The sequence below is a fragment of the Pseudomonas retamae genome, assembly GCF_043496865.1.
In the GTDB taxonomy this organism is placed as follows: Bacteria; Pseudomonadota; Gammaproteobacteria; order Pseudomonadales; family Pseudomonadaceae; genus Aquipseudomonas; species Aquipseudomonas retamae.
Map to the genome: position 1 here is coordinate 115,010 of NZ_JBIEIL010000004.1, position 115,343 is coordinate 230,352.

The window sequence follows — 115,343 nt, forward strand, 5'->3', positions numbered from 1 at the left end:
GAAAACACGCCGATGCCGATGTCCGGCGACCACGCCGAACACATGGCGCACGCGGGTGCCCACGCCGGTCCTGCCGCGCCGACCGTCAGCCTGCAAGCCGTACAGGACATCGCCACCGAGCGCAAAGTCGAACCGGGCTACAGCATCACCCTGCCGACTACCGCCACCGGCGTGTTCACCATCGCGGTGTTCGCCGACGACCCACGCAACGACGCCACCCTGCATGTCGATCAGTACACCGGCAAGGTCCTCGCCGATGTGCGTTTCGAGCAGTACGGCACGGTGGCCCGCGCCACGGAAATCGGCGTGATGCTCCACGAAGGCAAGATGTTCGGCACCTTCAACCAGATCGTCGTGCTGCTGATCTGCCTGATGATTCTGCTCAGCGCCGTCAGCGGTGTGGTGATCTGGTGGAAGCGTCGGCCCGAAGGCAAGTTCGGTGTACCGCCGCTGCGCCATGATCTGCCGAAATGGAAAACCGGCGTGGTGATCATGCTGGCGCTGGCGGTGATTTTCCCGCTGGTGGGGGCATCGCTGGTGGTGGTGTGGATGCTTGACCGGTTTGTGCTGCCGAGAGTCGCCGGCAGCACCGCAGAGTTACCCCGCTGACGGGAATGGCGCGGGTGGGCTTCAATCGCCCGCGCCAGTTGTTTCCCTGACTTACAACTCGTCCCGCCACCTGACAGTTGCGGGGCTCGGAGATTGCTGGCGGCGGGTTCGCCAGGCACTGCCCATTCTTCCGGACTGACGCCAGTAGTAACCTGCGATCAAGACCCTGAATTCCCCCAGATCCACCAGCCGCGATAAGAATCCACCCGGGCTCAGTCGGCTTACCCATTTCCCGCCCTCAAACGTCACCGTCCGGGTCGACAACAGGTTTTTTTCCGCCGCCGAATACACAGGGGTGTATTTGAGCAGCACAGCGTGCGGCGTCGAGTAGTAATAATCGCGGATTTTCAAACCTTTCTCGGCAGGTTCATGGGTATGCGCAAGCACCAGCGCGGGCGAGGCGAAATTTGCGTAGACCTGATCGGTGTCCGGCACCAGCAACGTGTTGCCCGATACGTGAAACTGATGGCTGGCCACCAGTGCGTACCCTTGCGGATAACGCGGCACCGGGTTGCGCCAACTGACGGAAGAATCGGTGGCTGTGCGAAATATACGCGACAGCGGGTCGTCCTTTCCCACGACATAGGCTATGGGTTCCAGTGGCACAAACCGGCCGCTGGTCTGCTCTGCCAGCACCGCCCCCTCGTAACCTGTTTCGGTCACTGCGGTGCCGGTTCGCTGATGAGCATAGCGAGCTGCATCGTCAGAGTGCTGGAAGATCGGCCCCAACGCCGGGACGTGATCGTCCCGCCAGCGTTGCTCGGCGGATACATCGGCCTGGCGCGGCTGCCATCCCTGCGTCACCTGACCGTGACGCGACCAGTACTCGCTGGTCTCGATCACGTCGAGCTGACCGGCGTGCGCCATCCGGCGCACGTAATCGAGAAAGCTGAAAGTGCCTCGGGCAATGTCGCGTTCATCGATCACCGCCTGATCCTTCGATACGAAGGCATTGGGGCGCAGTTGGATCTGGCCAAAATCATCAAAGAACTCACCCGGTTCAAACGCGTGGAGTTGCAGACGCAAGAGCGCGCCGTCGGCGCAGGAAAAATAGATCGGCCAATAACCTTGCGGCGTAGACGCCCGTATACAGGCCTGCTGCACGTCGCCTGGCGGGAAGCAGAAATACTGGAAGTCATCGTTCGGCGCGCCAAGTGACGGCAACGCCGAGCGCAGATAAATCGCGTGCAGAGCAAACCCGTCAGTGGGCTTGCCTTGTTCGAATACCCGATCCAGTGCCAGGTGCGAGCCCTGCACCTCGACCGCCAGGCTGGCGATGTACACATCCTGCGGCGAGCGCGAGATGAATCCGAAGGTTTGGCTGGCGCGACTCACCGCGGCCTCATGAACATACCGTGCGGCTGCATCGGCCTGCACAAACGCCGGACTGCACGCTGCAACACTGGTGGCCTTGGTGTAACCCGGGGTCGGCGACAGCCTGACCGAAGCGTCCCCCCACTCGCTCACCCGACCGGGCAAGCCCCACAATGGGCTTGCGATCACCACATGCAGATCGCCAGCTCTGGCCAGCGCGTCAAGCCAGGCCGAGGGCTGCAATTCGCCAAGAGATATGCACTGCTTGATTTTTTTTGCGTCGAAGGACTCGGGCACCGCCTGGTACTCGGCCAGAGTAAACAGGAAATCGATGAACAACTGCTCCCAGAGCCCGGCGTCATAGCGAATCAGCGAACCGTCAGGCGCGAACAGGTATTCACGCAATTGCCGGTCCCGCAGGCGGACGAATGCCGAGTACAACGTTTCGACCGACAGCATGTTCACGTAGATCTGCTTTTGCACTGGCGACAACAACAAGGAAAATTCACTGGCGACTCTTGAGCGATAACGTGCCATGACCCGACAGCCTGCCGGAAACAAGCCGAGAGCCGGGTTTTCATCCGGGTAGATTTCGCTGATGTCGAAGTCTTCACGAGAGACTTCAATGGGCGTGGTGGCGACATACAAGCCGTCAGCCCTTTGCAGAATCACCCCGCCAAGGGTCTTTTGCGTCATGCCGGGTAACAACCCTTTGGCATACACCGCCGCATCGTCAGCACTTTGGAAAAGCGGCGTCAGTTCCCGGCGTTGCGCGTATGAGATCGGTTGCCAGTCCATCGTTACCAGCCCCGCCCTGTCCCAGCAGCGACTGGTGCGCATGACCGTCAGCTCACCACTGTCGGCAACCATCCGGACAAATTCCGCAGGCGACAGCCTTCCGCCAGCGATCCGGCGTTTGAGGGTGTCGAGCGTCAGATCGGGCGTGGCGTCATCGAACAGTTTGCTGGCGCGGTGCATTACGTACTTCAGCAGCGCGCCGTCATGAGTGGCCAGATAAAGCGCAACCAGTGGCTGTGCTCCGGCAACCGGGCGGCGGCGCGCGTAATACATCGAGATGGCCAGGTCATCCGGCGGTATGAAATATCGCGCCAGCCAGGCGTCGGCTGCGCCTGACGGAAATTTCACGCGCTGACGTGAGTAGAAAAACGCATGGGGGGAGAAACCCTCGGGAAACTGGTACCACGGCGGTGACCGTCGAACATTGAACAGTGCTTGCAGTTGAAAAACGTTGTTGCGCTGGTCGCCGACCGCCACCAACTCCGTGGCGACATGATCGTCGCGGCTCTGGTGCTTGAGAATGAAGCCGAACCACGCTCGCTCCTGATCGTGCATTCGGCTATCGCGCGAATAGCGATCCTGCGCCGCTTCATCCGCCGAGGCGAAGAGCGCTCCGAACATCAGCGGATCCGGGCGGCTGCTCGGCAGGGCCCGCACCGGCATGACCCAGGTGGCTGAGACCTGCCCGCGCGCGCCCCATAGGTCGTTGTTGGTCAGGATCATCAAGCGTCCTGCTGCCGCCTGCTCGCGGATCAATTGCTGCGGCCGGATGGTCCCGTTGCCCAGGCCCTGTGCCAGTGGCCCCGGATGTTCGGCGGTGCCAAGACCAATGACGAGGGCGCGGGCGGACGTGCTCTGTCCCGGCTCGTACCGCAGCAGACTGTTCTGCGCACCGGATGAATACACAGGCTTTGCGTCCAGCAAAGCCTGCCTTGTCTCCTCGACGCTGAGCATTTGCAGACTCAGCACAGCCTCCTCGCGCGTCCACTTCAAGCGCTCGACCACGGCTGGATCGAGTCGCGACAACGCCTCGTGAGAAACATAATGCGCGTGCACTGAATGGTCGTCAGGCAATACGGGACGGCCGTCATTGTCACTCGGGAAAAACGTTCCGCGGCTGAGGGCGACGATGCCGCCTGCCAGAGGTTCGGTGACCACGAAACGGCCGTCGCTGCGTTCCAGCACATAGCCCGCGTATTGCCGATCACGGCGCTTGCCGACTTGTTCATGGGCATAACGGGCCGCGTCGTCCGCAGACAGGAAATCGCGACTCAACACCGGCCAGGGAAAATGCGCAAAGGGTTGCCATTCCAGCGTCACGCGCCCCAGACGCGCCCACAACGCACTGCCGCGCAGCACCTCCAGTCTGCCGGCCAATACCAGCATCGAAACGAATACGCGAGGACGCAAGGTGCCGGCCAATAATCGCGCCTGCACACCGTTGTCGCCGACCGTTCCGTCAGCGTCGACCACGCTCAGCGCCGACTCGACCGGGTCACCGCTGAAGCTGTACTTCAACATCGAATGGTCTTGCGCCTGCATATACAGGGATAACACTCGCCCGACCGTGCCGAGATGTTTATTGCGTCGATGGGCCTCGATAGCCAGTGCGACTTCCTGCGGGGTAAAAAAATTTGCATGGAGCCACTTTTGAGTCGGCGGGAACGCCGTCGGATCTGGCCGGGAGGAAAAGTAAAAACCCTCCAGCAGATAGCCTCGTGGCAGTTGCGACTGTCCTTTGGCATCCACTGGAAACAGCTGTTCGGCGTCCCACGCCGCCAGACCGGTCGGGCGTGCATGGGTCGCGACGTATTCTTCCCCGGAAAGTTTTTTCAGCACCAGCCCGGCGGTCTGCGCACCTCTGGATTTCAGCGCGGCGAGCACGGCGCGTTCGGCGCTGGCGCAGACGCGGGTCAGCAGCGGTAGCTCGCGCACGATGTTCTGACCAAATGCCTTGCCGCGCTGCCAGTCTGAAGGCACGACACCGATCGAATGCCCCCAGTCCGCATTGGAAACGATCACCTTGAGTTCACCCACCGAAGCAAATTTCCTGATGATGCTCGGCACGTCATAGGTCCCGTCTGGATGACCGGGCGGCGACCCCGCATCGTGCCAGCTGTAATACAGAAACTCTGCCTCGGAACCGCTGGGCGAATACTTGAGCAAGGTGCCATCGGGGCCGGAGAGGTAGGCACTGGGAAAGACTTCCTGGTTAGCCACATCTCCGAGAAAGTCATCACTGGAGAAGAAATTGACGAACAGCCGCAGATTCATTTCATCCAGGTCTGGATAGAGCTTGCGAAAGACATCGTGACGCGGTGGATGGCTATGAATGTTCGCTGCGAACGTGTAGCCCTTGGGCGGCACCAGTGACCCCGACGCGTCGAGTTCGACAATGCTGCTCAGGTCGAAACTGCTGACGCCGCCAGGCACGGGGGCCGTAGCGACGAACTTTCCGTCCGGGCGTCGCAGAATCACGCTGCCATGCTCCCTGTCCGAGCCGAGTGGAATCCGGCTGTGAACCCAATAAGCAGCGTCCTCTTGGGACAGGAAAGCGGGACTCAGGGTCGGAAGTCGTTTTTTAGCGGGACTTGCCGCACGGCCAGAGCGGCCAGACACATCATTCATAAAACATCCTGTTGGAAATCGGATAACGATCGAATGAGTCTGTGCCTGCGATGCCTGCGAACGGCGGTACATGTATATCGTTTCTGTATCACGCTCCGGGCACCTGCCACGCGCCAATCGGGCGCCCCAATCTGGCGCACCTCGGCGCACCATCGCCCGCAACCCGTCCACTCGTGGTGCACACCTTCGGCGAGCGAGCGCTCTGATACGACATTTTCTTGCTGAAACCCGACCAGGCACAGCCCTTGCAAAACACCCTTCAGTCGTCCGCATCTGCCAACCATAAAAACTCAATGTTCATGGAGATCGCACAATGAAGCGTCGCAGTTTGATCAAGGCTTTCACACTCACGGCATCCATTGCCGCGATGGGCATGACCTGGACTGTCCAGGCCGCCGAGACCATCAAGGTCGGGATTCTGCATTCGTTGTCCGGGACCATGGCGATCTCCGAAACGTCGCTCAAGGACATGGCCCTGATGACCATCGATGAGATCAACGCCAAGGGCGGCGTGAACGGCAAGATGCTCGAGCCGGTGGTGGTCGACCCGGCATCGAACTGGCCGCTGTTCGCCGAAAAGGGCCGGCAGTTGCTGACCCAGGACAAGGTTGCCGTGGTGTTCGGCTGCTGGACTTCGGTGTCGCGCAAATCGGTACTGCCGGTGTTCGAAGAACTCAATGGCTTGCTGTTCTACCCGGTGCAATACGAAGGCGAAGAGATGTCGCCGAACGTCTTCTACACCGGCGCGGCGCCGAACCAGCAAGCGATCCCGGCGGTGGAATATCTGATGAGCGAAGAAGGCGGCAGCGCCAAGCGGTACTTCCTGCTCGGCACCGACTACGTCTACCCGCGCACCACCAACAAGATCCTGCGCGCGTTCCTGCACTCCAAAGGCGTGGCCGACAAGGACATCGAAGAGGTGTACACGCCGTTCGGTCACAGCGACTATCAGACCATCGTCGCCAACATCAAGAAGTTCTCGGCCGGTGGCAAGACTGCGGTCATTTCGACAGTCAATGGCGACTCCAACGTGCCGTTCTATAAAGAGCTGGCCAACCAGGGCCTGAAGGCCACCGACGTGCCGGTTGTCGCGTTCTCGGTCGGTGAAGAAGAGCTGCGCGGCATCGACACCAAACCGCTGGTGGGCAACCTCGCGGCGTGGAACTACTTCGAATCGGTCGAGAATCCGGTGAACCAGAAGTTCGTCGCGGACTGGAAAGCCTACGCGAAGAAACACAACCTGCCGGGCGCCGACAAAGCGGTGACCAACGACCCGATGGAAGCCACCTACGTCGGCATCCACATGTGGGCGCAGGCGGTCGAGAAAGCCAAATCCACCGACGTCGACAAGGTCCGCGAAGCCCTCGCCGGCCAGACCTTCGCCGCGCCGTCCGGTTACACCCTGACCATGGACAAGACCAACCACCACCTGCACAAGCCAGTGATGATCGGCGAGATCCAGAGCGACGGTCAGTTCAACGTCGTATGGCAAACCGAAGGGCCGGTGCGCGCCCAACCGTGGAGCCCGTTCATTCAGGGCAACGACAAGAAGCCCGATTATGCGGTGAAGAGCAACTGAGTCATCCCGCTCAACCTGATCGTTCCCACGCTCTGCGTGGGAATGCCTCGACGGACGCTCTGCGTCCGCGCATGGGACGCGGAGCGTCCCGGGCTGCATTCCCACGCGGAGCGTGGGAACGATCACTATGCAAGGCCAAGCATATGCCCACTGCCCTTTACCGATTTATCTATGCCATCGCACTCTTGCTGCCGCTACTGGCCCACGCCGGCGACGCCGAAGACTTCGTCGCGGCCAACCCGACGCAACAGGCCAGACTGCTGGAAACCTGGGCCGCGCAGCCCGATCCGGCGCGCATCGAACTGCTCGGTGCCTTGCAGCAAGGCGAGCTAAGCATCGACGGCCAACCCAAAACCTTGCGCCTGAACAACCGCCTGCGGGGTCTGATCGACACCGCCATGGCCAGCCACCAATTGCTCGCCGCCGACGCCAATATCCGGATGAGCGCCGCGCAGCAATTGCAGAAAAGCGCGAAACCCGCGCAGCTGAAATTCCTCGACCGGCAACTGGCTGGCGAACAAGACGAAAGTGTCCACGCCGCGCTGAGCCTGGCGCTGGCCAATCTGCAACTGGTCGACAGCGACCCGGCCGTGCGCCTCGCGGCGGTGCGTTTGCTCGGTGAAACCGGCGATCCGCTGGCGCGCACACGCCTCGAAGGCCTGCTCGAACCGGGTGTGGAAAGCGATGCCGGCGTGCGCACCGCCGCTGAAACCAGCCTTGCCCAAGTCAAACGCAAACTGCTGATCGGCGAAGTCCTCGGTCAGGCATTCAGCGGCATGTCCCTCGGCTCGATTCTGCTGCTCGCGGCGCTCGGTCTGGCGATCACCTTCGGCCTGCTCGGGGTGATCAACATGGCCCACGGCGAAATGCTGATGCTCGGTGCCTACTCGACCTACGTGGTGCAGTTGATGTTCCAGCGCTACGCACCGCAAGCCATCGAGTTCTATCCGTTGATCGCGCTGCCGGTGGCGTTTTTCGTCACGGCGGCGATCGGCATGGCGCTGGAGCGCACGGTGATCCGTCACCTCTACGGCCGCCCGCTGGAAACCCTGCTCGCAACGTGGGGCATCAGCCTGATGCTGATTCAACTGGTACGTCTGATGTTCGGTGCGCAGAACGTTGAAGTCGCCAACCCGGCGTGGCTGTCGGGCGGGATTCAGGTGCTGCCGAATCTGGTGCTGCCGTACAACCGCATCGTGATCATCGCGTTCGCGCTGTTCGTGGTGGTGCTGACCTGGCTGCTGCTGAACAAGACCCGCCTGGGCCTGAACGTGCGCGCCGTCACTCAGAACCGCAACATGGCCGCCTGCTGCGGCGTGCCGACCGGGCGTGTCGACATGCTCGCGTTCGGCCTCGGCTCGGGCATCGCCGGCCTCGGTGGTGTGGCGCTGAGCCAGATCGGCAACGTCGGCCCGGATCTCGGCCAGAGCTACATCATCGACTCGTTTCTGGTGGTAGTGCTCGGCGGCGTTGGGCAACTCGCCGGTAGCGTGCTCGCCGCATTTGGCTTAGGCATCGCCAACAAGATTCTCGAACCGCAGATCGGTGCGGTACTCGGCAAGATCCTGATCCTCGCGCTGATCATTCTGTTCATTCAGAAACGTCCGCAAGGCCTCTTCGCACTGAAAGGACGGGTGATCGACTGATGAACCAGCCTCTGTTAGTCACGGCCACACAAAAGGCCGGGCCAAAAGTCACGATCGCGGTCGGCGCGGTAGTTCTCGCCTTGCTGATCGCCCTGCCACTGCTGTCATTGTTGCCGGCGGAAAATGCCCTGTCGGTCTCGGCGTACACCCTGACGCTGGCCGGAAAAATCCTCTGCTACGCCATCGTCGCCCTGGCGCTGGATCTGGTCTGGGGTTACGCCGGGCTGTTGTCGCTGGGCCACGGTTTGTTCTTTGCCCTCGGTGGTTATGCGATGGGCATGTACCTGATGCGCCAAGCTGCTGGCGATGGTCTGCCGGCGTTCATGACTTTCCTGTCGTGGAGCGAATTGCCGTGGTACTGGACCGGCACCAGCAGCTTTGTCTGGGCGCTGTGTCTGGTGGTATTGGCGCCGGGTCTGCTGGCGCTGGTGTTTGGTTTCTTCGCCTTTCGCTCGCGGATCAAAGGCGTGTATTTCTCGATCATGACCCAGGCCCTGACCTTCGCCGGCATGCTGTTGTTCTTCCGCAACGAAACCGGGTTCGGCGGCAACAACGGTTTTACCAATTTCCGCACGATCCTCGGTTTCGGCATCACCGAACCGGGCACCCGTGCGGTGCTGTTTCTGGCCACGGTGCTGTTGCTGGTAGCGAGTCTGTTCATCGGCTGGCGTCTGGCGCAAAGCAAGTTCGGCCGGGTACTGACGGCGCTGCGCGATGCGGAAAATCGCCTGATGTTCTGCGGCTACGACCCGCGCGGTTTCAAGCTGTTCGTGTGGGTGTTGAGCGCGGTGTTGTGCGGCCTGGCCGGGGCGTTGTATGTGCCGCAGGTGGGCATCATCAACCCGAGCGAAATGTCGCCGACCAACTCGATCGAAGCCGCGGTGTGGGTCGCTCTTGGCGGGCGCGGCACGCTGATCGGGCCGCTGCTCGGTGCCGGCGTGGTCAACGGCATGAAGAGCTGGTTCACCGTGGCCTTCCCGGAATACTGGCTGTTTTTCCTCGGCGCGCTGTTCATCGTCGTGACCCTGTACCTGCCCAAAGGCGTGATCGGTCTGCTGAAGAAACGAGGTGAACAATGAGAGTAACCGCCAGTGCTGAATTCATGCTCGAACCGGCATTCTTCCCGGTCGAGCCGAACAAGGACGAGGGCACCAGCCGCGACTCGATCGGCCTCGGCCAACGCGTCGGCCCGGGCCTCGACACCCGTCACGGCACAATCCTGACCCTGGAAGACATCAGCGTCAGCTTCGACGGCTTCCGTGCGCTGAACAATCTCAACCTGTACATCGGCGTCGGCGAACTGCGCTGCATCATCGGCCCCAACGGCGCGGGCAAGACCACGCTGATGGACGTGATCACCGGCAAGACCCGGCCGAGCCACGGCAAGGCGTGGTTCGGCGAAACGCTGGATTTGACGCAGATGAGCGAAGTGCAGATCGCCCAGTCCGGGATTGGCCGCAAGTTTCAGAAACCGACAGTATTCGAAGCCTTGAGCGTGTTCGAGAACCTCGAGCTTGCGCAGAAAACCGACAAGTCGGTGTGGGCCAGCTTGCGTGCGCGCCTCAGTGGCGAGCAAAAAGATCGCATCAGCGAAGTGCTGGAAACCATTCGCCTGACCACCTCGGTCAATCGCCAAGCTGGGTTGTTGTCCCACGGCCAGAAGCAGTTTCTGGAGATCGGCATGCTGCTGATGCAGGACCCGCAATTGCTTCTGCTCGATGAGCCGGTGGCGGGCATGACCGATGCCGAAACCGAGTTCACTGCCGAGCTGTTCAAGTCGCTGGCGGGCAAGCATTCGCTGATGGTGGTCGAGCATGACATGGGCTTTGTCGGCTCGATTGCCGATCACGTCACCGTGTTGCATCAGGGCAGCGTTTTGGCGGAAGGCTCGCTGGAGCAGGTGCAGGAAAACGAGCGGGTGATCGAGGTCTACCTCGGCCGCTGAACATTGCGAATACAAAACCTGTGGGAGCGAGCCTGCTCGCGAAAGCGGTGCATCAGGCGATGAAGATGTTGAATGTCACTCCGCATTCGCGAGCAGGCTCGCTCCCACAGGGTTCTGTGTGAAACAGAAGGAATTGGAACATGCTGCAAGTCGACAAGCTGCACCAATACTATGGCGGTAGCCACATCCTGCGCGGCCTGAGCTTTGACGTGAAGGTCGGCGAAGTCACCTGCCTGCTCGGGCGTAACGGCGTGGGCAAGACCACTTTGCTCAAATGCCTGATGGGCCTGCTGCCCGCCAAGGAAGGCGCGGTGAATTGGGAAGGCAAACCGATCACCACGCTCAAACCGCACCAGCGCGTGCATGCCGGAATTGCTTATGTGCCGCAAGGCCGCGAGATCTTCGGTCGTCTGACCGTGGAAGAAAATCTGCTGATGGGCCTGTCGCGCTTTCCCGGCAGTGAAGCCAGGGAAGTGCCAGGTTTCATCTACGAGTTGTTCCCGGTGCTGCTACAAATGAAGCAGCGCCGCGGCGGTGATTTGTCCGGTGGGCAGCAACAGCAGTTGGCGATTGGTCGCGCGCTGGCCAGTCGTCCACGGTTGCTGATCCTCGACGAGCCCACCGAAGGCATTCAGCCTTCGGTGATCAAGGAGATCGGCGCTGTGATCAAGAAACTCGCGGAACGCGGCGACATGGCGATTTTGCTGGTCGAGCAGTTCTACGATTTCGCCGCAGAACTGGCCGATCAGTACCTGGTGATGTCGCGCGGCGAGATCGTCCAGCAGGGTCGCGGTGAAAATATGGAGGCCGAGGGTGTACGCGGGCTGGTCACGATCTAACGCGCCGGTCTAATCTGTAGCTTCCTAACGATAATCACACACCATGAATTCGACTGTTGCACCTGCCCTGTTTACCCCGAGCTGGCACGCCGAGCTGGAGCTGGCCTACGCGCGTTTCGGCGATTGCACACGGCCGGTCATGCGCCGGCACCTCGGACCGCTGCGTGTGCAAAAGCATCTGTACGCCGAAGGCCCCGAAGTCTGCCAGCACATCATCGTCCACCCACCGGGGGGAATTGCCGGCGGTGATCGCCTCGACATCAGTGCCCGCGTCGAAGCCAACGCCTGGGCGCAGATCACCAGCCCCGGCGCCGCCAAGTGGTATCGCGCCGGTGGCCCGGCTTATCAGCAACTCGATTTACAGGTTGCAGCCGGGGCGACGCTGGAATGGCTGCCGCAGGAAACCATCGTCTACAGCGCCGCGCAGGCTGAACTGACCACGTCCATTGATCTTGAAGGCGATGCGCGGCTGTTCTACTGGGATGTCGTGGCGCTGGGAAGGCCGGCCAGTGGCGAGCGCTTTGACCTGGGGCACTTTCAGGCGCATCTGGATATTCGCCGCGACGGGCGCTTGCTCTGGCATGAACGCCAACGCATCGTCGGCGGCGATGGCTTGCTCGATTCGCCGATCGGTCTGGATGGCCAACCGGTGTTTGCGACGTTGCTGGTGAGCGGTGAAATTGATGCTGAACTAATGGAGCTCTGTCGCTCGCTGGGCCACGCAGTGCGCGGGGATCTGACGCAGTTGCCGGGGTTGTTGGTGGCGCGGTGTCTGGCGAGCGAGGCGTTGCTCGCCCGTGCCTGGCTGATTGATTTGTGGCGACTGCTAAGACCTGCGTTGCTCGGTCGTGAGGGCATGCCTCCGCGAATCTGGAACACCTGAAATGCAATTTAATGTGGGAGCGAGCCTGCTCGCGAAAGCGCCCTGTCAGCCAATACATGTGCAGCATGTGAGCCCGTATTCGCGAGCAGGCTCGCTCCCACAGGGATTTGTGCCAATAGTCCCGACTCTTTTCAATCTGCCCTGATGGAACCCGAACCATGGACCTGACTCCACGCGAAAAAGACAAGCTGCTGATCTTCACCGCCGGCCTCGTTGCCGAGCGGCGTCTGGCCCGTGGCGTGAAACTCAATTACCCGGAAGCCATGGCCTACATTTCCGCTGCGCTGCTCGAAGGTGCGCGTGACGGCCAGACCGTCGCCGAGCTGATGCACTACGGCACCACCCTGCTCAGCCGCGAGCAAGTGATGGAAGGCATCGCGGAAATGATTCCGGAAATCCAGGTCGAAGCGACGTTTCCCGACGGCACCAAACTGGTCACCGTTCACCAACCGATCGTTTGAGGCGCGCCATGACCTATTCCATTCGCGATGCCGTCCACGCTGACCTGCCGGCGATTCGCGAGATCTACAACGACGCAGTGCTCAACACCACGGCGATCTGGAACGAGCAAGCCGTCGACCTCGGCAACCGCCAGGCGTGGTTCAGCGCGCGGCAGGCTCAGGCCTACCCGATTCTGGTAATCGTCGACCGCGACGACGCGGTGCTCGGCTACGCATCGTTCGGTGACTGGCGCCCATTCGACGGCTTCCGCCACACCGTCGAACACTCGGTTTACGTGCGCAGCGATCAGCGCGGCAACGGCCTCGGCCCGCAACTGATGACAGCGCTGATCGAGCGCGCGAAAACCTGTGGCAAGCATGTGATGGTCGCCGCTATTGAAAGCGGTAACGCCGCCTCGATTCGTCTGCATGAACGCGCTGGTTTCAGCATCACCGGGCAGATACCGCAGGTCGGCACCAAGTTCGGCCGCTGGCTCGACCTGACCTTCATGCAACTGACCCTCAACCCTGGCGCCCAGCCGCCTGACGCCGACAAGGAGTGACCCTGATGAACGCCGCCCAGTTGCGCCGCGTCAACGCGGAAAGCTTTGCGCATTACCGCCAGGGCTTGATCGATCTGTTGCTCGACGCCGTCGGTTATGGCGCCAGCGTCGGCTTTATGGCCGACCTCGATGCGGCGCAGGCGCGCGTCTATTTCGATGAAGTTCAGGACAACGTCAACAAAGGCAGCGTGCTGCTCTGGGTGGTGGTCAAGGACGAGCAAGTGCTAGCCAGCGTGCAACTGGGCCTGTGCCAGAAAGCCAACGGCCGCAATCGCGCCGAAGTGCAGAAACTGCTGGTGCGCGAACACGCGCGCCGGCGCGGCCTCGGCCAGCAACTGATGCAGGCGCTGGAACTCGAAGCGCGCAAACACCAGCGCGGCCTGCTCTATCTCGATACCGAAGCCGGCTCGCCAGCGGAAGATTTCTATAAAGCGCTGGGCTACAGCCGCGCCGGGGAAATCCCCGACTACGCCTGCGACCCCCACGGCACGTATCGCCCGACCGCCCTCTATTACAAGATTCTGCAAGGAGCCCAGTGATGATTCCTGGCCAATACCAGATCCAGCCCGGCGACATCGAACTCAACGTCGGCCGCCGCACCGTCAGCCTGAAAGTTGCCAACAGCGGCGACCGGCCGATCCAGGTCGGCTCGCACTATCACTTTTTCGAGACCAACGACGCACTGCTGTTCGACCGCGCCGCCAGCCGCGGCATGCGCCTGAACATACCGGCCGGCACGGCGGTGCGTTTCGAGCCGGGGCAGAGCCGCGAAGTCGAGCTGGTGGATTACGCCGGGCATCGCCGGGTGTTCGGCTTTGCCGGACGAATAATGGGCGACCTTTAAATAACACGGTGCCCGCTCTGGCCCCTTCGCGAGCAGGCTCGCTCCCACATGAGAACGCGATCAAATGTGGGAGCGAGCCTGCTCGCGAAAGCGAGTATTGCGAGCGATATCAGCCCCCATTGAATCTCAAGGCATACCCCATGAAAATCTCCCGTCAAGCCTACGCCGACATGTTCGGCCCCACCGTCGGCGACAAGGTGCGCCTGGCCGACACCGAGCTGTGGATCGAAGTCGAAAAGGACTTCACCACCTACGGCGAAGAAGTGAAGTTCGGCGGCGGCAAGGTCATCCGCGACGGGCAGGGTCAGAGCCAGCTGCTCGCCGCTGAAGTGGTCGACACGCTGATCACCAACGCGCTGATCATCGACCACTGGGGCATCGTCAAGGCCGACGTCGGCCTCAAGGACGGACGCATTGCGGCAATCGGCAAGGCCGGTAACCCCGACGTCCAGCCCGACGTGACCATCGCCATCGGTGCCGGCACCGAAGTGATTGCCGGCGAGGGCATGATTCTCACCGCAGGCGGCATCGACACCCACATCCATTTCATCTGCCCGCAGCAGATCGAAGAAGCGCTGATGAGCGGCGTCACCACCATGATCGGCGGTGGCACCGGCCCGGCGACCGGCACCAACGCCACCACTTGCACATCCGGCCCTTGGCACCTGGCGCGCATGCTCCAGGCGGCCGATGCCTTCCCGATGAACATCGGCCTCACCGGCAAAGGCAACGCGAGCCTGCCGGAGCCGTTGATCGAACAGGTCAAGGCCGGCGCCATCGGCCTCAAGTTGCACGAAGACTGGGGCACCACCCCGGCGAGTATCGACAACTGCCTGAGCGTTGCCGATCAGTTCGACGTACAGGTGGCGATCCACACCGACACCCTCAACGAATCCGGTTTCGTCGAAACCACCCTCGGCGCGTTCAAGGGCCGCACCATCCACACCTACCACACCGAAGGGGCTGGCGGCGGCCACGCGCCGGACATCATCAAGGCCTGCGGCTTTCCCAACGTCCTGCCGAGTTCGACCAACCCGACCCGGCCGTTCACCCGCAACACCATCGATGAACACCTCGACATGCTGATGGTCTGCCACCACCTCGACCCGAGCATCGCCGAAGACGTCGCGTTCGCCGAAAGCCGTATCCGCCGCGAAACGATTGCCGCCGAAGACATTCTTCATGATCTTGGCGCGTTCTCGATGATCAGCTCCGACAGCCAGGCCATGGGCCGTGTCGGCGAAGTCATCACGCGCACCTGGCAGACCGCCGACAAGATGAAAAAACAGCGCGGCCCGCTGCCGCAGGACGGCGAAGGCAACGACAACTTCCGCGCCAAACGCTACATCGCCAAGTACACCATCAACCCGGCGATCACTCACGGCATCAGCCATGAAGTCGGCTCGGTGGAAGTCGGCAAATGGGCCGATCTGGTGCTCTGGCGTCCGGCATTCTTCGGTGTCAAGCCGACGCTGATTCTCAAGGGCGGCGCGATTGCCGCGAGCCTGATGGGCGACGCCAACGCTTCGATCCCGACCCCGCAACCGGTGCATTACCGCCCGATGTTCGCCAGTTACGGCGGCTCGCTGCATGCCACCAGCCTGACCTTCATCAGCCAGGCGGCGCAGGAAGCAGGCTTGCCCGAAGCGCTGGGATTGAAGAAGAAAATCGCCGTGGTCAAAGGTTGCCGTGACGTGCAGAAAACCGACCTGATCCACAACGATTACCTGCCGGACATCAACGTCGACCCGCAGACCTATCAGGTCAAGGCCGACGGCGTACTGTTGTGGTGTGAGCCGGCGGAAACGCTGCCGATGGCGCAGCGCTATTTCCTCTTCTGACGACTCTTGCGCTGCCGGGTACGGACGCTCGGATCCGTTCCCGGCAGCGCGGGTTGATCAATCAGGAAACGCCCACGACATCTGTTGCTCGCTGTAGTTATAGTCCAGGCGCAGCTCGGTGCCTGCCGGGATGTCCTGCGAAGCGAACACCGCGTTGAGAATAAAGTCGCGGGACACCTGTTTATCGCCGACCCACTGTTGCGCCTCGATATCGAAAGGCACGGTTTCTACGTTATAGCCACCCGGAGCCTGACGAATCGGCCTGCCTGCTTCGTTGTATTCGAAATTGGAATTGATCCGGGAAATGATGTTGTCGCCCAGTATGGCCAGCGGGTCCGGCAGCATCTGACCCGGGCCGTACTGCAGGCGCACCCCGGCGAGCATGCTGAACGTTTGCTCATAAGGCCGTACGAATCTCGCCGGCATGATGACACCGCCGTACACGCCGATGGCCTCGCCCTTGGCAATGCGCCGGTTGGCCACCACCATCGACTGGCCGATCAACGCCTTTTCGCCAGGGACTTTTACATCGGTCTCGGTGAATACGCGCCATTGCAATTTCTGTTCATAGAGCATCGCCACATCTTCATGACCTTCAAACTTGATGTAGGGCTTGATCTGTTCAGACGTATAAAGCTCACCCTCTGCCAGACGCACTTTGGTTTCCAGCTTGCGAATGCGGATGGGTCTGCCGGCAATGTCCCGTAGCGGATACTTGCCATTGTTTGCGCGGTTGTATGTGCCGAGCTGATTGCCGAGAAACGAGTAACGCGTTTCGCTGCGCATCGCCCGCAGTTCGGCCGCTGTGTAGGGCTTGATCGGCATGGATTCGGAAGCAAGGTAAAACTGCTCCGAGGCCCCATCGTCATTGCGCGGCAGCTCCTCCAGGGCCATTTCGAACTCATCGTCACTGCGGCGAGGTGAGCGGCGACTCTTGCGTGGCATGACCGCCTGGGGCGCGGAGACTGCGAAATCCTGCAACGGATACCAATGGTTGCTCGCAGGGTCATGCGCCAGCACCGGCCCCGAGGGCTGCAGTTCGCTCGACAGCCGCGCCCGGTGCAGACCGGTTTGTGCATCGACGGCGAGCAACACCGTGCCGCCACCTCGAACATCGGCGTACTGCCGGCCCTTGAACGTGCGCAAGCCATCGGCATCGGCGCCGGGCAGGGTGATCGACGCGGGAATCAGGTATTGCTGCAGCGCAGGGACGTCGGCGCTGGCGCCTTCGGCGGAAGCGGACGTCGATGCATGTACCTGGACCCGCGAAGTGGTTGGTGCCGGCGAAGAGTCGGCTGTGCTGCCAGCGCTTTCGGGCGTCTCGCCCGGGATTCTCTGAGTCACCGGGTCGGGCGTGAAGCGGGTTGTTTGCGGTGCGGGCGGGGTCGAATCGGTGGGTGTGCGTGGGCGCGCATCAATGTTGCTCGCGCCGGGCCTTGGCGGTTTAGGGCTGGATTTGACTGGCATGCGTACGTTTCCTTGTAAGAACGGCGCAGCGCCACGCTAAGCGTCGCGCTACGTGAATCGGCGTCCATTGCCGATCCTCAGCGCAAACTAGCAGACCGATCCGCCCGTTCAAACCAGAAAAACATGTGCAAACAAAAACCCTGGATGGCGACTCTATTCGACCAGCAAACGCCCCAACCGCTGGCGCAACATGCGGTTTTCCGCGCGCAGTTCGCGCACTTCTTCGAGCAGGTCCAGCGCCAGGGCGACGCCTTCCCACTCCAGTTCCAGATCGCGCCGCAGCTTGGCGGCGCGTTTGGCCAAGGCCAATTCGTAATCGGTGAAGCGCCATTCACGCGGCTGCCCGCCCTGAGGTTCGAGGATGCCGTGCTCGACGATCTCGATCACGTAGACGTCCGTCAGATCGGCCGCCTCACAGAATTCTGCCATGTCCAGTTGAACGCTCAGGGGGGTGCTCATGATGGGCTACTCCGTCGTCGAATTCAGAAGTTCTCTCGCGGGTCGAACGCAGCTTTTTTCGCCAGTTCCTGCCACAGCGCCTTGACCTCATCGTCGGCCGCTTTCGGCATCACAGCCTTGAGTTGCACGAACAGATAGCCGCGCTCGCCGCTCTTGCTCTTCAGGCCGTGCCCCTTGGCACGCATGCGCTGGCCGTTCTGGCTGCCGGCCGGCACCTTTAGGTTGATCTTGCCGGTCAGCGTCGGCACCGCCACTTCAGTGCCCAATGCCAGCTCCCACGGTGCCAGCGGCAAGGTGATGATCAGGTTGTCGCCTTCGACATCGAATTTGGGGTGCGGCGCAAAGCGGATGGTCAGGTACAGATCACCATTCGCCCCGCCACCGACGCCCGGCGCGCCCTGGCCCTTCAAGCGAATCCGCTCGCCATCGGCAACGCCCGCCGGAATTTTCACGTTGAGGCTCTTGCTGGTGTTGCTGACGTGCTGGCCATGCGCGTTGTATTGCGGCACCTGGAAGGTGACCTTTTTCGACTCGTTCGACAGGGTTTCCTCAAGAAACACCGGCAATTCCATTTCCACGTCCTGCCCTCGCCGCCCACGGGATTGCCGGCCCTCGCCGCCACCGAAACCGGGGCCGCGATTGCCGAAGATCGAACTGAAGAAGTCCGAGAAGTCGCCGGTATCGGCACCGCCACCACCGAAGCCGCCACGGCTCTGCCAGCCCGGTGGCCCCTGGAAGGGCTGACCGTGCTGACCATAACGGCGCAGCTCATCGTATTCGGCGCGCTTGTCGGCGCTTTTCAGTGCTTCATAGGCTTCCGAGGCGTCTTTGAACTTGGCCTCGGCGTCCTTTTCCTTGCTGACATCGGGGTGATATTTGCGCGCCAGCTTGCGATAGGCCGCCTTGATCGCCTTGTCGTCCGCTGTCGGCTCCACGCCGAGTATCTTGTAATAGTCTTTGAAGTCCATTGAAGGATCACCATCCGTTATCGATTTCGCGCCGTTGCCAGCCTGCGCCCGATTGGCACGTGCCGGGTTGACCGATCTCAAGATTGTGACCGGGTGGCGCCGCAGAAGTTTATCGGCAGTGGACGGCGGTTCTGCTGACCGCCGGTGTATCTGCCGGCCCATGCCAGCAAGTTTGGGGCAAACCACTGGGTTTCAAGGTGGCCGGGATGCGAAATAGCAGATGACCGGCCTTCGAATCTGGCGCGCACTGACATACACTGCGCGGCCGTTTTTTTGACCGGAACCGAAAGACATGAAAGACGCCTCTCCAGCCCGTGCCTGCGGCATCGACTTCGGCACGTCCAACTCCACCGTCGGCTGGCTGCGCCCCGGCATGGACACCATGATCGCGCTGGAAGACGACAAGATCACCCTGCCCTCGGTGGTCTTCTTCAATATCGAGGAACGTCGCCCGGTCTATGGACGCCTGGCGCTGCACGAATATCTGGAAGGCTACGAAGGCCGGCTGATGCGCTCGCTGAAAAGCCTGCTCGGTTCCAAGCTGATCAAGCACGACACCAGCGTGCTTGGCACGGCGATGCCGTTCAAGGACCTGCTCGGGCTGTTCATCGGCCAACTCAAGAGCCGCGCCGAAACCGCCGCCGGTCGCGAATTCGAGCAAGTGGTGCTGGGGCGCCCGGTGTTCTTCGTCGATGACGATCCGCTGGCCGACCAGGAAGCCGAAGACACCCTGGTCGAAGTGGCTCGCAAGATCGGTTTCAAGGACGTGTCGTTCCAGTACGAACCGATCGCCGCAGCGTTCGACTACGAGTCGACCATCGAGAAAGAAGAGCTGGTGCTGATCGTCGACATCGGCGGTGGTACATCGGACTTCTCGCTGGTGCGCCTGTCGCCCGAGCGCCGCGCGCTTGATAACCGTCACGATGACATCCTCGCCACCGGTGGCGTGCACATCGGCGGTACCGACTTCGACAAACAGCTGAGCCTGCAAGGCCTTATGCCGCTGTTCGGCTACGGCAGCCGGATGAAGAGCGGTGCGTACATGCCGACCAGCCATCACATGAACCTGGCGACCTGGCACACCATCAACTCGGTGTACTCGCAGAAATCGACGCTGGCGCTGGGCAGCATGCGCTATGACATCGAAGACACCGGCGGCATCGACCGTCTGTTCAAGCTGATCGAGCAGCGTGCCGGGCACTGGCTGGCGATGGAAGTGGAAGAAACCAAGATCCAGCTGACCCACACCGACAGCCGCCATGTGCCGCTGGACCGCATCGAAGCCGGTTTGAGTGTGGAACTGACGCGGGCGCTGTTCGAATCGTCGATCGATGCGCTGCTGGAGCGGGTGCGCGGCAGTGTCACACAACTGTTGAGCGATGCCGGTGTGGCGGTGGATCAGGTCGATACGGTGTTCTTCACCGGCGGCTCCAGCGGCATCCCGGCGCTGCGCAACAGCGTCTCGGCGATGCTGCCGAAAGCGCGGCATGTCGAAGGCAATATCTTCGGCAGCATTGGCAGCGGCCTGGCGATTGAAGCCATGAAGCGCTATGGCGCGATGGCCTGATCCATAGCCGGCGGCGCGTCCTTCGCGAGCAGGCTCGCTCCCACATTTCGAGCGCATTCCTACAGTTGAAATGCTATCCAGTGTGGGAGCGAGCCTGCTCGCGAAGAGGCCCGCTCAGTCGCTACGAGGCATGGATCAAACCATTCCGCCCAGCTTCAGTTCGCTCTTCAGGTACGCGTAATAAATCGGCCCCGCCACCACCCCCGGCAAACCGAACGCGGCTTCGAACACCAGCATCGCCAGCAGCAACTCCCACGACTTGGCACTGATCTGCCCGCCGACGATGCGCGCGTTGAGAAAGTATTCAAGCTTGTGGATAAAAATCAGGTAGCCCAACGCTGCAATCGCCACCCAGATCGACAGCGACAGGCCGACGATGGTGATCAGCGTGTTGGAAATCAGGTTGCCGATCACCGGCAGCAGGCCGAGCAGGAACGTCAGCACGATCAGGGTCTTGGTCAGCGGCAGCTTGATCCCGAACATCGGCAGGACCACCGCAAGAAAGATCCCGGTGAAGAAGGTGTTGAGCAGGGAAATCTTGATCTGCGCGAAGACGATGTTGCGAAACGCCTGCACCAACAGGTGCAGACGATCGAACAGCGCGGCGGCCAGTGGCTTGCGTTTGGTCACGTCGGGGATGCGTTGCAGCGCAATGATCGCGCCGAGCACCATGCCGATCAGCAGCGTGACGAACATGTGCGCGGCGTCCTTGCCGACCAGTTGCAGGTCGGACAGGTGCTTGCCCATCCATTCGCCAATCGCTACGCGAAACTCCGCCGCACTGGCCGGCAGATAGGCGTCGATGAACGGCGGCAACTGCCCGCGCGCACGGTCGACCACGCCCATGAATTTATCGAGGGATGCGCCCGGGTTTTCGGCTTCGTGCAACAGAAAACTGATCGCGCCGGCGAAGAGCAGAGCCAGCACACTCACCACCAGCGTGCCCAGCAAGGCCACGGCCAGCCAACGTGCCCGGCGGCCTTCGATCAAGCGCTGCAACTGCGGGGTCAGCATGTTGACCAGCTCGAACACCAGCAACCCGGCCAGCAGACTCGGCAACAAGCGCAGCGGCAGCACCAGCAGCAGACCGCCGAAAATGATGACGCAACTGACCCAGAACACGACATGACGCTGAGAAAACGTTGGCATACAGCCTCAAAACGAACGGCGTAAAAGGATGGGCAGTCTGCCAGCGATCCGGGGAGAGCACTAGGGATATGCGGGGTTAGAGATTGGCGGTGCACTCAGCGACGCTTTCGCGAGCAGGCTCGCTCCCACAGGGGAGTGCATTTCAATTGTGGGAGCGAGCCTGCTCGCGAAGGGGCCGGCACGCTCACTACGAGATCTGGCGGATTATTTTTTCTTCAGACAATCACTCATGAACGCCTTGCGCGCATCGCCGGTCAGCGCCTTGGTTTTCGCGTCGGCATTGCAGGTGCTCATTTTCTGCTGTTGCGGGGTCAGGACCTTGCCGTCATTGGCCGCCGGGGTGGCCTTGAGGCAAGTGCTCATGAAGGTTTTGCGCTCGTCGCCCTTCAGACTCTTGGCGGTCGCATCGGCATTGCAGGTGGTCATCTTGTTCTGTTGCGCCGTGGCGGCGAAACCCTGGGAACACAGGAACAGACCGATCATCAACAAAGGCACACGCAACATCTTCATGGAGTTTTCTCCTGGTTGCCGCACCGATGGATGCGGCCTTGGCTGGAGTGTAGCCAAATCCTGTTACACCTTCCTGCCTTCCAGGTGGCTACGACGATATTGCTCCGGCGTGCACCCGGCCTGACGCGCGAACATGGCGATGAACGCCGAGCCGCTGCTGTAGCCGAGATCGAAGGCGATTTCCTGGACTGAGCGCGACGTCTCCAGCGCCTCGATCGCGGCCAGATAGCGCAAACGCTGGCGCCACTCGCCGAAACTCATCCCCAGTTCGCGGACAAACTGCCGCGCCAGCGTGCGCTCGCTGACATGCACCTGCAGCGCCCAGTGGGCCAGCGGCTGATTGTTGCCAGGCTCCGCCTGCAAGGCGTCGAGAATCGCCAGCAAGCCGGGGCTGCTGGCGTACGGCAGGTAGCACTCATGCACCGGCGCTTGTTGCAGTTGATCGACCAGCACCTGGGCCAGGCGCTGATCGGCATCGAGTTGCGGGATCTTCACATCGCGCGCGGCGAAGTCCTTCAGGATCGCCTTGAGAATGTCACTGATCGCCAGGGTGCAGGCCCGCGTAGGCAGCCCGGCGCACACCTTGGGTTCGAGGCACACCGCGCGGTAGTTGACCGGTTGATGGCTATAGAAACTGTGCTCGACCTGCGGCGGCACCCACACGGCGTATTGCGGCGGTGACATGAAGCGGTTGCCGTCGACATCCATGTGCAGCACACCGTGCGCCGCGTATTCCAGCGTGCCCCATGGGTGCCGATGCGGTGCGGCAAATTCATGAGCGTTGAAATCGGCGTAGCGAAAGTACACCGCCGACGGCAGTTCGCTGAAATCCAGCAGATCGATGTGTTTGCTGTTCATGCTGTCCGGTTACAGAGGCAGGTTGTCCGGTTCGCAGTATAGGGCTGCATCCAGACAAGGGATAATCGCCGTTCATCAACGTACTGGTTTCAACTTATGCAATACGCTTTTCCACTGCTGGCGATTTTTATCTGGGCCGGCAATACCGTGATCAACAAACTGGCGGTCGGGGCGATTTTCCCCGCCGAGATCGGTTTTTACCGCTGGCTGCTGGCGGGCCTGCTGTTCACCCCTTTCATGCTCAAAGCGGTGATCGCGCACTGGCCTCAGATTCGGCCGAACCTGGGCAAGATTTTCGTTCTCGGCGTGCTGGGCATGGCGGTGTATCAGAGCCTCGCCTACTTCGCCGCGACCCTGACGACCGCCACTAACATGGGCATCATCCTGTCGCTGATGCCGTTGATGTCGCTGGCCATGGCGATCATCAGTCTCGGGCAACGCCTGACTGCCGGGGCGCTGGTCGGCGCGGTGCTGTCGTTCACCGGGGTATTGGTGGTGGTGTCGTCTGGCAGCCTTGGCAGCCTGCTGCAACACGGGGTGAATCTGGGTGATGCGATGATGCTGATCGCCACGCTGGCCTACGCGATCTACAGCACGCTGCTGAAAAAATGGCAGCTGCGTTTGCCGCCGCTGGTGTTGCTGTACTTGCAGGTGCTGGTGGCGATCGTTGTGCTGTTTCCGCTGTATGCCGCTTCGCCGAAAACCGGGTTGACCGTGCAGAACATCCCGCTGGTGCTGTACGCCTGCCTGCTGGCATCGATGCTCGCGCCGCTGGCGTGGATGCAGGCGGTGCAGCGTTTGGGGCCGAGCCGCACGACGCTGTTTTTCAACTTGCTGCCGTTGATTACCGCGCTGATTGCTGCGGTGGTGTTGAAGGAGCAGTTGGCGATGTATCACCTCGTCGGCGGGTTGCTGACATTGGGTGGGGTGGTGTTGTCAGAGCGTTGGACCACGGTGCTGGGGCGCAAGATCAGTATTGCCTGATCAGGCCTCTTCGCGAGCAGGCTCGCTCCCACATTCAAGCGCATTCCTTCAATGGCAATGCAACCCACTGTGGGAACTGGCTTGCCAGCGATGAACGATAACGCGGTCTGCCTGCTAACAACCCTTCGCCTCCAGCCGCGCCGCATGCTCGACAAACAACCGCACCGGGTCCGCGTCCTTGCCAACCAGCCCCAACGACTGATTGACGATGTCGAAATGGTCCAGCGGATAGTCATCGCCAATCACCGTGCCCAGATGCGAGCTGTAGCGCCCAACCATGCCGTCGCACTGCCCCGGCTCGCGCACGAAGGTTTTCGCAAACAGGCGACAGCTGCGATTCGTCCCGTCGAACAGATTGCCGCCCCGATCAGTCTTGCCCGGCTGCAACGTGCCTGACCACGAGTAATAGCGCACACCATTGACCTCCTCCGGCCCCTGCCCGCCCCAGGTTTGCGGCAAGCCTTGTGGATAACGCTGATTGAACAGCGCCACGCCGGCCGTGGTCAGCGAATGGTGGGAAGCGTGAATGTCCACCGGCAGTTTCGGCCCGTGGTAGCCGCTATCGAGCAAGGCCATGACCCAGCCGACCAGGCGCAGCAGGGCTTCGAGCAGACGGCCCCGGGCGCTGTCGGCGGGATAATGTTTTTCCAGATGGTCTGCCAGTTCCGAACCGTGATTCGGCCCGGCCACCGACGTCACCGAGGCGACCAGATCCGGGCGTTTCGCCGCCACATAACGCGCGGTCAGCGCGCCCTGGCTGTGGCCGAACAGGTTGACCTTCGGCGCACCGGTCTCGCGCAGGATTTCATCGATTCGCGCCAGCAACTGCTCGCCACGCACCTCAGTGGAATTGAGCGGCGATACCTGCACGGCAATCACCGTTGCACCCGTGCGGCGCAACGCCTTGAGGATGCCGTACCAATACGGGTACAACACCAGCCGGACAAACCCGAGCATGCCCGGCACCAGCACCAGTGGATAACGTGTCGACATGGGGCAGACATCCTTGTAGTCGGTGAGTGAATGCAAGGCGTGCAAAACGCCCGCCAAGCATCCACGCAGATCATGACAACTCGACCACCCGCCTACTTCAGGCCCACCACCCCCGCCACGATCAGCCCCACCGAGAGCAGTTTGACCAGCGTCAGGCTCTCGCCCAGCAGGGCGAAACCGAGAAACACCGTGCCCAGCGAGCCAATTGCAGTCCAGATCGGGTAAGCGATGCTCACCGGCAGGTCACGCATCGCCAGGGTCAGAAAATAAATCCCGCCGACCGCAGCAATCACGGTGATCAACGACGGCCATGGCCGAGTGAAGCCTTCGGCGTACTTCATGCCCATGGCGAACGTCACTTCAAACCCGGCAGCGATCAGCAAGAACAGCCAGGCCATCAGAATGTCCGGGCGAGGTCGAGCAGCCGATGCTCGGCCTCGGCCACCGACACCGCAAAGGTGCGTTCGGCGGATTCCTCGCCTTCGGCGGCGACAACCGTGACGTCGCTGATGCCGATGAAACCCAACGCCGTGCGCAGCCACGGATCAGCATGGTTCAAGGCTTCGAGCTCGCCGCCCGGACCGAAGCCAAAGCCGCCGCGACTGGTGACGATCAGGGCTTTCTTGCCCTGCAACAATGGCGTGTACTGGGCGACGCCGTTGTCCAGCGTGTGGTCGAAGGTCAGCCCCAGACGAACGATTTGATCGACCCAGGCCTTGAGGCCGCTGGGCACATTGAAGTTGTACATCGGCGTGGAAATCAGCAGCAGATCGTGTTCGAACAGTTCCGCCACCAACTCGTCACTCAGCGCCAGATCCGCCTGCATCACCAAGGGTCGCGCCTCGGGCTCGGGATAAAACGCCGCCGCCACAAACGCCTCGCTGACCGCTGGAATCAACGCCCGCCCGACCTCACGGCGAGTCACCTGCGCCCCCGGATGACGCGCCTGCCAGGCACTCAAAAACCCTTCCGCCAGCCGCCGCGAGGTCGATCGATCGCCCCGCGGACTGGCATGCACCACAAGAATCCTGCTCATCTGTAGTTCCTCCGACTAGAATCAATTCACTTGTGGCTTGCAGCTTGAGGCTCATCACTGCACGTCTTCAAATGAGCAAAAATCAGTCGGGATGAATTGATTTCATCCATGGAGTTACACATGTTTGCCTCGTTGCCGCTGACCGCTCTGCGTGCCTTTGAATCGGCTTCGCGGCTGCTGAGTTTCAAAGCCGCCGCTGAAGAACTGTCCGTCACGCCCACCGCTATTTCTCATCAGGTCCGCGCGCTGGAGGACTGGCTTGGCGTCGCGCTGTTTGAACGCCTGCCGCGCCAGGTGCGCCTGACCGAGGGCGGCGAGCGTCTGTTTCGCAGCCTGCACGGCGCGTTGCTGGAAGTGGCGCAAAGCGTCGATACCTTGCGCCCGCAACGCAGCGGCAGCAGCCTGACGCTGTCGACCACCGCCGCGTTCGCCGCGCTGTGGCTGGTACCACGGCTCGGGCGTTTCTATGCGCAGCATCCGGACATCAACGTGCGCCTCGACACCCATTGCGAAGTCATCGATCTGCATCAGGACGCCAGCGTCGATCTGGTGCTGCGCTACAGCCTCGACGACTACCCGAACCTGTACGGTCTGTGCCTGTTCGATGAGTCGTTCGGCGTCTATGGCTCGCCCGAGCAGGTGGCGCTGGCCGCCCGGCGCACGCCGACGCTGATCAGCGTGCACTGGTACAACTCGAAGCTCTACGCGCATGGCTGGCATGCGTGGTGCGCAAAGTCTGGCGAGAACTGGCTGAACCCGCCGCCGGCGATCCGCGAATACGATGAAGAGCATTACGCCCTGCAAGCGGCGATCGCCGGGCAAGGCCTGGTGCTGGCGAGCAATATTCTGGTTTCGCAGAGCGTCGCCAGCGGTGTGCTGGTCCCGTACCGCAGCGAAATTCAAGTCGATGGCGCCGGCTACAGCGCCTTGTGCGTGCCGGGCCGTGAGCGGCATCCGCCGGTGCGGGCCTTTTTCGCCTGGCTGCGTGAAGAAGCGCAGCGCTGCGGGTTGACGCCACGGTCGGCGCAAATCGCATAAAACTTTTCGCCGCGCGCGTCACTCACAGCATGGGTAGCGACCGCGTCAGCAGAACGTGGCGCCCATCGGATTAGCCTCCAGGAGAGACCCACATGAGCGACGACCTGCATTTGTCAGATGTACAAACCCTGCGTGAACGTGCGCGCCAACACGTCGAAAACGGCGCCGTCACCGAGAGCTACAGCGCCAACCGCGAAGAAGTGCTGCGCCTGCTCAACGAATCGCTGGCCACCGAACTGGTGTGCACCTTGCGCTACAAACGGCATTACTTCATGGCCACCGGCCTGAAAGCCAAAGCAGCCGCTGATGAATTCCTCGAGCATGCCAATCAGGAATCCGAGCACGCTGATCGCCTGGCAGAGCGCATCGTGCAACTGGGTGGCGAGCCGGAATTCAATCCCGACCTGCTGAGCAAGCTGTCCCACGCGCAATACGTGGCGGGCAATACGCTCAAGGAAATGGTCTACGAAGACCTTGTTGCGGAGCGGATCGCCATCGACAGTTACCGCGAGATCATTCAGTACCTCGGCGACAAAGACCCGACAACCCGACGCATTTTCGAAGACATCCTGGCCCAGGAAGAAGAACACGCCGATGACATGGCGGACATTCTGAAAGACCTGTAACCCCAAGCTGATGCAGATCGTTCCCACCCTTGAACGCATTTCAACTGAAGGAATACGTTCAAATGTGGGAGCGAGCCTGCTCGCGAAGGGGCCGTCAAAGGCAACCGGTTACCGGGTAGGTTTAACAGTCACCGGCGCCTTGCCCTGCTTCATCTGCTCCAGCAACGGCGCACACTGGTTCGGCTCGCCACCGCTCGGTGCGACCAGCGCCAACAGCCCGGCCGCCGGAGCAGCGATCACACCCAATGCAACCATGCCCGCGCCACGCAACATCAATGGCACAGCCTTCACCCCGGCATCCGGCTTGATGAACTTGCCGCGCACATACAGCGGCGAGCGCAGGGAGATCAGGCGCCAGCCCTTGGATTCCGGCGTCACCGTCAGGTCGAGTTGCTCGGTGGCCATGTTCGCCGTGCCGTCGATGTAGATGATTGCGTTCTCGGTATCGAAAACAAACAGCTGCGTGGTCGCCAGCCCGGTCTTGATATCGAAGTCGGCAGCAGCGCAATTGATCTTCACTTCCTTGTCGCCAAAGATCTTGCCGACCACGTAATTACCAACGTTGAGCCCGGCCAGCTCCATCAGCTCGCGGCTGATCGCACCGTCGTTGATCAACATTTTCAACTTGCCGTTGGCGCCGCCGAGCAGCTTGGCCACCGAGTTGCCGCGTCCGCTGATATCGGCGTCACCGTTGAGCTCACCGAAACTGGTCTTCATCGGTTCGAAGGTCGGGAACAGTTCCTTGAGCTTGAACTTGCGCGCGGTCAAGCGGGCCCGGCCTTCCAGCGGTTCTGTACGCCCGTTGAGGCGAATCTGTGCATCCAGATTGCCGCCGGCCACGCCAAAGCGCAGCGGCTCGAGGCTGAGTTCGCCGTCGTCGAGTTTCAAGTGGGTATAAAGGTCGGTGAACGGCAGCTTTTCGCTGTGCACGATGCGCTTGCCGGTGAATTCGACGTCGGCGTCCATGGCGCGCCAGCGATCGGTCTTAAACTCCTCGACTGGCAGCACCTTATCGGTCGGTTGCTTGCTCGCGCCGCCACGGGCCTTTTGCTCGGTGTTGGAATCGGCGCCAATCAGCGGCGCGAGATCGGCGAACAGCAATTGATTGGAGAGCAACGCGCCGCTGAGTTTCGGCCGTGGCTGGCTGGCGACATAGGTCAGGTCACCATGAATGTCGCTGTCGCCGATCTTGCCGTTGAATTTCTCGTAGGTGAATTTCGCCCCCGCCTCGTCATGCAGCTTGGCGATCAGATGGCCGTCGGTGGAGTACGGCGGCGTGTCCGGCAGGGTCACGCCGGTCAGCGGGTAGAGGTTGCCGAGGCTCGCGCCGGCCAGCTTCAGGCGCAGGTCGAGAGCGCCGAGGTTGAGCGGGTCGGTCAGGGTGCCGGCCAGTTCAATGCGGGTATCGCCGATCTGCGCTTGCGCCTGCAACGGGAAGGGCTTGCGCGCATCCTGCAATGCCAGCAGCCCGCCGATCTTGCCCTGGCCAGTCAGATTCTGGCCGTGGTACTGGCCTTTGACTTTCAGCGCAAACGCATAATCCTGCGGCGCGCCGCCCTTGTCCTGCGCGTTTTTCGCCGCTTTGGCGCCGACAATATCACTGTACGGAATCGGCTTGCCGAGCGGATCAATCAGCACTTCGAGACGGGTCTTGAGAGTCTGGTCATCGAGCGTGACGTGGCCCTTGTCGAAGCCGATGGCGCCGATGTCGACCACCCAATCCGACGGTTCGGCGTTCGGGTCTTTCGGGTCGAACTTGAACACCCAGTTGGCGCGACCGTCGGCCAGGCGTTGCAGCTCGGCGTTGGGTTCGGTCAGGTCGATACGTGGGATCACTACGCGCTGCGCCAGCAAGGCCAGCGGCGAGATGCGCAGCTCGACCTTTTTCAGGGTGACCATCTGCCCCTGCTTCGACCAGTCCGGGTTACCCAGGCTGAGGTCTTCGGCGACCACATGCGGCCACGGCACCCAGGCGCGCCAGCCGCCTTCTTCAGGCTCGCGCTGCCAGATCACCGCCAGGTTGCCATTGATGGCAAACGCCCGGTGCAGTTCTTCGGAGACTTTGCTGTTGATGGTGGGTTTGATCCGGTTCCAGTCGAAAAACACGATGATCAGAATCAGCACTGCCAAAAGCAGTACGAGCGTGGCGAAGGTCCAGCTGAAGATTTTTCCAGTGCGCGTCATGCACAAAGCTCCTGATCACGGCTGCACGGCCCTGTCCAGACGCGCAGTTGAAACGGCAGACCGAAGCGGCCCTCATGCAGTCTGTGACTGGCGAAAGGCCCGCAGGTTTAATTGAAAGGCAGTTTAAGCCATAAAAAGACCAGCAAAACTGACCGATTGGTCGAGCAGTGTTACCGCGACCCGCACTTTTGCGAGGCGCGAGTGAGTCGAAAATACCCACCTCGGTGCAAAACCATCGGCCGCAAAGGCCCGGTCTAGAGCCGTCGCCGCGAACAATCAATTCTGTTGATTATTACCATTGCGTTTATGAACTTTTATATCGACTTATCGAGAGTAGCATTGCCCTCGTACCCACTTTATCGCCCTCCCAAGGAGCAACCCATCATGAAACGCCAATTACTGTTCAGCCTTACCCTGTCGATGCTAGCCAGCACTGCTTTCGCCCTGCCCGCTGCCGATCAGGCTACTCCGCAAGTCAAATCCAGCCACTCGGTGTTCAGCCAGACCGTAGCCGCCGATGGTTCCGACCGTACCCCACAAGGCCAGACCCTGGCTGAAGGCGGTCGTGATCGCCTGGAAGAGAAAGGTCTGGTGCAGGACGGTTCCGATCGCACCCCACAAGGTCAAGCCCTGGCTTCCGACGGTAGCGACCGCACCCCACAAGGCCAGACCCTGGCGTCCGACGGTAGCGACCGCACTCCACAAGGCCAGACCCTGGCGTCCGACGGTAGCGACCGCACTCCACAAGGTCAGACTCTGGCGTCCGACGGTAGCGACCGCACTCCACAAGGTCAGACCCTGGCGGATGACGGTTTCGATAAAACCCCACTGGGTCAGGCAATCGCTGAAGGCGGTGGTGACCGTGTAATCGAACGCAACAGTGCCTTGAGCTAAGCCCATGGTGGCCTCGAAAAAAAGCCCAATCCCCGGATTGGGCTTTTGACTTTTCTGCCCCGCTGAAACTTCTGCCTCACCTTCTCCCGTTCGACGCCGGCAAAGCCGATTTGCTAGAGTGCGACGCTCGTCCTGCCAAAGAACACCCTGCGATGCTGCCCCGCGCCGAACAGAAACAACAGACCCGCAACGCCCTGATGGACGCCGCCCGCCACTTGATGGAAAGCGGCCGCGGTTTCGGCAGCCTGAGCCTGCGTGAAGTCAGCAAAACCGCCGGCATCGTGCCCACCGGTTTCTATCGGCATTTTGCCGATATGGACGAACTCGGGCTGGTGCTGGTCAGCGAGGTCGGCCAGACCTTCCGCGAAACCATCCGCCTGGTGCGCCACAACGAATTCGTCATGGGCGGCATTATCGATGCTTCGGTGCGGATCTTTCTCGACGTGGTCAGCGCCAATCGCTCGCAATTCCTGTTTCTGGCCCGCGAACAATATGGCGGCTCGCTGCCGGTGCGCCAGGCGATTGGCCGCTTGCGCGAGAACATCAGCGCCGACCTCGCCGCAGACCTCGCGTTGATGCCCAAACTGCAACATCTGGACATCGCCGGCCTGAGCGTGATGGCCGACCTGATCGTCAAATCGGTGTTCGCAACGTTGCCGGACATCATCGACCCGCCCGCCGAAGCCTTGCCCGAGCATCTGACCCCGCAGGCGAAGATCACCCAGCAGCTGCGCTTCATCTTTATCGGCCTCAAGCACTGGCAAGGGTTGGGCAGTACCGAGTAAACCCATTCTCGTTCTGACACACCGCACATCCCTGTGGGAGCGAGCCTGCTCGCGAATGCGCCCGACCAGTCGACATCTCCGCTGACTGATCCACAGCTTTCGAGAGCAGGCTCGCTCCCACATTTGGTTCAGCGCTAAAGCCTCCATTTGGTGCATGACAAATTCTTCACGCACCAAAAGGTTCCAGAAACTTCCCGCCTGTTGAAAGATCAGTCGCGCGCCGACAGTCATTTCCTACAGATCGGCCGATTGGCGCGGCCCTTGCTCTAGCCTGATCATTGTCCATTGCTGGAAGACTTCCGATGCTGGTGATTCACCACAGAATCGACCCTCAACCCGTCTGGGCCGCCGAGTTGCACCTGACCTTCGAAGCGCGCAGCAAGAGCCGTTTGCGCTGTTTCAGTGCCGAGGGCGAAGACGTCGGGTTGTTTTTGGAGCGCGGCCAGCCGCCGCTGTTTGACGGCGAGTGCCTGCAAGCCGAAGACGGCCGCATCGTGCGGGTCTGCGCGCGCCCCGAGCAATTGCTGCACGTCACCTGCGCCAACGCGTTTGAACTGACCCGCGCCGCCTATCACCTGGGTAATCGTCATGTGGCCCTGCAAGTCGGCGATGGCTGGTTGCGCCTGCTCGATGACTACGTGCTCAAAGCCATGCTCGAACAACTGGGTGCACAGGTCGTCGCCATCGAAGCACCGTTCCAACCGGAACACGGCGCCTACGGCGGCGGACATCACCATTCACGCCATGGCGACGAAGATTTCAACTACGCGCCGAAACTCCATCAGTTCGGCGTTCGCCTGTGAATCCGGCCTGGGCGCTGTTGCGCCTGGCCAGTCCGCAGTTGCCAATTGGCGGCTACAGCTATTCGCAGGGCCTGGAAATGGCGGTGGACAACGGCCGGGTCAACAACCCCGACAGCGCGCGCCGCTGGATCAGCGATCAGTTGCTGCTCAACCTCGCGCGCTTCGAAGCGCCGCTGCTGCTCGCGCATTGCCAGGCGGCCGCCGATGAACACTGGGCTGAGCTGCTGCAGATTTGCGAATGCCATCGCGCCAGTCGCGAAACCCGTGAGCTGCATCTGGAGAGCCGACAGATGGGTTACTCGCTGCAGCAACTGCTCAATGGCTTGCCGGAGCTCGACGCGCCCGGGCGTGCCTTTCTTGAACAATGCGCCGAACCCCATCTGGCCCTTGGCTGGGCGCTGGCCGCGCGCGCCTGGCAAATCAGTCCGCAGGATGCCCTCGCTGCGTGGCTGTGGAGCTGGCTGGAAAACCAGCTCGCGGTGCTGATGAAAACCCTGCCGCTGGGCCAGCAAGCCGCGCAGCGCCTGACCAGCGAACTGCTGCCGCTGCTGCAACAAGCGCAGCAGGACGCGACCCGCATTGATCCTGATCACCTCGGCAGCGCCGCATTCGGCCTGTCCCTGGCGTGCATGGCCCATGAGCGCCAGTACAGCCGCCTCTTTCGCTCTTAGGAGAAACATCAAATGAATACACAACCTCTGCGCGTCGGCATCGGCGGCCCGGTCGGTTCCGGCAAAACCGCATTGACCCTCGCCCTGTGCCTGGCCCTGCGCGAGCGCTACAACCTCGCCGTGGTGACCAACGACATTTACACCCGCGAAGACGCTGATTTCCTCGTACGCAATGAAGCGCTGGCTCCGGAACGGATCATCGGCGTGGAAACCGGCGGCTGCCCGCACACGGCGATCCGCGAAGACGCCTCAATCAACCTCGAAGCGGTCGACCAATTGAACCGGCGTTTTCCAGGCCTCGATCTGATTCTGGTGGAGTCCGGTGGCGACAACCTTTCGGCGACCTTCAGCCCGGAACTGTCCGACCTGACCATTTACGTAATCGACGTTTCGGCCGGCGACAAGCTGCCGCGCAAGGGTGGCCCGGGGATCTGCAAGTCCGACCTGCTGGTGATCAACAAGATTGACCTGGCGCCGCTCGTGGGTGCCTCGCTGGAAATGATGGACAGCGACACCCAGCGCATGCGCAACGGCAAGCCGTTCGTCTTCAGCAACCAGAAAACCGGTCAGGGCCTTGAGCAGATCATCGCTTTCATCGAACGCCAGGGCCTGCTGAGCGCAGCCTGATTCACTTATCAACAAGGAAGCTTATCCATGACATTCAAACGCATTCTTGGCGCGCTCGCGCTGCTGCTGACCCCGGCGCTGGCCTTTGCTCATCCGGGCCATGGCGACAGCGGTCTGATCGCCGGCATCAGCCACCCGATCGGTGGCCTCGATCACTTACTGGCAATGCTCGCCGTCGGTTTGTGGGCGGCACAACAGCAAGGCGCGGCACGCTGGGCGCTGCCGTGCACCTTTGTCGGCACGATGCTGATTGGCGGCCTGTTGGGTTTTGAAGGGCTGGAATTGCCAGCGCTGGAAAGCGGCATTGCCGCCTCGGTGCTGGCGCTGGGACTGGCGGTGGCGCTGGCGGTGCGTCCGCCGCTGGTCATGGCAATGGTCGCGACCGCGCTGTTTGCGTTGTTCCACGGCGTAGCGCATGGGTTGGAATTGCCGGAAATGAGCAGCCCGTGGGCGTATGCGGCCGGTTTCGTTGCGGCGACCGCAGCGTTGCATGCCGCCGGTTATGCCGTAGTGCGCTTCTTGCCGCAGGCTGCGGCGCCGCTGGTGCGACTGGCGGGTGCGGCGTCGGCGGCGACTGGCGTGTGGTTGTTGGCAGGATGATTTTTTAGCGCCTGCGCTGGCCCCTTCGCGAGCAGGCTCGCTCCCACAGGTTTGGTGTACGCTGCAAATCCACTGTGGGAGCGAGCCTGCTCGCGAAGGCGGCCGATGAGACACCGCCTCTCTCAAGCGGTGCTCTCTGCTACCATGTCGCGCAATCGCCCCAGCCCGTGACGCCCGCCCATGCCCCACGCTTCCCGTTCCACCGCCCTGCCCGAATTGACCGCCCTGTTTGCCGAGGTGCAGCAGCATTTTCTGCATGTCATCGTGCCGCTGTGGCAAGAGCCGGGCTGGAATGCCGACATGGCGTTGCCGTACGAGGCGTTGGACGCCGCACAGCAACCGCTGCCCGTGCAGCGCTATCGGGCCATGGCCTGCGCACGGCAGCTGTACCTGTTTTCCAGCCTGATCGGGGTTGTGGATAACGCTGAAGTTCGCGCGGCGGCGCTGTTTCGTTCGCTGCAACGGCATTTTCACGATGCCGAGCACGGCGGCTGGTTCTACAGCATCGATGCCCAAGGCAAGCCGCTGGATCAGCGCAAGGACCTCTACACCCATTCGTTCATCCTGTTCGCCTGCGCGCATTACTGGGCAAAATCCGCTGATCCGCTGGTCGAGTCGACATTGAATGCCGCGCTGGAAATCATTGGCCGCCGCTTCGCTACCGGCGATGGTTTGTACGAGGCGTGTCTGGATCGCGACTGGATGACGCTGCAAACCGGTCCGCTGCAGAACCCCTTGATGCATCTGGCCGAAGCGTTCCTCGCGACGCTGGCCGTGCGCGAAGACCCGCAGACGCAAAAGGACCTGCTCGCGTTATGCACAGCGATGCACAAGCACTTCGTCGATCCACAATATGGCGTGCTGATGGAAAAGCCGCTCGGTGCTGTGGATAACTGGTACGAGCCGGGCCATCAGTTCGAATGGTATTTCCTGCTGCAATCCTCGCCGCTGCTACGCGACTCGAAATTGCACCGGGTACTGGATCGCGCGTTTGCCTTTACCGAGCAATACGGTGTGCTGGAAGCCTGCGGCGCGGTGCGCGCCATGCTCGATCTGGAAAGCAACGGCCGGCCGCGGGACTCGACCCAACGAATCTGGGCTCAGGCAGAATACCTGCGTGCGCTGACATTGCGCCCTGACAGTGAAGCGGCGGTGCTGCGCCAATTGCAGGCGTTGCAGCAGCGCTTTCTGCATGCTGGCGGCTGGTATGAGTGTCGGGATGAGCAAGGGGAAGTCAGTCGCAAGGACATGCCTTCCACCACGCCGTATCACTTGGCGACGTGCTACAGCGGCCTGGCTGAATATCTGCGCTGATCTATAGATCGCTTTCGCGAGCAGGCTCGCTCCCAAAGTAGATTGTGCTGCTCACACATTTTGTGTTCGGCGCACTTTCCATGTGGGAGCGAGCCTGCTCGCGAATAGCTTTAGCGCGGTCTCAAGCCTTGTTCCGCTCGATCGCAAACCCGGCCCAGGTCTGGCTCACCGGCATCAGCTCCAGGCTGTTGATGTTGATGTGCGCTGGCGTGTTCATCACCCAGAAGATTGTCTCGGCAATGTCCTGCGGCTGGATCGGCTCGGCACCGGCGTAGGTCGCGTTGTAGCGCTCCTGATCACCGGCGAAACGTACCAGCGAGAACTCGCTTTCACACAGTCCCGGCTCGATGTTGCTGACCCGCACACCGGTGCCCTGCAAGTCGCAGCGCAGGTTCAGCGAGAACTGTTTGACGAAGGCCTTGGTCGCGCCATACACGTGGCTGCCCGGATACGGGTAGTTACCGGCGATGGAGCCCAGGTTGATGACGCCAGCGCCGCGGCCATGACCGATCAGGCGTGGCAGCAACAGGCGGGTGGCGTACATCAGGCCTTTGACGTTGGTGTCGACCATGGTGTCCCAGTCATCCAGATCGCACTTCGGCGCCGGGTCGACACCCAGGGCCAGCCCGGCGTTGTTGATCAGGCCGCGCAGGGTGGCGAACGACGGCGGCAGATTGGCAATCGCCTCCTCCATCGCTTTGCGATCACGCACATCAAGCACCAGACCGTGCACTTCGGTCTGTTTCGAAAGCTCGGCGCACAGCGCAGTCAGGCGTTCTTCACGACGGCCGGTCAGCACCAGTTTCCAGCCAGCCTCGGCAAAACGACGGGCACAGGCTTCACCAAAACCGGAGGTCGCGCCGGTGATAAACAGGGTGTTGGACATCGTGTTCTCCTTGCTTCGGCCACCGCAGCAGCCCTTGGAATAGAAAATCAGCAGGCAGCATGCCCGCCCGCGCTTTCACGGGCAACTGTCACATTCTGTGCAAAAAACAACCAAGCGTGCCAACACCACAGCCGGCGCGGCCTGTAGCCATGTACGCGCATGTTATCCACAGCCCGTTCCACAGTTTCCGGGGGCAAGTGGAAATGCGCAAAGCCACGCCACACAAGGCTTTGCGGGCGAAACAGAAAGTTTTTTGCTTGACCCGGCAGCGGCAGTTATGCCGGACAGGGCATTGTGCACGATCAAGCGCTCGGTGCAGTGATTGCGCAAGGCCAGTGTGGACGGCCCTTGGCGCGGTCTTTCCAGAGTTTAATCACAGACTTATCCACAGGCGCGATCAGAGCAGAGGGGCCAGCCCAACTGAACGATAAAAGGGTTGACAATGACGCTTGTCGCTATCAGCAAATCGCCTGATCAAAAAACAATCAAGCCGCTGCAAGCCACGTAAGTTATGGCCTCCAGCCGAATACACCCACGTTATTCACAGCCAGCTCCACAGCAAACGGGGACAAGTCAAAACTGTGGAAAAACAGCTGTTTGCAGCGTCTATATGTCGCGCCTTGGCAGCTTGGTGGATTTGTTTTCCACAATTCTGCCGAGGGTCACTGCGTTACCTGTGGGAGCTGGCTTGCCAGCGATGAGGCCGGCACGCCCGGCATCAGTGTCGAATGATGAACCGCTATCGCTGGCAAGCCAGCTCCCACAGAGGTATCGGTGGATTAAAGAGATAAAAAAACCCCGACATTTGCGTGTCGGGATTTGTGGACAACTTGAGATTAATCAGTGCCCGCCCAGATAAGCGTTACGCACCTCCTCATTCACCAGCAGCTCTTTACCGGTCCCGGACAAGCGAATCTCGCCGTTGACCATGACATACGCGCGATCCGACAGCTTCAGCGCGTGGTTGGCGTTCTGCTCGACGAGAAAGATCGTCATGCCGGTTTTCGCCAGCTCACGCAGCGTTGCGAAGATCTGCTTCACCACGATCGGCGCCAGCCCCAGGCTTGGCTCGTCGAGCAGCAGCAACTTCGGCCGGCTCATCAATGCCCGGGCGATGGCGAGCATCTGCTGTTCGCCACCGGACATGGTCATCGCCCGCTGGGTGCGCCGTTCTTCGAGCCGTGGAAACAGCTCGAACATGCGCTGCATATCCTCTTTGGCGTACTTGTCGCCAATCGGGATAGTGCCCATCAGCAGGTTTTCCTCGACGGTCATGTCGGGGAATACCCGCCGCCCTTCCGGCGATTGCGCAATGCCGTTGGAAGCGGTGTAGTGCGATGACTTGTGGGTGATGTCGACGCCCTGGTAGAGAATCTGCCCACCCGCTGCGCGTGGCTGGCCGAAAATCGACATCAGCAAGGTTGATTTACCGGCACCGTTGGAGCCGATCAGGCTGACGGTCTCGCCTTCGTTGATCTGCAGCGAAACGCCCTTGAGCGCCTGAATCGGGCCGTAGAACACATCGAGGTTTTTCAGTTCGAGGATGGGTTGGGTCATGCCACTTCCTCTTCGTCGGCGCCCAGATAGGCCGCGATCACTTTCGGGTCGTTGCGGATCGCTTCCGGCCCGCCTTCGGCAATCACGATGCCGTGGTCCAGCACCACGATGTGGTCGGAAATGCTCATCACCATGCCCATGTCGTGTTCGATCAGCACCACGGTCAGATCATGCTCGTCGCGCAGCAGCCGGATCATCGCGCTCAGCGCTTCGGTTTCCTGAGGGTTGAGGCCGGCGGCCGGTTCGTCGAGGCAGATGATCTGCGGCCGCGTGCACATGGCCCGGGCGATTTCCAGACGACGTTGCTGGCCGTAGGACAATTCCCCGGCGAGGCGGTTGGCGCAGTCGACCAGGTCGACCACTTCCAGCCAGTAGAACGCGCAGTCCAGCGCATCGCTCTCGGCCTTGCGGTAGCCCTTGGTATTGAGGATGCCGGCGAGCATGTTGCGGTTGACCCACATGTGTTGGGCCACCAGCAGGTTTTCCAGCACCGACATTTCCTTGAACAGGCGAATGTTCTGGAATGTCCGCGCCAGACCGGCACGGTTGACCAGATGGGTGCCGCCGAACATCTTGTAGTACAGGCGACTGAGGAAGGATTTCGGCGAGACGAAATCGGTCGGTTTGAACGACTCGCCCAGCAACTGGATGACGTTGGTCTGCTGGCCGCGCACGTTCAGTTCGATCTTGCCGCCCGAAGCCTTGTAGAACCCGGTCAGGCAGTTGAACACTGTGGTCTTGCCGGCGCCGTTAGGGCCGATCAGGGCGAAGATCGAGTTGCGTTTGACCTTCAGGCTGACATCGCTCAACGCCTTGATGCCACCGAAGTGCATCATCAGTTTTTCAACGGAGAGTACGACTTCACTCATGGTGCAGCCCTCTCGTAGTGAATGGCACCTTTGCGTGGTTTGACCCCGGAGCGGCTGATGCGGATCAGCCCACGTGGTCGCCAGATCATCATCAGCACCATCAGGATGCCGAACAGCAGCACGCGGTATTCAGCGAAGCCACGCAGCAGTTCGGGGGCAACGGTGAGCACGAACGCGGCGATCACCACGCCGATGGTCGAGCCCATGCCGCCGAGCACGACGATGGCGAGAATCAGTGCCGATTCGAAGAAGGTAAATGAGGTCGGGTTGACGAAGCCTTGATAGGTGGCGAAGAACACCCCGGCCAGGCCCGCTGTCGACGCACCGATGGTGAATGCCGAAAGCTTGACCAGTACATGGTTGAGGCCCATCGAGCGACAGGCAATCTCGTCTTCGCGCAACGCTTCCCAGGCGCGACCGACCGGCATTTTCACCAGACGATGTTTGATGTACAGCACGGCCAATACCACGAGGAACAACACCGCGTAGATAAAGTAGTACTTCACATCCGGGTTATACGAGAGGCCGAAGAACTCGTGAAACGGCACCCCGCCATCCTTCGCGCGCTTGCCGAATTCCAGACCGAAGAAGGTCGGCAGTGGTGCCGGCATGCCGTTAGGGCCGCCGGTCAGCGACAACCAGTTGTTCAGCACCAGACGAATGATTTCACCGAAGCCCAGGGTCACGATCGCCAGGTAGTCGCCGTGCAGACGCAGCACCGGGAAACCGAGGATGCAACCGGCAAGGCCAGCGGTGATTGCCGCCAGTGGCAGCACCGTCCAGAAGCCCAGACCGAGATACTGGTAACCCAGCGCCAGGCCATAGGCGCCAATGGCGTAGAACGCCACGTAACCCAGATCGAGCAGACCGGCCAGACCGACCACGATGTTCAGGCCCAACCCCAGCAGCACGTAGATCAATCCGAGAATCACCACCCCCAGCAGATAGGAGTTGGAAACAAACGGCACGATGATCGCCAGCACAATCATCAGCGGAATGATCCAGCGCAGCCGCGACTTGTAATCCGGCGGCAGCACATGCACGCCGGAACCGCTGCTTTCGAAGCTGTCGAGGATCTTCAGGCCCTTTGGCGTTTGCAGGAACAGGCTGAGGGCGAAGCGCCCGGCCATGACGATGGCAATGATCCAGGCCACGCGGGTCGATTCCAGATTGAAGCTGTAGCCGTCGAGCACCACGCCAACAATCGGTCCGAACACGATCAGGGCAATCAGGCCGGCGAGAATCGCCTCGACCAGGCTTTTTTTGATATCGATGGATTTTTCAGTGGTTGTTGAAGACATCGCTTACACCTTCGACACAAGAGGACGGCCCAACAGACCTTGCGGTCGGAAGACCAGAACAAGTACGAGCAGCGAGAAGCTGAACACGTCTTTGTAGTCGGAGTTGACCAGGCCGGAGAACAACGACTCGGAGATGCCGAGGATGATCCCGCCGAGCATCGCGCCGGGCAGTGAACCGATCCCGCCGAGTACCGCTGCGGTGAACGCCTTGATGCCGATGATGAAGCCGGCATAGAAGTCGAAGGTGCCGTAGTTCATGGTGATCAGCACGCCGGCCAGTGCGGCCATGGCCGCACCGATGATGAACACGTAGGAAATCACCCGGTCGGTGTTGATCCCCAAGATGGAGGCCATCTTGCGGTCTTGCTGAGTGGCCCGGCACATGCGCCCCAGCTTGGTGTATTTGATGATGTAGGTCAGCAGCCCCATGCCGACGAAAGCGGCAATCAGGATGAAGACTTTGGTGTAGGTCAGTTGTACGAAGCCGGTGCCGACTTCGACACGCCAGGCACCGGTCAGCAGGGTAGGCACGCCCTGTTGTTTGGCGCCCTGGGCGATCTGAGCATAGTTTTGCAGAATCAGCGAAATACCGATGGCGCTGATCAGCGGTGCCAGTCGGGTCGAGTTGCGCAGGGGTTTATAAGCGACGCGCTCGATGACCCAGCCATACACCGCCGTGACCACGATGGTGAAGATCAGGGTGCCGAGCATCAGCAGCGGGAAGGATTCGATACCGAAGTAAGCCAGCAGAGCCAGACTGATCGCCGCCAGGTAAGCGGAAATCATGTAAACCTCGCCGTGGGCGAAGTTGATCATGCCGATGATGCCATAGACCATTGTGTAGCCGATGGCGATCAGGCCATAGACCGACCCGAGGGTCAGGCCGTTGACCAGTTGCTGCAGGAAAATACCATCCATAACGCAATCTCACGCAGTGAGAACCTGCGCGCCCTGGGCGCGCGGCTCTTCTAGGAAAAATACAGATTTACGTCGGAGCAATGTCGGAGCGCGATCAGCACGTCCCACGCAAGACCCTTTGTGGGAGCGAGCCTGCTCGCGAAAGCGGTTGAACATTCAACACAACGGTTGCTTGTCAGTGCGTCTTCGCGAGCAGGCTCGCTCCCACAGGGATTCTCGGGATCAGATGATCACCTCAGCCCTTACTTCTGTTTTTCCAGCTGGTGGTATTTGCCGTCCTTGTCCCACTGGTAAACCACGTAGTCGGAGACTTTCAGGTCGCCCTTGGCATCCCAGGTCTTCTCGCCCATCACGGTTTTCACCGGGTTGGCTTTCAGCCACTTCGCCGCCGCTTCGCCGTCGTTTTTCTTCGCGCCGTTGAACGCCGCTGCCAGGGTCTGCACCGAGGCGTAAGCGTACAGGGTGTAGCCCTCAGGCTCGGTGCCAGCCTTGCGGAAAGCATCCACTACGGTTTTGCTGTCAGGCAGCAGGCGCGGGTCGGCGCCGAAGGTCATCAGAACGCCATCGGTGAATTGCGGGCCGCCAGCGGTGGTGACCAGTTCGTCGGTGACGATGCCGTCATCGGACATGAACTTGACGTCTTTCAGGCCTTGTTCGCGCAGCTGGCGAACCAGTGGACCGGCTTCCGGGTGCAGGCCGCCGAAGTAGACGACGTCGGCGCCGGCGCCACGGATCTTGGTGACGATGGTGCTGAAGTCTTTCTCGCCACGGGTCAGGCCTTCGTACAGCACTGGCTTGACGCCGCGTTTTTCCAGCTGAGCCTTGGTGGCATCTGCCAGGCCTTGGCCGTAGGTGTCCTTGTCGTGCAGCACGACGACTTTCTTGCCTTTGAGCATGTCGACGATGTAATCGCCGGCGACGATGCCCTGCTGGTCGTCACGCCCGCACATGCGGAACATGGCGCTCAGACCGCGCTCGGTGACCTGCGGGTTGGTCGAGCCCGGAGTGATCGCAATGATCCCGGCTTCGTCGTAGATTTCCGAGGCTGGAATGGTCGACGAGGAGCAGAAGTGACCGACCACGCCGGCGACTTTCTGGTTGGTGAGGTCCTTGGCGACCGTCACGGCCTGCTTCGGCTCGCAGGCGTCATCGCCCTTGACCAGAACGATTTTCTCGCCGTTGACGCCGCCCGCCGCGTTGACTGCGTCAGCCGCTGCCTGTGCCCCTTTCATGTACTGCTCGCCAAACGCCGCGTTGGCGCCCGTCATTGGACCCGCTACACCGATCTTGATATCGGCTTGAGCAAACGCAGAAACACCCAACGCAGCAGCTACTGCGAGGGCCAGAAAGCCTTTCTTGTAAAACGTCTGGGACATGAGGTGGTGCTCCAAGGTTTTTTTAGTTGGCACTGCGACTTCACTTCACTCAAAGCTCAGAGCAAGGCCCGTGCCAGCGGTTTTTTATTCTTCAAAAAGTCGCTGCTTTCTTGTTATTTCGACTGTTTCGTTCCCATTTTCATTGGGCGTGCAACCGTCTAAACCGCGGAAGGTGAAACCATTGTTTTTTTCAGGCGCAACCTGTGTGCGCCATCATTGCAACCGCAGCGGCAAACGACGTGCAACCAGCCTGTAACAGCCCGCGTCACCGAACTGCACACTGCTGGTGCGGGACTGCTACAACCCGCACCATTACAGGCTAGTCGCTCGATTCAAAAGCGCCGCTTCCGGCAACAAATTTCAACACTCAAATGACGATGCGCAGGCACTGGCCCGCGTGATAGAGCGAAAAACCGGCCTCGTACAGGCAACTGCGCAAGCCGACGCCGGCCAGGGGCTGCATCGGTGCAAAGGGAATCGGCAATGCCTGCGGATCGCTATGGCACAGGTAATCGGCAAAGGCTTTGCCGACAACCGTGCCGGTGGTGACGCCGCGGCCGTTATAGCCAGTGACGGCCACCAGGCCCGGTGCCGGTTCGAACAGGCGCATCAGGTGATCGGGCGTAAAAGCAATGCGCCCGGTCCAGGTGCATTCCCATTCGACCGGCTTCAGATTGGGGAAGTAATGCTGCTGCACCCGGTCGGCCCAGGCCTTGAGAAACCAGGTCGGTTTCTGGTTGCCGTTGCCAAGGCTGCCCAGCAACAAACGCCCTTCCCTGTCACGGCGGATGCTGCTCAGCACCTGGCGGGTGTCCCACGAACCCTGCCCGCCGGGGAGAATTTTCTGTGCAGCGTCTTCGCTGAGCGGGACGGAGGCGACCTGATAGTAATAACCGGGGAAAAAATTGCGCTTGAGTTCGGTCCAGTCGCCTTCGGTGTAGGCATTGGAGGCGATCACCACTTGCTCGGCGAGCACCGAGCCTTGTCCCGTCTGCACCGACCATTGCTGGCCGACGCGTTCGAGGCGGGTGACCGGTGAATGATCGAACATCTGCCCGCCGAGCCCGAGTACAGCGTTGGCCAGCCCGGTCACATAGGCCATCGGATTGAGCGTGCCGGCGCGACGGTCGAGTAGCGCGGCGGCGATTTTCTGCGTGCCTGTGGCTTGCTCACAGGCCTTGCCGGTCAGCAGTTCGACCGGCGCGCCACGGCGCTGCCATTGTTGCTCGCGACTGCGCAGATCCGCCTCGCCCTTGGCGTTATGCGCCATGTGCAAGGTGCCTTCGCGGCGCAGCTGACAATCGATGTTGTACTTATCGACAAGGCTGAATACCAGCGCCGGCGCCGCACCGAGCATGCGGTTGAGCTGGCTGCCAACCGCCTCGCCGAAGCCGGCTTCGATCTCGTCCGGTGGGATCCACAGGCCGGCGTTGACCAGCCCGACGTTGCGCCCGGAACCGCCATGCCCGGCGCGATGGGCCTCGACAATGCAGACGCTTTTACCTTTTTCCAGCAAGTGCAGCGCCGCCGACAACCCGGTGAACCCGGCGCCGATCACGCAGACATCAACCTTGACCTCGCCCCTGAGCGCGGAGTGATCCGGGCGGTGTGGCGTGAGCTTTTCCCACAGACATTCTTCGCGTAACGGCATTGCCAGACTCCAACAGAAACCCAACAAACACACTGCAGATCCTGTGGGAGCGAGCCTGCTCGCGAAAGCGGCGTATCAGCCAACATTGATGTCGACTGACCTGGCGCACTCGCGAGCAGGCTCGCTCCCGCAGGGGATCACATCGATCCTCCAATCAGTCGAACGTGATGCCCTGCGCCAACGGCAGCTCAAGCGAGTAGTTGACCGTGTTGGTCTGCCGGCGCATGTAGGCGCGCCAGGCGTCGGAGCCGGATTCGCGGCCGCCACCGGTTTCCTTTTCGCCACCGAACGCGCCGCCGATTTCCGCGCCGCTCGGGCCGATGTTGACGTTGGCGATGCCGCAGTCGCTGCCCACGGCCGACATGAACCGCTCGGCCTCGCGCACATCGGTGGTGAAGATGCACGAAGACAGGCCTTGCGGCACCGCATTGTTCAGGCGCAGTGCTTCCTCGAAATCGCTGTAGCCAACCACATAGAGAATCGGCGCGAAGGTTTCGCTGCAGACCACGTCGCTCTGCTCGGGCATTTCGACGATGGCCGGCGACACGTAATAGGCGTTGGGGAACTGATCTTCAAGTTGACGCTGGCCGCCGAACACCCGACCGCCTTCGCTCAACGCCTGCTCCAGCGCGTCCTGCATGTTTTCGAAGCTGTGCTTGTCGATCAGCGGGCCGACCAGATTGCCTTGCAGCGGATGGCCGATGCGCACTTTCGAATACGCGGCTTTGAGGCGAGTGACGATTTCTTCTTTCACCGACTCATGGGCGATCAGCCGGCGCAACGTGGTGCAACGCTGCCCGGCGGTGCCAACGGCGCTGAACAGAATGGCACGCACGGCCATATCCAGATCGGCGCTCGGGCCGAGAATCATCGCGTTGTTGCCACCCAGTTCAAGAATGCTGCGGGCAAAACGTGCGGCGACCTTTGGCGCCACTTCACGGCCCATCCGCGTGCTGCCGGTGGCACTGATCAGGGCGACACGCGGGTCATCGACCAGCGCTTCCCCGGCATCGCGACCACCAATGATGACCTGGCAAAGGCTCGCCGGCGCATCGCTGAAGTTCTTCACCACACGATCGAACAAGGCCTGACAGGCCAGCGCGGTCAGCGGGGTTTTCTCCGACGGTTTCCACACCACCGGGTTGCCGCAGACCAGCGCCAGCGTGGTATTCCACGCCCACACCGCGACCGGGAAGTTGAACGCACTGATCACCCCGACCACGCCGAGCGGATGCCAGGTTTCACGCATGTGGTGGCCCGGACGCTCGGAAGCGATGGTCAAACCGTACAACTGACGCGACAGGCCGACGGCAAAGTCGCAGATGTCGATCATCTCCTGCACTTCGCCCAGACCTTCCTGAGTGATCTTGCCCGCCTCCCACGACACCAGCTCACCGAGGTCAGCCTTGTACTCGCGCAACACTTCACCGAATTGGCGCACCAGCTCGCCGCGACGCGGGGCCGGCACGTTGCGCCATTGTTCGAATGCATGATCGGCGCGACTGATGTGCTGCTCGACTTGCGCCGCACCTTCCCAGTTCACCGCCGCGATGCGGCTGCCGTCGGTCGGTGAATGCACCGGCACTTTGCCGTTCTGATACAGGGCCGGGTTCACACCGAGACGATCAAGCAATGCGGCAACCATGGGTCACTCCTCAAGCGAAAAACTGAATGTGTGCAGTCGCCTTTTCGCGACCGGGCAGGCCTTTAGTTGTAGCGTCCAATGGCGGCGGCAACAAACGACCTTTACGCCAGATATCATTCCGTTTATTCATGCTGAGCATAGAAAGACAAGAAAAGGACTGGCCATGCTGAACAAACGCCACTTGCCCTCGATCACTGCGTTGCAGTGCTTCGAGGCGGTAACCCGGCACCTGAGCTTCACCCGCGCCGCGGAAGAGTTGAATCTGACCCAGAGCGCCGTGAGCAAACAGGTCGCGCAGCTCGAAGAGTTGCTGCAGCATTTGCTGTTTCGCCGCGTGCGTCGGCGCTTGCAGATGACCCCGGCCGGCGATCTGTACCTGGTGGAGGTGAGAAAAATCCTCACCCAGGTCGAGATGTCGACGCACTACCTGCGTTCCTACGGCGGCGAAACCGAAGTCCTGCGCGTCTCCACGCCGTCGACCTTCGGCGCGCGCTGGCTAGTGCCGCGCCTGAAAGGCTGGCGCCTGCGCCATCCGTCGATCCATCTGGACCTGTGCAACGAGCAGGAGGCGGACGATCTGCTGCAAGGGCGCAGCGACCTGGCGTTCTATTTTGGCCAGGGTGCGCGACCGGGGACTGAATGCCTGAAACTGTTCGGCGAAGAGCTGGTGCCGGTCTGCGCACCGGGCAGCTTGCCGGACACGCCATTGACTGATCCGACGCAACTGACCGATCTGGTCCTGCTGCAAAATGCCTCGCGTCCGCAGGCGTGGCACGACTGGTTCGACAGCCAGGGTTACCAGACCGAACACAGCTATCACGGGCCGCGTTTCGAGACTTTCTATATGTGCATTCGCGCAGCCCAAGTGGGCTGCGGCGTGGCGTTGTTGCCACGGTTTCTGGTCGAAGAAGAATTGGCCGACGGCAAACTGGTCATTCCATGGGCGCATGCCATGCCCAGCACGGACGCCTATTACCTGGCGTATCCGGAACACGCTGCCGAAGTGCCCAAGGTGCGGGATTTCGTGAAGTGGATGCTGGAGCAGATTGATAGCCCCTGAACACCTCCCTGTTAAAGCTGTCGAGTGCAACGAGGCTGCGAGCTTTTGATCTTGAAAACAACATCAGAAAATCGAAGCTCCGCTCCACTCGGAATTTTTTACAGGATGGTTATCCAGCAATAACGAACAGGCCTTCCACAATCCTGGATTGGGCCAGGCGTGCGCGCAGATCATCATCAATGGCGCAATCATCAGGCTCATACAACCGAACACGGCGATACGCGTCGATGGGATTGATTTCCTGCCCCAGATATTCCCACACAACCCTGGAGCACGCGGGAGCGCGATGATCCGCAGCGGAAACGCCCATCTTCAACCCATTGAGCCGCGTAATGCAGCTCTTGAAGCTTGGAATAAGAATGGTCTGGCAAATTTCGTTAGAGGTAAGCGATTCATAATCTATAAAAAACAAACGATCCCGAAGGTGATAGGCAATACCCAGATATTGGTAGCGCTCGAAGTCCTCTGCTGTTTGAGAAATCTGCAAGCGCTCGTTTCGCTCATATACGATTTCATCGCCCTCTGCCCGCACATGTACCAGAGAGCACAAAATAGAGCCGGGCTCAGTCATCGCGTGGTAGTACTCGTAGTAATAACCAATATGCGCCTTTAACTCCGGCGAAGACTGCTTGCGTAGATGTTCATGCATCATTTGTGAAGCAGCCATTTCCCCTGAAGATTTATTCTTACCGGCCTTCAGGCCCGTCAATGCGATGAATTGCTCGCCAGGCAGTATGATTTCGCACTCTTCGACCCCAAAAAAATCACAGATGCGCTTTAGATTAAAGGGCGTAGGGAAACTTTTCCCACATAGATATTTATTGAATTGCCCACGATTTATGCGAATCTTCCTACAAACCTCCGCGACAGATCTGTAATGACTACATAGCAGTTTTAAGTTAGCCGGAAGAAACCCGCTCATACAACAACCTAATACAGACGAGAAAGGCGCAACCATAGCAGCAACTCGCATCACATTTAAGCAACTTGCGAGATTGCATCAAATCAAATATGGCGGGATATTACGACGCCTGAATGACTTCAGGACTGACCACACCACTGATTTGCCAGCACTCTAAATAGCAAGGAGCTTTGAATGCTAGATGTCATCAACGACTTTCTTTCCAGCAGGGTATTAATACCTTTTGTTCTTGGTCTAGGGGGTTATTTCACGGTTCGATCGAGGTTTGTTCAACTCAGATACCTCCCTCATATGTTCGGTGTTTTGCACGGTAGCTGGCGCGCAGGCGGCCACCATTTGAGCTCACTCCAGGCGCTGACACTCAGCCTTGCCGGGCGCGTAGGTACCGGAAATATCGTCGGGGTCGGGATAGCAGTGAGCTTGGGTGGTCCCGGCGCCGTATTCTGGATGTGGATGACTGCACTTCTTGGCATGTCCAGCAGCTTCTTCGAATGCACGCTGGGCCAACTCTACAAACGCAGCGATAGCCAGGGTCTCTATAGAGGTGGCCCGTCCTGGTACATACAGCATGGTCTGAACAAACGCTGGCTCGGGCTGATCGTAGCCATGTTGATACTGGTGACATTCGGATTTGCAATCAACGGCCTCGAATCCCATGCGGTATCACACTCGCTAAAAGATGCATTTGACTTGCCGCCCATGTGGTCAGGACTCGCACTGTCCTTGCTGCTGGGCATCGTATTCATCGGCGGCATAACGCGCATTGCATCAGTAGCCGACCTGCTGGTTCCGCTCAAGGTCCTCGCCTACATCGGTGTGACGGCGTACGTGCTGGTTCTGCAGTTTGAACAAGTACCGATAATGCTGATGACCATTGTCAAAAGCGCATTCGGTCTTGATCAGGCATTCGGCGGTCTGGTCGGCAGCGCAATCATCATGGGAGTCAGACGGGGAGTATTCTCCAACGAAGCGGGGCTCGGCAGTGCCCCTAATGTCGCGTCAGTGGCGCAGGTCGGTCATCCCGTTGCACAAGGTATCGTCCAGGCATTGAGCGTTTTCATCGATACCTTCGTGATCTGCACCTGCACCGCACTGATGATCTTGTTATCCGGCTTTTACACTCCGGGGTTTGAGGGCGACGGAATTGCTTTGGCCCAAAACTCGCTGGCAGCAGTTGTAGGCGAGTGGGGACGAATGTTCATAAGTATGGCGTTGGCGCTATTTGTATTCACGGCAATGCTCTACAACTACTACCTAGGAGAAAACAGCTTGCGGTTCATGTTTGGCGAACCTGCAAAAACGCTAATAATCTACCGACTGATGGTTTTAATAATGGTGTTTTGGGGTGCCAACGAAGATCTAACCACCGTTCTGGCTTTTGCCGATATCACCATGACCTTACTGGCGCTCGTAAACCTGATGGCGATGGCCCTCCTGTTCAAGATATGCCTGCGCGTCTTGCATGATTATGAAACCCAACGTCGGGACGGAATCAAGACACCTGTCTTCAATTCAAAGTTATTTCTTGATCTAGACCTCGATCCAGGTGCGTGGCCGCCGCCACCTGCTTCCAGAACATAACAAGGTTTAGCGATCCGGCTCCTATCGGGAGCCGGTGGAAAGCCCTCCAGGGCCAAGCACTTGAAATAAAGCCTTGAGTAATAGCTGTACGGAAAACCTGGACTTTCACAGCAGCAACATCAAAAGCAACGAATTCTTCAGCACCGTACATCAGATCACTTTGACGGACGTAATGGCATGAATCGTTTTTATCCGCTGAAAGCAAACGCAACCAACACTCCCACTTTTTTCATAGACACATATGCCGCGCGCGATCAATTATTCGAAGATGCCTGCTTCAGAATCCGCGCTGCCACAAGTCTCCTGGAAAGTTTCACGTCCATCACTATCAAAGGCACTAACGACTCTGACTTTTACCGCCTCATACTTCCTGCCTACCTGTTGCTTCAGGACGGCGTAGATACGCTGGAACAGATTTCTTTCAAAGGAGACGGCCTACATGCATAAGATAGCGACCGATGAGATGATCAGAGCAGCGATGTTCAAGGCGGTGGAAACAAGCTTGATACCAAGGCACTCGTTACTCGTCGAGTATTTGAAAAGCTGGGAGTGCATAGAGCAAGTGCTTCACGCTGCGCTTGAGGTGCAACCGAAAATGAACAATTTTTGCGGCTTGAGATGTATGGCCTCAGAGGATCTATCGCCTGAAAGCAAAAAAGCGCTGGCAATCCCCACCGCCGATATGCGCCACTAGTGCCATCGATATAGACCGCGCCACGGCGCGGCGCACCTGGAGACCCCGTTATGAGCGAGAGTGTGTTTGCCGATCGCATCGTGCAGAACCTGCTCGACACCGACTTCTACAAGCTGACGATGATGCAGGCGGTGCTGCACAACTACCCCAACGTCGAGGTCGAATGGGAGTTCCGCTGCCGTAACAGCGAGGACCTGCGCCCGTATCTGGCCGAGATCCGCTTTCAGATCGAGCGCCTGGCCGAAACCAGCCTGAGCGGCGATCAGCTGAATTTCCTTGAACGCATCAGTTTCCTCAAACCGGACTTTCTGCGGTTTCTCGGGCTGTTTCGCTTCAATCTGCGCTACGTGCAAACCGGCATCGAGAACGGCGAACTGTTCATCCGCCTGCGCGGGCCGTGGCTGCATGTGATTCTGTATGAAGTGCCGCTGTTGGCGATTGTCAGTGAAGTTCGCAACCGCCATCGCTATCACGACATGTCCCTGGAACGCGCGCGCGAGCAGCTGTACCGCAAGTTCGACTGGCTCAGCGCCAACGCCTCGGCCGATGAGCTGTCGCAGCTGCAGGTCGCTGATTTCGGCACGCGCCGGCGGTTTTCCTACGGTGTGCAGGCCGAAGTGGTCAATGTGCTCAAGCACGACTTCCCTGGCCGCTTCGTCGGCACCAGCAACGTGCACTTGTCGCGCGAACTCGACATGAAACCGCTGGGCACCATGGCCCATGAGTGGATCATGGCGCACCAGCAACTAGGCCCGCGCCTGATTGATAGCCAGATCGCCGCGCTCGATTGCTGGGTCCGCGAATATCGCGGCCTGCTCGGCATCGCCCTCACCGACTGCATCACCACCGATGCTTTCCTCGGCGATTTCGATCTGTTCTTCGCCAAGCTGTTTGACGGCTTGCGCCATGACTCCGGTGACCCGGTGGCCTGGGGCGAAAAATGCATCGCCCACTACCACAAGCTCGGGATCGATCCGATGAGCAAGACCCTGGTGTTTTCCGACAGTCTGACGCTGCCAAAATCGCTGGAGATTTTTCGCGCGTTGCACGGTCGCATTAATGTGAGCTTCGGCATTGGTACCAACTTCACCTGCGACATCCCGGGTGTCGAACCGATGAGCATCGTGCTTAAAATGACCGCCTGCAACGGCCAGCCGGTGGCGAAGATCTCCGACGAGCCAGTCAAGACCCACTGCAAAGACCCGAATTTCGTCGCCTATTTGCGACACGTGTTCCAGGTTCCTGCCGATTCCAGTCTATCTAGCAAGGAGTGAATTCATGCAAGCCGTACAGCGTGAGATTGCTGAGCAGCTCAAGGTGCAACCGCCATTCGCCGATGATCAGGCCCTGCAGGCCGAAATCGCCCGGCGCCTGACGTTCATTCAAGATTGTCTGGTCAATTCCGGGCTCAAGACACTGGTGCTCGGCATCAGCGGCGGCGTCGATTCGTTGACCGCTGGCCTCCTCGCCCAGCGCGCCATGCGTGAGCTGCGCGAGAAAACCGGCGACAGCAGTTACAAATTCATCGCCGTGCGCCTGCCGTACGAAACCCAGTTCGACGAGCATGACGCCCAGGCTTCGCTCGACTGCATCGCCCCGGACGAAATCCACACCGTGAACATCGGCCCGGCGGTCAAGGCGCTGGCTGCGCAGGTGGGTGCGTTTGAAGGCAAGCCGGCGGCGTCGGTGGATTTTGTGCTGGGCAACACCAAGGCGCGCATGCGCATGGTTGCGCAGTACACGATTGCCGGTGTGTCGGGCGGCTTGGTGATTGGTACCGATCATGCGGCAGAAGCAGTGATGGGTTTCTTCACCAAGTTCGGCGATGGCGCTTGCGACCTCGCCCCGCTCAGCGGTCTGGTGAAAAATCAGGTTCGCGCCATTGCCCGCAGCTTTGGCGCGCCGGAGTCGCTGGTCGAGAAAGTGCCGACGGCGGACCTGGAAGATCTCTCGCCGGGCAAACCGGACGAGGCGGCACATGGCGTGACCTATGCCGAGATCGATGCGTTTCTGCACGGTAAAACGGTACGTGACGAAGCGGCGAAGATCATTGTCGACACGTATAACAAGACCCATCACAAGCGGGTCATGCCGTTTGCGCCTTGATCTTTTGAAGGCATGAAAAAGCCCGCTGGGGAGTGATCCTCAGCGGGCTTTTCTTTGGCCATCGATATTCAGTGAGGCTGATGGCCTCTTCGCGAGCAGGCTCGTTCCCTCAAGGTTCTCTGTAGTTCACAAAATGTGTGGCCGACACAGCATCCTGTGGGAGCGAGCCTGCTCGCGAAGAACGATGACGCGGATTACTTGACGACGATGGTGCCTTTCATCATCGAGATGTGGCCCGGGAACGAGCAGAAGAAACCGTAGCCGCCATCAGCCACTTTCGACACGTCGAAAGTCACCGAGTCGGTTTCCTTGGCACCGATGATCTTGGTGTGCGCGATGATGCGTGCGTCACCTTCCGGCAGGTAATTTTTGTCGATACCGGCGGCCAGACCAGCGGTAGCGATTGGCTGCATGTCGGCTTCTTTGCTGATCACCAGGTTGTGGCCCATGACGTTCTTCGGCAGGTTGCCGGAATGGGTCAGCTCGACGGTGAAAGTCTTGCAGCTCTTGTCGATCACGATTTCCTTGGTGTTGAAGGACATCTGATCGGTGGAGTCAACGGTGGTTTTGCACTCGGCGGCCATCAATTGGCTGCTGGCCAGCGCCAGCAGGGATACCGCAACAACTTTGGAAAACATGGTGAATCTCCAAGGCAGGGTTAACAAAAGCACTAGTGGTGGAAAGACTGCCTGAAATCTTCGCAAGTTCCTATGACTTGTGTCAAAAATTGTATACAACTTTCAGGCTATGACACTCATGGAAACAATCTAACGGCCCTTCCAGGCAGCACCACCTATGATCGGCCCATCAACCGAGACGGAGTACGATCATGTTTATCAACGGTCTGTTACGCAGCTTGCTCGCCGCCTACGCCTGTGGCGCCAGCGGCACGTTTGAATCACCTGAGCGCGAAGTTTAGCCCTTGGATCAAGGCGTGCCAGCCATTACCCTGTGACGGATCGACTCAGGAGTAAGGCATGTCTCTGAAATCCGTTTGTGTATTTTGCGGCGCCAATGCGGGCGCTGATCCGGCTTACAGCGAGGCTGCCGTGGCCCTCGGCCGGGCGCTGGCCGAACGGCAACTGACGCTGGTTTACGGCGGCGGTGCCGTCGGTTTGATGGGCATTGTCGCCGACGCCGCGCTGGCCGCTGGCGGTGAAGTGATCGGCATCATCCCGCAGAGCCTGATGGACAAGGAAATCGGTCACAAAGGCCTGACGCGCCTGGAAGTGGTCGACGGCATGCACGCGCGCAAGGCGCGGATGGCTGAACTCAGCGATGCATTCATCGCCCTGCCCGGTGGCCTCGGCACGCTCGAAGAGCTGTTTGAAGTCTGGACCTGGGGCCAGCTCGGCTACCATCCCAAGCCGCTCGGTCTGCTGGAAGTGAACGCTTTCTACAGCAAACTCACCGATTTTCTCGATCATATCGTCGGCGAAGGCTTCGTTCGCGCGCCACACCGTGACATGCTGCAAATGAGCGAATCGCCGCAAACCCTGCTCGACGCCCTTGATCAATGGCGGCCAACCGTCACGCCCAAATGGGTCGACCAGAAACCCGGTTAACCCCCCGGCACCGATACAGGGCAGAATATGCGCCGCTCAACCTCACCTTCGACCTAGAGGATCGCCCATGGCCAAACCCAATTACTCCTTCGCCAAACGTCAACGAGACCTGGCAAAGGAACAGAAGAAAGAGGAAAAGCTTCAGCGCAAGAAACAAACCGCTGAAGAAGCGGCACTGAACCCTGACGGTGAAGTGGCGACGCAAGATGATGTTGATGCACCCGATGCACCCGATGCACCGAAAGACCAGGCGCCCGACGCCTGAGCCCCACCGGGTTTGATCAGCGCATCGAACCCTGCGGATGTGTGACAGGGCTGGCGGTTCTGCTGCCGGCCCTCACAACCCTGACTTTTCAGAATTCAATTGGAAACCTTGTGGGAGCGGGCTTGCCCGCGATGGCGGCGGCACATCCGAAAACGTCGTCACAGACACTCCGTCATCGCGGGCAAGCCCGCTCCCACAGGGTTCACCAGCATTCATCCAGCGGCATCACCGTGACACTCACTTCCGGATCATGATTGCCGCCACCGAGAATCACCCCCCGCAGCGGCGAGACATCCGAAAAATCCCGCCCCCACGCCAGGGTGATGTGCTCCAGCGCCGGCTGCACATTGTTGGTCGGGTCGAAATCCACCCAGCCCAGCACCGGACAGAACACCGACACCCAGGCATGCGAAGCATCCGCGCCGATCAGCCGTGGCTGTCCCGGCGGTGGCTGGGTCAACAGATAGCCGCTGACATAACGCGCCGCCAGCCCTCGCGAGCGCACACACGCCAGCATCAAGTGCGCAAAGTCCTGACAGACCCCGCGCCGGCGTTCCAGCACTTCCACCAGTGGCGTCGCCACCTGGGTTGCCTCGGCATCGAAGGTGAATTCGCTGAAGATTTTCTCCATCAAGTCCTGCACGCCCAACAGCAACGGCCGACCCGGCGGAAAACAGCTGTGTGAGAACTCGACGAAGCTGCGTTTCAGGTGCACATAAGGCGACTGGAACCGATAACGGCACGCTTCGAGCACATCGGCAGGCAACGGCTGGCTGCTGTAGGTCAGCGCATCGCGGGTCGATTCCCAGGCCGGTGACTGGTTGAAATCCAGCACCGGCCGCGCCAGCACCTCGACGGTCAGCCGTGCGCCGACCTGCAGTTGGTCATGCGGGCGCTCGAACGCCAGACGGGTCAGCGGATTGCCGAATACATCCTGCTCATCGCGACGTGCCGTAGGCTCCGGGCTGATCAGCAGTTGCTGTTCAGTGCAACGCTGCCAGGCGCACTCACGCGGCCACAAATGCGCGAGTTGCTGCGCCAGCGAAACCGGGCTGTCGTAGTGATAACAGGTGTCGTGGAAAATCTGGTAGCGGGCGTTCATCAGACGGACACCGTGCGTTGGCTGACATCATCGACGTGAGCAAAATGCCGCAGCGCCAGACGATCGGAAACCTGGCCGCTGGCCTCGGCGATGTCCTGCAGCAGATCGGCCAGTCCCTCGAGCGCAGCGCGCACACTGGATTCGCCAAACAACGGATTTTCCAGACAACCCAGATCGAACCGCGCCAGACGCTCGACCAGTTTCGCCAGGCCGGCTTCCCGTGGCGCGCCGAAATCATCGTTCAGGCGTTTCAACGTGCGCGTCACCAGCTTGAGCTGAAACAACACCGCGTGCGGGTTCTGCTCATCGAGCAGGAGCAAGTCGAGTACCGGGATCAACTGCGCCACGGCCAGATAACGTGAGCGGTATGTGATGCTGCTGTTGCCCAGTTCCAGCAGCCATTCCAGCCCCGCCTGATCATAGGCCCCGGCGCCGCGCAAAAATGCCGCGAGGCTACTGCTGAGAAACTGCAGACGCTCGATGCGCCGGCCGATCATCAGGAAGCGCCAGCCCTCATCGCGGGTCATGTCATCCAGAGCGAAACCGGACAGCGCCGCCAGCGACATCACCAGCCGGTTGAGGAAATCCAGCAATTCGGCGAAGTCCGGCGCATCGGTCTCCAGTTCCATCGCTTCGCGCTGCAATTCCACCAGCGCCTGCCAGTTCTCCCGCGAGAGCTTGCCGCGCACCTGTGACGCCGCCCACTGCAAGCGCTGCAGGTTGGAGCGCAGGCTGAATGACCAATCGTCACCGAGCAGCGCCGCGAGCAGGCGTTCCGACAGCTCGCCTTCGTCGGGCAGCAGCGATAGCCGCTCGCCGAGGTCGACCGCGGCCTGCAGGGCCTGCGGGTCATCGCCATCGACATGACGGGCGAGCATGATCCGCAGCAAACGCGCGCTGTCATCGCAGCGCTCGCAATAACGACCGAACCAGAACAGATTCTCCACCACCCGTGATGGCAGGTAAGGATCACGCCGCACCAGATCATGGACCCCGACATTGCGCTGGCTCTTCCACTGTTCGCCATTCGGCGGCCGGTCACCGAGCACCCAGGTATCCTTGCTCGCCCCGCCACGCTGCATCGACACCACCTCGGCATCGGCTTCGGCGGCGACCCGGGTCAAGCCGCCGGGCAGCACCCGATAGCCATCAGCGCTGGCCACCGCGTACATGCGCATTCCGATGGCCCGCGGCTGCAACTGGCCTTCATCGGCTTGCCAGACCGGCGCCTGGGACAGTTGTGCCAGTTCCTGCGCGACATACGCGTACGGCCGGGCCTGCATACGCGTGGCCAGTTCCTGACGTTGCGCCTCAGTCAAATCGCGACCGAACACCGGGGCAAAACTTTGTGAGGGAAACGCCGGTTTGATCAGCAGCTCCGGCAGTTTCTCCAGCGCCTGCGCGAGCACCGGCGCTTCGCCGCACCACCACGTCGCAATCGACGGCAGGATCAGTTCTTCGCCAAACAGGTATTGATTGATCTTCGGCAGAAACCCCAGTAATCCCGGCGACTCCAGCACCCCGCTGCCCAGCGCATTGGCCACCAATACACGGCCCTGCCGCACCGCTTCGAGCAGGCCGGGCACGCCAAGCGCCGAATCCGTACGCAGCTCCAGCGGATCGCAGAAATCATCATCGAGCCGGCGCATGATCGCGTGCACCCGGCGCAGACCGCTCAGGGTTTTCAGGTAGACCGTGGCATCACGCACCGTCAGATCGCCGCCCTCGACCAGGGGATAGCCGAGCTGGCGCGCCAGATACAAATGCTCGAAATAGCTTTCGTTGAAGCGCCCCGGTGTGAGCAGCACCACTAACGGCGCGTCATCGTCACACGGCGCCTGCCGCGCGAGGGTCTCCTGCAAGGTGCGGAAAAACCCGGCCAGATGCTGCACCTTGAGATCGCGGTACAACTCAGGGAATGCGCGCGAGACGATGGTGCGGTTTTCCAGCGCATACCCCGCGCCGGAAGGCGCCTGGGTTCGATCAGCCGTCACCCACCAGCGCCCGTCCGGGGTCCGCGCCAGATCCACCGCGTACAAGTGCAAAAAGGTCTGTTCCGGGGTGGTGACGTGCTGGCACGGCCAGAGGAAGTTGTTGTGGCCAAATACCAGTTCCGCTGGTAGCAGACCTTCGCTGATCAGCCGTTGCGGGCCGTACAGGTCGGCCAGTACCGCGTTGAGCAGCCGGGCGCGTTGGGCGATGCCGGCGGACAATTGCTGCCATTCATCCGCCGCAATCACGTGTGGCAGCAGGTCCAGTTCCCACGGACGGTCCGCGCCTTTGGGGTCGGCATAGACGTTGTAGGTGACGCCGTTTTCCTGAATCTGCCGGGCCAGCAGTGCCTGGCGCTGAATCAGTTGCGCCGGGGTGCTGCGCTGCAATTGATCGAACAGCCGCTGCCAATGCGCGCGCACCGCTCCGCTGCCGTCGAGCAGTTCGTGATAAGTGCCCGCATTCAGCGGGTAGCGGTCTAGCAGGTCAGGCATGGAAAGCTCGGCAGACAGCAAGGAACGGTCAGACTAACGCAGGCACATGACACCCGGATAGGCGAAAAATCTACTCGTCGCGCAGGTTCTGGAAACGTCGCAGATCGAGGGTCATCGGCAACTCGTCAGTGATTTCGATGGGGGGTGTCGGAAGTTTCCCCGGCGTGTGTCCGACGCGGAAGAACCGCGCCATGCGCCGGCTCTCCGCTTCGTTGGCGTTGACCGGCAAAGTCTCGTAATTGCGCCCGCCGGGATGGGCAACGTGATACTGGCAGCCGCCCAATGAACGGCCCATCCAGGTGTCGAGAAGGTCGAACACCAGCGGTGCGTGCACGGGGATTGTCGGTTGCAGGCAGTTGGCCGGTTGCCAGGCGCGATAGCGCACGCCGGCGACGAACTCGCCGACACGCCCGGTCGGGTGCAGCGGCACGGCAACGCCGTTGCAGGTCAGCAGATAGCGCTGCGGCGGCAGGCCTTTGAGTTTGACCTGCAAACGTTCCAGCGACGAATCGACATAACGCACCGCGCCGCCCGCCGCGCCCTCTTCGCCCAGCACATGCCAAGGCTCCAACGCCTGACGCAGCTCGAGTTCGATGCCGTTGACTGCATAATCGCCAACCTTGGGGAAACGAAACTCCAGGTGCGCAGCGAACCATTCGGCGCGCAACGGATACCCGGCGTTGTTGAGTTCGACAATGACGTCGGCAAAGTCCTGCTCGATAAAATGCGGCAGCAGGAAACGGTCGTGCAGTTCGGTGCCCCAGCGTGCCAGTTTCGGCGGTGCATAAGGCTCGCGCCAGAACCGCGCCACCAGCGCCCGCAGCAACAATTGCTGCGCCAGGCTCATGCGCGCATGCGGCGGCATTTCAAACGCGCGCAGTTCCAGCAGGCCGAGGCGCCCGGTGGCGCCGTCCGGCGAATACAGTTTGTCGATGCAGAATTCGGCGCGATGGGTATTGCCGGTGACGTCAATGAGCAAATTGCGCAGCAGACGATCGACCAGCCACGGCGCACAGGTTTCGCCCGGTTCGGGCATCTGCGCGAAGGCGATTTCCAGCTCGTACAGTGCATCGTTGCGCGCCTCGTCGACCCGCGGCGCCTGGGAGGTCGGGCCGATGAACAAACCGGAGAACAGATACGACAACGACGGATGGTTGTGCCAGTAACTGATCAAGCTGCGCAACAGGTCCGGGCGACGCAGGAACGGCGAGTCCGCCGGCGTCGCGCCACCGAGCACGAAATGATTACCGCCACCGGTGCCGGTGTGGCGACCGTCGATCATGAATTTCTCGGTGGTCAGCCGGGTTTGCCGCGCCTGCTCGTAAAGGAATTCGGTGCGCTCGACCAACTCGCTCCACGTCGCCGAGGGCTGCACGTTGACTTCGATCACGCCGGGGTCAGGGGTGATACGGAAATTGCTCAGGCGCGGATCGCTCGGCGGCTCATAACCTTCGAGCAGCACCGGGCAATGCAGCTCTTCGGCGGTGGCCTCGATGGCCGCGACCAATTCAAGATAATCCTCGACCCGCTCCAGCGGCGGCATGAACAGATACAAACGCCCTTCGCGCGCCTCGGCGCAGAATGCTGTACGGGTCAGCCAGTCGGCGGACTCGTCGATACTCGGCGCACGTTCATCAGTGGCCGCAGGCTCCCCGTGCCGGTTTAGCTGCGCGGCGTCTGGCAATTCGGGGAAGTCCTGATTCGGATCCTGCGGATGAATGAACGGGTATTCGGCAGCCTTGACCCAAGGCTGCGAAGCCAGCGGCAGACGGTAGCCAAGCGGCGAATCCCCCGGCACCAGCCGGCAATGTTCCTCGCGCAGATACCAACGCCCGCTCTGCCATTGATCACCCTTGGCGGTACGCGCCAGCGGCAGCACCTGGCCGATCACCTTGTTCAACCCCTGACTGAAGACTTTGCGCAGGCGTGCGCGCTCCAACGGCTCCTCCAGACGCGAATCTTCGGCGCTGACATTGCTCGGCAACGCACCCTCGCGCCACAGGTAATAGAAATTGTCCTCGTAGGCCGGAAAGACAAACCGCGGCGGCAGTTTCAGCCGTTCGGCGACGCTCGCCAGAAAGCGCCCGGCCAGTTCGCCGTCGGCGCCGTAGTCCTGCTGCTCGTCAGCGATCAGCGCGTTGTTGTGCCAGATCGGCACGCCGTCGCGGCGCCAGTAGCAGTTGAGCGACCAGCGCGGCAGTTGCTCGCCGGGGTACCACTTGCCCTGGCCGAAATGCACCAGTCCCTGCGGCGCGTAGTGCGTACGCAGGCGCTCGAACAGTTCGGCGGAAAGACGCCGTTTGTCTGGCCCCAGCGCGGCGGTGTTCCACTCGGCGCCGTCCGGGTCGTCGATCGAGACGAAGGTCGGTTCGCCGCCCATGGTCAGGCGCACGTCGCCTTCAAGCAGGTCGGCATCGATCTGCCGGCCCAGCGCCTCGATCGAGCGCCATTGCTCATCGGAATAGGGCTTGGTGACCCGCGGCGCTTCCCAGACGCGCTCGACCGACATTTCGTGGCTGAACTCACATTCACACGGTTCCACCAGACCACTGATTGGTGCCGCCGAGGACGGATCGGGACTGCAGGCCAACGGGATATGTCCTTCTCCGGCAAACAGCCCTGACGTCGCATCCAGGCCGATCCAGCCAGCCCCCGGCAAATACACTTCGCACCAGGCGTGCAGGTCGGTGAAATCCACCTCGGTGCCGGAGGGGCCGTCGAGGCTTTTCACGTCGGCGGTGAGCTGGATCAGGTAACCGGACACGAACCGCGCCGCCAACCCGAGGTTGCGCAGCAACTGCACCAGCAGCCACGCCGAATCGCGGCAGGAGCCGGAGGCGTGTTCGAGGGTGTGCTCCGGGGTCTGCACGCCCGGCTCCATGCGGATCAGGTAGCCGATGTCCTCGCTCAGGCGCTGGTTGAGCGCGACCAGAAAGTCCACCGCTGGCAACGGTGTGCGATCGATGGCGTCCAGATAGGCTTTGAATCTGGGCGTCAGCGGCAGGGTTTCGAGGTAAGGAGCCAGCTCCTTGCGCTCGTCGGCGGCATAGGCGAACGGGATCTTTTCGGCGTAGGGCTCAAGAAAGAAGTCGAACGGATTGAAAACGGCCATCTCGGCGAGCAGGTCGACTTCGATGCGCAGCTCATCGGTCTTCTCGGGAAATACCAGACGCGCGAGGTAATTGCCCTGGGGGTCTTGCTGCCAATTGATGAAATGCTGCTCGGGCGAGACTTTCAGCGCATAGGACAAAATCCGCGTGCGGCTGTGGGCAGCCGGGCGCAAGCGTACGATCTGCGGGCCGAGTTCGACAGCGCGGTCGTAGCGATAATGCGTGACGTGGTGCAATGCGACATGAATCGACACGGCGTGCCTCCTGCGAGCCTGGGCGTATGAGAAAGCGCGCAAGACTTATGCCATGCACAGGCTTGCGCGCTTTCGCGGAATGCTCAGGGCAGTACAGCACCAAAACCGGGCGATGGGAGGAAATGCTTTGGCGAGTGTGCTTCTATTTGTGGCAGGCCTGTAAGAATGGCCGAGTGTTGCGGCCCCTTCGCGAGCAGGCTCGCTCCCACATTTGGAATGCGATCCCCTGTGGGAGCGAGCCTGCTCGCGAAGGGGCCAGCTGTATCGACACAATTGATCGTTCCCACGCTCTGCGTGGGAATGCAGCCCGTGTCGCTGCGCGTCACAACCCTGTTCGACAATACTGCGAGTAACGGCTGGAACGCAGAGCGTCCCTTGAGGCATTCCCACGCAGGAGCGTGGGAACGATCAGCGCGCCCGGTCTTGAATCGAGCTGCGAGTTTGAAAAGCCTGGAGATCTGCTCCCTTCCCCCTCGCCCCCTTTGGGGGAGAGGGCTGGGGTGAGGGGGAAGCGATGATCCTGACACCACATTTCTCGAGGCCTGAAACGCAAAACGCCAACCCGAAGGTTGGCGTTTTTCTTTTTAGCGCGGTACGACCGGTTTACGCGTCGGCTTCGGCCCTTTGCCTTTTGCCGCGTCCTTGCGTTCCTTGGCGGCCTGCTGGTTGCGGGCGAATGCCGCGGCCTTGGCCTGTTCACGCTTGTCCCAAGGGTTGCCGCCATCACTGGCACGCGGCGGCAGGCCGTTGTGCTGGGTGAGGATTTTGGTGGTCTTCTCTTTGCCTTCCTTCGCCACTTTATGGCTGCCGGCCGGCGTCGAGTTCTTGCGACGCGCGCTCTGATAACTGTCGGTGGCCGGCTGATGGGCCGGGATCAGTTGATCCTTGCCCGGGCCGATCAGGTCGCCACGGCCCATGCGGATCAGCGCTTCGCGCAGCATCGGCCAGCCTTTTGGGTCGTGATAACGCAGGAACGCCTTGTGCAGGCGACGCTGATCCTCGCTCTTGACGATGGTCACGCCGTCGCTCTTGTACGTTACCTTGCGCAGCGGGTTCTTGCCCGAGTGGTACATCGCGGTGGCAGTGGCCATCGGCGACGGGTAGAACGCTTGCACCTGGTCGGCGCGGAAGCCGTTGCCCTTGAGCCACAGCGCAAGGTTCATCATGTCTTCGTCGGTGGTGCCCGGGTGCGCCGCGATGAAGTACGGGATCAGGTACTGCTCTTTACCCGCTTCCTTGGTGTACTTCTCGAACATGCGCTTGAACTTGTCGTAGCTGCCGATGCCCGGTTTCATCATCTGGTTGAGCGGACCTTCCTCGGTATGCTCCGGGGCGATCTTCAGGTAACCGCCAACATGGTGAGTCACCAGCTCCTTGACGTATTCCGGCGACTCGACCGCGAGGTCGTAACGCAAGCCAGATGCGATCAGAATCTTCTTCACGCCCGGCAAGGCACGGGCGCTGCGGTACAGCTGAATCAGCGACGAGTGGTCGGTGTTCAGGTTCGGGCAGATGCCCGGGAACACGCACGACGGCTTGCGGCACGCGGATTCGATTTCCGGGCTCTTGCAGGCGATGCGGTACATGTTCGCGGTCGGACCGCCGAGGTCGGAAATGACCCCGGTGAAGCCTGGAACCTTGTCGCGGATTTCTTCGATTTCGCGAATGATCGATTCTTCGGAACGGTTCTGGATGATCCGGCCTTCGTGCTCGGTGATCGAGCAGAAAGTGCAGCCGCCGAAGCAGCCACGCATGATGTTCACCGAGAAACGGATCATGTCGTAGGCCGGGATTTTCTCCTTGCCGTACGCCGGGTGCGGAACACGCGCGTAAGGCATGCCGAACACGTAGTCCATTTCTTCAGTGGTCATCGGAATCGGCGGCGGGTTGAACCAGACGTCGATCTCGCCGTGCTTCTGCACCAGCGCGCGGGCGTTGCCCGGGTTGGTTTCCAGGTGCAGCACGCGGTTGGCGTGGGCATACAGAACCGGGTCGTTGCGGACTTTTTCCATCGACGGCAGGCGGATCACGGTCTTGTCGCGGGTCATGCGCGGGCTGGCCAGGATCTGCACGACCTTGGCTTCCTGCGGATCTTCAACCGGGCCCTTTTCCTGCTCGATGGCGCAGGCCTGAGTGTCCTGAGTGTTGACGTACGGGTTGATGATCTTGTCGACCTTGCCCGGACGGTCGATGCGCGTGGAATCGACTTCGTACCAGCCTTGCGGCGTGTCACGACGGATGAACGCCGTGCCGCGCACATCGGTGATGTCTTCGATCTTGTGGCCGTAGGACAGACGCTGGGCCACTTCGACGATGGCCCGCTCGGCGTTGCCGTACAGGAGAATGTCGGCGCTGGCGTCGATCAGGATCGAGTTGCGCACGCGGTCCTGCCAGTAGTCGTAATGGGCGATGCGACGCAGCGAAGCTTCGATGCCGCCGAGCACGATCGGCACATGCTTGTAGGCTTCCTTGCAGCGCTGGCTGTAAACCAGGCTCGCGCGGTCCGGACGCTTGCCGGCCATGCCGCCGGGCGTGTAGGCGTCGTCGGAGCGGATTTTCTTGTCGGCGGTGTAGCGATTGATCATCGAATCCATGTTGCCAGCCGCGACGCCGAAGAACAGGTTCGGCTCACCGAGCTTCATGAAGTCGTCTTTGGACTGCCAGTTCGGCTGGGCAATGATCCCGACGCGAAAGCCTTGCGACTCCAGCAGCCGGCCAATGATCGCCATGCCGAACGATGGGTGATCGACGTAGGCATCACCGGTAACAATGATGATGTCGCACGAATCCCAGCCAAGCTGATCCATCTCCTCCCTGCTCATCGGCAGGAATGGCGCGGGTCCGAAACATTCGGCCCAATATTTTGGATAGTCAAATAACGGCTTGGCTGCTTGCATGTCGACGACCGGTGTTGAAGTGAAAAATCGCGGGCGCGGAATATAGCACAAATTTTGACCAACTCCGACGACAGTGGTCGGTTTCTCTCGCAAGCTGCGCCACGCACGAGTAAAGCATTTTCAACCCCGCCGTTTGCACCTGACACACCTGGCAGCGCAAGACGCTGCCCGCATGACCGCGTCCACTGGCAGGAAGCCAAACGACACCCCTCCCCGATTTTTGCCGGGGATTACTGATCAAGGATGGAAAACATGCCCAGCAAAACACCCACTCGAAGCACCGTTTCGGTCGATATCCACACACGTCCGAATTCAACGCCGCAGGGGCCAACGCCCAACCCCGGCGGCACACCGCGATTCACTCCAGGCGTGGAGAGTCGAACGGGGCAAACCGGCAGAACCCTTGCCGACAGCGACCTCGACGCAATCCACCCGGCTCCCGCGCCCGCCATCAAGGTGCAGCCCGGGCCACCTCTGACCGAAACCCGGGCATCCTCCCTGGAACCGATCGACCATTACCGCCTGGCCGCTTCTGATGCGCTGCCGGCAGCCGACGCATCGGGCTTGCGCACGCACAAGGGTCGCCGCTATGCCGACATGGCCGACGGTGGCATCGTGCTGGTCGGGCTGGATGCTGAGAGCGGTTTGCTGCGCGCGGGGCTGGCCAGCGAGCGCAGCGCTTCCGGTCCGGTCTTGCTGCGCGATGCCGAGAGCGGGCTCTGGCATGCAGCCGATGAAGGCGAAATGACTAGCCTGCCGTTGACCGAAGCCGGTCTGCGCAACTGGCGCACGGAGCTGGATTTCAGTACCGGCCAACCGGACAGCGACGGTTTGTTCAGTCACGATGGCAAACGCTACGTGGTCGTCCATGACCATGCCTATCAGGCGTTGCTCGATACCCAGGCCTCGACGCCCGCGCAAAAGGTCTGGCGCATCGTCAAAGCCGGGGACCCGGTGGCCGCGGACACCGAAAACGTTTACCACGCCAGCCGCAGCGGCGAGTCCCGCGCCATCACGCGCAACGCGCAAAACGCCTGGGTGCTGGTTTCCCCGGGCCTCACCGGGGGCATGCGCCGCCGAGATATGGCTCAGGTCAACCGCGAGTTATTGATGCAGCGCTACGTGCCGTTCGCCGCCACGCATCGGGAACTGGTCGACTCCGCAAGACGTTACGACAGCCTCTGGAGTGAGGCACGTGCGCAAGCAGAGGACAGCCCGGGGAGAACAGCAGCGCTGATCGCCGTGGAAGTCCATCTGCTCAAGCACATCAAAAAGCAGACGGATTTCATCCAGTCCCTGGTCGATAACAAGGACTGGATAATTCATATGAAGGCTGGCGGCATGTACAAGGAAGAACTGCACACGTTCCGCCTGGACCGCGTGCGCTATCTGAATCGACTCATGGCCGTGATGGACTTTCGCATCGCTCCGCTGTTCGCGAAGACGAGCGCAGAAAACTGTAAAAAAATGATCACGCACCTGAACAAGAAACTGAAGCTGATCGAAGACCGCCAAGGCGTCATGGAACAGGTCAGGAAAGCCTCACCCGGCGCAGAGCCCACATTGATCGAACTCAGCCAGGAAGTGCCCTCGGCCGAACGTATCAACCTCAACAAACTGGTGCTCTACGTCCACCTGTTTGCCGACACGCCAGACCATTCGCCCAATGCCATCATGCCCTCGCTGGCGTCCATTGACCTGGTCACCGGCGAATTGAAGAACATCCCGGAACGCTCGCACCCACTGGCGCTGATGCTGACGCTTGATCAGATCAGAAGCGACAGAAGCCGTTTCGAATCCCAATTGTCTACCGAGGGCGAGAAGGCCGAATACGCCCGGCAAATCATCGCGCTGGTCGACCCGATCGAAACCCGCATCGACGCCAGGCTGAACGAACTCTTCGCCACGTTCGATCGCCATACCGAACTGCCGAGCCTGGACCAGGACATCGACTTCAGCTTCCTGCCGCCCCGGCCGAGCGACAACGTCACAACCGCGCCGCCAGCGACGCGCAAGGTGTTCCGCACCCGCCGGCACGGCACTTCAAGAATACTGATTGGCGACACCGAAACCGCCACAGACGGCAGCATCGTCATCAAGGTGGCCAACCCGCTGCAACCCGACGGCCCGGCCGAACGCTATGAGCAGCGCCACGGCGAGTGGCTGCCGGTTCGCCCGCCGCTTGCTGTTACACCAAAACCGCAACTGATTGCCGAAGCCAATCGGCTGTTGGCGGAAGTCGAAGCACACATCGCCGAGGCCAAGGCCCGAGAAGCGCAAAAGGATAATCCGACGAACATTGTCGAGGATCTAGGCAAACCCAGCGAAAAGCTCAAGGAACAGGCGAGACACCTGCAGAACCTCGAAAAAGCCCAGGAAGATGCTGAGGTCAAAGTCCTGATCGAGCGCTTGCAAAGCGCCGCCGAAACCTTGTCTGCGCAGGGGCAGGCCGTGCTGGTGCGCATGTACAAGAACAAAGACGTGCTGGACATCATGCGCCTGAACTGGCTGATCGATCACGCTGAGCTCAAAGCATTGAAAACGGTTGACCGCAAACAGCTGGGCAAAGGCCGGGACAAATCCTTTCTCGACGTTTACTCGATCAGGGATAGCGCTAGCGGTGCGCCGTTGTGGGAGGCGCATTTTCACTATGAAAAACAGAGCAGCGAGGCACTGAACTTCACCATCAGGGGCAGCCATCTGAAAACCCTGGAACAGAGCAAGCGCGGCAGCGAGTCGCAACGCCGCGACGAGCAGGCCGGGCTGCCCCACGTGGCCATCTGGCGCCAGACCTTCGATAGCAAGACCGCGAAAAGGATTTTCGCCCTCGCCAGTGAAGCAGCCGCAGCGACCCGCTGATTCAATCAAACCGGCAATGACGCCGAACCGACCAGCCACTGCCCGTTTGCGGCAGTGGCTGGCAAGTACTACAGGGAAGTTACCCATGCCAATCAAGTCGCCGCCAAAAGGCAACATCTCAGGCAACACCCATGTTCGCCCGACACCGACACCGGACGTGACTACACCGCGTACCGATACGATAGTGCGACCGGGCTTTGACAGCCTCGGCCTGCCAGCGCAATCCTCCCGGCCCGCCGGCGCCGGCGACGCCGACCTCGATGCGATCACCCCGGCGCCCACCGTCACCGTGCATCCATCGACGACGCCGAATGAAACACCACGCGCAGCTATTCTGTCGCTGGAGGACTATCGCGTGATGGCCGCTGTCGGTTTACCAGCAGTCAATGCCGAGGGCTTGCGCCTGTTCAAAGGCCGCCAATATGTCGATGTGGCTGAGATTGGCACCGTACAGGTGGCTCAGGACACCGACAGCGGTCTGTTCCGCGCCAGGCTGCCCAGCGAGTCGAAAGCTTCCGGCCCGTTTCTGCTGCGCGATCCGGACAGCGGCTTGTGGCATCCGCTGGAAGATTTCGAACCAATAACCTTCGCGCTGAGCAATAGCCGCCTGGCAGCGTTTCGCACAAACCTGCAATTGCACAACGTGGAACCCGGCAGTGACGGGCTTCACCGCTTCGACGGCAAGCTGTACGCACAGATCGACAACCATGCTTATCAGGTCCTGCACGATCCGGACGCCTCGACACCGGTGGCCAGCGTGATGCGCATCGTGCGCAGCGAAGATCCGGTCGCACGTGACCAAGCCAACCTGTATGTCGCGACCCGTCCGGGCCGTTCAGAGCCGGTTGTATTCGATACCATACAAGGCTGGGTTGGCACTACCGTGGCCGGCGCCGGCGGCATGATGCGTGGCGACGGCGCCGACGCGCCTGTGCGTTCGGGCATGCGCGAACGGCTGTCGCAGGCTTTGAACCGGCTGCGCAGCCCACAGTCACGGGCGCGAAAGCTGTTCCCGGACCACACCGATGAAGAAATCAGCCGCTTCATCAAATCCTTGGGCGATGACGTCGCTGGCGGTCTGACCCAGCGCGAAAGCGCCTACAAATCGCTCAAAATCGAGCTGAATGCCTGGCTGCGGCAATCTGCCAACGCAGCGCCGCCGGGCACTTCGCCGATCCACGCGCAGCAGATCGCACAAAGCCTCAAGCGCTGTTGGCGCCATCAGAGCGGCGCCATCCTCTGGCTCGAGGCCGGCAACGGCACATTGCCGGCGTTGCAAGCGGACTTCAGCCATGTCCGGCAGCTGACGCTGCAATCGGTTGCCTGGTCGGAAGCAGCGGGTATTTTTCTCAGCAATTTCTCTGGCCTGGAGGGTCTGCACATCAGCGGTTCGACGCTGGCCACGCTACCCGCATCCCTTGCCCGGATGTCCAGCCTGAACAGCCTTGACCTGAGTTCGAACCGGATCGTCCTCAACGAACAAACGACTGCGGAACTGGGTTCGCTGAGCAAACTCAAGCATCTGGATCTGTCCGACAACCCTTTGGGTCAAACACCGGACTTTTCCGCCATGCCCGATCTCAAGACCCTGAACCTGAGCAACGCACAACTGGATCAGTGGCCTGCGGGGCTGCACCAGCAGTCCCGGCTGACGCATCTGGACTTGCGTAACAACCGCTTGAGCGCGGTTCCAGAGGCGAATCTCAATCCGCCCACCGATCAGTTCGAAGCGCTCGCCCGTATCAATAGTGTCACGCTGCTGGAAGGCAATCCCTTCCCTCCCGGCTACTGGACGAAACTGGAAGACTTTTGGCAACGGGTGGCGACCGATCAGCCGGAGCTGGGCAACAGCGCTCTGGCCGATGCATTCAGACTACCCAGTGACATGCCAGAAACCCCCGATGTGAAGCGGGTCTACCCGAACCAGAATCCTCAGCAGTTACGGGCATTTCTCCTTGCGCTGAACGACGACGGCAAAGCGCAACTGGCGCGGCGGGTCGCAGCGCTGGACTCACTGGAATCGCAGCTTGAGTCTTACGTCAACAGCGGCCAAACCGATACCTCCGCGCCAGACACACCGGCCAGAGTCCAGGCGCGCCGTGCGGCGGATGTCATCAAGGCCTGTTGGCTGGACTCGACGCACACGTTAAGACTGCCCATGCTCAAAGCACCATTGCCGCCGCTCAGCGCCGACTTCAGCCATGTCAAATCGCTGTTTATCAACGCCGCTACGTGGTCAGGCGACGCCGATACTTTCCTGTCCGGTTTCGCCAGTCTGGAACGCCTGGTCATCAACCATTGCGCGATGAAACGCCTGCCCGCGCCAATCGCTGCCATGCATAACCTGGTCGACCTGGACCTGGCCAGTAACCGTCTGCACCTGAAGGAAGACAGCGCGGCACTGATCAGTGCCATGAGTCAGCTCGAAGCGATCAACCTGAGCGACAATTCGGCCCTCGGTTCGACGCCTGATTTCAGCGCCATGACCCGGGTAAGGCAAGTGTTGCTCAACAACACGGGCATCGATCAGTGGCCGAGCGGGCTGCAGGACAAGGCCGAGCTGATCATGCTGGATTTGAGCAACAATCGATTGAAGGAAGTGCCGCCGACACTCCTTGATCCGCCGGCCGACCAGCTGTTGACGATCGCCCGAATCAACGCCGCGACTGCACTCAACGGCAACCGTTTCGCTGCCGGTTACGGAAAGAAATTCGACGCCTTCTGGCAGCGCGTCAGTACAGTCGCCCCCGATCTGCTGGCTCACCCCAACTTCGACAGCGACAACTCGCTTGCGCGGCGTTACCAAAGGCTGTTTCCAGGCAAGAACATGAAGCAGTGCAGAGAATACCTGTGGAGTCTCGACGCGGACGTCGTCGTTACCAAGGTGCGTAGTCTCGAACGAGAATTCAAAGCTTTGAAACGCCAGCTCGACGATTGGGTATTTTCCGGCGGGGGCAATCTGGGCGGGTACATTCGCGCCGACCAACTGGCGCTCAATGCGCAGACCCGCCCTGACCGGGTGACCGCCAGCAACCGGATCATCAGTTGCTGGCGGCGCGAGACGTCGCAGAAACTGGCCCACGACCGGACGCCAATCGGGCTGGAGCTGGACCTCAGCGGCTTGCGCCTGCCAAGCCTTCCAGACATTGACGTCGACTTCACTCACGTCGGCTCGCTCAGACTCAGGAACATGAATCTGAGCACTTCGCCGGAAGGTTTTCTGACGCGTTTCCGCCATATTCGCTGGCTGGATCTGGGGCTGAATCAACTGCGCGAACTTCCCCCGGCCATTGGCGAAATGCATGGCCTGACGCGCCTGTCTCTGGAAAGAAACCACATCACCCTGACCGCCGATACTGCCCGCGTTCTCGCGGGCCGTACGACCTTGCGAGCATTGGAGCTACAAGGAAACCGGCAATTGGGTATCGTCCCGGATCTGAGCCAGATCATCGACCTGCGCTCTGTCAGTCTGGCTCATACAGGGATCGACACCTTTCCCTCTGGCCTCATCCATCAGCCGCTGCTGGACACCATCGAGCTGAACAGCAACCGCATCACGGAAATCCCCGACGCCGTCATCGCGCCGCCGAACGATCAACTGGCGAACACCGTGCGCATCAACAACATCACCGATATTTCGAATAATCCACTGTCGGACGCGACATACAGCCGCCTGATCAACTACCGCAGTCGCCTGAGAGCAGCCGGCACACCGCTGACAGGCTTGAGGAACATCATCGACACGGCGAGCGCCAGGCCGCCGCCCTTTCGCCTGGCCCCGGCTGACCCGATAGTGCGCTGGACAGCGGGCTTCACCGAAAAACAGCTGACGACACGAACACGGCAATGGCAAACCCTGCGCGACCAGGCGCGCTCGGACGGCTTGTTCAACACCCTGGAACGTCTGAAACATACGAGTACCGGCCACCAGGAACTTCAGGCGCGAGTCTGGAGGCTGATCGACAGCATCACCGAAAATACACCGCAGTCCGAACGCTTGCGCAACGAAGTCTTTGATCGCGCAGGCGAAGCGGCCTGCTGTGACCGGGCGGCCTTTACCTTCGCCAACCTCGAAGTCCTGTCAATGATGCACAGCGCGGTAGCCCGCGCCGGTGACAAGACGCAGGGGCCGGAACTGTTCAAGCTGAACAGGGCATTGTTCCGTTTGCACGAGGTCGACAAGATCGCCTCGGCGGACATCGCCCAACGCGAAGCAGCCATTGCCGCCGCCCGAACGCCACATGAGGCCGCGAATATGCCACCGCCCCATGTGCCGGAGGAAATTGAAATCAGGCTGTTCTATCGCCATGGTCTGAAAGACCGCCTGCAACTGCCCGGGCAACCGGAAGAAATGGGGTTTGCCCACCTGGCCGGCGTCTCCAAAGCGCAATTGGACAATGCTTACCAAACCGTCATTGCGCGGAATAACTCAGCCGAGGAGTTTCAGGCCCTGGTGTCGAAAGAGTTCTGGCAAACATACCTGACCACTCACTATCAGGAAGTCTTCGAAACCCAGCGTCAGCCATTTCAGGATCGGCAGGCGGCCCTGGATGATTCATTCAACGCGAATGAATTGTCGTTCGCCGACTACGACGCGCAATCAAAAACGATGCAGGCAGAGTGGATGATCGAAGAAGCGGCGCTGATCGAAAAACTGAGCCGCCAGGAACTGGCGCAATACAAGGCCAGCGGCATCGACGAGGAGGCCGCCGGCACAAGTGCGTAGCTGAATCAGACGAGTGCTGGCCGCCGGTGTGCGGCCAGCCTTTACTCGTCGTCGTCGAAGTTGTAGCTGCCCGGTGCGAGGTTCTCGAAACGGGTGTATTTACCGATGAACGCCAGGCGGATAAAGCCGATCGGGCCGTTACGCTGCTTGCCGATGATGATTTCGGCGATGCCCTTGTGTTCGGTTTCCGGGTGATACACCTCATCCCGGTAAACGAACATGATCACGTCGGCGTCCTGCTCGATTGCACCGGATTCACGCAAGTCGGAGTTCACCGGGCGTTTGTTCGGACGTTGCTCAAGGGAACGGTTGAGCTGGGACAGGGCCACTACCGGGCAGTTGAATTCCTTGGCCAGCGCTTTCAGGGATCGCGAGATCTCGGAAATTTCGTTGGTGCGGTTATCACCGCTGGAGCCCGGAATCTGCATCAACTGCAGATAGTCGATCATGATCAAGCCGATGTCGCCGTGCTCGCGCACCAGTCGTCGGGTTCGCGCGCGCATCTCCGACGGGCTGATGCCGGCGGTGTCATCGATGAACAGCTTGCGGTCGTTGAGCAGGTTGACAGCCGAGGTCAGGCGCGGCCAGTCATCGTCTTCCAATTGGCCGGAACGCACCTTGGTCTGGTCGATGCGGCCGAGCGACGAAAGCATACGCATGATCAGCGATTCGCCTGGCATCTCAAGGGAATACACCAGCACGGCTTTCTCGCTGCGCAACACGGCGTTTTCCACCAGGTTCATCGCGAAGGTGGTCTTACCCATCGACGGACGGCCGGCGACGATGATCAGGTCGGACGGTTGCAGGCCGCTGGTCTTCTCGTCGAGGTCGGTGTAACCGGTGGACAGGCCGGTGATGGCGTTGTCGGTGTTGAACAGGGTGTCGATGCGATCGATGGCCTTGGTCAACAGCTCGTTGACGCCCACCGGGCCGCCGGTCTTCGGCCGCGCCTCGGCGATCTGGAAGATCTGCCGTTCGGCTTCATCGAGGATTTCTTCTGCCGTACGGCCTTCAGGATTGAAGGCACTGTCGGCGATTTCGGTGCTGATGCCGATCAACTGACGCAACGTCGCACGCTGGCGGACGATTTGCGCATAGGCCTTGATGTTGGCGACGGACGGCGTGTTTTTCGCCAGCTCGCCAAGATAACCGAGACCGCCGACCTGGGACGTCTGGCCTTCCTTGTCCAGTTGTTCGGACAGGGTCACGACGTCGATCGGCATGTTCTGATCGGCCAGTTTGGCGATCGCACGGAAGATCAGACGGTGGTCATGTCGATAGAAATCGCCGTCGGAGACTTGATCGAGCACGCGTTCCCAGGCGTTGTTGTCCAGCATCAAACCACCGAGTACGGCCTGTTCGGCCTCGATGGAATGCGGCGGCACCTTCAGGGCAGCGGTTTGCAGATCGTATTGCTCGGGAGCGGAGATATCGTTCATGGCCACTTGAGAATTAGGTGAAAAGCAGGGAATTCAGAAAGACAAAGGGCACGACCTGTAAACAGGATCGTGCCCGATGTTAACCGCCTGACGGACAAGCCGCCAGCCGATCCGGTGTTGCTTAAGCTGCTACCACGACAACGCGTACGGTGGCTTCAACTTCGGCGTGCAGGTGCACGGCTACGTCGAATTCACCCACGTTGCGGATGGTGCCGTTCGGCAGACGAACTTCGCTCTTCTGCACTTCAACGCCGGAAGCGGTCAGTGCGTCAGCGATGTCGTGAGTACCGATCGAACCGAACAGCTTGCCTTCGTCGCCAGCGGTGGCAGTGATAGTCACTTCCAGCTCGGCCAGTTGGGCAGCACGGCTTTCAGCCGATGCCTTACGGTCTGCAGCGGCTTTTTCCAGCTCGGCGCGACGCTCTTCGAACGCAGCCAGGTTGGCAGCGGTCGCAGCGGTAGCCTTGCCGAATGGCAGCAGGTAGTTACGACCGTAACCGGCCTTAACGTTTACTTTGTCGCCCAGGTTGCCCAGGTTGGCGATTTTTTCCAGAAGGATCAGTTGCATGTGAAAATCCTCTAACTTTTAACCTTCACCGTTCGCGCTGTCGGTGTCTTTCGACACGTGACGACCGCGAAAATCAATCAGGCTGTCGACAATGGCCAGAACCACGAGCAACGGATAGATCAGCTGCATGAACAACAGCAGCGTGACGTACAACCCCACCAGCCAGAAACCGGCCAGTCGCTTCTGCCCGACCAGCCCGTGAATCAGGGCCAGCCCGGCGAACACCAGCGGTACACTGCACAACGGCGTCAACATGGCCATCTGTGCACCGAGATTCGGGCCCAGAAGCATCAACGCCAGCAGTAACATCGCCGGCCCCAGCGGAATGCGGATGGCGCGAAACTCGCGACCAAAACCGCCCGGGTTGTACAACAACGCCTGCCAATGCCGCCCGACAATCAGGCTCAGCACGCTGACGATTTGCAACAATGCCGCAATCAGTCCGGTCAGGACGGGTGCGATCAGGGACGCGAAACGCGCTTGCTCATCCACCGACAATTGCTTGTAGGTTTCACCGAGAAGCGCTGGCATGACCTTTATCAAGGCCTGCGCGAGCATCTCGATCTGGGCCGCAAACGCGGCCCCGAGCACCACTGAAAACACCACGCCCATTGCTACGCTGACCAGCAGCGTACGGACCCAGGACTCGCTTGCGCGCAAAACCAGCGCAAGCCCCGAAGACCCCAGTAGCACCAGAAGCGCCCGTGGGTCATCGGCATACAACCACCAGATCAACGCCGGCAGCAGCCCCAGAGACAGAACACCCAGGGCGTCCGTCAGTCCGCGCCGCAGCAGCACAAGGCTCCCCGCGGCAGCACCCAACCAATACAACAACGGCAATGTTGCACATCCGGCCACCACGAGAGTGGCCTGCATACGGCCGCGCATGATGAACTCAGCTAAGGCGCGCATGCATTCAATCCTTTGCTACTTGTCGACTGCCCGGTCTCAGCGGCCGTGGCTGTCGGTGTAGGCCAGCAGGGCCAGGAAGCGGGCGCGCTTGATAGCGGTGGCCAGCTGACGCTGATAACGAGCTTTGGTACCGGTGATGCGGCTTGGAACGATTTTGCCGGTCTCGGATACGTAGGCTTTCAGAGTGTTGAGATCTTTGTAATCGATCTCTTTCACGTCTTCAGCGGTGAAGCGGCAGAATTTACGACGACGGAAGAAACGTGCCATTTGATAGGCTCCTTAATAAGGTCCGTGGATTACTCGTCAGCGTTATCGCTGTTGTCGCTGTCATCACTGTCGGTGCCTTCGGCGCCTTCGTGCTCAGGACGGTCGCGACGCTCACGGCGCTCACTGCGGTTTTCTTCAGCCTTGAGCATCTCGGACTGGCCAGTAACGGCTTCGTCGCGACGGATGACCAGGTTACGGATCACTGCATCGTTGTAGCGGAAGTTGTCTTCCAGCTCGGCCAGAGCCTTGCCAGTGCACTCAACGTTCAGCATCACGTAGTGAGCCTTGTGAACATTGTTGATTGCGTAGGCCAGTTGACGACGGCCCCAATCTTCCAGACGGTGGATTTTGCCGCCGTCTTCTTCGATCAGCTTGGTGTAACGCTCAACCATGCCGCCGACTTGCTCGCTCTGATCCGGGTGGACCAGAAAGATGATTTCGTAATGACGCATGAATGCTCCTTACGGGTTGTAGCCTGCCGCTCAAAAACGGTCAGACAAGGAGTGAATGACACTTATGGACTTGCTGGCCCGGGGCACATGCGTGCCTGCCGCCACAGCAAGGGGCGCAATTGTAGAGAAGGGACTGCGGGGGTGCAAGGTAATTGGTGATTATTTGAACAACCACCAATTCATGCCACACCACAAAAACACTGTGGGAGCGAGCCTGCTCGCGAATGCGGTCTGGCAGGCAACAATTTTGTCGACTGACACGCCGCTTTCGCGAGCAGGCTCGCTCCCACCTTAGATCGCGTGAAACTTATTTTTTCGTGGCAGCCTTGGCCTTGGCGCCACGCTGGCGCTGGGCTTCGAACAGGCATACGCCGGTAGCCACGGAGACGTTGAGGCTGCTGACGCTACCGGCCATCGGCAGGTTCACCAGATAGTCGCAGTGTTCGCGAGTCAGGCGACGCATGCCTTTGCCTTCGGCGCCCATGATCAGGATGGTCGGGCCGGTCAGGTCCTGGTCATAAATGCTGACCTCGGCCTCCCCCGCTGTGCCAACTACCCACAGACCACGCTGCTGAAGCTTCTCCAGCGTACGGGCGAGGTTGGTCACCGCCACCAGCGGGATGACTTCCGCCGCGCCGCAAGCAACTTTGCGCACCACCGGGGTCAGGGTCGCCGACTTGTCTTTCGGCACGATGACTGCCAGCGCGCCGGCCGCATCGGCCGAGCGCAGGCAGGCGCCGAGGTTGTGCGGGTCAGTCACGCCGTCGAGCACCAGCAGCAGCGGCGCGCCTTCGGTGCGATCAAGCAGCTCGTCGAGCATCGCTTCGCCCCAGACCTGGCTCGGGCTCACTTCCGCTACCACACCTTGATGGACGCCCTCGACCCAGGCGTCCATTTCGCGGCGCTCGGCCTGACCAACCTGAACACGATTTTCGTTAGCCAGCTCAACCAGGGTCTGCACCCGTGGATCGTTGCGGCTTTCCGCCAGCCAGATCTGCTTGACGCGTTTTGGGTGGTGACGCAGCAACGCTTCTACCGCGTGGACGCCGTAGATTTTTTCCAACTGACTCATGACTTCGCCTTCGGTTTACGGGCTCCGCCACTTTTGGCTGGAGCGGAACCCGCTTTTGGCGGGCCCTTGCGGTGCTTGCTCGGTTTGGCTGGCTTGCCGCCGGAAGCCTTTTCAGGCGCCGACCGTCCGGTCTTTCCCGCAGACGCCGCTTTACCACCGCTTTTCGCATCGGCGAGCAAGGCCTTTTTCATTTCGCGGCTTTTACGCAGCTCGGCATTTTTTGCCACGGCGTCGCTTGGCCGATAAGCCTCGGACACCTTTTCCTTTGCCGGACGACGGCTGGCGCTTTTCGCCGGAGCCTTGTCTTCAGCAGCCTTGGCAGCCGGTGCGGCCGTTTCAGCGCCACGTTTTTTACGGCCGATCGGCGCGCTGATGGTTTTCTCTGCCATCTCGAAATCGATCTTGCGCTCGTCGAGATCGACGCGCATGACCCGCACTTCAACGGTATCGCCGAGGCGGAAACTGCGCCCGGTGCGCTCGCCAGCCAAGCGGTGATGCACAGGATCGAAGTGGTAGTAATCGCCCGGCAGCGCCGTGACGTGGACCAGACCCTCAACATAAATGTCGGTCAGTTCGACGAACAGGCCAAAACCGGTCACCGCGGTGATCACGCCCGGGAACGACTCGCCGACGCGATCCTTCATGAACTCGCACTTGAGCCAGTTCACTACGTCGCGGGTCGCTTCGTCGGCACGGCGTTCGCTCATCGAGCACTGCTCGCCGAGTTGCTCCAGCGCCGCTTCGTCGTACGGATAGATACGTGCCTTCGGAATGGTCATCGCACCGGCACGGCGAACGTGCGGGGTGTCCTGTTTCGAATGGATCACGCTGCGGATCGCGCGGTGCGTCAGCAGGTCCGGATAACGACGGATCGGCGAAGTGAAGTGGGTATAGGCTTCATAATTCAGGCCGAAGTGGCCGTCGTTTTCAGCGCTGTACACCGCCTGACTCAGCGAGCGCAGCATGACGGTCTGGATCAGATGGAAGTCCGGACGATCCTTGATGCCCGCCAGCAAGGCCTGATAGTCCTTCGGCGATGGACCGTCCTTGCCTTTATGCAGGGACAGGCCAAGCTCGCCCAGGAACGCGCGCAGTTTTTCCAGACGCTCCGGTGGCGGACCGGCGTGAACGCGATACAACGCAGGAATTTCGTGCTTCTTGAGGAATTCGGCAGTGGCCACGTTGGCCGCCAGCATGCATTCCTCGATCAGCTTGTGCGCATCGTTGCGGATGGTCGGACGGATTTCGGCGATCTTGCGCTCGGAACCGAAGATGATCCGGGTTTCCTGCGTTTCGAAATCAATCGCACCACGCACATGACGGGCTGCCAGCAGCACTTTATACAGCGCATAAAGCTGCTTCAGGTGCGGTACGACGTCGGTGTATTCGCCGCGCAGTTTGCGCGCTTCGGCCACCTTCGGCGTTTCCAGCATCGCGCTGACCTTGTTGTAGGTCAGACGGGCGTGAGAGTGAATCACCGCCTCATAGAAGCAGTAGTCGGTCATTTCGCCGGACTTGGAGATGGTCATCTCGCAGACCATAGCCAGACGATCGACATGCGGGTTCAGCGAACACAGACCGTTGGACAGTTGCTCCGGCAGCATCGGGATTACGCGCTCGGGGAAGTACACCGAGTTACCGCGCACCTGCGCTTCGTTGTCCAGTGCCGAACCGATTTTCACGTAGCTGGAGACGTCGGCAATCGCCACGTACAACTTCCAACCACCCGAGAACAGGCGCAGCTTGCCCGGTTTGGCTTCGCAATAAACCGCATCATCGAAGTCGCGGGCATCTTCGCCGTCGATGGTGACGAACGGCAGATGGCGTAGATCGATGCGCTTCTCTTTGTCTTTTTCTTCGACTTCCGGCTTGAGCTTGCCGGCTTCCTTCAGTACGGCTTCAGGCCAGACGTGTGGAATGTCGTAGGTGCGCAGGGCAACATCGATTTCCATGCCCGGCGCCATGTAGTTGCCGACCACTTCAACCACGTCGCCTTGCGGCTGGAAGCGCGGCGTCGGCCAGTGGGTGATTTTCACCTCGACGAACTGACCGATCTGCGCGTTGGCGTTGCGGCCCGGCGTGACCAGCACTTCCTGCTGGATTTTCGGATTGTCGGCAACGACGAAGCCGATACCGCCTTCTTCGAAGTAGCGACCGACGATGGTTTCGTGAGCGCGGGACACCACTTCAACGATCACACCTTCGCGACGGCCGCGACGGTCGAGGCCGGAAACACGCGCCAGCGCACGGTCGCCGTCGAACACCAGACGCATTTGCGCCGGGCTCATGAACAGGTCGTCGCTGCCGTCGTCCGGCACCAGGAAGCCGAAACCGTCACGGTGACCGCTGATGCGACCAAGGATCAGATCGAGCTTGTCCACCGGCGCATAGGTGCCGCGTCGGGTGTAAATCAGCTGAGCGTCGCGTTCCATGGCGCGCAGACGGCGACGCAGGGCTTCAATCTGGTCTTCGGTGGTCAGACCGAACTCTTCGACCAGTTGTTCGCGGGCAGCCGGCGAACCACGATCGGCGAGATGCGCCAGGATCAGTTCGCGGCTAGGAATAGGGTTTTCATATTTTTCCGCTTCACGAGCGGCCTCGGGATCGAGGGACTGCCAATCGGCCATTAGAGAGTTTTCACCTTGTCTATATGCGGGTTAGTTTGGCATAGGCGCCATGAAACGGGAAATTTCCGGCTATATAAGGCGCAACGGATGCCATGATCTGCCGTCCGAAAGGCATTTTGACCACCGCCGGTAAAAAAAATCATATTTTTTGCTGACAGGGGTTTACAGCTAAAAAGACCCTCCGTATAGTGCGCGCCATTGACGACGCAGATGCGTTGACGATACTGCCCAGATGGTGAAATTGGTAGACACGCCAGCTTCAGGTGCTGGTGACCTTACGGTCGTGGAAGTTCGAGTCTTCTTCTGGGCACCAATTTCGAGTTTGAGACTAGATCAGTTTCAAGACTCACACAAAACCCGCGAAAGCGGGTTTTTTGCATTCTAAGCCCGGGTTTTCTTAAAACCGATTTATTAAAATTAAATCAGGGGTTTACAGATCAAAATGCGCTCCGTATAGTGCGCCACATCAACAGCGGCAACGCTTGCGATGATTGCCCAGATGGTGAAATTGGTAGACACGCCAGCTTCAGGTGCTGGTGACCTTACGGTCGTGGAAGTTCGAGTCTTCTTCTGGGCACCAATTCAAATTCAAGGTTCAGGCCTTGGATCTCACAAAAACCCGCGAAAGCGGGTTTTTGCGTTTCTGGCCATCAGAAACCTGAAACGTCACAGCCGCTATCAAAACGCCAATGCCCGCGCAAGGCGCATCTGAGAACCAATATCGTTTATCATTGTTGCAAGTTTTTGCAATGCGACAGTGAGGAACCCTGCGAATGACGTTTCGAAATACCCTGCGCCGAGGCCTGACCTTCACCATCCTTGGCCTGGCGCTCGCCACTCCCCTCACCCAGGCAGCCGATGCGGCTTCCCTGACGTTGTACAACGGTCAGCACAAGGAAGTCGGCGATGCGATAGCCAAGGCTTTCGAAGCCAAGACCGGCATTCATGTCAACGTGCGCAAAGGCAGCAGCAATCAGCTCGCCAGCCAGATCATCGAGGAAGGCGACCGCTCCCCCGCCGATGTGATCTACACCGAAGAGTCGCCACCGCTGAACAACCTCGGCGAACAAGGTCTGCTGGCCAAGGCCGATGACGCGACCCTCGCGGTATTGCCAGAAAAATATGTAGCCGCCAACGGTACCTGGATCGGCGTCACCGCGCGCGTGCGCGTGGTTGCGTTCAACCCGAAACTGATTGACGAGAAAGACCTGCCGAAATCGGTCATGGAGTTCTCCGAGCCGCAATGGCAGGGCAAGGTGGGTTTCGTGCCGACCAGCGGTGCATTCCAGGAACAGGCCGTGGCGATCATCAAGCTGCACGGGCGTGACGCCGCCGAAGAATGGCTGACCGGCCTGCGCGCGTTCGGCAAGACGTACAGCAACAACATGGTCGCACTCAAAGCCGTGGAGAACGGTGAGGTCGCTACCGTGCTGGTGAACAACTACTACTGGTTCGCCCTGCAACGCGAAAAAGGCCAACTCGATTCGAAACTGCACTACTTCACCGGCGGTGACGCTGGCGGCCTGATCACCGTGTCCAGCGCCGCCGTGCTCAAGTCCAGCAAACATCCAAAAGAAGCCCAGCAATTCCTCGCTTACATGGCCAGCGAAGAAGGTCAGCGCGTGATCACCCAGACCACCGCCGAATATCCGCTGCACAAGGGCATGGAATCGGATCGCGGGCTCAAGCCGTTCAGCGAACTGGAGGCACCGAACGTGACGCCGGCCGATCTGGGCAATGCTGAAGAAGCGCTGGAACTGGAACGCGAAGTTGGCTTGAACTGATGAGCGCATCGTTATCCGCCCCCGCCGCGCGCGGGGGTTACGTGCCAAAACGCAAACGGCCATCAATCTGGCTGCTGCTACCGGTGTTACTGCTGGTGGTGCTGAGCCTGCTGCCGCTGGCCTATGTCGGGCTCAAGGCCTGGCAGGCAGGTTGGGCCGAAGCGCTGCATTTGCTCTGGCGACCGTATGTTTTTGGATTGTTGCGCAACACCCTGGCGCTGATGGTCGGCGTAACGATCACTTGCGGCGTGATCGGCTTGTCGCTGGCCTGGCTGCTGGAACGCAGCAATCTTGCGGGGCGACGCTTATGGGGCGTGATTCTGTGCCTGCCGTTCGCGGTGCCGGCGTTTGTCAGCAGCTTCACCTGGGTTTCGCTGAGCGCACAGTTCGAAGGCCTTGGCGGGGCCATTCTGGTGATGAGCCTGTCGAAGTATCCGCTGATCTTTTTGCCGGTCGCGGCGACGTTGCGCAACCTCGACCCTTCACTCGAAGAGTCCGCTCGCACGCTGGGGCAGAATCGCTGGGGCGTGTTTCTCCGAGTGACCCTGCCACTGCTTTGGCCATCGCTATTGGCCGGCTCGCTGTTGATTGCCTTGCACATGCTGGTCGAGTTCGGCGCGCTGTCGATCATTGGCCTGCAAACCTTCACCACGGCGATTTATCAGCAGTTCGAGCTGGAATTCAGCAACGCCAACGCGGCGATGCTCTCGGCAGTGCTGCTCGCGCTGTGCCTGCTGTTGCTGTGGCTGGAACTGCGCGTGCGTGGCAAGGGCCGGCATGTGCGCACCGGTCAAGGCGCAGCGCGTCAGGCCGAACAGGTCCACTTGGGACCCTGGGCTGCGCTCGGTCAGTTGTATTGCCTGGCGCTGGCGATTGTCGGCAGCGGAATTCCACTGGGAATGCTCGCCTACTGGCTGGCGGTTGGCTCTTCTGCAGCGTTTCCGGTAGCGGCGATTAGCGAAGCACTGGTGTCATCACTGGCATTGTCGCTGGGCGGCGCGGCGCTTTGCCTGCTACTGGCGGTTCCGGTGGGACTGCTGGTGGTGCGCTACAAAGGTCAACTGGCGATCTGGGCCGAGCGTTTGCCGTATCTGCTGCACGCGCTGCCGGGGTTGGTGATTGCTTTAACGCTGGTGTATTTCGCCCTGCACTACGTGCCTGTGCTGTATCAGACCTCGGGGCTGTTGCTGATCGCTTATGCGCTGCTGTTTCTGCCGTTGGCCCAAGCGCCGATTCGCACCGCGCTGAACAAGGCTGCGCCACAGTTGGAAGAGGCGGCCCGCACGCTCGGGGCCTCGTCGTTCACGGCGTTTTGTCGAGTGACATTGCCGATCATTTTCCCGGCCTTGGGCGCCGCGTTTGCGTTGGTGTTTCTCGATGCGATGAAGGAATTGACGGCGACGCTGCTGCTGAGTCCGACCGGGCTCAATACGCTGGCGACGGAGGTCTGGGCGCATACGGCGAATGTCGAGTTCGCGGCGGCGGCGCCTTATGCGGCGTTGTTGATTGTGGTGTCGGGGTTACCGGTTTACTTGCTCACGACGCGGATGTATCTGAGCCGTTGATACCGCTTTTCGCGAGCAGGCTCGCTCCCACAATGGATTGAGTTTCCCTGTGGGAGCGAGCCTGCTCGCGAAGAGGCCAGCCCGGCCAACATCAAGCCCGGAACTGCCCCAGACTCGCCTTCAACTGCGCCGCCAGACCATCCAGCACCTTGCCACTGGCCGTGGTTTCCACCACCGCCTGCGCGGCTTTTTCAGCCTGGGCGTGAATCGTCTCGACCCGCCCGCGCACAGCCTGCGCACCCTGCGCCTGATGCGCTGCCGCTTGTGTCGCGAGGCCGATCGCTGCGTGCACCTGCTCAACCGAAGCCTGCACCGATTGCTGCAGCCGCGCGCTGTCACGCAGCACCAGCAAGCCTTCGCTGGCCTGGCGCCCGGCCTGGCCGATCGCTTCGACCGCTTCGCGCGCGCCCTGCTGCAACGCGACAATGTGCGCCTGAATATCGCCAGTGGAGCTTTGCGTCTTGCTTGCCAACGCCCGCACTTCGTCCGCCACCACGGCGAAGCCGCGGCCGGTCTCGCCCGCGCGCGCCGCTTCAATCGCCGCGTTCAAGGCCAACAGGTTGGTCTGCTCAGCGATGCCGTGGATCACCGTCAGCACCACTTCAATCTGTTCACTCTGCTGCGCCAGCCGCTCGATGACTTTCGCCCCGGTGTCCACCTGCCCGGCCAGCGCTTCGATCAGGCCGCCGACCTTGGCCGAGGTACGGGTGTTTTCATCAGTGGCCTGACGAATTTCCACCACCTGCTTAAGCGCGGCTTGCATCGCATGACTTTCCGATTGCGCCTCGTCGGCCATTTGCGACAACGCGCGCAGGCTCTCGGCAACCTCATCGCGCTGCATGCCGGCCGCCGCATCAGCGCCGGCGTTGCGCAGGGTCATCGCGCCAATCTCGACACCGGTGCGCTGCGCCACATCGCCGGCTTCGCGCACGATCGGCTGCAACTTGTCCACGAAGCGGTTGACCGCCGAAGCCATGTCGCCGATTTCGTCCTTGCTGTTGATCTGCACACGCTTGGTCAGATCGCCCTCGCCCGCCGCCAGATCATCCATCGCCGCATTGAGCAATTTCAGGCGATTGACCACGCGATGGCCCAACACCACGGCCAATAACAGCAGCACCGCGCAACCGACCAGCGCCAGGCCAAGGCCGATGCGCCAGCGCAGCGTCGCCGCTGCCTCTTGAACGGTTTGCGCGGTATTGGCTTTCATCTCGCCAGCCGTGGACTGCGCCGACTGCAGGCGCGCCTGCATGGCTTTTGCGCTGTCCGCCGCGGCGCCTTTGAGGCTGTCCCCGACCAGTTGATCGCTACTGGCAATCAGCGCCGAGAAACGTTTGTCGAGTTCGACCAGATCGGTTTCCACCGACGCTGTGGAAACGCCCATCAGCACCTTGCCGATCTCCACACCGTTAGGATTGATCGACGCTTCCAGGTAATACACCGAGGGATCGTTTTTCGCTGCATCGAGGACTTTATCCAGCGCCCGCTCGCCCTGGCCTTTTTCCAGCAGGGCCTTGTTGATCGGGTTTTCACGGTTGAGGTAGCGGGTCAGGTGCTGGCCGGTGGCATCGTCATACACCACGAACAGCACGTTGGGATTGCGCTGGGCGCGACGGGCAAATTCCGACAGGGTCGGTACGTCGCTGTCCCACATCGCCCGTGGAGCAACGGAGGCGAGCAACTGCGCCATATCGTTGGCCGAATCCTTGAGGTCTTTTTCCAGCGTGGCACGCAGTTGCGCCTGCTCTTCCTTCAGGCGTGAAGACAGGCCAGCGGTAAGTCGCTGGCGAGTACTGGCAGACAACGCGTCGAGGCTGGAAGTGACTTCCCGCCCGGCCTGCTCCAGTTCGCCGGACAGCTTCTGGCTGTCGGTACCAAGGCGCGACGCCAGATCTGCTTCCAGCGCCGTAACGGTGCTCCGCGTCAGGGCGACGGCCACCAACACCTGCACCAAAAGGGCGATACCCAAGGTAACGAACACAGGCCGCAGCAAACGGCTTTGTAACAGTGAGAGAACGGCCGACACTTTGAAATCCCTCTACGTCTGACGCCATTAATTTGATGGCACTCTTGTAGACAGATTCACAGCAAAGGTCATGCCGTCCAACAGGCATTAACGACAAAGGCCCCGATTAAGGGGCCTTTGTTTTTTACATCAACGACTTATCAAGCGAACGGATGACGCAGAACGATGGTTTCGTTGCGGTCCGGGCCCGTCGAAATAATGTCGATCGGTGCACTGATCAACTCTTCAACGCGTTTGATGTAGGCGCGAGCGTTAGCTGGCAGCTCTTCCAGGGTCTTGGCACCCACGGTCGACTCGCTCCAGCCCGGCACTTCTTCGTAGACCGGCTGCAGGCCGACGTAGCTGTCAGCATCGGTCGGCGCAACAGCGTTGCCCTGTGCATCTTTGTAGCCGATGCAGATGTTGATGGTTTCCAGACCGTCGAGTACGTCCAGCTTGGTCAGGCAGATGCCCGAGATGCTGTTCACGTCGATAGCGCGACGCAGGATGACGGCGTCGAACCAGCCGCAACGACGGGCACGGCCGGTGGTGGCGCCGAATTCATGACCCTGCTTGGCCAGGTGCGCACCAACGTCATCGAACAGCTCCGTCGGGAACGGACCCGAACCTACGCGCGTGGTGTAGGCCTTGGTGATGCCGAGGATGTAATCCAGAAACATCGGACCAACGCCCGAACCGGTCGCCACGCCACCCGCGGTGGTGTTAGAGCTGGTCACGTACGGATAGGTACCGTGGTCGATGTCGAGCAACGAACCCTGGGCGCCTTCGAACATGATGTCTTTGCCGGCACGGCGCAGGTCGTGCAGCTCAGCAGTGACGTCGAGCATCAGCGGCTTGAGCAGTTCAGCGTATTCCTTGCACTCGGCCAGGGTCTTTTCAAACTCGATGGCCGGCTCTTTGTAGTAACCGACCAGCATGAAGTTGTGGTAATCCACCAGTTCACGCAGCTTGTCTTCGAAGCGCGGCATGTTCAGCAGGTCGCCGACACGCAGGCCTCGACGGGCAACCTTGTCTTCGTAAGCCGGGCCGATGCCGCGACCGGTGGTGCCGATCTTCAGCTCGCCACGGGCCTTTTCACGGGCCTGGTCCAGCGCAACGTGGAAGGACAGGATCAGCGGGCAGGACGGGCTGATACGCAGGCGCTCGCGCACCGGTACGCCTTTCTCTTCCAGCTTGGTGATCTCGCGCAGCAGGGCGTCAGGAGCGACGACCACGCCGTTGCCGATCAGGCACTGCACGCCTTCGCGCAGCACGCCCGACGGAATCAGGTGCAAGACGGTTTTCTCACCGTCGATCACCAGCGTGTGGCCCGCGTTGTGGCCACCCTGGTAGCGCACTACGGCGGCAGCATGTTCGGTCAGCAGATCAACGATCTTGCCTTTGCCCTCATCACCCCACTGGGTGCCCAGGACTACGACATTCTTACCCATAACACTTGTCCTCATTCGCGCAAACTTGGTGCCGGCGATGGCCGGCAGGAAAACTCAAGAAGCCAGTGGCGATACTTGCCAAAGCCCGTTCTGCTGAATCAATTGCCGGTCGCAGTCCGCATCACGGGCGGCGGCCAAAGGTTGTCCAGGCAAGGCCTGAACGACACGCTGACCCTCACTGCGCAACTGGCAAACCTGCTGCCAGAGTGCCGCATCCGTACTGTCAGGCATCCAGATACCGCCAGACGGTAGCTCGATCTCAGCACGCCCCAGGGTCACCAGGGTTTTCAAATCGGTGGAAAAACCAGTCGCCGGACGGGCACGACCAAAATCGGCGCCGATGTCATCGTAGCGACCGCCCTGAGCGATGGACTGACCCACGCCAGGCACGAACACGGCGAACACCACACCGGTGTGATAGTGGTAGCCACGCAATTCGCCCAGGTCGAAGTACAGCGGCAAATCAGGGAAACGCACCGACAGACGCTCGGCGATCGCCAGCAAATCTTCCAGGGCCGCCAGCACTGGCGCCGGCGCATTGGCCAGACGCTCGCGCGCAGCGCTCAACACTTCGCGACCGCCACACAGGTCTACCAATGCGCGCAGCATGTCGGACAAATCGGCTGGCAAGCCTTCGGTCAGGGTAATGACCTCGTCGATGGCCTTGCGTTGCAGCGCATCGAACAACTGCTGTTCGACTTCACCGGACAAACCGGCAGCGCGCGCCAGACCGCGATAGATGCCGACATGGCCAAGGTCCATGTGCACATCCGGCACGTCGGCCAATTGCAGCATGGCCAACATCAGGCTGATCACTTCAACGTCGCTGCTCGGGCTGGCGTCGCCGTACAACTCGGCCCCCAACTGGATCGGGCTACGCGAGGACGACAAGGCCCGCGGCTGGGCATGCAGCACGCTGCCGGCGTAGCACAGGCGGCTCGGGCCTTCGCGACGCAGGGTGTGGGCATCGATGCGCGCGACTTGCGGCGTGATGTCGGCGCGGAATCCCATCTGCCGGCCCGACTGCGGGTCGATGACCTTGAAGGTGCGCAGATCCAGGTCCTGGCCTGCACCGGTCAGCAGGGATTCCAGGTACTCGATATGGGGAGTCACGACAAACTCGTAACCCCAGCTCTGGAACAGATCCAACACCTGACGACGCGCGACTTCGATGCGCGCCGCTTCCGGTGGCAGTACTTCTTCGATGCCATCTGGCAGCAGCCAGCGGTCTACCGTTGCCATTACGCCATTCCCCTTTGATCCGGGCGGCCAGCCTGCGGGCGAGCCTTGAGTGAAGCAGAAAATGATCGATCCGTTCAAAACGCACGCGCATGAACGACGCGGCAAAAGGCCTGTTACCGGCTTCGCCCACCACTTTCCTCGAAAAACGTTCGGGCCATTCAACCCGATGCCTGCAACAAAAAACAGCAATCAAACGTGCAGACGCAAAAAAGCCGGGAATTTCCCGGCTGCCGCATCATACACACGTTTTCCCAAAGGATCACCCCGCCCGAGGATTTAGCCGCCGGGCGGAGCGATTCAGGTCAACGTCGCATCAAGGCTTGGCTTTTTCCAGGTAACGGAAGAAGTCGCTGCTTGGGTCGAGGACCATGACGTCGGATTTGTTCGCGAAGCTTTCACGGTAGGCACGCAGGCTACGGTAGAAACCGTAGAACTCCTGATCCTGACCGTAGGCCTTGGAATAGATCGCAGCGGCCTGGGCGTCACCATCACCGCGAACCTCTTCGGATTCACGATAGGCTTCAGCCAGCAGCACGCGGCGTTGACGATCGGCGTCGGCACGGATGCCTTCAGCCAGCTCGTTACCCTTGGCGCGGTGCTCGCGAGCTTCACGCTCACGCTCGGTGCTCATACGTTCGAACACGCTGCGGTTCACTTCCTTCGGCAGATCGATGGCCTTGACCCGGACATCGACGACTTCGATACCCAGCTCTTTTTCCGCCATCTTGTTCAGCGATGCAGTGATGTCAGCCATCAGTGCGTCACGCTCACCCGACACCACTTCGTGCAGGGTGCGCTTGCCGAACTGGTCACGCAGGCCCGATTCCAGACGACGCGACAAACGCTCGTCGGCAATCTGCTTGAGACCGGAAGTCGCAGTGTAGAAGCGCTCGGCATCTTTCACTCGCCACTTGGCGTAGGCATCGACCATCACGGCTTTCTTTTCCAGGGTCAGGAAGCGCTGCGTCGGTGCGTCCAGTGTCAACAGGCGTGCGTCGAATTTACGCACCTGGTTAACGTAAGGCACCTTCACATGCAGACCCGGCTGAACATCGGCCTGAACCACACGGCCGAATTGCAGCAGCACCGCACGCTCGGTCTGAGCGACGATGTAGAAGCAATTCCAGCCCACCAGTACCACAACGACGCCAACGATCAGGGCGATCAGCGATTTATTGCTCATCAGCGGGTCTCCCTTGTACGCGTCTGCGGCACGTCAGTGACATGCGGCGTGACGTCCGTGTTGTTGCTGGCGGCCGAACCGGTCACCGGTGCGTTGCCCGAGCTGTTCTGGATCATCTTGTCCAACGGCAGGTAGAGCAGATTGCTCTGGCCGTTCTTGTTGCCGGTCACGAGTACCTTGCTGGTGTTGCTGAAGACTTCCTGCATGGTGTCCAGATACAGACGCTCGCGGGTGACTTCAGGTGCCTTGCGATACTCGGCGACCAGCTTGGTAAAGCGATCGGCCTCACCCTTGGCGCGCGAGATCGTTTCGTCGCGGTAACCGTTGGCATCTTCGATGATGCGCTGGGCCTGACCACGGGCTTCCGGCACCACGCCGTTGGCGTAGGTTTCAGCCTGGTTGCGCGAACGCTGTTCGTCTTCACGGGCGCGGATCACGTCGTCGAAGGCTTCCTGCACTTCACGCGGTGCCGCTGCGCTCTGTACGTTGACCTGGGTAACGGTGATACCGGTGCGATAGGTATCGAGGAAACGTTGCAGACGCTCCTTGATTTCGCTGGCCATCAATTCACGACCTTCGGTGAGTACCTGGTCCATGGCGGTCGAACCGACCACGTGGCGCAGGGCACTTTCAGTTGCGTGCTGCAGGCTGATTTCCGGCTGATCGACGTTCAGTACGAAATCCTGCAGGTTGCTGATCTTGTACTGCACGGTCAGCGGCACTTCGACGATGTTTTCGTCTTCAGTGAGCATCTGGCCCTGCTTGGAGTACGCACGCTCACGCGTCACGTTTTCCATGTACTTCTTGTCGATCGGCGGGAAATAGATGTTCAGGCCCGGGCCGACAGTCTCGTAGTACTTGCCGAAGCGCAGCACCACGGCCTGCTCCTGCTCGTCCACCACGTAGACGGCGCTGTACAGCCAGACGGCCGCCAGCACGACCAGGCCGATGCCGAGCAGGCCGCCGAAGCCGCCACTGCTCTTGCCCGAACCACCGCCGTCATCACCACGTTTCTTGCCACCACCGAACAACCCGTTCAGGCTTTCCTGCAGCTTTCGGAAGGCCTCGTCGAGATCCGGTGGCCCCTTGCGGTCGCCGTTATTGCGGCGCTTGCCACCCCAGGGATCCTGATTGTTCGAGTTGCCACCCGGCTCATTCCAAGCCATAGCGCTCTCCATCTGATAAAGCAAAGACGCACCCACGGCGCGCCGACCAATGCTACAGAATGCCTGCCGTTGCGGCACAACCGCTTTTTCAGGCTTTTATTGCAAAGTGTGTTGCTCGATGAATTCCATCGGCTGCAATCCTTCGCGGCTTACCAGTCGATTCAACTCGATCCGGGGCAAACGAACGGTCAGCAGACTGACACCTTCTTCGTCGTGCTCTTCTTTCTGCACCGCGCCGAGTTCGAAAAACTGCGCACGCAGGCGCGCGAATCGTTGCGGCAAACGCAAGGTACCGACAAACAGATCACTGCCGAGCAATTCGGCAATCGCCTGCTCGAGCAATTCCAGACCGCTGCCATCACGTGCCGACAACCACACCCGCTGGGGCTTGCCGTCTTCATCGCGCTGGATTTGCGGCTCGACGCCTTCGAGCAAATCGAGTTTGTTATAGACCTCGAGGATCGGCAAGTCCTGGGCACCAATCTCGCCCAGCACCACCATCACTTGCTCGATCTGCAACATGCGATCCGGTTCAGCCGCGTCGATGACGTGTAACAGCAAGTCTGAGTTGCTCGACTCTTCGAGGGTAGACCGAAATGCTTCAACCAGCTTGTGCGGCAAGTGCCGAATGAAACCCACCGTGTCGGCCAGGACAATCGGCCCCAGGTCATCCAGATCCAGACGACGCAGGGTCGGGTCGAGTGTGGCGAACAACTGGTCCGCCGCGTAGACCTCGGATTTCGTCACGTTGTTGAACAGCGTGGACTTGCCGGCGTTGGTGTAGCCAACCAGCGATACGGTCGGAATTTCCGCCCGCGAACGGCCACGACGCGACTGCTCGCGCTGGCTGCGCACCTTCTCCAGCCGGCCCTTGATCTGGCGCAGACGAACCCGCAGCAGACGCCGGTCGGTTTCCAGTTGTGTCTCACCCGGACCGCGCATGCCGATGCCGCCACCCTGACGCTCAAGGTGAGTCCAGCCGCGGACCAGCCGGGTGCTCATGTGGTCAAGCTGGGCCAGTTCAACCTGGAGCTTGCCTTCATGGGTACGGGCGCGTTGGGCGAAAATATCGAGAATCAGACCGGTGCGGTCAATCACGCGACACTCGAAAACACGTTCGAGGTTGCGTTCCTGACTGGGCGTGAGGACGTGATTGAAAATCACCAGATCGGCTTCTTCAGCCTTGACCAGGTCGCGTAGTTCTTCGACCTTGCCGCTGCCGATCAGGTATTTGGCGGTTGGCCGATGACGCGGCACGTTAAAAAACGCAACGGTCTCGGCGCCGGCCGAATTAGCCAACTCCTGAAACTCCTGCGGATCTTCGCGCGCCTCAGGGTCCTGTCCATCCAAGTGAACGAGGATGACTCGTTCACCACCACCGTGGCGCTCAAAGAACAAAGGAGACTCCTATCAGGCGTTACCCGGAGCTGGCTCTGCGTCGCCCTGTTCGTTTTCGGTTGCGCTAGGCAGACGAATCGGACGAACCGGCACTACGGTCGAGATAGCATGTTTGTAAACCATCTGGCTGACGGTGTTTTTCAGCAGGATCACGAACTGGTCGAACGACTCGATCGTGCCTTGCAGTTTGATACCGTTGACCAGGTAGATGGAAACCCCGACTTTCTCTTTACGTAAAGTATTCAGGTAAGGGTCTTGTAGCGAATGCCCTTTTGACATGTGCCGCACTCCTTTAAGGATTCAATAATAAAAATAGGTAATTCAGATGGCTTCGGCCGTCACACCCCCAAGGATAGACGGCAATTGCAAGGACTCAGCTCAATATGGAGATGGTCCCAAGGTATTTCAAGGCGCGTGGCAGATTGTCGCAATCAAGACTGTCCAGCCAGTGTAAATCTTCCCAGCTGCGCAGCCAGGTGAACTGGCGTTTGGCCAATTGGCGCGTGGCGATGATGCCGCGCTCCTGCATTTCGGCCAACGTCAGCTTGCCATCCAGGTAGTCCCAGACTTGGCGATAGCCTACCGCACGTATAGACGGCAACCCGGCATGCAGGTCACTTCTATTACGCAGGGCTACGACCTCGTCGATGAATCCCTGTTCCAACATGTTTGTGAATCTTTGTCTGATGCGGTCATGCAGTACCTGGCGGTTTGCCGGGGCAATGGCCAGATTCGCGACAGTATAGGGCAATTGTTGCAGTCCCGAAGCGGCTGCTTCGGTACTTTGCGCAGATTGTTGCTGACGCAGGTCAGTCATGCTTCGACCGCTGACTCGATAAACTTCGAGTGCGCGACTGAGGCGTTGCGGATCATTGGGGTGAATCCGCGCCGCCGACACCGGGTCGATGATCGCCAATTGATCGTGCAGGGCCTGCCAGCCAAGGCGCGCGGCCTCTTCTTCGATCTGCGCACGGACCTCGGGATCGGCGGCGGGCATGTCCGCCAGGCCGTCGACCAAAGCCTTGTAATAGAGCATGGTGCCGCCCACCAGCAGCGGGATTTTGCCGCGTGCAGTGATGTCGGCCATGGCTTGCAGGGCATCGCGGCGAAAATCCGCAGCCGAATAGGCTTCGGCTGGATCAAGAATGTCGATCAAGCGGTGCGGATGTTCGGCCAGCAGCTCTTTTGAAGGCTTGGCGGTACCGATGTCCATGCCGCGATAGACCAGCGCCGAATCGACACTGATCAGCTCGCACGGCAACACCTTGGTCAGCTCGATGGCCAAATCGGTCTTGCCCGCAGCGGTCGGGCCCATCAGGAAAATCGCTGGAGGAAGCTGGCTCATCAACGACCGCGCAGGAACAGTTTGTCCAGATCGTCCAGACCCAGTTGGGTCCAGGTCGGTCGGCCATGGTTGCATTGACCGCTGCGTTCGGTGTTTTCCATGTCGCGCAGCAGGCCGTTCATTTCCGGCAAAGCCAGGCGCCGGTTGGCGCGAATCGCGCCGTGACAGGCCATGGTGCCGAGCAATTCGTTGAGGTGCGCCTGAATGCGGTCGCTGGTGCCGTATTCCATCAGGTCCGACAGCACGTCACCGACCAAACGGTTGGCTTCGGCCTGCTTGAGCAACGCCGGGATCTGCCGGATCGCCAGGGTCTCTGGACCCAGCCGCTGCAGTTCGAAGCCCAGCCGCTGGAACCACGCGGCATGCTCTTCGGCGCAATCGGCTTCGCGCTGACTCACGGCCAGCGACTCCGGCACCAGCAGTGGCTGACCACTGAGGCCCTCACTGGCCATGGCGATCTTCAGGCGTTCGTACATGATTCGCTCATGGGCAGCATGCATGTCCACCAGCACCAGGCCATGGGCGTTCTCGGACAAGATATAAATGCCTTTGAGCTGCGCCAGTGCATAACCGAGCGGCGGGATATCTTCCTGGCCGGCGGGCAGCGAACTGGCATTGGCTTCTGGCAGCGGCGCGAAAAATTCTTTGTAAGCGGCTTGAGCCTCGGCGGCAGGCACCGCCGCTTGCGGGCGCGGCGTGTACTGATATTGGTAAGCGCCGCCAGCGCTGGCACCGGACGAGGTATTGAACGCCGGCTGTGCCTGCGGTTGCTCAAGCAACGCATTGGCGGCAAGCCGCATCTCGCCTTGCGGGCCAAATTCACCCGCGTCGATTCCGCTCGGCCGCACGATGGCCGTTGTCACGGAGCCGGCCAACTGGTCCTCCGGACGCACATCGCCCAGCGCACGGTGCAAGGTGCCATAGAGGAAGTCATGGACCATGCGCCCGTCGCGGAAGCGCACTTCGTGTTTGGTCGGGTGGACGTTGACGTCGACTGCCGCCGGATCGACCTCGAAAAACAGCGCGAACGTCGGGTGGCGGCCATTGAACAGCACGTCGCGATAGGCCTGGCGCACCGCGTGGGCAACCAGTTTGTCGCGCACTGCGCGGCCGTTGACGAAGAAATACTGCAGATCCGCCTGACTGCGGTTGAAGGTCGGCAAACCGACCCAGCCCCACAGGTGCAAACCGTTACGCTCGATTTCGATCGGCAAAGCCTGTTCAAGGAAACCCGAGCCACAGATCGCCGCCACCCGCCGGGCGCGGGCCGCATCATCATGGGCCTCGTGCAGGCTGAGGATGGTTTTGCCGTTGTGCCGCAGGTGGAAGGCTACGTCAAAACGCGCCAGCGCCAGACGCTTGATCACTTCTTGCAGGTGATCGAATTCGGTTTTTTCGGTCTTGAGGAATTTGCGCCGCGCCGGAGTATTGAAGAACAGATCGCGGACTTCTACCGATGTACCGACCGGGTGCGCGGCCGGTTGCACGCGGGGCGCCATGTCGCGACCCTCCGTCTCGACCTGCCAGGCCTGATCGGCGTCGCGGGTGCGCGAGGTCAGGGTCAGGCGCGCCACGGAGCTGATCGACGCCAGCGCCTCGCCACGAAAACCCAGGCTCATCACCTGTTCGAGGTCTTCAAGGTTGCGAATCTTGCTGGTGGCGTGACGGGCCAGGGCCAGCGGCAGGTCGTCGGCGGAGATGCCGCTGCCGTCGTCGCGCACCCGCAGCAGCTTGACGCCGCCCTGCTCGACATCGACATCGATACGCTTGGCGCCGGAGTCGAGGCTGTTTTCCAGCAGTTCCTTGATCACCGAAGCCGGGCGTTCAACCACCTCACCGGCGGCTATCTGGTTCGCCAGCCGCGGGCTGAGCAGTTCGATGCGGGCGCTGTTCAGTACCTGGTTCATTCTTTCGACGCCAGTTCAGTGCCGGGAATGGTCAGGTGCTGGCCGACTTTCAGCTCATCGGTTTTCAGGTTGTTCGCGGCGCGCAACGTGGCCGGCGACACTTGATAACGCACACCGATCATCGCCAGCGTCTCGCCCGGACCGACGCGGTGATCACGCGGGCCCTGGGCAATCTTGCCGGAATCACGCAGCCAGGCGATGTAAGTGCCCGGCGGCGGATTCTGCTGGAAGAACTGGCGCACGCCGCTGCTGATCGAGCGGGCCAGCGCTTGCTGATGGCTCGACGCCGAGAGTTTGTTGGCCTCGTTGGCGTTCGAGATAAAACCAGTCTCGACCAGAATCGACGGGATGTCCGGCGATTTCAGCACCATGAACCCGGCCTGCTCCACACGTTGTTTGTGCAGCGGCGTGACACGACCGATGTTGGTCAGCACTTTCTGGCCGACGTTGAGACTGGAAGTCAGAGACGCCGTCATCGACAGATCGAGCAGCACGCCGGCGAGCATGCGGTCCTTGTCATCGAGGCTGACGTTGCCAGCACCACCGATCAGGTCGGAACGGTTTTCGCTGTCGGCCAGCCAACGGGCGGTTTCCGACGTGGCGCCGCGATCAGACAGGGCGAACACCGATGCACCAAACGCGGCAGCAGATGGCGCGGCGTCGGCGTGAATCGAAACAAACAGGTCGGCGCCCTTTTTGCGGGCAATTTCGGTACGGCCGCGCAACGGGATGAAGTAGTCGCCGGTGCGGGTCAATTCGGCGCGGAAGCCTTTCATGCCGTTGACCTGACGCTGCAATTCGCGAGCGATCTGCAGCACCACGTCTTTTTCACGCTGGCCGCGTGAGCCAGAGGCACCCGGGTCTTCACCGCCGTGGCCGGCATCGATCACCACAATAATGTCGCGCTTGCCGGCCGGGGCTGGCGGCAGTTTGATCGCCGGTTCCGTCGGAGTCACCGGCACTGCCGGAACGGTCGCCACCGATGGCGTTGGCGCAGGTGGCGGCGCGGCATCGGCCGGATTGTCGAACAGATCGACCACCAGACGGTTGCCGTATTGCGCGTTCGGCGCCAGCGAGAAGCTTTTCGGGGTGACGGCTTTCTTCAGGTCGATGACCACCCGCAGGTCGGTCGGCGTGCGCTGGGCCGAACGCATCGCGGTGATCGGCGTGTTGGCGGTCTGCACATTCAAGGGCGCACCGAGGGTGGCGCCGTTGATGTCGATGACCAGCCGGTCCGGCGCGGTCAGGGTGAACACGCTGTGCTGTACCGGGCCGCTCAGGTCGAAGACCAGTCGCGTATTGTCCGGCGCCCGCCACAGGCGCACGCTGTTGACCTTTGAATCGGCCACAGCGTTGACGGTTACTGCCATCAACATCAGTCCAGCGGCAGCCACCAACGCGCGAAAGCGCATACCAAACCCCATCATTTAATTGGATTCCAATGCCAAAGCGGCACACCAGGCCTCGCCACGCGAGCCCTGGGACAAAATTTTCAGCGAACGCCCGCTGTCTTGCGGGCTAATGGTAATGGTCAGGTCAGGCTTTGGCAAAAAGCCTGCACCTTTATCGGGCCATTCGATCAGGCACAGCGCATCGTCTTCGAAGTAATCGCGGATGCCGAGAAACTCCAGCTCTTCCGGATCGACAAGGCGATACAGGTCAAAGTGGAAGGCACGAATGTCACCGATCTCGTAGGGTTCGACCAAAGTGAAGGTCGGACTTTTTACCGCGCCGACATGCCCCAGCCCGCGAATGATGCCACGCGAAAGCGTGGTTTTGCCCATGCCCAGGTTGCCTTCGAGAAAAATCAGGCCATGGCCCTGGGTCACGCGGGCGATCCGTGCGCCAAAGTCGCTCATCGCCTGTTCATCGGCCAGGTACAGGGTTACTTCAGACACGGTGATTGCTCCTCCAACAACTGACGAATGGCTGGAATCAGATCACTGGCCGCCAGCCCACGGCCGAATTTGCCTTGTTGCAAGCCGGCATTGGCGTGCAGCCACACGGCGAGACTTGCGGCATCGAAAGCCTGCATGCCCTGCGCCAGCAGTGCGCCGATCAAACCGGCCAGCACATCGCCGAGGCCGCCCGTGGCCATCGCCGGATGGCCTTGATGACACAGCGAAAGGCGCCCGTCGGGATGTGCGATCAGACTGCCCGAGCCTTTGAGCACGACCACCGCTGAGTATTTTTTGCTCAACGCCAGCGCTGCCGTAGGGCGATCCGCCTGCACCTCGGCGGTGCTGATGCCCAACAAACGAGCCGCCTCCCCCGGATGCGGGGTAATCACGCAATCCTTGGGTAATTGAACGAAGCCGCTGGCCAGCAGGTTCAACGCATCGGCGTCCCACACCTGCGGCAAGGATGCGTTGGCTGCGGCGGACAACAATGCGCGGCCCCAACTGGCCTGCCCCAGCCCGGGCCCGACGACCAGCGCCGAGACCTTTTCCAGCAAACCCATCAACTGATTGGCCGACGAGGTGCCGAGGGCCATGGCTTCCGGCACCCGGGTCAGCGCCGCCGGGACGTGTTCCGGACGCGTTGCCAGCGACACCATCCCCGCGCCACTGCGCAGCGCCATCTCAGTGCTGAGCAGAATGGCCCCGCCAAAGCCGTGATCACCGCCGATCAGCAACACATGACCAAAGCGGCCCTTGTGCGCCGTCGGTGCGCGCCGGGCCGGCAGCGGAAGATTAGCCGGGTTGAGGCGCCAGGCACGGACGGGAATGTCACGATAAATGTCAGCGCCGGCCTGCAGATCATTGAACAGCAGCTCACCGATATGATCGGCAGCGTCGCCAGTGAGCAGGCCGACCTTGAGGCCAATAAACGTCACCGTGAGATCAGCACGCACCGCAACACCCAGGGTGCGCCCGGTGTCGGCGCAGAGTCCGGAAGGGATGTCGACTGCCGTCACCGGCAGACCGCTGGCGTTGATCGCGTTGATCGCAGCCACGTAAGGTTCGCGCACTTCGCCGCTCAAGCCTGTGCCAAGCAAGGCATCGACGAGGACGCCGCGCAGTTCGCTCTCGACAGTCCAGTGCTGCATAGCAACGCCTGCGGCCAGCGCCTCGGCATGCGCGAGTGCCGCATCCCCTTGCAAGCGCTGCGGATTACCCACCGCCAGCACACGCACAGTCCAGCCAGCGCGCAACGCCAGTGCGGCGATCAGGTAACCGTCACCAGCATTGTTGCCATGCCCGGCCAGCACCGTCAGTTCATTCGCGTCCGGCCATTGCCGCACCAGCGCGCGCCAGGTCGCCCGGGCCGCGCGCTGCATCAATTCGAAGCCCGGCGTGCCGGCGGCAATCAGCCGCGCGTCGAGTTCACGCACCTGAGCGGCGCCGTACAGTGCGTCGGGTAATTCATCTTTCGTCTGCGGCATGCGTCTTCGGGCTCCGATGTCTGGCAGAATTATACGCACCTCAGCTCCGGTTTCTCTCGCCTCATGTCCGCCATCACCACAGACCTGCCCGCCCTCGCCCAATCGTTCAAGGAATGGGGCCGCGAGCTGGGTTTTCAGCAAGTCGGCATCAGCGGCCTGAACCTCGCCGAACACGAGCAGCACCTCGAGCGCTGGCTCGCCGCCGGCTACCACGGCGAAATGGACTACATGGGCGCCCATGGCAGCAAACGCTCGCACCCCGAGGAACTGGTGCCGGGTACTTTGCGTGTGGTCTCGCTGCGCATGGACTACCTGCCCGGTGACACCCAAATGGCGCAAATGCTGGCGCAACCGGAAAAAGCCTACGTGTCGCGTTATGCCTTGGGCCGCGATTACCACAAATTGATCCGTAAACGTGTTCAACAATTGGCCGACAGGATTCAGGCCGAGATCGGCCCGTTCGGTTTTCGCGCGTTTGTCGACAGCGCGCCGGTGCTGGAAAAAGCCATCGCCGAACAGGCCGGGCTGGGCTGGATCGGCAAGAACACCCTGGTGCTGAATCGCAAGGCCGGCAGTTATTTCTTCTTGAGCGAGCTGTTCGTCGACCTGCCACTTCCGGTGGATGAACCGCACAGCACTGAACATTGCGGCCGCTGCACCGCGTGTCTGGATATCTGCCCGACCAACGCCTTCGTCGGCCCGTATGTGCTGGACGCGCGACGCTGCATTTCCTATCTGACCATTGAATTGAAAAGCGCCATCCCCGAAGAGCTGCGGCCGTTGATCGGCAATCGCGTGTTCGGCTGTGATGACTGCCAGATCGTCTGTCCGTGGAACCGCTTTGCCCGGCCTACAGGAGAAAACGATTTCAAGCCACGGCACAACCTCGACAATGCCGAACTGGCGGAGTTGTTTTTGTGGGATGAAGAGAAGTTCTTGAGCAGCACCGAAGGTTCGCCATTGCGGCGAGCGGGGTATGAGCGCTGGTTGAGGAATCTGGCGGTGGGGTTGGGCAATGCGCCCTCAACAATTCCGGTGCTGGAAGCGTTGAAGGCGCGACGGGATTATCCGTCAGAGTTGGTTAGAGAGCATGTGGAGTGGGCGCTGGGCCGGCACTCCAGACCTTCAAATCCATAAACTCAGGCTGCTCATTTGCGCGTTGTAACCATACTTGCAGCAGCTTTTATTCTTCCGGGGGTTTCCGTTTTAGACCAATGGCCGCCCGCCTCTATTACTTTGCAAACTCTTGTATTACTGTCCTCTAGAAGGTAAATACGCTCCCCGCGTCCGGGCGTCCTCGTGAAATAAACATGCGTTACTCTTCTTCCAGCGCCTGCTCCTCCCATGTCACCCCAATACATGTCGGACGCCGCGGCTGCTTCACTGGGGGGCATATTTTCTTCCACTTTTGCGTAAAACTTTTTAGCCATGCCTTCCCTCGCTTCAGTCGAGATTTTGTCTTTCTTGGCCCTCTGCAATTGCCAAGGCTCTTGCGCCACTTCGTCCACAGGCGCCGGGGAGCTTTGTGAAGTGTTGCCTTTTCCACGCTTCCCTACATGTTTTGCGTTTTTGGCTACGCCGTTACGATCAGGGCTGAGCCCTTTGCTAAAGGCTGAAGCCATCTTCCTGCCAGCATTCACGGCAGCTTTCGCACCCGCAGCCAAACCTGCACCGAGCGAAGCCAGCCCAAGACCGAAACTGATCCAGCCCAATATCTCGCCTGCTGGAGAACCTGGTGCCAACTCATTGACCACTTCACCGGCAATACCGGCCAAGCCAGAAGTCACGGCAAGCCCCAACGCCGCCACTGCCCATGGCGTCGCCGCGCCCATCGTCACCACGCTGGCAACAATCCCGAGAATACTCAGCCCGATGCCCAATATTGATTGCCAGGAGATATGCCCGGTCGGGTCAACACGGTTGACAGGGTCGCCCAGGCAATAACTGTAGGCATTCAATCCGCCCGCGCCGAACGGACTCATGCTGTCGGGGGCGAGGAATCGCATCAATGTCGGGCTATAGGCTCTGTAACCGTTGCCCAGCAAATACAGTCCGGTTACCGGATCAAGTTGCTCGCCGTTGAATCCAGCCAGGCTGAACAATCCACCTTCAGCAGGACGGTGCCCGTAAGGGCTGTAGGCACAATCGTAGAGCTGTTCCTTGCCCAGCGTTGCCAGCACGCTTTGCTGCTGATCGGTGCCAAACAGCTGGGCGCCGGCGTTCAAGCCCAGTTGCTGTTGCCCCACAAGCGCGCCACCGTGACGCATGACACTGGATGAATTCTCACCACTGATCTCATGGGCGACCCGGCCTGCGTAGTAGTAACGCTGCGTAGTTACCTTGTCGGGTTGCGACAGTTCAACCAGATCGTCGAAACCGTCGTAATGGTAGCCACGAATGACTGATCCCCCTGCGCCGGATAATTGCTCAAGGCGCCCGAACGCGTCATAGGCCAGGGTTCGCGCTTGATCGTCCTTGATCATCCTGCCGTTGGCGTCGTACTCCAGCGTCACTGCCGGCGGATAGTCGACATGGGAATGTTTGACGGCGCTGAGCTGTACAGGATCTGGATTGTCATAACTGAAAGTCGTCAGATTCACGCCCAGCGGGAACTTCGTCTGCACGGTAAGAATATTATCCAGTGCATCAAAGGTGAATTTCTGCTGAACAATTTCCTTGCCATACGGATCGCGGGGCTTTTGCGTACCGGCACAGTCGTACTGGATCAAACGCCCGCGAACATCGTAGGTGAATTGCTCATCACGCAAGAGTTGCGTGCCACGCCTGGACACCTTCTGCGCGAGTTTGCCCGCAAGCGTGTAACTCGACTCCAGCGTCTGGTCAGGCTGGCCCTGGATCTCGAATGTACGGCGGACTTCTCGACCGAGATCGTCATAGGCAAACCGGGTGATCATCTGACGCTTGATCGATGTGTCTTCGGTTTTCGTCCAGCCCAGCATCCCGGTCTGGACGTCGTAATGGAATTCGGTTTTCAACGAACCCTGCGTGGTGGCCAACAGGCGGCCGTGCTCATCGTATGCGGATGTGCTTTGGACTCCGAGTACATCGACATGGCTGACCGGGCGCCCCTGCAGGGAATAGCTACTGGACGTTGCTTTCGTGATAGTGCCAAAGGTCGTCGTTTCGGATTTGACGCGTCCGGAAGGGTAATAGCTGAAACTGCGTTGCCTGCCGTTTTCGGTACAAGTCAAAGGATTGCCACTGACGCGGTCATAAGTCAGGGTGGTGACCAGTTCCCCTGCCTTGCGCTCCGTCAGTAAACCGCCCAGATCGCGCAAATAGGTGAATTCGGTTTTTTTGCCATCAGCACTCTTGTGCCACTGAGGCTGAGTGAAGCCCGCTTCATAACCTGCCTCGGACTTTCGGCCGCCCACGGTACTTTGGATCAAACGACTCAAACCGTCATAGGTTTGCTGCCCCAACGCTATGCCATCGACCTTGATACCGATCGCCAGCTGTTCGTCGCTGTGCTCGGCGTAGTCTGTGATCACCTCACTGGCGTCAGGCAGGACCGTGCGGATTATCCGATCAAAAACGTCGTACTCATGTCGAGTGGTATTGCCGACAGGATCTGTCTCGCTGGTTGTGCGTCCGAATCCGTCGTAGGCGTACACGGTTTTGCCCAGACTCTTGTTCTTCAGATTGAAGCTCTCGACACTCAGCGGTTTGCCAAAATCATTGACGAGGGTGAGTATCTTGCCCATTCCCTGGAGCCAAGTGGTTTGCTGGCGAAGGACCGGATTCGTCTCGTTGTGTTCGACTCGCCCGTCGGCATGCAGCGTCTTGCTGACTTGGCCCCAAGAGTCGAACTCGTAGCCGGTGCTGGCAGGATAAGGCGTGCCTTCACGCCAATCGGTCAGCGTCACTTTTACTTTGTGTCCGACCGCATCATGCTGAGCCGAATACAGCATGCGACTCTGAATGAGCCCGTCCTTGTCCGGATGGTCGCAGTCCTTTTCCTGAACGGTGATCACCCGCTCCAGACCGTCATAGGTCACCCGCTGTTCGCCGCCGACGGGATCGGTGGTCACCAGCGTCGCCGGCTGCTCCAGGCTGGCGGCCAGATACGCCCACTGAGTGGCAGCCGCATAAGGGGTGCCAGGAGCAACCGTTTTTCGCACCGTTCGGCCAATTGCATCGTATTCATATTCGATGCGCTCACCATCGACACCCAACTCCGACAACGGTAATCCATTGAGTGTGCAAAGCACTTTCTCAAAAGTCTGCAGCGCATTGTCAAACCCGCTCGTGCTGGATTTGATCCGCAATCCGTCGCCCTCAAGCTCATAAGAGAATGCGGTAGATGTTTTTTTATCATTGAGGGTGAAACTTTGCTCTTTCGTCGCCCCATGCTTGAGGGGGTCCTTTGGCGAGTTCAGATAACTGCGTTCGGTTTTTGAACGTAATACCTCAACACCGTCCACCACTTCAAAAAAACGCTCCCCGACCGGTATCACGCTGGCCAATTCCACGCCCTCCAGCGCGGGATGCAAGGCATAGTCGTAGTACGTGACTGTCGCAGCATCACCCGACGCGGCAGCGGTGACCGTCCTCTTCTTTGGAAATCTTGCGAAACCCAGCGGATCTTTCGGGCAGTTATCGCCACCACTTGCCGGATAAAATTCCGTCGTAGTCGTCACTCCACTTGGCTCGACGTGTTTGAGCAAATTGCCTTCTTGATCAAACTCGGTGACGGTGGTTTCCACACGCTGCTGTTGAGTGAGCCGATCAAGATGAGTCACGGTGTGGACTTTCGGCAGGCGGAACTGAGCCACCTGCTCATTGAAAGGCTTGGCGACGGAACAGTGATACTCCGTGGCTGTGGCGATCTGGGCATTGCCACAGGTTGTAACTTCAGCCACCAACAGATGGAATTTGTTGTAGGTGCGTTTAATGCGCGTATGTACTTTGCCTTTTACCAACAACTGCTCGTCCGAGGTGTAGACGTAGTGGCCGGGCGCCAGGTAGAGAGGGTCCAGGTCATTACCCTTGGCCGGGAGGAGGCCCTGCCCAAGGAAGTTATGGTCGGAGTACGTGTATGTCTTGCAGAGTCTGGGCTGGCCGCGCCCAGGGTAAGCGTCGTGAGCAATGACAAACGGCAGTGTCCTTTCCCCATCGCTTACGAAGCGGTGACCATGTCGCTTGTAGCGAATGATTTCCACGCCGCGCAATGGATTGACGACACGATGCAAATAGCTGGCCTCATCGATGACTTCATATTCCAGCTCCCAACCTTTACCGACCGGAAGCTCAATTGACGTTACCCGAGCGTTCTTCAAAATCAGCTTGTAGACGGAACTGGATGAGGTATCGGGGTGCCGGGTCAAAGTTACCTGACCTGCATTGCGAGTCACTTTCAACAGACATCGTTTGGCGTCACGGACTTCGCTCAACCGGGGAAACTGGTTGAACAACTCGTGCTTCAACGTGATGCTCACACCGTTCGCCGCTATTATTTTTTCCGCTACGGCGACCTGAGTGCCAGCCAGGACTTTAAGCAATTCACGCCGACCATCCTTGTATCGAACTTCATAGCGTCCTGGTCCAGTGACTGATACCTTCGCCGTTTGCAGTTTCATTTCCTTGAACTTCAAACCGGCAGACGTCTCGACAGCCTTGTAGCGTTCACCGTTGCACAGCGTCATGACTTTGCTGCGCAAATCGTAATTGGTCATGCTCAAGGACCAGCCAGTGCCAAAACCGGAGTCCGCCTGATTGAGCGGATTGAAGCCCAGTGAAAGTGCAAACTCAGGGCCGTTAAGATCTGACGAGTGCAACTTCCCTAATGAAAAGGCGCACGTGTACATGCCGGTGCGCGGATCAACGCCTCCGGAAACAAATTCGCCGAAATTGAAAGCGCTTGAATGAACAGCGGAAGCTAAATTACTTTCCATGGAAAAAATCTCCTTTATTCAGGTGCAGATACGGACAAAGCAAGTTAGCCAGCGAAGTTTCGCTGGCTATCAATAAAATCGGGCAAACTGCTTTGTTGAACGCTTCGATTCACCCAGAATGAAAGTCCGCTGTTCTATATCACCTTCAATCGCAAGCCAGTGCTCCGAACCGAACTCATCAATAACTGCCAATTCAAACGCACCGTCGCTGCCCGGCTTTTCCTCTGTCTGAAGCGTAGTGCGCTGCACAAGGGTCAACACCCCCGGAACATCGTTAATCGGGAAGGTAATATAACCGAGAGGAGTCTTGACCGAGGCCGATCGCCCATAGATCGGCGCCAGATAACCATAAAAACTTCTGCCGCCGCCACTGTTGTGATTTATCGTACCTGATGAGTACACCATTACCGCATCTTCAGCATCGTACGCATTAAGCGTTATGGCATTACTGTACCAATCAAGCAAGTTGATCTGACGACCATCAGCGTGAAGTCCGAGGTGAAAATATTGAATTCGCTCCTCGTACACCCTTTCGCTGAACGTACCGTATTTATGAAGAGAAAAACTGCTCTGGGTATATTTTTTCGGCGGGATCGCCTCCAGCGTAACACTGCTGTCGAAACCGATTCCGTTGCTTCGCAATACCACGCCCTCCATGGAGATCTCGGCGGCCACGTCCATGATTCCTGGTCTGGAAGCCGAAACCCAGAACTGAAAAATCTGTACCGGATCAGAGGGGTCGCTTATCCGGTGGTCCGTGCTACGCGGAACTCCTGTCAGGCGCGTTTCCCCACCAGACATTTCGTGAGCATAACGATTCTCTTGAAGCGATACACTCCAGTCTCCATCCAGCGGCCGAGCGCCGTTATAGGCAATCAATCGCAGTGATTGCAAACCGGAATGCCCGTACAGCGATGCGCCGTCACCGTTGTTATCGATGCCGTGCAGAAGCACCAATACACGCACCTGCATACGCCCGTTGGCATAAAGCACTTTGTGCTGGCCTGAACGTGTGGAGTCGAGTTTCACCTCGATACGGGAAATACCAATTTGATTATCAAACATTTGACACCACCTTGCTGACTGATAGATTTCATCCTTTAAGGACTCAGCAAAGTATTGAGTCTTAATTTAGATAAGAACAGCCGCGACATTCGACAAAGTGTGAACAGGTAATAACTCCACATCACCAGCAAAAATCCTCACAAATACTAATAGATTTGAAAAGCGCAAACCTTACGATACAGACTTTCGCAATGCCATTACTGTTCCTTTGATTCCGGCTCACGATGATCACTCTCCCCTCCTGACTTCGAGCGTATCGAATCAGTAGGGGAGCTGCCAGGCAGTTTATTCTTTTCGGGGTATGTTATAAAAACAAAGATCCCGTTACTTTCACAAATATTCAGTCGCTGTCCGAGCCTGTCGAAAATCCGCTTTCAGAGGACTCACTATCGGAGTCAGATTCCAAAACCACCTCCTCGGACTGGATTTCCACTTTGCGATCCAGACTGGAATTTTCCAAATACTGATTAATCCGTTGTTTCGAAACGTCACTTAGCGGATTACCCAACAAACCAACGAACAGCCCTTGGGTATCCGGAATTTCGAACAATTCATCTCCAATGTCGGAGATATTATTATCATGCAATGCGACCATACCCAGCTCCCTGAGCTTATCTATGCCTGAAGGGACGCTGGAAATATTTGCGTTGCTCAGCATCAATTCGGTTAAACCTGCCATGTAGCCTACATGCGGAGCGAGTGTCAGAGGGTTGTTGGCCAGATTCAACCGGGTAAGCGTTTCGATTCTAGACAATCCTTCAGCTGTGACCTCGGATAATTTCAGCGAGCACCCGTCCAGCGTAAGTTCGCTTAACCGGCGCATTTGAAATATTACCGAGGGAAATTCCTCCATTTTTATGCGGACGACCCCCAAATATTCAATATTGGGAAAGCTGTCAAGAAATGCGCCTATCCGTGCGCCCGGTTTATTTGCGGTCAATAATAACTCTGTTACATATTCAAATCGGGCGGACAACTTGGGTAGCTCACCCGAAAATTCGACGTAGTGAGAAAAACAATCGTGTCCGTCGTCCCACTTCGAAACCGACTTGCGCTGCCAGATATCCTGCAACTTTGCGCTGAACTGTTCGCGAGCCAGACGTTGGCCGGCGGCTAGCGGCGCGCCCTCCGGTTCCGCCCCCTGCGCATGACGTGACGACCCATCGGCACTCCATATCGCCAATTCATCACGCAATGTCGCGAATTCTTTTTCCAGGCGGGTCAATACGCCGGCTGGATCATTCTTTAAACGCTCGTTAACAAACGAGGTCAGCTCTTCATCCGAAAGCTGTGGATAAAGCTCACGTGCACGTTCGACAACGGACTTTATCGATTGCGGGTTAGTGTCACCACCGCCTCGCAATTGCCCCGCTTGCCTGTGTTGAGTAGTGACGGGAGTGACTGACAACGGTGCCAGCCCGAGCAATTCGCTCACATCTTGCCGCGATGGCAACGGTAGTGCTCGAACCAACTGCTGCAACGCCGCATCACCGCCGTCGGTCACACCCAGCAACCGGTGTTGCGTGGGTTGCAACAGGAACCAGACTGCCGAGTACAGGCCCGTCGTTCCTTGAGGAAACGGGGTGTCGCTGTTCCGGATGACGTAGCCTTCATGTTGACGAATCAGCACGTGCCGAACCGGCTCTTGAGCATCGCCTATAGCGCTGAAAACGTCGCCATCCGCCACGCCCTGACGAATCTCGATACGAACCTTTGACGGCCATCCGGCAAGACGTTCCATCATTTTTAACGCCAGTCGTTCACTGTCCGGGCTGGATACCGAATCCAGATAGAGGCCTTCGCAGACTCTTGCGAGACGAACATCGCGCAGCGCCACTAGCGCTTGCTCTGCCATTTGCCGCGGCATGCCAGGCTGGTTACGCATATGCAAACGCTCGGCAGCACTGGTATTACGCCATATCGCCTGTGCTGCGGTCTTCGGTAGATCAGGAAATACCCGGCGCATCTGCAAAGTGTTTTCATCACAATCGGACTCGAACGCATCCTCAGCGTCTTTGAAGCGCGTGAAACTCTCACTGGCTCCTCGGCCCTCCGCCTGAACGTGTTGATCAAGCTCGAATCGCCTGAGGGTGTCCTCCAACAAAAAAGGCACAGGGCGATCATGCGCGATCACATCGCGCAACACTGCTTCGTTGACCCCGCTCACTGCCAGGATGCGTGCGACCGTGGTGTCGGAAAACTGCGCAACAGATCGTCCAGTCCGGCGAAAAAGTTCTGCGGCCTGAGCTGTAATCGAATCGGGGAAGGTGATGCCGTCACCGTCCAGTGCAACCCAAAACCGGCCCTCGCCGTCCCGCGTCAATAGAGGTCCGGAAGGACTGCGCTCTCTGGCCAGCGTGGCACGAAACAGTCCGCTCTCGGCGTCCCGAACCACTTGCACCATATGGTCATCGGCGACCGCGAGATACTGACGCTGCTTCAACATCCGCATGCCCTGCGCATCGGCCGCGCCGAGGCTTTTGGGTGTGGGTACCCAGTAATCTGTTAGCGAAGACTTCGCGGCAAACAGCGCAAATTCGTCGATTGCGGAAGACTTTGGATTCGCGCTCACCCTGATCGCTGGGGTCACCGCGATCGGGTCAGACGTGTAGGACGGCTGCAACGGCTCCAGGCGATGCGGTGTGAACTGATGCGGCATTGCTGGAAAAGCGACCGGTGGCTGGTGAGAGCCATCCACGTTGACATTCGAAGTTTTGGTTGGGGCGGGAACAGGTTTGACCTTTGGCGGTTTGCCAGTCATGAAAGCTCATCCTTGAAGAGTGGTTACGTTGGCCCAGCCTGACTAAAGGGCCAACGATGTACATCCGTAAAAGCATTTAGGTGCGAATACCGGATAATTGAACATCTCAGCTTATCGGTCGTCGCAACGCCAACAGCATATACATGTACTACCTCCACGACATTGCATCAGTGGAGGTCAGTCTTAGCCTCGTTCCAGATATAAATTACGCTCATAAAAATTTGTGCGAATCGCCAGTTTATGCTCGGTACCGTACTGATCAATTGCACGGAAGTGAAGCACATTACCGGTTTTGTATTTCTCCGCATCTTTCGAATATTCGGACAGGGCCTGAACGACGGTCAGGTAACCGTCGCGGTCATTGACGGTTATTCTATAACCCATCTCTCTCGTTGATATGGCGTCGGCAGTAAAAGTGTAATCATAGTGCTTTCCGAAATACGGTAAGTACGTTGTGATCACAGATCGTTCGCGGCGAACGAGCGTAGCCTCCATATAATTTGTTTTTAATTCATTAAGTTTGTTACCGCCCGCAAAGACATGATCATCGCCGGGTGCTACCCCATCTACAATCCAGTCGACCAGCCTGATCTGCTGCCCCTGCGGAAACAGCCCCAGATAATAGTTCCAGATACGATTGCGGGGTTCTTCATTACCGCGCCGCGTCTGAAACCAATCGAACAGTCCAATCGAATAGGTCTCAGGTTTTTGTGCTTCGAGCGTTACGCTGCTGTCATGAACACTGGAAAGCGTGGTCCCGTTGCTGACGATCCTCACTCCGTTCAGAGACAAGCGTGCACCGATCTGAGCCGTACCAGCGCTCGATGAGGATACCCAGAACGTGCGAACCTGAGGATGAACGCTGTCATTTCCCACATCATCCTCGTCAACTTCTCTGGCTGAGAGCGGAGTTTGCGTCTCAAGGGTAAACCGTCCCTGCTCGGTGCTGGCGACCCAGCCGTCGCGCAACGTCTTGCCAGTGCTGTAGTGAACGAGTTGGATGCTGTCCATTACCTGCGCCGGTATGTGCATGATATTGCCGTCGTTATCCAATCCAGAAACCAGAACTTGCACTTTTACCTGCATCCGGCCATTACCAAAAAACGATTTGTTGCGAGCAATATCATTGGCATCGAACTTGACACTCAATCCGGCAAGGCCCGTAAGAATCGGCTCAATGGTTTGCTGACCGCGTATAGCATCTATGCTTTCGCTCATGATGTATTCCTTTGAATAGTTATATTTGTATATCGGCATCGAAAATATACCAACAAAAAAATACAGACCTTTCAAATTAACAGCAAAGCGAAAAATGTAAGAAACATACATTTGCAATGTCGCTAGCGGCTTACGATCTTCAATCCGACAAACCACTCTCTTCCAGCAACAAGCATCAATGCTCGTCGTTATAAACGAACTTGGGCATTTCCCAATGAAAACGGATGGCCAGCAGACGTAACAAAAAACCGCCGAATAGAGTGATCAGAATGGCTTGTTCGCCTGGCACATTCAGATAAAGACACAGCATGTAGCACCACGCCGCAGCGAACGAGACACTCGCATACAGTTCGCGCCGAAAGATCAGCGGAATGTCGTTGCAGAAAATATCGCGCAAGATTCCGCCAAATACCCCGGTGATCACGCCGCTAACCGACGCCACCAGCATGCCATGGCCCATTTCCAGGGCGGTCATGCAACCGATCAGTGTGAACGCCACCAGACCGACCGCGTCGAGCACCAGAAACAGCGAGCGTAAGTGGCGCATCCAGCGCGCGGTTAAAACCGTGAACATCGCCGCGACGGAAGTCAGCACCAGGTATTCCGGATGCTTGACCCACGTCAGCGGGTAGTGCCCGAGCAGCACATCACGTACCGAACCGCCACCCAACGCCGTGATGCAGGCAATCAGTACCACGCCAAACCAGTCCATGCCGCGACGGCCGGCTGACAGGGCGCCAGTCATGGCTTCGGCAGTGATAGCGATCAGATAGAGCATCAGCAACATGGTGGCGATCCAGGCAGGAAGGCGCGCAGTCTAGCCATTTCGCGCCAGTACCAAAAGAGATGACGCTAACCTTGTTCCAGTTTAAAAATGCCGTCCTTGACGACGGAACGGATAGCCAGTTGATGCTCCGTGCCGAATTGGTCTAGCGCCTTGAAATGAAATACGCCCTCGTGTAACGACGCCTGTTGATTGCGCCAAAAGTCACGAGACCACGAAACCACGGCGGTCAACTCCCCGTCCCGATCATTGACTCGGACTGTGTATTGAGCGACCGAATAAGACCTGACCGGGTCACGCGCGGTTACACGCCCTGTGAGCAGCGGTAAAACAACGCCTATTTTGCGGCGATCCGGTCTGACCAGCACGCCCTTGAGTGCATCGAGTTTTTCGCCCCCGACGTATCCGTTAATGTGGTTCCCATAGGCAAATTCGATACTGCCCGTCTGGTTGTCCTTAACCCAGTCCACCAACTTGATCTGTTGGCCCTGAACATAGAGGCCGAGGTAATAGTTGAAAATTTTGTGCCCGCTCTTCTCATCTCCGCGGATGACCGGCTCCCAGCGAAAGTTCTCGATCGCATATCGTGGCGGCGCCTGTGACTCTATCGTGACACTGCTGTCATGCATGCTGAACAACGAGCTGCTGTTGGTGTAAATAAACCGTCCATTGAAGAAAATGCGTGCGGCGATCCGGGTGGTTGCGGCGCCCTCAGCCGAGACCCATAGAGTTCGCACCTGTCGTTGAATGGATTCGCTTGCAACGACCGTAGCAGTCGAATTCATGGCCGTTCTGGCGCTCGCACCTTCGCTGGTAAATTCACCCTGCTCGACGGTGGCACGCCAGCCATCCTGCAAGGGCTTGCCCGTGTGGTAATGGACCAGCTCTATGCTCTCGAACACAGTATCCGGAATAACAGCGTAGTTCCCGGAGACATCCACGCCCGATACCAGCACCTGAACTTTGACTTGCATACGGCCGTTGCCGTATAGCGCCTTGCTCAGCGTGCTGGCGTCACCACCAAGCGTAACTTCGAAACGGGAAATTGAATCCAGAGTAACAGGTTCAGCCTGCAACTCCGGTGCCCCTTGTACAAACTCTTCCATGAAAGTTTATCCCTTTTGCATTTTAAGAAAATGCTTGAAGTATCAGCCTCGTTCCAGCCTGAAGCTTCGTTCTTTGAAGTCAGTGCGGATAGCCAGCTTATGCTCCGTACCAAATTGATCCAGAGCGGTAAAGCGGAAAACTTCCGATCTGTCGACGCGTGGTTGATCTCGTGCAGCCGGGGACAGTGCTTGGACAACAGTCAGTTCTCCGACGCGGTCGTTGACTCGAACCTCGTAGTCCTTCTCATGATAAATATCTCTGATGGAGTCTGGCGTCCATCCGACGACGTCGGTATACGGTAACGACACGTTAAGACTTTTCCGGTCCGGGCGCACCATAATGCCTGCCTGAAACGCTGCATTCCATGCGTTGATTTTATTACCAAAGGCAAATACAACGTTCTTGTCAGCCCCCTCAGCAATCCAGTCCACCAACTTTATTTGTTGCAAATTTGGATACAGGCCGAGGTAGTACTTGTAAATACGTTGATTTCTAAACCCACCGTCATACCAGACGTCTTCCCAACGGAATTGCTCCACCGCAAAGGTAACTGGCAGGATGGCCTCAACGCTGACGCTGCTGTCATGCCTGCTCGACAGCGTTGTGCCGTTGCTGCGGATAATTGTGTTATCAAACTTTATGGACGCACCGATCTGGATGGTTTCGACATTTTCGCTGGAAACCCAGAACGTGCGGACCCGGCGCTGGCCCGACGAATCCTCGCCTCCGTCAACCTCATCCTCCGCAACGGTGGCGGTCTGCGTTACCGCCAGGGTGAAACGGCCCTGCTCCGTGCTGGCTTGCCAACCGTTGCGCAAGGTCCTGCCGCTGTCATAGTGAATGAGACGAATACTCTCCATGACCTCGTCGGAAACCGCAACGACGTCACCGTCGCGATCCAGACCAGATACTACGACCTGGACTTTAACCTGCATGCGCCCATTGGCATATAGGACTTTATTCCGACTGAATCCACCTGCGTCAAACTTAACGGCCAAACCTCCTATACTTTCCGCTGCACCCGACTGGTCGGATTGTCCTTGTAATGCATCCAACTGTTCACTCACGATTTTCTTCCTTGCCAGACTTGAGCCTCGAACACTTCGCAACTCGAAATAGAGCGCAAGTAATAGCACGAGGCAAATCAAACCCGTATTGGAAATGTGTAATAAAAAACGTGAAAGCGATCATCACTTTACTAAAATGACGAACCTGAACTTAAATTACAATGCAAATCAAACTCCGCTTAACACTCAAGCCCCGCCTTTCGCAACAGTAATAATAGATAACAACTGCTTCGAAGTTTAACGGCAAGCCATTTGCGAGAAATGTCGACGATCAGCGGCAAGCGCCACCAGCCCGTTTTACGCTGGCACGACACGGCGCGAGCGACACGTTCCAATGCAGGAGCCACCCGCGGCAACTCCTGCACAAACCCCGTCAGAACTTGATGAAGTGCTTGCGGTAATGCTGCAACTCGGCGATCGATTCACGAATGTCATCCAGCGCCAGATGCGTGCTGCCCTTCTTGAAGCTGTCGCGCACATCCGGCGCCCAGCGCGCGGCCAGTTCCTTGAGTGTGGAAACGTCGAGGTTGCGGTAGTGGAAGTAGCTCTCCAGCGCTTTCATGTGGGTATAAAGGAAGCGACGATCCTGGCAGATGCTGTTGCCGCAAATCGGCGATTTGCCTTTGGGCACCCATTTTTCGAGGAAGGCGATGGTTTCGGCTTCGGCTTCGGCCATGCTGATGCGGCTGTCGCGAACACGCTGGGTCAGGCAAGAGTTGCCGTGGGTGCGGGTGTTCCACTCGTCCATGCGCGCCAGCACTTCGTCGCTGTGGTGAATGGCGATCACCGGGCCTTCGGCCAACGTGTTGAGGTCGCTGTCGGTGACGATGGTGGCCATCTCGATGATGACGTCGTTTTCCGGGTCCAGACCGGTCATTTCAAGGTCGATCCAGATCAGGTTCTGCGGGTTTTGCATATTCGGGCTCCTGGGCAATGCTGCGCAGTTTAGCCTAGGCCGCTGGCCGGGCGTGCTAAACTCGCGGCCGTTTTACCTAATCGCTGCATTCTTCAGACGGAACACCCATGGCCAAACGCCAACTCAATCGTCGTCAAAACTGGCGCATCGAAAAGATTCAGGGCGAGCGCGCCGCCCGCGCCGCCAAACGCGAGTCCTCGGCGGTCGAAGCCCTCGAGGGCGGCGACCTTGGCCCTGAACAACACGGCCTGGTGATCGCGCACTTTGGCGTGCAGGTCGAAGTCGAGGCTGTCGATGGCGAACTGGCGGGGCAGGTATTTCGCTGCCACTTGCGCGCCAACCTGCCGGCGCTGGTAACCGGCGACAAAGTCGTCTGGCGCGCCGGCAACCAGGGCATCGGCGTGATCGTTGCGCAATTGCCGCGCACCACCGAGCTGTGCCGTCCGGACAGCCGTGGCCAGCTCAAACCGGTCGCAGCCAACGTCGACATGATCGTCATCGTCTTCGCCCCGCTGCCCGAGCCGCATGCCAACCTGATCGACCGCTATCTGGTCGCTGCCGAACACGCCGGCATCAGCCCTCTCCTGCTGCTGAACAAATTCGACCTGATCGACGAGCAGAACGCCCCGGCGCTCAACGCACTGCTGGCGGTGTATCGCACGCTGGGCTACCCGGTGCTGGAAGTCTCGGCGCACCACGGCGATGGCATGGAACAGCTGCAGAAACAGCTCGACGGGCGCATCAGCGTATTCGTCGGCCAGTCCGGCGTCGGCAAGTCATCGCTGGTCAACAGTTTGCTGCCCGAGGTGGAAACCCGGGTCGGGCCGTTGTCCGAGTTGTCCGGCCAGGGCACGCACACCACCACCACCGCACGACTGTTCCACTTCCCCGGCGGCGGCGAACTGATCGACTCGCCGGGTATTCGCGAATTCGGCCTCGGTCACGTCAGCCGTGCCGACGTCGAAGCGGGTTTCATCGAGTTCGATGATTTGCTCGGCACTTGCCGTTTCCGCGACTGCAAGCACGACCGCGAACCGGGCTGTGCGCTGCTCAAGGCACTGGAAGACGGACGCATCCAGCAGCAACGGATGAACAGCTACCGCTCGATCATCGCCAGCCTGCCTGAAAACGGCTATTAAACAACCATGTCGGCAGCCCTTCGCGCAGGGTTGCCGGCTGTCGGTTCTCGCCTGATTTCTTCAAGCATTTTTAAACGTCGGAGCTTTCCGTAAGACTTTCGCACGCCTGCTTGAAGGACATTTCTGTTTTGCCGCTCAGACCTTGTGAGCGCGTTCCAGAAGCCTACATTCGGTTCCTCTTTCGCCTCTTGCGATCTCCGAGGAACGTCATGCAAACCTATCATCTGTTCATCAGTCATTCGTGGAGCTACGCCCACGCCCACGACAATCTGGTGCGCCTGCTCAATGCGAAACCGGGGTTCACCTACAAGAACTTTTCGGTGCCAACGCACAATCCGATTCTTGATGCCCGCACCGACCAGGAGCTTGAACAAGCCATCGAAAACAAGATTCGCCCCTGTTCGGCGGTGCTGATCATGGCCGGCATGTACTCGACGTACAGCAAGTGGATCAACAAGGAAATCGAGATCGCCAAACGCATGGGCAAGGTGATCATTGCGATCAAACCGTTCGGCGCCGAGCGCATCTCGACCGTGGTGCGCAACGCGGCACACGCCGAATGTGCGTGGAACACCAACAGCATCGTCAGTGCGATTCGTCTGCATACGGCGGTGTGAGCATGCGCAAGGAACTGTTTATCGGCATCAATGATTACGCGAATATTTGCGGATTGAGCGGCTGTTGCAACGACGCCATGGCCATGGCCTCGGTGCTCAAGAGCAACGCCAATGGCGACCCCAACTTCAAGAATGTCGTGCTGACCTCCGCCGAGGATCATCTGAGCCGCGAACGACTCGAGGACCAGATCCGCGAGCTGTTTTCCGGCGACTGCAATGTTGCCCTGCTGTATTTCGCCGGACACGGCGGCTTTGACGTCGACACTGACGAAGGCATGTTGATCCCGCAGGATTACCGCAACGCCAAAGACGGCATTCGCATCAGCGACATTCTCAACTGGGCGACCAAAGCCACGCGCATCAAAAACAAAGTGATCATCCTCGACTGCTGCCAGAGCGGCTCGGCCGGCGAAGTGCGCGCCTTGCGCAGCGAAAGCAGTGCCATCGGCGAAGGCCTGACCATTTTGACTGCCTGCAAGAAAGAGCAGCCGGCCATGGAGGGCGCCCAGCACGGCGTCTTTACCGGTCTGCTGCTGCAAGCGTTGCACGGCGGTGCGGCGAACATCCTCGGCAAGATCACCCCCGGCAGCCTGTATTCCTTCGTCGACAATGCGCTCGACGCCTGGGAGCAGCGCCCGGTATTCAAGACCAACGTTTCGCAGTTCATTGCCCTGCGCGAGGTCTCGCCGCTGATTCCCAAGGAAATCCTGCGCAAGTTGCCGGACTGGTTCGCCGAAGCCGAGTCGGTGTTCGCGCTCGACCCCAGCTACGAACCCACCGAAGCGACGTTTGTGGCCGAGCATGGCGAGATCTTCGCCCAGTTGCAGAAGTGCAACCGCCACAGCCTGATCGAACCGGTCGACGCCGAACACATGTACTACGCCGCCCTTCACTCCACTGGCTGCCGCCTGACGGCCCTCGGCGCCTATTACCGCGAACTCGCGATCAAAGGACATTTCTGATGCCCGTATTCATCAGCTACCGCCACATGGACCGCGCCCACGCGATCGCCATCAATACCCGCCTGACCCAGGCGAAAATCAAGACTTACCTCGACGTGCTTGATCCGGAATCGCAGACCACCGACGACATCACCGGGGTGATCACGCGCAACATTACCGAGTGCACGCATTTGCTGGCGGTAGTTTCGGAGAAGACGGCGTTGTCGTGGTGGGTGCCGTTCGAGATTGGCGAAGCGACCATCAGCAATCGCCGCATCTGTTCGTTCAAGACCGGCCCGGCGGAGCTGCCACTTTATCTGGATAAATGGCCGAAGCTGAGCACCAACAGTGATCTGGATTTTTTCATCGACGCCTATCGGGATGAAGTCTTGAGCAAACGCTCAATGGCGCTGGATTCGATCAATGAGTCGATCAAGGGCAGCTACAAGCGCAATGCCGAGTTCTTTCATGAACAGCTGAAAACCCGGATTCGGCGCGGGTTCTAGACCATTGTCATGCCTGAGAGCCCCTCACCCTAGCCCTCCCCCGGAGGGAGAGGGCTAGGGTGAGGTGTCTTGCGCTGTTCGCCGACCTTAAAGATCGCAGCGATCATGGATTCAGCAGAGCACGATCAGGTCGACGTTGAGCTCCAGCATCCCCCGATCGGCTCCCTCTCCCTCGGGAGAGGGCTGGGGTGAGGGGCTGCGACCTTCGCGGCACAGTAATCCTCAAGCCGAAAACCAGGCAAAAAAA

Annotated in this window: 92 protein-coding genes and 2 tRNA genes (1 of these 94 cut by a window edge); 42 read left to right on the top strand and 52 right to left on the bottom strand. The window is 59.8% G+C overall.

Annotated elements, in window-relative coordinates; genetic code table 11:
• Positions 1-609, top strand: the end of a protein-coding gene (locus ACGSLL_RS09390; protein WP_394505193.1) for a PepSY-associated TM helix domain-containing protein. 765 nt of this gene lie to the left of the window's left edge; only the last 609 of its 1,374 coding nucleotides appear in the window; its start codon lies beyond the left edge, outside the window; it ends in the stop codon at positions 607-609.
• Positions 610-660: 51 nt separating this feature from the next.
• Here the strand turns inward: ACGSLL_RS09390 and ACGSLL_RS09395 are convergent, their stop codons facing one another.
• Positions 661-5,643 carry a DUF4329 domain-containing protein gene (locus ACGSLL_RS09395; protein ID WP_394505195.1) on the bottom strand — a complete coding sequence of 1,661 codons (4,983 nt, stop codon included), beginning with the start codon at positions 5,641-5,643 and terminating at the stop codon, positions 661-663.
• 19 nt (positions 5,644-5,662) lie between these two features.
• Here ACGSLL_RS09395 and urtA point away from each other — a divergent pair, with 19 nt between their 5' ends.
• The 11 genes from urtA (at position 5,663) to ureC (ending at position 15,929) form a co-directional block, all read left to right on the top strand.
• A complete protein-coding gene (gene urtA / locus ACGSLL_RS09400; RefSeq protein WP_090280971.1) occupies positions 5,663-6,928 on the top strand; it encodes an urea ABC transporter substrate-binding protein in 1,266 nt (421 codons plus the stop codon).
• Positions 6,929-7,071: 143 nt separating this feature from the next.
• Positions 7,072-8,574, top strand: coding sequence for an urea ABC transporter permease subunit UrtB (gene urtB, locus ACGSLL_RS09405; RefSeq protein ID WP_394505198.1), 1,503 nt, complete (start codon positions 7,072-7,074; stop codon positions 8,572-8,574).
• Entirely contained in the window at positions 8,574-9,653 is a 1,080-nt protein-coding gene (urtC, locus tag ACGSLL_RS09410; protein WP_394505200.1) for an urea ABC transporter permease subunit UrtC, read from the top strand. Before urtB ends, urtC begins: the two co-directional genes overlap by 1 nt.
• Positions 9,650-10,519 carry an urea ABC transporter ATP-binding protein UrtD gene (urtD, locus tag ACGSLL_RS09415; protein WP_016771888.1) on the top strand — a complete coding sequence of 290 codons (870 nt, stop codon included), beginning with the start codon at positions 9,650-9,652 and terminating at the stop codon, positions 10,517-10,519. The genes urtC and urtD overlap by 4 nt, the downstream gene beginning before the upstream one ends.
• Before the next feature lie 140 nt (positions 10,520-10,659).
• Positions 10,660-11,358 carry an urea ABC transporter ATP-binding subunit UrtE gene (gene urtE / locus ACGSLL_RS09420; RefSeq protein ID WP_203420552.1) on the top strand — a complete coding sequence of 233 codons (699 nt, stop codon included), beginning with the start codon at positions 10,660-10,662 and terminating at the stop codon, positions 11,356-11,358.
• A 43-nt stretch (positions 11,359-11,401) separates the two neighbouring features.
• Positions 11,402-12,241 carry an urease accessory protein UreD gene (locus ACGSLL_RS09425; RefSeq protein WP_394505203.1) on the top strand — a complete coding sequence of 280 codons (840 nt, stop codon included), beginning with the start codon at positions 11,402-11,404 and terminating at the stop codon, positions 12,239-12,241.
• A 158-nt stretch (positions 12,242-12,399) separates the two neighbouring features.
• Positions 12,400-12,702, top strand: a complete 303-nt coding sequence (gene ureA, locus ACGSLL_RS09430) for an urease subunit gamma (RefSeq protein ID WP_042608931.1) — start codon at positions 12,400-12,402, stop codon at positions 12,700-12,702.
• Between the two features lie 8 nt (positions 12,703-12,710).
• Complete coding sequence (locus ACGSLL_RS09435; protein ID WP_394505206.1) at positions 12,711-13,244, top strand: GNAT family N-acetyltransferase; 534 nt, start codon at positions 12,711-12,713, stop codon at positions 13,242-13,244.
• A gap of 5 nt (positions 13,245-13,249) precedes the next feature.
• Entirely contained in the window at positions 13,250-13,783 is a 534-nt protein-coding gene (locus ACGSLL_RS09440) for a GNAT family N-acetyltransferase (RefSeq protein ID WP_394505208.1), read from the top strand.
• A complete protein-coding gene (locus ACGSLL_RS09445; RefSeq protein WP_090280934.1) occupies positions 13,783-14,088 on the top strand; it encodes an urease subunit beta in 306 nt (101 codons plus the stop codon). The genes ACGSLL_RS09440 and ACGSLL_RS09445 overlap by 1 nt, the downstream gene beginning before the upstream one ends.
• Positions 14,089-14,228: 140 nt before the next feature.
• Positions 14,229-15,929, top strand: coding sequence for an urease subunit alpha (gene ureC / locus ACGSLL_RS09450; RefSeq protein ID WP_394505211.1), 1,701 nt, complete (start codon positions 14,229-14,231; stop codon positions 15,927-15,929).
• Between the two features lie 57 nt (positions 15,930-15,986).
• On the opposite strand, the gene ACGSLL_RS09455 is transcribed toward ureC, so the two are convergent.
• The 3 genes from ACGSLL_RS09455 to ACGSLL_RS09465 all read right to left on the bottom strand — a co-directional run bounded on the left by ACGSLL_RS09455 (position 15,987) and on the right by ACGSLL_RS09465 (position 18,823).
• Positions 15,987-17,396 (bottom strand): SET domain-containing protein, encoded by a 1,410-nt coding sequence (locus ACGSLL_RS09455; RefSeq protein WP_394505213.1) that lies wholly within the window; start codon positions 17,394-17,396, stop codon positions 15,987-15,989.
• A 153-nt stretch (positions 17,397-17,549) separates the two neighbouring features.
• Positions 17,550-17,855 carry a chaperone modulator CbpM gene (locus tag ACGSLL_RS09460; RefSeq protein ID WP_394505215.1) on the bottom strand — a complete coding sequence of 102 codons (306 nt, stop codon included), beginning with the start codon at positions 17,853-17,855 and terminating at the stop codon, positions 17,550-17,552.
• Between the two features lie 23 nt (positions 17,856-17,878).
• Entirely contained in the window at positions 17,879-18,823 is a 945-nt protein-coding gene (locus ACGSLL_RS09465) for a DnaJ C-terminal domain-containing protein (protein ID WP_394505217.1), read from the bottom strand.
• 292 nt (positions 18,824-19,115) lie between these two features.
• On the opposite strand from ACGSLL_RS09465, the gene ACGSLL_RS09470 reads away from it, so the two are divergent.
• A complete protein-coding gene (locus ACGSLL_RS09470; RefSeq protein WP_394505219.1) occupies positions 19,116-20,390 on the top strand; it encodes an Hsp70 family protein in 1,275 nt (424 codons plus the stop codon).
• A 135-nt stretch (positions 20,391-20,525) separates the two neighbouring features.
• Here the strand turns inward: ACGSLL_RS09470 and ACGSLL_RS09475 are convergent, their stop codons facing one another.
• The 3 genes from ACGSLL_RS09475 to ACGSLL_RS09485 all read right to left on the bottom strand — a co-directional run bounded on the left by ACGSLL_RS09475 (position 20,526) and on the right by ACGSLL_RS09485 (position 22,907).
• Entirely contained in the window at positions 20,526-21,539 is a 1,014-nt protein-coding gene (locus ACGSLL_RS09475) for an AI-2E family transporter (RefSeq protein WP_258450662.1), read from the bottom strand.
• Positions 21,540-21,743: 204 nt separating this feature from the next.
• Positions 21,744-22,049 (bottom strand): PsiF family protein, encoded by a 306-nt coding sequence (locus ACGSLL_RS09480; RefSeq protein ID WP_394505222.1) that lies wholly within the window; start codon positions 22,047-22,049, stop codon positions 21,744-21,746.
• 63 nt (positions 22,050-22,112) lie between these two features.
• Entirely contained in the window at positions 22,113-22,907 is a 795-nt protein-coding gene (locus ACGSLL_RS09485; RefSeq protein ID WP_394505224.1) for an AraC family transcriptional regulator, read from the bottom strand.
• A 96-nt stretch (positions 22,908-23,003) separates the two neighbouring features.
• On the opposite strand from ACGSLL_RS09485, the gene ACGSLL_RS09490 reads away from it, so the two are divergent.
• Positions 23,004-23,891 (top strand): DMT family transporter, encoded by an 888-nt coding sequence (locus ACGSLL_RS09490; RefSeq protein ID WP_394505226.1) that lies wholly within the window; start codon positions 23,004-23,006, stop codon positions 23,889-23,891.
• A 114-nt stretch (positions 23,892-24,005) separates the two neighbouring features.
• Here ACGSLL_RS09490 and ACGSLL_RS09495 read toward each other — a convergent pair whose 3' ends face one another.
• From ACGSLL_RS09495 to ACGSLL_RS09505, 3 genes are all read right to left on the bottom strand, one after another.
• Positions 24,006-24,884 carry an esterase/lipase family protein gene (locus ACGSLL_RS09495; protein WP_394505228.1) on the bottom strand — a complete coding sequence of 293 codons (879 nt, stop codon included), beginning with the start codon at positions 24,882-24,884 and terminating at the stop codon, positions 24,006-24,008.
• 92 nt (positions 24,885-24,976) lie between these two features.
• Entirely contained in the window at positions 24,977-25,282 is a 306-nt protein-coding gene (locus ACGSLL_RS09500) for a DMT family transporter (RefSeq protein WP_394505230.1), read from the bottom strand.
• Entirely contained in the window at positions 25,282-25,920 is a 639-nt protein-coding gene (locus tag ACGSLL_RS09505; RefSeq protein ID WP_394505232.1) for an FMN-dependent NADH-azoreductase, read from the bottom strand. Before ACGSLL_RS09505 ends, ACGSLL_RS09500 begins: the two co-directional genes overlap by 1 nt.
• A 108-nt stretch (positions 25,921-26,028) precedes the next feature.
• Here ACGSLL_RS09505 and ACGSLL_RS09510 point away from each other — a divergent pair, with 108 nt between their 5' ends.
• Both ACGSLL_RS09510 and ACGSLL_RS09515 read left to right on the top strand, forming a co-directional pair.
• Entirely contained in the window at positions 26,029-26,958 is a 930-nt protein-coding gene (locus tag ACGSLL_RS09510) for a LysR substrate-binding domain-containing protein (RefSeq protein WP_394505234.1), read from the top strand.
• A gap of 92 nt (positions 26,959-27,050) precedes the next feature.
• Complete coding sequence (locus ACGSLL_RS09515) at positions 27,051-27,584, top strand: ferritin-like domain-containing protein (protein ID WP_394505236.1); 534 nt, start codon at positions 27,051-27,053, stop codon at positions 27,582-27,584.
• A gap of 108 nt (positions 27,585-27,692) precedes the next feature.
• Here ACGSLL_RS09515 and ACGSLL_RS09520 read toward each other — a convergent pair whose 3' ends face one another.
• Positions 27,693-29,768 carry an AsmA family protein gene (locus tag ACGSLL_RS09520; protein ID WP_394505238.1) on the bottom strand — a complete coding sequence of 692 codons (2,076 nt, stop codon included), beginning with the start codon at positions 29,766-29,768 and terminating at the stop codon, positions 27,693-27,695.
• Positions 29,769-30,152: 384 nt separating this feature from the next.
• On the opposite strand from ACGSLL_RS09520, the gene ACGSLL_RS09525 reads away from it, so the two are divergent.
• The 7 genes from ACGSLL_RS09525 (at position 30,153) to ACGSLL_RS09555 (ending at position 35,462) form a co-directional block, all read left to right on the top strand.
• A complete protein-coding gene (locus tag ACGSLL_RS09525; RefSeq protein ID WP_394505240.1) occupies positions 30,153-30,662 on the top strand; it encodes a hypothetical protein in 510 nt (169 codons plus the stop codon).
• Between the two features lie 152 nt (positions 30,663-30,814).
• Positions 30,815-31,447 carry a TetR family transcriptional regulator gene (locus ACGSLL_RS09530; protein ID WP_093105297.1) on the top strand — a complete coding sequence of 211 codons (633 nt, stop codon included), beginning with the start codon at positions 30,815-30,817 and terminating at the stop codon, positions 31,445-31,447.
• A 302-nt stretch (positions 31,448-31,749) separates the two neighbouring features.
• Positions 31,750-32,250 (top strand): urease accessory protein UreE, encoded by a 501-nt coding sequence (gene ureE, locus ACGSLL_RS09535; RefSeq protein ID WP_394505243.1) that lies wholly within the window; start codon positions 31,750-31,752, stop codon positions 32,248-32,250.
• Positions 32,247-32,921, top strand: a complete 675-nt coding sequence (locus ACGSLL_RS09540) for an urease accessory protein UreF (protein WP_394505245.1) — start codon at positions 32,247-32,249, stop codon at positions 32,919-32,921. Before ureE ends, ACGSLL_RS09540 begins: the two co-directional genes overlap by 4 nt.
• A gap of 12 nt (positions 32,922-32,933) precedes the next feature.
• The gene (gene ureG, locus ACGSLL_RS09545; protein ID WP_090280868.1) at positions 32,934-33,548 is read left to right on the top strand and encodes an urease accessory protein UreG; all 615 of its coding nucleotides are present in this window, start codon (positions 32,934-32,936) and stop codon (positions 33,546-33,548) included.
• Positions 33,549-33,575: 27 nt separating this feature from the next.
• Positions 33,576-34,148 (top strand): HupE/UreJ family protein, encoded by a 573-nt coding sequence (locus ACGSLL_RS09550; RefSeq protein ID WP_394505247.1) that lies wholly within the window; start codon positions 33,576-33,578, stop codon positions 34,146-34,148.
• A 180-nt stretch (positions 34,149-34,328) separates the two neighbouring features.
• Positions 34,329-35,462, top strand: coding sequence for an AGE family epimerase/isomerase (locus ACGSLL_RS09555; protein ID WP_394505249.1), 1,134 nt, complete (start codon positions 34,329-34,331; stop codon positions 35,460-35,462).
• 121 nt (positions 35,463-35,583) lie between these two features.
• Here ACGSLL_RS09555 and ACGSLL_RS09560 read toward each other — a convergent pair whose 3' ends face one another.
• The 8 genes from ACGSLL_RS09560 to amaB form a co-directional block, all read right to left on the bottom strand.
• Entirely contained in the window at positions 35,584-36,348 is a 765-nt protein-coding gene (locus ACGSLL_RS09560) for an SDR family oxidoreductase (protein ID WP_394505251.1), read from the bottom strand.
• A gap of 840 nt (positions 36,349-37,188) precedes the next feature.
• The gene (locus tag ACGSLL_RS09565) at positions 37,189-37,905 is read right to left on the bottom strand and encodes an ABC transporter ATP-binding protein (protein WP_394505253.1); all 717 of its coding nucleotides are present in this window, start codon (positions 37,903-37,905) and stop codon (positions 37,189-37,191) included.
• The gene (locus tag ACGSLL_RS09570; RefSeq protein ID WP_208938939.1) at positions 37,902-38,774 is read right to left on the bottom strand and encodes an ABC transporter ATP-binding protein; all 873 of its coding nucleotides are present in this window, start codon (positions 38,772-38,774) and stop codon (positions 37,902-37,904) included. The genes ACGSLL_RS09565 and ACGSLL_RS09570 overlap by 4 nt, the downstream gene beginning before the upstream one ends.
• Entirely contained in the window at positions 38,771-40,075 is a 1,305-nt protein-coding gene (livM, locus tag ACGSLL_RS09575; protein WP_090280844.1) for a high-affinity branched-chain amino acid ABC transporter permease LivM, read from the bottom strand. Before livM ends, ACGSLL_RS09570 begins: the two co-directional genes overlap by 4 nt.
• A 3-nt stretch (positions 40,076-40,078) precedes the next feature.
• Positions 40,079-40,993, bottom strand: a complete 915-nt coding sequence (locus ACGSLL_RS09580; protein WP_041480712.1) for an ABC transporter permease subunit — start codon at positions 40,991-40,993, stop codon at positions 40,079-40,081.
• A 242-nt stretch (positions 40,994-41,235) separates the two neighbouring features.
• Positions 41,236-42,369: a branched-chain amino acid ABC transporter substrate-binding protein gene (locus tag ACGSLL_RS09585; protein WP_090280841.1), complete on the bottom strand. Its 1,134-nt coding sequence runs from the start codon at positions 42,367-42,369 to the stop codon at positions 41,236-41,238.
• Positions 42,370-42,736: 367 nt separating this feature from the next.
• The gene (amaA, locus tag ACGSLL_RS09590) at positions 42,737-44,020 is read right to left on the bottom strand and encodes an L-pipecolate oxidase (protein ID WP_394505258.1); all 1,284 of its coding nucleotides are present in this window, start codon (positions 44,018-44,020) and stop codon (positions 42,737-42,739) included.
• A gap of 154 nt (positions 44,021-44,174) precedes the next feature.
• Positions 44,175-45,665: an L-piperidine-6-carboxylate dehydrogenase gene (gene amaB / locus ACGSLL_RS09595; protein WP_394505260.1), complete on the bottom strand. Its 1,491-nt coding sequence runs from the start codon at positions 45,663-45,665 to the stop codon at positions 44,175-44,177.
• A 163-nt stretch (positions 45,666-45,828) separates the two neighbouring features.
• Between amaB and ACGSLL_RS09600 the strand changes: the two genes are divergently transcribed.
• The gene (locus ACGSLL_RS09600; RefSeq protein WP_394505262.1) at positions 45,829-46,725 is read left to right on the top strand and encodes a LysR family transcriptional regulator; all 897 of its coding nucleotides are present in this window, start codon (positions 45,829-45,831) and stop codon (positions 46,723-46,725) included.
• Positions 46,726-46,834: 109 nt separating this feature from the next.
• Here the strand turns inward: ACGSLL_RS09600 and ACGSLL_RS09605 are convergent, their stop codons facing one another.
• Positions 46,835-47,647 (bottom strand): helix-turn-helix domain-containing protein, encoded by an 813-nt coding sequence (locus ACGSLL_RS09605; RefSeq protein ID WP_394505264.1) that lies wholly within the window; start codon positions 47,645-47,647, stop codon positions 46,835-46,837.
• Positions 47,648-47,821: 174 nt separating this feature from the next.
• Between ACGSLL_RS09605 and ACGSLL_RS09610 the strand changes: the two genes are divergently transcribed.
• The 5 genes from ACGSLL_RS09610 (at position 47,822) to nadE (ending at position 52,028) form a co-directional block, all read left to right on the top strand.
• The gene (locus ACGSLL_RS09610) at positions 47,822-49,228 is read left to right on the top strand and encodes an alanine/glycine:cation symporter family protein (RefSeq protein WP_394505267.1); all 1,407 of its coding nucleotides are present in this window, start codon (positions 47,822-47,824) and stop codon (positions 49,226-49,228) included.
• A 177-nt stretch (positions 49,229-49,405) separates the two neighbouring features.
• Positions 49,406-49,675, top strand: a complete 270-nt coding sequence (locus ACGSLL_RS09615; protein WP_394505269.1) for a hypothetical protein — start codon at positions 49,406-49,408, stop codon at positions 49,673-49,675.
• Positions 49,668-49,922, top strand: a complete 255-nt coding sequence (locus tag ACGSLL_RS09620; RefSeq protein ID WP_394505271.1) for a hypothetical protein — start codon at positions 49,668-49,670, stop codon at positions 49,920-49,922. Before ACGSLL_RS09615 ends, ACGSLL_RS09620 begins: the two co-directional genes overlap by 8 nt.
• A gap of 50 nt (positions 49,923-49,972) precedes the next feature.
• On the top strand, positions 49,973-51,196 hold the full coding sequence (gene pncB, locus ACGSLL_RS09625) for a nicotinate phosphoribosyltransferase (protein ID WP_394505273.1): 1,224 nt from the start codon (positions 49,973-49,975) through the stop codon (positions 51,194-51,196).
• Between the two features lie 4 nt (positions 51,197-51,200).
• Positions 51,201-52,028, top strand: coding sequence for an ammonia-dependent NAD(+) synthetase (gene nadE, locus ACGSLL_RS09630; protein ID WP_394505275.1), 828 nt, complete (start codon positions 51,201-51,203; stop codon positions 52,026-52,028).
• Positions 52,029-52,222: 194 nt separating this feature from the next.
• Here the strand turns inward: nadE and azu are convergent, their stop codons facing one another.
• Positions 52,223-52,666, bottom strand: a complete 444-nt coding sequence (gene azu, locus ACGSLL_RS09635) for an azurin (protein WP_394505277.1) — start codon at positions 52,664-52,666, stop codon at positions 52,223-52,225.
• Positions 52,667-53,005: 339 nt separating this feature from the next.
• Here azu and ACGSLL_RS09640 point away from each other — a divergent pair, with 339 nt between their 5' ends.
• Positions 53,006-53,593 (top strand): LOG family protein, encoded by a 588-nt coding sequence (locus ACGSLL_RS09640; protein WP_394505279.1) that lies wholly within the window; start codon positions 53,006-53,008, stop codon positions 53,591-53,593.
• A gap of 67 nt (positions 53,594-53,660) precedes the next feature.
• Positions 53,661-53,858, top strand: coding sequence for a hypothetical protein (locus ACGSLL_RS09645; protein ID WP_332765198.1), 198 nt, complete (start codon positions 53,661-53,663; stop codon positions 53,856-53,858).
• A gap of 202 nt (positions 53,859-54,060) precedes the next feature.
• On the opposite strand, the gene ACGSLL_RS09650 is transcribed toward ACGSLL_RS09645, so the two are convergent.
• The 4 genes from ACGSLL_RS09650 to ACGSLL_RS09665 all read right to left on the bottom strand — a co-directional run bounded on the left by ACGSLL_RS09650 (position 54,061) and on the right by ACGSLL_RS09665 (position 63,707).
• Positions 54,061-54,960 carry a transglutaminase family protein gene (locus ACGSLL_RS09650; protein WP_394505282.1) on the bottom strand — a complete coding sequence of 300 codons (900 nt, stop codon included), beginning with the start codon at positions 54,958-54,960 and terminating at the stop codon, positions 54,061-54,063.
• The gene (locus ACGSLL_RS09655) at positions 54,960-57,446 is read right to left on the bottom strand and encodes a circularly permuted type 2 ATP-grasp protein (protein ID WP_394505284.1); all 2,487 of its coding nucleotides are present in this window, start codon (positions 57,444-57,446) and stop codon (positions 54,960-54,962) included. Before ACGSLL_RS09655 ends, ACGSLL_RS09650 begins: the two co-directional genes overlap by 1 nt.
• 70 nt (positions 57,447-57,516) lie before the next feature.
• Positions 57,517-60,810, bottom strand: coding sequence for a transglutaminase family protein (locus ACGSLL_RS09660; protein ID WP_394505286.1), 3,294 nt, complete (start codon positions 60,808-60,810; stop codon positions 57,517-57,519).
• A 584-nt stretch (positions 60,811-61,394) separates the two neighbouring features.
• Positions 61,395-63,707, bottom strand: a complete 2,313-nt coding sequence (locus ACGSLL_RS09665; RefSeq protein ID WP_208938951.1) for a YgiQ family radical SAM protein — start codon at positions 63,705-63,707, stop codon at positions 61,395-61,397.
• A 252-nt stretch (positions 63,708-63,959) separates the two neighbouring features.
• On the opposite strand from ACGSLL_RS09665, the gene ACGSLL_RS09670 reads away from it, so the two are divergent.
• Complete coding sequence (locus ACGSLL_RS09670; RefSeq protein WP_394505288.1) at positions 63,960-66,566, top strand: ATP synthase subunit B family protein; 2,607 nt, start codon at positions 63,960-63,962, stop codon at positions 66,564-66,566.
• A gap of 85 nt (positions 66,567-66,651) precedes the next feature.
• Positions 66,652-71,292 (top strand): NEL-type E3 ubiquitin ligase domain-containing protein, encoded by a 4,641-nt coding sequence (locus ACGSLL_RS09675; protein ID WP_394505290.1) that lies wholly within the window; start codon positions 66,652-66,654, stop codon positions 71,290-71,292.
• 41 nt (positions 71,293-71,333) lie between these two features.
• Here the strand turns inward: ACGSLL_RS09675 and dnaB are convergent, their stop codons facing one another.
• The 7 genes from dnaB to rnr all read right to left on the bottom strand — a co-directional run bounded on the left by dnaB (position 71,334) and on the right by rnr (position 78,629).
• Complete coding sequence (gene dnaB, locus ACGSLL_RS09680; RefSeq protein ID WP_394505292.1) at positions 71,334-72,731, bottom strand: replicative DNA helicase; 1,398 nt, start codon at positions 72,729-72,731, stop codon at positions 71,334-71,336.
• Positions 72,732-72,852: 121 nt separating this feature from the next.
• On the bottom strand, positions 72,853-73,299 hold the full coding sequence (gene rplI, locus ACGSLL_RS09685; RefSeq protein ID WP_003221136.1) for a 50S ribosomal protein L9: 447 nt from the start codon (positions 73,297-73,299) through the stop codon (positions 72,853-72,855).
• 18 nt (positions 73,300-73,317) lie between these two features.
• Positions 73,318-74,211 carry a hypothetical protein gene (locus ACGSLL_RS09690; RefSeq protein WP_093105347.1) on the bottom strand — a complete coding sequence of 298 codons (894 nt, stop codon included), beginning with the start codon at positions 74,209-74,211 and terminating at the stop codon, positions 73,318-73,320.
• A gap of 36 nt (positions 74,212-74,247) precedes the next feature.
• On the bottom strand, positions 74,248-74,478 hold the full coding sequence (rpsR, locus tag ACGSLL_RS09695; RefSeq protein ID WP_002551829.1) for a 30S ribosomal protein S18: 231 nt from the start codon (positions 74,476-74,478) through the stop codon (positions 74,248-74,250).
• A gap of 29 nt (positions 74,479-74,507) precedes the next feature.
• The gene (gene rpsF / locus ACGSLL_RS09700; protein WP_016771938.1) at positions 74,508-74,930 is read right to left on the bottom strand and encodes a 30S ribosomal protein S6; all 423 of its coding nucleotides are present in this window, start codon (positions 74,928-74,930) and stop codon (positions 74,508-74,510) included.
• A gap of 307 nt (positions 74,931-75,237) precedes the next feature.
• On the bottom strand, positions 75,238-76,002 hold the full coding sequence (gene rlmB / locus ACGSLL_RS09705; RefSeq protein ID WP_394505296.1) for a 23S rRNA (guanosine(2251)-2'-O)-methyltransferase RlmB: 765 nt from the start codon (positions 76,000-76,002) through the stop codon (positions 75,238-75,240).
• A complete protein-coding gene (gene rnr, locus ACGSLL_RS09710; RefSeq protein ID WP_394505298.1) occupies positions 75,999-78,629 on the bottom strand; it encodes a ribonuclease R in 2,631 nt (876 codons plus the stop codon). Before rnr ends, rlmB begins: the two co-directional genes overlap by 4 nt.
• A gap of 226 nt (positions 78,630-78,855) precedes the next feature.
• Here rnr and ACGSLL_RS09715 point away from each other — a divergent pair.
• The 4 genes from ACGSLL_RS09715 to ACGSLL_RS09730 all read left to right on the top strand — a co-directional run bounded on the left by ACGSLL_RS09715 (position 78,856) and on the right by ACGSLL_RS09730 (position 81,978).
• Positions 78,856-78,942 (top strand) — tRNA-Leu (locus ACGSLL_RS09715).
• Positions 78,943-79,122: 180 nt separating this feature from the next.
• Positions 79,123-79,209 (top strand) — tRNA-Leu (locus ACGSLL_RS09720).
• A 193-nt stretch (positions 79,210-79,402) separates the two neighbouring features.
• Positions 79,403-80,413 carry an extracellular solute-binding protein gene (locus ACGSLL_RS09725; RefSeq protein ID WP_394505300.1) on the top strand — a complete coding sequence of 337 codons (1,011 nt, stop codon included), beginning with the start codon at positions 79,403-79,405 and terminating at the stop codon, positions 80,411-80,413.
• The gene (locus ACGSLL_RS09730) at positions 80,413-81,978 is read left to right on the top strand and encodes an ABC transporter permease (RefSeq protein WP_394505302.1); all 1,566 of its coding nucleotides are present in this window, start codon (positions 80,413-80,415) and stop codon (positions 81,976-81,978) included. Before ACGSLL_RS09725 ends, ACGSLL_RS09730 begins: the two co-directional genes overlap by 1 nt.
• Before the next feature lie 91 nt (positions 81,979-82,069).
• On the opposite strand, the gene ACGSLL_RS09735 is transcribed toward ACGSLL_RS09730, so the two are convergent.
• The 12 genes from ACGSLL_RS09735 to ACGSLL_RS09790 all read right to left on the bottom strand — a co-directional run bounded on the left by ACGSLL_RS09735 (position 82,070) and on the right by ACGSLL_RS09790 (position 97,060).
• On the bottom strand, positions 82,070-84,004 hold the full coding sequence (locus ACGSLL_RS09735) for a methyl-accepting chemotaxis protein (RefSeq protein ID WP_394505304.1): 1,935 nt from the start codon (positions 84,002-84,004) through the stop codon (positions 82,070-82,072).
• Between the two features lie 140 nt (positions 84,005-84,144).
• The gene (locus tag ACGSLL_RS09740; protein WP_394505306.1) at positions 84,145-85,434 is read right to left on the bottom strand and encodes an adenylosuccinate synthase; all 1,290 of its coding nucleotides are present in this window, start codon (positions 85,432-85,434) and stop codon (positions 84,145-84,147) included.
• A gap of 54 nt (positions 85,435-85,488) precedes the next feature.
• Positions 85,489-86,676 (bottom strand): ATP phosphoribosyltransferase regulatory subunit, encoded by a 1,188-nt coding sequence (locus ACGSLL_RS09745; protein ID WP_090280774.1) that lies wholly within the window; start codon positions 86,674-86,676, stop codon positions 85,489-85,491.
• 313 nt (positions 86,677-86,989) lie between these two features.
• Complete coding sequence (hflC, locus tag ACGSLL_RS09750) at positions 86,990-87,859, bottom strand: protease modulator HflC (RefSeq protein WP_039756857.1); 870 nt, start codon at positions 87,857-87,859, stop codon at positions 86,990-86,992.
• Complete coding sequence (hflK, locus tag ACGSLL_RS09755) at positions 87,859-89,025, bottom strand: FtsH protease activity modulator HflK (protein ID WP_039756854.1); 1,167 nt, start codon at positions 89,023-89,025, stop codon at positions 87,859-87,861. Before hflK ends, hflC begins: the two co-directional genes overlap by 1 nt.
• Before the next feature lie 96 nt (positions 89,026-89,121).
• Positions 89,122-90,423 carry a ribosome rescue GTPase HflX gene (gene hflX / locus ACGSLL_RS09760; RefSeq protein WP_090280771.1) on the bottom strand — a complete coding sequence of 434 codons (1,302 nt, stop codon included), beginning with the start codon at positions 90,421-90,423 and terminating at the stop codon, positions 89,122-89,124.
• Between the two features lie 12 nt (positions 90,424-90,435).
• Positions 90,436-90,702: an RNA chaperone Hfq gene (hfq, locus tag ACGSLL_RS09765; RefSeq protein WP_090280768.1), complete on the bottom strand. Its 267-nt coding sequence runs from the start codon at positions 90,700-90,702 to the stop codon at positions 90,436-90,438.
• A 94-nt stretch (positions 90,703-90,796) separates the two neighbouring features.
• Positions 90,797-91,768, bottom strand: coding sequence for a tRNA (adenosine(37)-N6)-dimethylallyltransferase MiaA (miaA, locus tag ACGSLL_RS09770; protein ID WP_394505311.1), 972 nt, complete (start codon positions 91,766-91,768; stop codon positions 90,797-90,799).
• Entirely contained in the window at positions 91,768-93,675 is a 1,908-nt protein-coding gene (mutL, locus tag ACGSLL_RS09775; protein ID WP_394505313.1) for a DNA mismatch repair endonuclease MutL, read from the bottom strand. Before mutL ends, miaA begins: the two co-directional genes overlap by 1 nt.
• Positions 93,672-95,051, bottom strand: a complete 1,380-nt coding sequence (locus ACGSLL_RS09780; RefSeq protein ID WP_394505899.1) for an N-acetylmuramoyl-L-alanine amidase — start codon at positions 95,049-95,051, stop codon at positions 93,672-93,674. Before ACGSLL_RS09780 ends, mutL begins: the two co-directional genes overlap by 4 nt.
• 51 nt (positions 95,052-95,102) lie before the next feature.
• Positions 95,103-95,573: a tRNA (adenosine(37)-N6)-threonylcarbamoyltransferase complex ATPase subunit type 1 TsaE gene (gene tsaE, locus ACGSLL_RS09785; RefSeq protein WP_016985707.1), complete on the bottom strand. Its 471-nt coding sequence runs from the start codon at positions 95,571-95,573 to the stop codon at positions 95,103-95,105.
• Entirely contained in the window at positions 95,561-97,060 is a 1,500-nt protein-coding gene (locus ACGSLL_RS09790) for an NAD(P)H-hydrate dehydratase (protein ID WP_394505316.1), read from the bottom strand. The genes tsaE and ACGSLL_RS09790 overlap by 13 nt, the downstream gene beginning before the upstream one ends.
• A gap of 63 nt (positions 97,061-97,123) precedes the next feature.
• Between ACGSLL_RS09790 and queG the strand changes: the two genes are divergently transcribed.
• Positions 97,124-98,197 carry a tRNA epoxyqueuosine(34) reductase QueG gene (queG, locus tag ACGSLL_RS09795; protein ID WP_394505318.1) on the top strand — a complete coding sequence of 358 codons (1,074 nt, stop codon included), beginning with the start codon at positions 97,124-97,126 and terminating at the stop codon, positions 98,195-98,197.
• A gap of 11 nt (positions 98,198-98,208) precedes the next feature.
• On the opposite strand, the gene ACGSLL_RS09800 is transcribed toward queG, so the two are convergent.
• The 8 genes from ACGSLL_RS09800 to orn form a co-directional block, all read right to left on the bottom strand.
• Positions 98,209-102,975, bottom strand: coding sequence for an RHS repeat domain-containing protein (locus tag ACGSLL_RS09800; RefSeq protein ID WP_394505320.1), 4,767 nt, complete (start codon positions 102,973-102,975; stop codon positions 98,209-98,211).
• 69 nt (positions 102,976-103,044) lie between these two features.
• On the bottom strand, positions 103,045-104,040 hold the full coding sequence (locus ACGSLL_RS09805) for a hypothetical protein (protein WP_394505322.1): 996 nt from the start codon (positions 104,038-104,040) through the stop codon (positions 103,045-103,047).
• A 340-nt stretch (positions 104,041-104,380) separates the two neighbouring features.
• Positions 104,381-106,801 carry a hypothetical protein gene (locus ACGSLL_RS09810; protein ID WP_394505324.1) on the bottom strand — a complete coding sequence of 807 codons (2,421 nt, stop codon included), beginning with the start codon at positions 106,799-106,801 and terminating at the stop codon, positions 104,381-104,383.
• A 183-nt stretch (positions 106,802-106,984) separates the two neighbouring features.
• Entirely contained in the window at positions 106,985-108,019 is a 1,035-nt protein-coding gene (locus tag ACGSLL_RS09815) for a hypothetical protein (RefSeq protein ID WP_394505326.1), read from the bottom strand.
• 175 nt (positions 108,020-108,194) lie between these two features.
• Complete coding sequence (locus tag ACGSLL_RS09820; protein WP_394505328.1) at positions 108,195-108,806, bottom strand: trimeric intracellular cation channel family protein; 612 nt, start codon at positions 108,804-108,806, stop codon at positions 108,195-108,197.
• 65 nt (positions 108,807-108,871) lie between these two features.
• A complete protein-coding gene (locus tag ACGSLL_RS09825; protein ID WP_394505330.1) occupies positions 108,872-109,909 on the bottom strand; it encodes a hypothetical protein in 1,038 nt (345 codons plus the stop codon).
• A 42-nt stretch (positions 109,910-109,951) separates the two neighbouring features.
• Positions 109,952-110,977, bottom strand: a complete 1,026-nt coding sequence (locus ACGSLL_RS09830; protein ID WP_394505331.1) for a hypothetical protein — start codon at positions 110,975-110,977, stop codon at positions 109,952-109,954.
• 373 nt (positions 110,978-111,350) lie between these two features.
• On the bottom strand, positions 111,351-111,893 hold the full coding sequence (gene orn / locus ACGSLL_RS09835) for an oligoribonuclease (RefSeq protein ID WP_394505332.1): 543 nt from the start codon (positions 111,891-111,893) through the stop codon (positions 111,351-111,353).
• A gap of 107 nt (positions 111,894-112,000) precedes the next feature.
• Between orn and rsgA the strand changes: the two genes are divergently transcribed.
• The 4 genes from rsgA (at position 112,001) to ACGSLL_RS09855 (ending at position 115,096) form a co-directional block, all read left to right on the top strand.
• Complete coding sequence (gene rsgA / locus ACGSLL_RS09840) at positions 112,001-113,032, top strand: small ribosomal subunit biogenesis GTPase RsgA (protein WP_394505333.1); 1,032 nt, start codon at positions 112,001-112,003, stop codon at positions 113,030-113,032.
• Between the two features lie 209 nt (positions 113,033-113,241).
• Positions 113,242-113,649 (top strand): TIR domain-containing protein, encoded by a 408-nt coding sequence (locus ACGSLL_RS09845; RefSeq protein WP_090280733.1) that lies wholly within the window; start codon positions 113,242-113,244, stop codon positions 113,647-113,649.
• Positions 113,650-113,651: 2 nt separating this feature from the next.
• Positions 113,652-114,611 carry a caspase family protein gene (locus tag ACGSLL_RS09850; RefSeq protein ID WP_394505334.1) on the top strand — a complete coding sequence of 320 codons (960 nt, stop codon included), beginning with the start codon at positions 113,652-113,654 and terminating at the stop codon, positions 114,609-114,611.
• The gene (locus ACGSLL_RS09855; protein WP_394505336.1) at positions 114,611-115,096 is read left to right on the top strand and encodes a toll/interleukin-1 receptor domain-containing protein; all 486 of its coding nucleotides are present in this window, start codon (positions 114,611-114,613) and stop codon (positions 115,094-115,096) included. The genes ACGSLL_RS09850 and ACGSLL_RS09855 overlap by 1 nt, the downstream gene beginning before the upstream one ends.
• The last annotated feature ends 247 nt before the right edge of the window (positions 115,097-115,343 follow it).

Coding starts and splice junctions, on each gene's coding strand:
- ACGSLL_RS09585 (WP_090280841.1), bottom strand. CDS start 42,369: ATGTCCCAGACGTTTTACAAGAAAGGCTTTCTGGCCCTCGCAGTAGCT.
- ACGSLL_RS09500 (WP_394505230.1), bottom strand. CDS start 25,282: ATGGCCTGGCTGTTCTTGCTGATCGCTGCCGGGTTTGAAGTGACGTTC.
- ACGSLL_RS09805 (WP_394505322.1), bottom strand. CDS start 104,040: ATGTTTGATAATCAAATTGGTATTTCCCGTATCGAGGTGAAACTCGAC.
- hfq (WP_090280768.1), bottom strand. CDS start 90,702: ATGTCAAAAGGGCATTCGCTACAAGACCCTTACCTGAATACTTTACGT.
- ACGSLL_RS09605 (WP_394505264.1), bottom strand. CDS start 47,647: ATGAGCGGGTTTCTTCCGGCTAACTTAAAACTGCTATGTAGTCATTAC.
- ACGSLL_RS09815 (WP_394505326.1), bottom strand. CDS start 108,019: ATGAGCGAAAGCATAGATGCTATACGCGGTCAGCAAACCATTGAGCCG.
- ACGSLL_RS09675 (WP_394505290.1), top strand. CDS start 66,652: ATGCCAATCAAGTCGCCGCCAAAAGGCAACATCTCAGGCAACACCCAT.
- ACGSLL_RS09445 (WP_090280934.1), top strand. CDS start 13,783: ATGATTCCTGGCCAATACCAGATCCAGCCCGGCGACATCGAACTCAAC.
- urtC (WP_394505200.1), top strand. CDS start 8,574: ATGAACCAGCCTCTGTTAGTCACGGCCACACAAAAGGCCGGGCCAAAA.
- azu (WP_394505277.1), bottom strand. CDS start 52,666: ATGTTTTCCAAAGTTGTTGCGGTATCCCTGCTGGCGCTGGCCAGCAGC.
- ACGSLL_RS09435 (WP_394505206.1), top strand. CDS start 12,711: ATGACCTATTCCATTCGCGATGCCGTCCACGCTGACCTGCCGGCGATT.
- ureE (WP_394505243.1), top strand. CDS start 31,750: ATGCTGGTGATTCACCACAGAATCGACCCTCAACCCGTCTGGGCCGCC.
- rpsF (WP_016771938.1), bottom strand. CDS start 74,930: ATGCGTCATTACGAAATCATCTTTCTGGTCCACCCGGATCAGAGCGAG.
- ACGSLL_RS09515 (WP_394505236.1), top strand. CDS start 27,051: ATGAGCGACGACCTGCATTTGTCAGATGTACAAACCCTGCGTGAACGT.
- ACGSLL_RS09620 (WP_394505271.1), top strand. CDS start 49,668: ATGCATAAGATAGCGACCGATGAGATGATCAGAGCAGCGATGTTCAAG.
- dnaB (WP_394505292.1), bottom strand. CDS start 72,731: ATGAACGATATCTCCGCTCCCGAGCAATACGATCTGCAAACCGCTGCC.
- ACGSLL_RS09610 (WP_394505267.1), top strand. CDS start 47,822: ATGCTAGATGTCATCAACGACTTTCTTTCCAGCAGGGTATTAATACCT.
- mutL (WP_394505313.1), bottom strand. CDS start 93,675: ATGAACCAGGTACTGAACAGCGCCCGCATCGAACTGCTCAGCCCGCGG.
- ACGSLL_RS09780 (WP_394505899.1), bottom strand. CDS start 95,051: ATGTTGATGGCAGTAACCGTCAACGCTGTGGCCGATTCAAAGGTCAAC.
- ACGSLL_RS09560 (WP_394505251.1), bottom strand. CDS start 36,348: ATGTCCAACACCCTGTTTATCACCGGCGCGACCTCCGGTTTTGGTGAA.
- ACGSLL_RS09555 (WP_394505249.1), top strand. CDS start 34,329: ATGCCCCACGCTTCCCGTTCCACCGCCCTGCCCGAATTGACCGCCCTG.
- ACGSLL_RS09490 (WP_394505226.1), top strand. CDS start 23,004: ATGCAATACGCTTTTCCACTGCTGGCGATTTTTATCTGGGCCGGCAAT.
- ACGSLL_RS09495 (WP_394505228.1), bottom strand. CDS start 24,884: ATGTCGACACGTTATCCACTGGTGCTGGTGCCGGGCATGCTCGGGTTT.
- ACGSLL_RS09790 (WP_394505316.1), bottom strand. CDS start 97,060: ATGCCGCAGACGAAAGATGAATTACCCGACGCACTGTACGGCGCCGCT.
- ACGSLL_RS09855 (WP_394505336.1), top strand. CDS start 114,611: ATGCCCGTATTCATCAGCTACCGCCACATGGACCGCGCCCACGCGATC.
- ACGSLL_RS09580 (WP_041480712.1), bottom strand. CDS start 40,993: ATGGATGGTATTTTCCTGCAGCAACTGGTCAACGGCCTGACCCTCGGG.
- livM (WP_090280844.1), bottom strand. CDS start 40,075: ATGTCTTCAACAACCACTGAAAAATCCATCGATATCAAAAAAAGCCTG.
- ACGSLL_RS09690 (WP_093105347.1), bottom strand. CDS start 74,211: ATGCGCGCCTTAGCTGAGTTCATCATGCGCGGCCGTATGCAGGCCACT.
- ACGSLL_RS09825 (WP_394505330.1), bottom strand. CDS start 109,909: ATGGAAGAGTTTGTACAAGGGGCACCGGAGTTGCAGGCTGAACCTGTT.
- rnr (WP_394505298.1), bottom strand. CDS start 78,629: ATGGCCGATTGGCAGTCCCTCGATCCCGAGGCCGCTCGTGAAGCGGAA.
- ACGSLL_RS09650 (WP_394505282.1), bottom strand. CDS start 54,960: ATGAACGCCCGCTACCAGATTTTCCACGACACCTGTTATCACTACGAC.
- rlmB (WP_394505296.1), bottom strand. CDS start 76,002: ATGAGTCAGTTGGAAAAAATCTACGGCGTCCACGCGGTAGAAGCGTTG.
- urtA (WP_090280971.1), top strand. CDS start 5,663: ATGAAGCGTCGCAGTTTGATCAAGGCTTTCACACTCACGGCATCCATT.
- ureC (WP_394505211.1), top strand. CDS start 14,229: ATGAAAATCTCCCGTCAAGCCTACGCCGACATGTTCGGCCCCACCGTC.
- ureG (WP_090280868.1), top strand. CDS start 32,934: ATGAATACACAACCTCTGCGCGTCGGCATCGGCGGCCCGGTCGGTTCC.
- ureA (WP_042608931.1), top strand. CDS start 12,400: ATGGACCTGACTCCACGCGAAAAAGACAAGCTGCTGATCTTCACCGCC.
- queG (WP_394505318.1), top strand. CDS start 97,124: ATGTCCGCCATCACCACAGACCTGCCCGCCCTCGCCCAATCGTTCAAG.
- nadE (WP_394505275.1), top strand. CDS start 51,201: ATGCAAGCCGTACAGCGTGAGATTGCTGAGCAGCTCAAGGTGCAACCG.
- ACGSLL_RS09850 (WP_394505334.1), top strand. CDS start 113,652: ATGCGCAAGGAACTGTTTATCGGCATCAATGATTACGCGAATATTTGC.
- hflC (WP_039756857.1), bottom strand. CDS start 87,859: ATGAGCAATAAATCGCTGATCGCCCTGATCGTTGGCGTCGTTGTGGTA.
- ACGSLL_RS09600 (WP_394505262.1), top strand. CDS start 45,829: ATGCTGAACAAACGCCACTTGCCCTCGATCACTGCGTTGCAGTGCTTC.
- ACGSLL_RS09615 (WP_394505269.1), top strand. CDS start 49,406: ATGAATCGTTTTTATCCGCTGAAAGCAAACGCAACCAACACTCCCACT.
- urtB (WP_394505198.1), top strand. CDS start 7,072: ATGCCCACTGCCCTTTACCGATTTATCTATGCCATCGCACTCTTGCTG.
- ACGSLL_RS09475 (WP_258450662.1), bottom strand. CDS start 21,539: ATGCCAACGTTTTCTCAGCGTCATGTCGTGTTCTGGGTCAGTTGCGTC.
- ACGSLL_RS09425 (WP_394505203.1), top strand. CDS start 11,402: ATGAATTCGACTGTTGCACCTGCCCTGTTTACCCCGAGCTGGCACGCC.
- ACGSLL_RS09520 (WP_394505238.1), bottom strand. CDS start 29,768: ATGACGCGCACTGGAAAAATCTTCAGCTGGACCTTCGCCACGCTCGTA.
- orn (WP_394505332.1), bottom strand. CDS start 111,893: ATGCAAAACCCGCAGAACCTGATCTGGATCGACCTTGAAATGACCGGT.
- ACGSLL_RS09550 (WP_394505247.1), top strand. CDS start 33,576: ATGACATTCAAACGCATTCTTGGCGCGCTCGCGCTGCTGCTGACCCCG.
- rplI (WP_003221136.1), bottom strand. CDS start 73,299: ATGCAACTGATCCTTCTGGAAAAAATCGCCAACCTGGGCAACCTGGGC.
- ACGSLL_RS09455 (WP_394505213.1), bottom strand. CDS start 17,396: ATGCCAGTCAAATCCAGCCCTAAACCGCCAAGGCCCGGCGCGAGCAAC.
- amaA (WP_394505258.1), bottom strand. CDS start 44,020: ATGCCGTTACGCGAAGAATGTCTGTGGGAAAAGCTCACGCCACACCGC.
- rsgA (WP_394505333.1), top strand. CDS start 112,001: ATGGCCAAACGCCAACTCAATCGTCGTCAAAACTGGCGCATCGAAAAG.
- ACGSLL_RS09740 (WP_394505306.1), bottom strand. CDS start 85,434: ATGGGTAAGAATGTCGTAGTCCTGGGCACCCAGTGGGGTGATGAGGGC.
- ACGSLL_RS09640 (WP_394505279.1), top strand. CDS start 53,006: ATGTCTCTGAAATCCGTTTGTGTATTTTGCGGCGCCAATGCGGGCGCT.
- urtD (WP_016771888.1), top strand. CDS start 9,650: ATGAGAGTAACCGCCAGTGCTGAATTCATGCTCGAACCGGCATTCTTC.
- ACGSLL_RS09655 (WP_394505284.1), bottom strand. CDS start 57,446: ATGCCTGACCTGCTAGACCGCTACCCGCTGAATGCGGGCACTTATCAC.
- ACGSLL_RS09745 (WP_090280774.1), bottom strand. CDS start 86,676: ATGGCAACGGTAGACCGCTGGCTGCTGCCAGATGGCATCGAAGAAGTA.
- ACGSLL_RS09510 (WP_394505234.1), top strand. CDS start 26,029: ATGGAGTTACACATGTTTGCCTCGTTGCCGCTGACCGCTCTGCGTGCC.
- ACGSLL_RS09525 (WP_394505240.1), top strand. CDS start 30,153: ATGAAACGCCAATTACTGTTCAGCCTTACCCTGTCGATGCTAGCCAGC.
- ACGSLL_RS09485 (WP_394505224.1), bottom strand. CDS start 22,907: ATGAACAGCAAACACATCGATCTGCTGGATTTCAGCGAACTGCCGTCG.
- miaA (WP_394505311.1), bottom strand. CDS start 91,768: ATGAGCCAGCTTCCTCCAGCGATTTTCCTGATGGGCCCGACCGCTGCG.
- amaB (WP_394505260.1), bottom strand. CDS start 45,665: ATGGTTGCCGCATTGCTTGATCGTCTCGGTGTGAACCCGGCCCTGTAT.
- ACGSLL_RS09670 (WP_394505288.1), top strand. CDS start 63,960: ATGCCCAGCAAAACACCCACTCGAAGCACCGTTTCGGTCGATATCCAC.
- rpsR (WP_002551829.1), bottom strand. CDS start 74,478: ATGGCACGTTTCTTCCGTCGTCGTAAATTCTGCCGCTTCACCGCTGAA.
- ACGSLL_RS09645 (WP_332765198.1), top strand. CDS start 53,661: ATGGCCAAACCCAATTACTCCTTCGCCAAACGTCAACGAGACCTGGCA.
- ACGSLL_RS09460 (WP_394505215.1), bottom strand. CDS start 17,855: ATGAGCACCCCCCTGAGCGTTCAACTGGACATGGCAGAATTCTGTGAG.
- ACGSLL_RS09465 (WP_394505217.1), bottom strand. CDS start 18,823: ATGGACTTCAAAGACTATTACAAGATACTCGGCGTGGAGCCGACAGCG.
- ACGSLL_RS09570 (WP_208938939.1), bottom strand. CDS start 38,774: ATGAGTGAAGTCGTACTCTCCGTTGAAAAACTGATGATGCACTTCGGT.
- urtE (WP_203420552.1), top strand. CDS start 10,660: ATGCTGCAAGTCGACAAGCTGCACCAATACTATGGCGGTAGCCACATC.
- ACGSLL_RS09565 (WP_394505253.1), bottom strand. CDS start 37,905: ATGACCCAACCCATCCTCGAACTGAAAAACCTCGATGTGTTCTACGGC.
- ACGSLL_RS09530 (WP_093105297.1), top strand. CDS start 30,815: ATGCTGCCCCGCGCCGAACAGAAACAACAGACCCGCAACGCCCTGATG.
- ACGSLL_RS09845 (WP_090280733.1), top strand. CDS start 113,242: ATGCAAACCTATCATCTGTTCATCAGTCATTCGTGGAGCTACGCCCAC.
- ACGSLL_RS09505 (WP_394505232.1), bottom strand. CDS start 25,920: ATGAGCAGGATTCTTGTGGTGCATGCCAGTCCGCGGGGCGATCGATCG.
- hflK (WP_039756854.1), bottom strand. CDS start 89,025: ATGGCTTGGAATGAGCCGGGTGGCAACTCGAACAATCAGGATCCCTGG.
- ACGSLL_RS09820 (WP_394505328.1), bottom strand. CDS start 108,806: ATGTTGCTGATGCTCTATCTGATCGCTATCACTGCCGAAGCCATGACT.
- ACGSLL_RS09440 (WP_394505208.1), top strand. CDS start 13,250: ATGAACGCCGCCCAGTTGCGCCGCGTCAACGCGGAAAGCTTTGCGCAT.
- ACGSLL_RS09470 (WP_394505219.1), top strand. CDS start 19,116: ATGAAAGACGCCTCTCCAGCCCGTGCCTGCGGCATCGACTTCGGCACG.
- ACGSLL_RS09810 (WP_394505324.1), bottom strand. CDS start 106,801: ATGACTGGCAAACCGCCAAAGGTCAAACCTGTTCCCGCCCCAACCAAA.
- ACGSLL_RS09480 (WP_394505222.1), bottom strand. CDS start 22,049: ATGAAGATGTTGCGTGTGCCTTTGTTGATGATCGGTCTGTTCCTGTGT.
- ACGSLL_RS09730 (WP_394505302.1), top strand. CDS start 80,413: ATGAGCGCATCGTTATCCGCCCCCGCCGCGCGCGGGGGTTACGTGCCA.
- pncB (WP_394505273.1), top strand. CDS start 49,973: ATGAGCGAGAGTGTGTTTGCCGATCGCATCGTGCAGAACCTGCTCGAC.
- ACGSLL_RS09665 (WP_208938951.1), bottom strand. CDS start 63,707: ATGCAAGCAGCCAAGCCGTTATTTGACTATCCAAAATATTGGGCCGAA.
- ACGSLL_RS09800 (WP_394505320.1), bottom strand. CDS start 102,975: ATGGAAAGTAATTTAGCTTCCGCTGTTCATTCAAGCGCTTTCAATTTC.
- ACGSLL_RS09725 (WP_394505300.1), top strand. CDS start 79,403: ATGACGTTTCGAAATACCCTGCGCCGAGGCCTGACCTTCACCATCCTT.